This is a genomic window from Bradyrhizobium sp. LMG 9283 (assembly GCF_045571415.1).
Taxonomy (GTDB): Bacteria; Pseudomonadota; Alphaproteobacteria; order Rhizobiales; family Xanthobacteraceae; genus Bradyrhizobium.
The window spans coordinates 2,788,265-2,903,607 of the sequence record NZ_CP120691.1 but is presented as its reverse complement, the minus strand read 5'-3'; the positions used below and the strand labels follow the sequence as shown (position 1 = coordinate 2,903,607).

Below are 115,343 nucleotides of genomic sequence, written 5' to 3'. Positions count from 1 at the left end.
GACATCGAAGCGAGCGCGCCGTGTATGTCACCCGAATGATCGGGACCGTGCGAGCTGAAATCCCCTGCAAAATCACCATGGGAGAAGTCGAACTTGGCTAGCGCTTCACCCAGACTGCGATCGGTGTCGCCCCTGCTGCCATCGTCAGCCGACTTGAGGTCGCAATAGTCTTTGGATTGGTATTCGCCGTACTTGGCGTACTTCCAGCCACCATCGTGCTCTGGGTACTCGCCCTTGGCGTCTTTCGGGTAGGCGCCCATGCCGCTAAGCTTGGAATAATTGTCCTTGCCGTCGCCGTTCGAACACTCGTCGTTACCCGTGCGATCGTCATTCCACTTTGACTGCTTGCCCTCGACGCAGTCGTCGGGCTTGGTCGACGTGCATTCCTCGGGTGGGACGCCGGTTCCCGCAGGCTTTATCAGCCCGAGAATGCTCGTAACACCGCTCAGGATAGACATGGTTTCGCTCCTCGCTCCAGCTTTGCGACGGTCCCGGGCACGTGCGTCACGCGCGCGTGCCCTGCCCGATCACCACGCCGTCACCCCTACTGTCGCCGAAGCACGCCCATGGATGCAGCGGCGAAAAAAAATAAGTTCACGCCTCATTCGAGTTGCCGGCGCATGGCCACGAGCTCCCTCCGGATCCACGCCTTGACGGTTCCGACAGGAACCCGGAGGTATTCGGAAATCTCCTCGTGCGTGCGCCCGTCGACGATCGCCAGAAGCAGGGTCGCGCGGCGCCTTGGTTCGAGTTGATCGAGCATGGCCCTGAGCGTCATGCTGTCTGGGATACAGGAAGCGGGGTTCGCAACGGTCTGTTCCCGCGCGCAAATGGCGTTCAATGTCTCGTCTTCTAGGGCGAATTCGCGCCGCGCGTTCTCCTGCATCTTAAGCGCCGCGTTGCGTACGATTGTGTAGATCCAGCCTCGAGCGGATCCGCGAGCGGGATCGAAATCTTTGGCATATCGCAGAATTTGCGCGAATGCGTCGTGAATGACGTCTTCCGCACGCGACCTGTCGTGGACGATGCGTTGCGCCATCGCGCGCAGTTGCTCCTTCTCGCGGGTGTAGATCTTGCCGACGCCCGACTGAGATCCCGAGGCGCACTCCAGAAGCGCTGTTTCGTAATTAAGAGGGGTCTCGCAACGATAGGCATGCCGCTCTGCGCCGGGGCGAGTCTCTTCCTTCGTGAAACCGACGCATTGATGGGGCATGGTCGAACGTCACCCCTCAAAAGGCAGACAACCTGACTGCTTTCACCCGCAGGGCCACCGCTTCCTGCATTTAAATGCCCGCCTTTAAACGGCATTTAAATGACACGCTTTTAAAAAAATACGAAATCGGCTGTCGGCGAACTCAAGTCAGCAGCATCGACTTCGTTCCCGAAGTATTCAAACTTTTTTCCGGTGCAGGCGGACCATAACGAGTCGTGCTCGCAGGTGAGCCGTTGTGAGCAGCGATGAAACTCCTCGAGCCGACTTCGAAAAATGGGCAGCGTCAACATGGTCGCTAGGTCGCGTCTATAACTTCAGAGCACGCATCGGATCCGACTACCCTGTAACGCCATCGAGCATCATTCGATCGACTCTTAGGAAAACCATATCCAGATCCCTCACATTCCCGCCCCAACCCAACCTGCCTGCAACGCGATCAGCTGCGACGGCTCTGAGCCTTGTCGTGCCAACCGGCGCGGCGACTTGCGCAGCTATCGCGATGAGTGCAGCCGTCGAAACAAGCCAAGGCGCTTCTTGGACCGAGTTCGCGCCCATCGCGTCCCAATGCGCTTCCTTCGGAGGGCGCGATGTCGCATCCCAGCCGCGCCGAACATACCAGCAGATCAGAACGCCCAACTCAGTGTGACGAACCGCACTGAGACCCACTTTAAGGTGCTTTGCATACGACGTTGCAAAAATCAGGATGTAAAACGCGTCAAACACGCGCCGCTCACAAAATTTGCGCGGCCGTGCATCCAGATTGGCGTCTTGCACCTAGTGATGACGTGGCAACAGTTACATCAATGCTCCGCCACTTATATCGAAAGGAGACCAACATGCTAGAGATGACCACTCTTGCTCACCCGATCGAACTGTCTGATGAGGAGCTCGACCTCGTGGCCGCCGGCACCGGCGACTGTGGGTGCCATGATGGCGGGTCACTGATCCGAACTGGTGACATCAATGTTGTCAGTGGAAACCAAGTTCAGGTTGGGGTGCTATCCAAGCAATCCCAAATCTTCGTGGGGTAACGGCGGTGCGTCGGCGAACCGCTTCTCATAAGGGAAGCGGTTTCCGACGCATTATACGGCACCCGTCCGCCGTCTTGCCTTGGCCGAAAGATACTCCGCGCAGCACTTAATTGGCGAAGTTGAATTGACGAAAGAGCACAGCAAGGTGCGTCCATGTCGACACGGCCGGCTCTATTTCGCGAGGAAGCTGTCGACTTTGTGCGTCAGCGCCACAGCTGGGGTGAGGTCGTATTGCTGCAGCCGCTATCGAGCACGCTCCTTAGCTGGAGCCTTGCGGCGCTGGTTGTACTTATTTTGTGCTTTCTCTCCTTTGCGCAATACGCCCGCAAGGAAACAGTCTTTGGGTATCTCACCCCGACTTCCGGCACGGCTAAGATTTTCGTACCACAACAGGGTTTTCTCAAGGCGATACACGTGAAGGAAGGGCAGGAGGTTGCGGAGGGTGACCCGCTCCTGACCGTAGTCACTTCCCAGATCACCGCCAATGGCGATGACGTCAATGCGACCGTACTTGGAGTGCTGACGCAGCAACGCAGTGTGGTCGAGCGACAGATCGATGCGGAAGATCGACGAACCGCCTCGGAACAGGATCGCCTCGCTTCCACGATCAAGGGGATTGAAGGAGAGATTGCCCAACTCGAGGACCAGCGAAACATCCAAAACGAGCGGCTAAAGCTTTCTGAGAGCTTCGTATCAACGGGCGCTAAGCTAATCGCGAGCGGTGCATTGCCATCGATTGAGCTTAGGCGCCGCGAGCAGGCCGCACTTGAGCAAAAGCAGAGCGTGGTCTCGCTGGATCAGCAGATCACCGCGCGACGCACCCAATTGACAGACGCTCGCCATACACTCGAGCAACTCCCAACCGTCGCCGCAGAGAGGATCCGAGGACTGCGTAATGAACTCTCCTCGATCGAACAGCGCGTGGCGGAGGTGAACGGGCGGCAAGCGTACGTTATCAGGGCACCAACGAGTGGGCGCGTGTCCACGCTGCAGGCGACTGTTGGCCAGATCGCTGATCCAAGGCATATGCAGCTCGAAATCATTCCGCTTGATGCAAACTTGCAGGCGGAGCTGTTCTTTCCGACGCGCGCGTTTGGTTTTGTGCGCCCCGGCCAGCAGGTTAGGATACTTTATGATGCATTTCCTTATCAGGAATTCGGAACCTACCGCGGCAACGTGACAAAAGTCTCCCACACGATTCTGACCGGCAACGAAACGACCGGGCCGATCACCCTCAAGGAACCGGCCTACCGTGTGACTGCGGCTCTCGAGCGGCCCGACATCGACGCCTATGGCCGTAAGATGCCGCTTCAGCCGGATATGCTGCTTAGGGCCGACGTGATCCTTGAGCAGCGCTCCCTGATGAGGTGGCTGCTTGATCCGGTGTTAAGCGCAAGGATGTAGCGCATGCAGGGAGTTTTGAATTTCAGCGGACGCAGATCCCTCCCGGTCATCAGGCAGACGGAGGCAACGGAATGCGGGCTCGCATGCCTAGCTATGGTAGCGTCTTATCATGGTTATCGAACCGACTTGAATAGCCTGCGGCGCCGGCATCCAGTGTCCCTGAAGGGCGTCACTCTTCGCGACCTCATGCAGATAGCAGCTCACCTGGGGCTGGCATGTCGGCCGCTGCGAATTGAGATCGGCCATCTCAGCCAATTGCGTGTGCCGGCTATTCTGCACTGGGACATGGCTCATTTCGTTGTGCTGAAAGCGTGCAAGAAGAAAGGGATCGTGGTGCACGATCCGGCGGCCGGCGAGAAATGGTTTCCCTTCCCTGAAGCATCCAGACATCTCACTGGGATCGCGCTCGAACTCTCGCCCACTGAAGGGTTCCGTCGCACAGACGAGAGAGTGCGATTGCCGTTCTCGGTATTCTGGAGCGGAATGAACGGCAACACTTGTGCCCTCGCCCAAATATTAGTTCTGTCAGTGGTCATCGAAATACTTCTCCTCGCCGCCCCTTTCTATATGCAGCTCACTGTTGACGAGGTCATCGCCAGAGGGGATGTCGACCTCCTGGTCGTACTCGGGCTAGGATTCGTGCTCCTTCTCCTCATACGGGTCGCGTCGACCGCGACCCGCTCGTTTATTATTCTTGTTCTACAGAACACGTTGAGCTTTCAAATCGGCGCGCGGCTGCTTCATCATTTGGTGCGCCTGCCACTCTCATTCTTCGAAAAACGGCACATCGGCGACATCCTGTCGCGCTTCAATTCGATCGAGCCAATCCGCAACGTGCTCGCGGAGGGATTGCTCACGGGATTGATCGACGGTCTCATGTCGGTGTTGATGCTGGTGTTGATGTTCACCTACAGCGTCCCGCTCGGACTTGTGGTCCTGCTGGCGTTCGCATTGTATGCCGGGCTGCGTCTCGCTCTTTTCGGGATGTTCCGACAACGGAGCGAAGCGGCCATTCATAGTAAGGCAGACGAGAACTCCACCTTCATCGAAACCGTGCGAGCGGTGCAAAGTCTAAAGTTGCTCAACCGAGAGAACGAGCGGGAGAGCCAGTGGCTGAACCGCTATGCTGCGTTTATTAACGCCAACGTGCGGCTAGGTCGGGCGAGGATCAGCTTCAAAGCGATGAACGACACGATATTCGGCTTGGAGAACGTAATCACGATCTACCTCGCCGCTCGCCTCGCACTGGACAACCTCATCACGGTTGGCATGATATTCGCGTTCGTCAGCTACAAGCTGCAGTTCGCTGAACGGACAGCGCTGCTGATCGAGAAGCTGGTGGATGTCCGCATTCTCGGACTGCACCTGGAGCGCCTCGCCGACATTGCGCTCACCCCGCTCGAGCGGGGGCACGACCTCGACCTGTCGTATATCCGACAGATTCGCGGCGCGATCGAACTGCGCAACGTGTGCTTCCGGTATGCAGAGGGAGAGTCTCTGATTATTAACAACGTCAATCTGTGCGTTGCTCCGGGACAATTCGTGACGATCATGGGACCCTCGGGCTGCGGCAAGTCAACCCTTGTCAAGATCATGCTTGGGCTGCTCGAGCCGACGAGCGGAGAGGTTCTGATCGACGGCCTTCCACTGGGCCAGATCGGATCGCGTGCTTATCGCGAGCAGATTGGCGCGGTGATGCAGGAGGATCAACTGCTGTCGGGATCGATAGCCGACAATATCTGCTTTTTTGATACAACATTCGATCTGCAAGGAATGATCGATTGCGCGCGGATTGCCGGGATCCACGATGAGATCATGGCAATGCCGATGAGCTACAACAGCCTCATCGGCGACATGGGAAGCTCGTTATCCAGCGGACAGAAACAGCGAGTGCTGCTTGCGCGCGCGCTCTATCGTCGTCCAAAGATCCTGTTTCTGGACGAGGGCACGGCTCATCTCGACACCGAGAAGGAGAAAGAAATCAATGCGAATCTCCGGCATCTAAACATGACACGCGTGAGCGTCGCGCACCGACCCGAAATCACCCACGGAGCGCATATGATCATCCATCTCGCCTCGGCGAACGGGCCGTCCCAGGTCGGAATTCCAAGCCGCAGCCCAGCGCCGGCGCCTGCGGGCGATGCTGGCTCCGCCGGGGTTGCGGTAGAGGGGACAAGATCGGGCAATGCCGCATCGGTCGTGGACGGCCACGCTGACCGCTCGAATCGCGGCTGCACCAGCGATTACTCGGATCATGCCGGAAAGGACAACCACTCGAATGATGGCAAGGGCGACCAGTCCAAGCACGATGGCGACTTCAAGAGAGCCAAGAACGATCGCAGCCCGGGTGAAGCGCTAGCCAAGATCGACTTCTCGCGATGGTGATCTCGGCTCGCGTGACCCCGGAGGTCGAGGCGGCGGCCTCTATGCAGCCGACCGACGATGCCAATTTGCCTGAATTCCTCAGTGGCCCCGTTCTTGATTACCAAAGGCAGCAACTGCTCGGCCAAATTGTCCGAAACTCTTTGAATGATTGAGTTGCGGACTTTCTGACCAATGGTTCTCTGAGCGTACGCAGACACGTAGCTTCGTGCGAAATAATGGATGGACGCGACCGAGTTCGGATCGTTGATCTCAGGCGCATTTGTGTACCATGCAATTGGTGTCGCTATCGATCGGAGCAGGCCGCCCCGCTTCCATTGCCGCCTGGTTTTGCGCGTTCATATCTCTAAGAATGCCTCGATACGCTGCCGCATACTGCTTAGCCCCGAGATACGTGTTGACGAGATAAATCGTCGAGGACGCGAGTGGGTAGGACACTCCAGCCATTATCAATCCTTCCGCATGCTATTGAGAAAAGACAGAGGCTTCTGGTGTATTTCGCGCCAGCTGCTCAAAAACGGAGAACTGAAACGCACGTTGACCTTGAGATCGAAGTATTCGACGTAGTAATTACACGAGTAGTATAGTTACGGAGACTTCTCGATCTGTAGTTGCGTGCAGTGAGTCAAAATATTCGCGCTTGGCTATCAGGCGCTGACACAGGCGTCGGCGAGAGTCGGGAACGCCGGGATATGTCGCCATCGCCTGCACCAGTTGAGACCGCCAGCCGTGATCTCCTGCAACGCACCTGCGCTTCCCGAGAACCAGTTGCTGATCGTTGTGCTGGTTGTGGTTCCGACGAATCCGCGAAGTGGCTTCGCAAATAGTCCAGCCCCGCGCCACACTTTTGGATCACCAGCTCCGTCGTAAGCTGCGCTCCTTTCGTATTCGTCGTTATCGCCTTCATCCCGACGCGCATCTGCGAGACTCGACCAATTCGCGCGCGGCCGCAAGACCAAAGGCACTTAGTCTACGAGACTACTACTTGTGATTCCGTTAGATCCGGTCGCCCGATGCGAGACAAACTACAGTCTGGACTTGCGCCGCGCTTCGCACTGCGAGCGCACTCAGCTTGCGCCGATCACTCGTGCGTCATCACCTAAGCGAGCCAGCGTTTGCGCCGCTTGTAGTGCTTCACATCGCGGAATGATTTGCGTTTCTCCCCGGCGACGCCGAGATAGAATTCCTTGACGTCCTCATTTGCGGCGAGCGCCCTCGCCGCGCCATCCATCACCACGCGGCCATTTTCCAGGATGTACCCGTAGTTTGCGTATTTGAGTGCCATATTGGTGTTCTGCTCGGCGAGAAGAAACGAGACGCCTTCCTTGACGTTCAGATCCTTCACGATCTCGAAGATCTCTTCGACGATCTGCGGCGCGAGCCCCATCGAAGGCTCGTCGAGCAGGATCATCTTCGGACGCGACATCAGCGCACGGCCAATCACACACATTTGCTGTTCACCGCCGGACGTATAGCCGGCGATCGAACTACGCCGCTCCCCGAGACGGGGGAAATAGGCATAGACTCGCTCCAGATCCTGCGCGATCGCGGCCTTGCCATCCGTCCGCGTAAAGGCGCCGGTCAGGAGATTCTCTTCGACCGACAGGTGAGCGAAGCAACGCCGTCCCTCCATCACCTGAATGCAGCCGCGCCGCACCACTTCGTTTGGCGACAGGGACTGTACTTCGACGCCGTCGAACAGGATCGAGCCCTTGGTGACCTCGCCGCGCTCTGCATGCAGCAGGTTGGAGACAGCCTTCAGCGTCGTTGTCTTGCCCGCACCATTGGCACCGAGCAGCGCGACAATACCGCCCCGCGGCACATCGAGCGATACACCTTTCAATACGAGGATGACGTGATCGTAGACAACCTCGATATTGTTGACCGACAGAAACAGCGCTGCCGCTTCTGTCGCCGTGGGCGCGTTAAGGTTTGACACGCCGCTCCCTCCAGACGGTCCCGGCTCTCGCTAGATCCGGGAGGAGGCGAACGCTTCTCCCGGATCGCTGAGACGAGTTCAACTCTCTTTCGAGCAGTCGCGCGGTTGAATCTTCTTATCCGCGGCATACTTCGCCGAAACTTCATCGACAAGTGGCTCAGTGTCGGATTGGTTGGCCGTGTACCAGTCGGAGATGACCTTCCAGCCCTTGCCGTCCCACTGCTGGACGCGTCCGTCCCGGGCGCCCTCGTGGTCTGAGCAAGTAATCTTGATCGGCTTCAGCATGCCTCCAAAGCCGAGCTCCTTCAGACGTGCTTCAGAGAGGTTGAGGTTCTCAAGGCCCCAACGGACCTGCTCGCCCGTCAGCGGCTTCTTGCCGAACTTTTCCTGCGCCTTCCGGATCCCCTCTACGCCGAGCATGGCGTTCACCATGCCGCGGTTGTAGAGAACCTCACCGACCTTGTCGGGCTCCGACGCCCCCTTGCCCTTTGCATAGACGTGCTTCTCGATATCGACATGCACTGGGAATTTTCCCGCACCATGCTGAAGCATCAGCGCCTTGTAGCCGACCGCTTGATCGCCTGCCGGCTGTACATCCGGCTCTGCGCCCGACCACCAAACACCGATCATCTTGTCGCGCGGAAAGGCAACGGCCGCCGCCTCCTTGACTGCCGTGCCGTTCATGACGCCCCAGCCCCAGACCAAGACATAGTCCGGCCGGTTCTGGCGGATCCCCAGCCATTGCGACTTCTGTTCGACACCGGGATGCGTGACCGGGATCGGCGTGAACTCAAAACCGTGCTTCTTGGCCAGCACCTGCAGCATCGGGATCGGCTCCTTGCCGTATGGGCTGTCGTGATAGAGCAGTGAGATCTTCTTGCCCTTCAGCTTGTCGGCGCCGCCCACCTCCTTGGCGACGTGCTGGATCGCGATATCGGCCGCGGACCAATACGTGCCGAGCAGCGGGAAATTGTACGCGAATACGGCTCCGTTCTTCGAATCCGCGCGGCCATAGCCCATCGTGATGATCGGGATCTTGTCGGTTGCTGTCTTTTCGGTGAGGGCGAACGTAATACCGGTCGACAGCGGATTGATGAAGGCTGCGCCGGTCGGACCCTTGCCCTTGAGACGCTCGTAACACTCAACGCCCTTGTCGGTGGCGTATCCGGTTTCACATTCCTCGACCAAGATCCTGACGCCGTTGATGCCACCGTCGCGCTCGTTGATAAGGTTGTAATAGTCGGCCACGCCGTTTGCGTACGGTACGCCATTCACGGCGTAAGCGCCCGTCCGGTACGATAGTATCGGGATGAACTGCTCGTTCTGCGCTGCAGCAGGAGAGGCAAATGCCCCGCCCGAAAGGATGGCTGCGGCCAGCATCAGTTTGTTGCGTAGCATAATTGATGTCCTCCTCTTTGAGCCCCTCTTTTGCAGTGCCGGGGCTTTGCTTCCTCACTCCTTCTACCAGCGGCCGTCACCCGCGTTGCGATCTCGGCCCGATCGCTTCAGTAAGGAAACGGCCAAAGTCTGAGCTTCTCCTTGCCAATCGAAATAAGCCGGGCAAAGCCATGTGGCTCCTTGATGAGAAGATAGCAGATCAATGATCCAAAAATGATGAACTCCAGATGAGTAATCGTCTCCGTCGACAGCGGCACACCGAGTTGGGTTGGAATCAGGTTCAGCATGATCGGCAGAATGAGGATGAAGGCTGCGCCGACGAATGAACCCATGATCGATCCAAGGCCGCCGATAATCACCATGAACAGAAGCTGCAGCGAGCGGTCGATCGAGAAGGCGAGCGGCTCCCACGAGCCGAGATAGACGAACGCCCAGAGCGCGCCCGCCACGCCGATAATAAATGAAGAGACCGCAAACGCCGTGAGCTTTGCGTAGAGTGGCCGGATGCCGATCAGTTCGGCGGCGATATCCATGTCGCGGATTGCCATCCATTGCCTGCCGAGATTACCGCGAACGAGGTTCTTCGCCAGAACCGCGAACACCGTTACGAAGATCAGGCACAGCAGATAGCGCTCAATCGGCGTGCCTACGTGCAGACCGAAGAAGTTCAGTGCCGGTGCATTGACCGACCCTGAGGGCGCGTAATTGGTGAACCACGGCACGCGCAGGAATACCCAGTCGAAGAAGAACTGTGCCGCGAGCGTTGCGACCGCGAGATAAAGGCCCTTGATCCGCAGGCTGGGAATACCGAAGAGGATTCCGGCAATCGCTGCCATGAGCCCGCCGAGCAAAATGGATGTCAGCACGGGCAGCGGCGGGATCGAAATCGCAAAGCCAAGCCAAGCCAGCGGAATATGAACTCCGGTCCCAAACTTGTAAGCAGAGTAGGCACCGATGGCCATGAATGCGCCGCTGCCGAGCGTGATCTGGCCGCAATAACCGACGAGAATGTTTACGCCGATTGCGGCGAGCGCGAGGATCAGGAAGGGCAGCAGAATGGCGCGAAGCAGATAGTCGCTGCCGAACGGCCAAATGTCGAAGTCGGCCAGCAGCGGCACACCGATGAAGGCGATACCGAGCAAGGCGGCGAGCGCAATACGGTCCTGGCGGATCGGGAAGATCGCCATGTCCTCCGCGTAGGTCGTCTTGAATTGGCCTGCCTCGCGATAAAGCACAGCGAATTCCTCCTGGTCAGATTCGCTCGATGATCCGCTCGCCGAACAGCCCCTGCGGCCGTACGAGCAGCACCGCCAACGCCAGCACATAGGCGAACCAATATTCGATACCGCCACCAATATGAGACCCCAGGAACACCTCGGCGATCTTCTCGCCCGCACCCACAATAAGTCCGCCGACGATGGCTCCTGGCACCGAGGTAAGGCCCCCAATGATCAGGACAGGCAATGCCTTCAGCGCGAGAAAGGTGATGGAGAACTGTACGCCCAGCTTGGTACCCCACACGGTCGCCGCAACCAGCGCAACGAGACCGGCGGCAAGCCAGACCACGAACCAGATCCAGCTGATTGGAATCCCGACCGACTGCGCGGCCAAGTGGTCGTCGGCAACCGCCCTGAGGGCGCGGCCGGTCTTGGTTTGCTGGAAGAAGATTGCGAGACTCGCGACCAGAATGCCGGCGATAACGGCGCCCCAGACATCCAGCTTGTTGACCAGAACTCCACCCGGAAAATGACTTTCGAACAGGAACCAGACGTCTGTCGGGAACAGTCGCAACGGGTAAACATCGGAACCGAAGATCATCTGCGCTGCCCCCTCGAGGACGAATGTCACGCCGATGGTGGACATGAACAGCGTGAGGGCGCCCTGATTGACAAGCGGTCCGACCACGAACCGCTGTATCAGCCATGCTGTTATCGCCATGATCACGGCTGCGAAGCCAATGCCAAGAATGATCGCAGTCCATGGCGAAAAGCCCCTGGCTATCAGCAGGTCGAGCGAGCGAACCAGCGCAAGCCCGGCAAGCAACACCATTGCGCCCTGGGCAAAATTGAACACACCAGATGCTTTGAAGATCAACACGAAGCCGAGCGCGACCAGCGAATAGAGCACGCCGGACATCAATCCGCCGATCAGCACCTCGAGAACTTGACCCAATGCGATCACGCAACGCTCCCTAGAGATCATGATGCGATTACAAGCAATCGCATCATAATCTCATCTCTTTGTTTGAGCATGATCTTTTCGGCAAACCGGTTTCCACTTTTGTAGATCATGCTCTAGTGCGCGACGCCAAGGTAGGCGTCGATCACGCCCTGATCCTTTTTGACCTCATCCGGCGTGCCGTCGGCGATCTTCACGCCATGATCGAGCACCACCACGCGATGGGAGAGATCCATCACCACAGCCATGTCGTGCTCGACCAGCGCAATGGTCGTGCCATAGTGAAGGTTCACGTCGATGATGAAGCGCGACATGTCCTCCTTCTCCTCGAGATTCATGCCTGCCATCGGCTCGTCGAGGAGAAGAAGATCGGGCTCCATTGCAAGGGCGCGGCCAAGTTCGACGCGTTTCTGGAGGCCATACGGCAAACGCGCAACCGGTACCTTGCGGATCGCATCAATCTCCAGAAAATCAATAATCTCCTCGACCCGGTGCCGATGCTCGATCTCCTCCGCCAGCGCAGGACCGTAGCGCAGCATCTGCCACAGCAGGCCCCGGCGCATCTTCAATGTGCGGCCAGCCATAATATTGTCGAGCGCGCTCATTCCCTTGAACAGTGCAACGTTCTGAAAGGTTCGCGCGATACCGCCCCGGGCCGCCTCGAACCGCTGCATCTCGGCGCGGGTCCTTCCCTTGAAGGTGATGGCGCCGTGATTGGGATGATAAAAGCCGTTGATGACGTTGAGCATCGAAGTTTTCCCGGCGCCGTTCGGTCCGATGATGGCGCGAATTTCACCTTTGCTGATGTCAAACGAAACGTCCCTCAGCGCTTTTACGCCACCAAACGCCAGCGATACGCGCTCGACCTGAAGCAGGATTTCGCTCGTGTCAGGCATTCTCATGCGGCTCTCCCCAAAGATTCCGTCGCGCCAGTTGTTTGCAGGTCACGGATCCTGACCCGAGCCGCGATCACACCCTTGCGACCATCCTCAAACGTGACGTCGGTGGAAATGTCAGCCTCACTCGAACCGTCGTAGAGCGCGGTAATCAGCGGCGCATAGCGCTCGGCGATGAACCCGCGGCGAACTTTCTGCGTGCGGGTCAATTCGCCATCATCCGCGTCGAGTTCCTTGTGCAGAATGAGAAAGCGGCGAATCTGCGCGCCCGCCAGCACCCTTCCCTCCACGAGAGAGCGGTTCACCTCAGCAACATCCTTCGCCACCATGTCGTAGACCAGCGGATGCCCCGCGAGCTCCTGATAGGAACCGTATGCGATGTTGTTGCGTTCGGCCCAGTTCGCTACAGCGACCGGATCGATATTAAGAAGGGCGCAAACGAAATCCCTGCCATCGCCGTAGACGACCGCTTCCTTGATGTTGGGAAAAAACTTCAACTTGTTCTCAAGATACTTCGGCGCAAACATCGTGCCGTCAGCTAGCCGACCAACGTCCTTCGCGCGATCGATGATCTTCAGGTGTCCGGTCTTCTCGTCGAAGAAGCCGGCGTCGCCGGTCTTGACGTAGCCGTCGGATGTCATGGCTTCCGCAGACTTCGCCTTATCCTTGAAGTATCCCACGAACATGCCCGGTGAGCGGAACTGCACCTCGCCTGTTTCCGCGATGCGGATGTCGACGTTCGGTGCAGCCGGGCCGACCGTATCGGAGTAGATCTCGCCGTGAGGCTGGCAGGTAACGTAAAGGAACGCCTCGGTCTGACCGTACAGTTGCTTCAGGTTTAATCCGATCGAGCGATAGAACGCGAACAGATCGGGACCGATAGCCTCACCTGCAGTATAGGCGACTCGCACGCGAGACAGGCCAAGAACGTTCTTGAGCGGCTCGTAGACCATCAAACGTCCGACCGCATAGAGCAGCCGGCCAGACAGCGGCACCGGCTTTCCGGTCAAAATCTGTTCGCCATACCGCCGCGCAATGCCAAGGAAGTAGTTGAACATGTGCCGCTTGATGGCTGCGGCGTCCTCCATGCGGATCATCACCCGCGTCAGCATGGCCTCGAAGCCACGCGGCGGGGCGAAGTAGAAGGTTGGTCCGATCTCGCGCCGATCCTGTTCGATCGTCTCACTGCTCTCGGGACACGCCAGGCAGAATCCCGCGACAATGCCCTGCGCATAGTTGAGGTAATGGTCACCAACCCACGCGAGCGGCAGGTAGGCGAGCGCCACGTCCTTGTCGGTCAGCCTGTCAAACCTGACGGTATCAGTCGCAGCGTCGATGCAGCCTCGCGCCGACAGCATGACGCCTTTCGACGCGCCGGTTGTTCCCGACGTGTAGAGGATGATCGAGATGTCAGAACCTTCGCCCTGCCGGATGAACTCGTCGATCTGCCTGCCGAGCGCCGCGCTGGCTGTCAGCGCGGCGCAGCCGTCTTCAATGACATCGTGGATTGCGATTAATCGGTCGTGATCGTAGTCATCGAGGCCACGCGACTCGTCATAGACGATCTTGCGGAGATGCGGCACCCGGTCGGATACGGAAAAGACTTTGTCGACCTGCTCCTGATCTTGCGCCGCAACAAACTTCACGCCGGCGTGAGCGAGGACATGAGCAAGCTCGTTAGCCACTGCATCCGAATAGACCGGAACCGGAATCGCGCGCAGCAATTGCGCTGCCATCAACGTCCAATAGAGTTTCGGTCGGTTGGCACCAACGATGGCGATCGTGTCTCCTGGCTGTAATCCAAGTCGGTGCAAGCCCGCGGCGTACGCGCGCACGATTTCTGCAACCTGGGCCCAGGTCCATGTCTGCCAGATGCCGAGATCCTTGTGCCGAAACGCAGGGCGGCTGCTAAACTGCGCGGCATTTCGCGCCAGCAGCTTGGGGAACGTGTCGAACGATCCGCCAACGGCCATGTCGGTCTCTACCTAAAATCGGCACGTTGATTCGCGCCTGCTTATTGTGACGCTGCGCCCTTCGGGAAGCAGCCATACAGACTCCGCATGCGTCGATTACATTACAACAGATCGAAAGTCCTACAAGTCCCGGCTTGACCGCCCCAAACTCATCGATGGGTATCAATTGGTAGAAATGAGCAAGCGGCGACCGACGGCAGCGTAGCTTGGCGCTACTTGCAGTAGCAGGTCTTCAAGGATGCAGACCGCGATTCGGCTACAGGCCGATATGCCCGCGCGCCTTGACCGCAATCGAGGCCGCAACTTCGGGACCGTTCGAATCCAATTCAGCAGGTAACGTGAAAAAGGCCGATCTTCTTCGCGCGCGAGCTGTTGAACGTATGGATCGCCTCAGGGGTCGGCTGCAACACGACCGCGCAGCCCTTTTTCGCAAAATACGCCGCAGCTTCCGGCGATAGATGCACATTGCCCATCTGGCCCGAGCCAAGGATCAGCTGCTCGCATCCATCCTCGAAGACGAACCTCGCTTCGTCCTTCGAGAGGACGTGCGAGGTGCCGTAGTGCTTCTTCGACAACTTCTTCTTCCGCTTTGCCACTTCGCCGGACAGACGGACGATCACGTCGTGTTCATAAGTTTTTCCGTCAATCGTGATGGTGCCGAATGTGGTGCGTTCGATCTCCATGGTTGACCTCCTCATGATCCCCGCACAAGGCCCCAAATCCGCGTCGGCACGAGCCTGGCATCGATGTCAGGGCAGCCCGCATCGCTCGCCGGCTCGCGGGCCTCCTGTTGCGAACCCTGGACTCCGGCGGTGCCGTTAGCCGGCAAGTCGCTCCTGCCGTCTACCCGACGATCTGGAACGCGTCAGCCGCACGCAACACCGTGCCGTCCTCCCAGCGGCGTCCGATCAGCATCATGCCAACCGGGAGCCCTGCTGACATGCCTGCCGGAACCGTGGCGGCAGGATGGCCCGTGACGTCGAACGGGCAAGTGTTTGAAATCATCTCGAGTGCTCGCGCAACGTAGTCCTCGCGGCTCGCATCCGGGGCCGGGAGTAGCGTGGCCTTCAAAGGTAACGTAGGCATGAGCAGGAGATCGACTTGTTTAAGTTGCTCATCGTAGGCGGCGCGTAACACGCGCGCGAGGTTTTGGGCCTTGGCGTAATAGCGGCCCTGGTAATTGTCGTGCATGTACTGACCGAGCAGGACGACGAGCTTGACGGTGTCCGAAAGGTCGTTGGCGCGCGCCGACCGGCTCCGGCCGTAGAAGTCCAGAAGCGAAGTTGTGTAGTGCCCTTTCCAGTTGGTTCCCATGCTGTTGCCCGCGACCATCAACGCCGTGGCGCCCTCGACGGCAATCGCGTTCCAGATGTGGACGCCATCACGATGCAGGGGGATCGAGACCTCGCTCACGGTTCCCCCTGCTCGCGTCAAGCGCTGTGCCGCCTCGCGCACCATGGCGTCGACGTCGGGCTGGGAATTGGGCCAGCCGAATCCTTCCTTGACGATCCCGATCTTTAGGCCGCGGGCGTCGCCTGTGAGCTGCTTTGTATACGCCTCCGTGCGCAGGTCCGCTGGTTGGCGTGGGTCGAGGCCATCGGCCCCGGCGAGCACCTCGAGAAGCCGGGCGGCATCGCCGGCGGTACGGGCAATGGGTCCGGTATGATCGAGCGTCAATTCAATCGGAAAGACACCTGTGTATGGCACAAGTCCGTGCGTGGGCTTGTGGCCAACCGCTCCGCAGAAAGAACTGGGAATTCGGATCGACCCTCCCTGATCGCCGCCGATGGCCATATCGCACTCGCCGGCGGCGACAAGCGCCGCGCTGCCGCTGGAGGAGCCGCCGGCAGATCGCTTCGGATCGTGCGGATTGAGTACGGGCCCAGTGTCAGAGGTATGGCTGCCGCCCGAGAAGCAAAGATGTTCACACACGGCCTTGCCGACAATCTCCCCACCGGCATCGAGGATGCGGGTCACAATGGTCGCGTCCACGTCGGGCACATAGCCCTCCAACACGTTGGAACCGTTCATCATGGGAATCCCGGCGACGCACACATTGTCTTTGATCGCGACCCTCTTGCCCGCGAGAGGCCCCGACGTTGCGCCTTTAATCGAGCACCTCCAGTACCAGGCGTTGAGCCGATTATCTGAGCCGGGTGGACGGAATCCCGCATCCCGCGGGTATTTCACCGCCAATGTCGGCTCCGCGAACTGGTCCAGGCGACGGTATGACGCAAGCACACCGTCCATAAGGTTGCGGAACGACGTCAAATCGTCGCGGCTGAGATCCAGGTTGTAGGATTTGGCGATGCGCCCCAATTCAGGCAGCGGCGGCTTGCGCAGAATCCGCGGAGCCGTCACCGTCGGAGGCGGCGCTTGCATGCCTGACTCGGCGGCCGCACGAACGGGCGTTGTCGCGGCGGCGACAACGGTTGCTGCTGCGCCGGCCGCGCCGGCATGAAGGAAGCGACGACGCGAATAGTTTGGCGATGCTCTCATGGCATATCCTCCCTCGACCAATCGGTTGGCTTCTCAATCCACCGCTCGTCCTAAGGCGTCGGGTCACCAAGCGGTGGCGGCCAGCATGCGAAGATGCAACATCACTATGAATCCTAGCATCCGGACAGAGCTGAGGCGCAGCAGTTGCATGAGGTCGGAACGTGAGACGTGAGCAGATCGGCAGCGAAGGCCTCTACCGGATGCCTCCGGCATCCTCGCGCGGACTGCGGAGCAACGCGCCGTCCAGCAGGCAGATTATCGCGCAGCCACCAGCGATCTTCAAGAGCTTGTGCGCGTGTCCACGTCGCTCGAAATCGCTATACTGACCTATCGGGGCCGTGCGACGGACTGCGGTTACGGCGGCACGCCAACTCCGCTTGCTCTCGCTCAATCGGCTCGCCCACTGCGATCGCAGGCCCGGCGCAATGTCGATTTCGCTTCTCCTCATCATCTTCGGCTTGTCGCTCGTTGCGCTTGGACTGCTATGGCCGGTGATCAACAAGGTCGGCTTGGGCCGCTTGCCCGGCGACATTGTCATCGAGCGCGACAACTTCCGAGTTTATATCCCGCTCGCAACATCGTTGCTGGTCAGCGTGATCCTTTCCCTGATCCTTTGGCTCGCGAACCGTTAGCCGCCGGCGCCTTCTTGCTCGGAGTGGATGGCACCCGGCAGCGCTCGCGGCTGTCCTGCCGGCAGCATCATCGTCTGCGCCGTGAGGAGCCAGGGCATCCACATTAATCGTGTGGCCTGCACCCAAAACGTGAAAGGGTTAGCTGCCTCGAACGAGGAGCCGAGCGCTTCGAAGGACGGCGTTGCCGCAGGTTGATTGACATCTGTTCCCAATCACCATTCGGCGATTGCCGGCGAACGATGTCGATGTCGAGGCCGGGCAGACGAGCGCTCGCTCTTGTGGCATCGATATCGCCCTCAGAACCGTACATCCGCTCAGACATCGGCCTCTCCATCTCCGTGCACCGATTCCGTCCCGCAGGGCACTCGCCCTCGAACCGGCCTTAATTGATTATCGCTCATTCTACCCGGCAACGATCGTTAGCCGAGAGGTCGGGTTTGCCTGAAATGGAAGCCGTTCGGAGTGAACCTGCGGGCCACGGCGCGCGCCTTGTCCTCGCACGTCTCGAGCGCGATCTTCTGGGCCAGCATGACGTCTCCGATCGGCAGCGCGCCGATCGGCATGAAACACAGGCCCTCCTGCAGGCGACCTCTTTCGTCGATCTCGCAGACGTTCACCGACGCCCCGGCGTGGATCCTGTACCGCTTTCCGCTGTCGCTTCCGACGACTTCGAAGTAGCCGCTCCTGGCGAACTGCTCCCGCTGCGCAGGCGATAGCCATCTGCGCAGAAGTCGCAGCGACCGGCCTTCTGGCGTGCTCTCGACGCCGTGCGTGATGAAGAGGCTTCGCGCCGCCTTCACTCGGGAGCGGGCGCCCGGCGGCAACCGTCGAAAACCGAACATGGTGACTACCCGCCGACCAACCTGGGGAAAAAGAGGGTTTCTTCCGCAGTGGGGTCGAACGATCGGATCTGCGAGGTCTGATCAGGGCCCCTCCTGACCGCGGCGGTGAAGCCAGCCTTCGTCAACTCATAGAATCGCTGCTCCGCATTCGCCACTTCCCGTGCGTCGTCGGGGTTGAAAAGGTGACGGCTGTCGCCGGTGCGGTTCATCACGATCTGGATCGCCATGATTTTCCTCCTCGGATGGATGATAGAAGGACCGCACCAGTATCCGACCGACCTGACGGACTTTCAAGAGAAGAACATGATCGGAAGACGCCACTCTGCCCCCGGTAGGCGCCTCAGGCAGGTGTCGCCGATCGGGTCCGGCATGTCCCGAACCTCGGCAATTGCCTGCTCCGGAGAGACACCGCGCTCCGTCCAGGCTCATCCAAATCACTCGGCGCGACCAAGGTCGTGAATGACCGGCCGAAGGTCACCTGAGGTTAGCACCAAGGTAGCCAACGTGACAGGCAGCTTGAAACGCCGCGGCCCGGCGCTTCCAGGATTTAGAAAGAGCACACCGTTAATCGTTTCGATCCGCGGTCGATGCGAGTGGCCGGAAACAACGACATCAACTCTGCGAGTTGCTGGATCGATCTGCAGTTGCTGAAGATCGTGCAAGACATAGAAGGACCGATCGCCGAGCCTTACCATCAGAGTATCGGGATAGTGTTACGCCCAGCCGCCGGCATCGATGTTTCCTCTGATCGCAGTGACATGTGCAATCCGACGGAGTCTGACGAGAACGTCCGCCCGACCGATGTCACCAGCGTGGATAATGTGTGCCACCCCGGCAAGCTCCCGCTCCGCCTCGGGCCGCAGGAGCCCGTGAGTGTCCGAGATGATGCCAATCCTCAGCACTGCGCGGTAGTATCCTTCGATGCGCGGCGGGTCTGAGCACCTTGATACCGTAACATGGCAGCCGTCCAACAGTCGCCATCCGTCACGACACGCGAGATGGCCGTGCGACTCGCACCCTGCGTCAGGTCAACGGGCGTGGCCGACGACGATCGCAATACGAGAACGAGCAGCCAGGTTATTCGAAATGCGGCTCTGCGAAGAAGCCGTCCTTTTGTGGTGCCGCGATCATCGTTCCCGGCTGATGAGCCTCTCGAGATTTCCAGAACCACCCCGCGAGAAACGGCGTCCATTGCGCACATGCAGCGCTCCTGCTTGGTCGAACATGCGCACGATGGGGGCCGGTTGTCGCAGAACTTTGCCGACGGCTACGGGAGATTGTCGCGATCTGTCTCAGGGATGCTGCATTGCATAGTTCGCGACAGTTTGGGGCCATCTTCACCTGACGCCTGCCCGTTAGCTGCCCTTCCATCACCTTGCTTTCAGTGCGGGTTCCACTGCATCAAATCCTGGCGGCCATGCACGCGGCCGATACATTCTGTTACACTTTTCCGATGGGTTGGGTGGTGGACTTTCATCATGATGCGGAATGGAGCAATCGGATGGACTCAGCACCGCACATCGCCGTCGTGGACGATCATCGTGACATCCGCGACCTGGTCGGCAAATACTTGATGCAGCATGGCTACCGCATCAGCCTTGCTGAGAGCGCTGTCGCACTGCGCCGCTTGCTCGAACGAAGTGCGCCGGACCTGGTGGTTCTCGACATCATGATGCCAGGCGAGGACGGATTGTCTTTCTGCCGCCATCTGCGCAGCACCACGAACCTTCCTGTTATCTTGCTGACGGCCATGGCGGAGGAGACCGACCGCATCGTAGGCCTGGAAGTGGGCGCCGATGACTACGTGACCAAGCCATTCAATCCCCGCGAACTCCTCGCCCGTATCAAGGCGGTGCTTCGACGAGTGCAAAGCCTGCCGCCGCAAAAGGGCCGGCTCGCAAGCAAGATTGTACGTTTTGATCGATGGACCTTTGACGTAATCGGCGCGAGTTGCTGGGAGACGACGGCGTTGCTGTGCCGCTCAGCACGGCGGAATTCCGTCTCTTATGCGCATTTCTCGATCATCCCGGCCTGGTACTCAGCCGCAATCAGCTCCTTGACCTGACCGTCGGCCGAGATGCCGATCCGTTCGACCGGAGCATCGACAATCAGGTCAGCCGCTTGCGGAAGAAAATCGAGGCCGATCCGAAAGTACCCACCTTGATCAAGCCTCACTGGGGTGGTGGATACAGCCTCGTCGCAGAGGTTGGACAGCCATGATGAGCTTGTGGACGCGCAGTCTTGCAGCCCGCTTCATCTGCTTCACGCTGTTGTCCCTCGTGCTGTCGCAAGCAGTCGTGTTCCTCATTTCCTGGGACGAACACGGGCAAGCGATCCGGAAGGCCGCCAAGGGCGAGATGTTCAGCCGGTGTGGCTCGCTCGCCCGGGTCCTGGAAGCGACGCCTCAGTCGCTGCAGACCGACATCCTTAATGCCAGCAACACCAGTTCGGCGAGACATTGGATATCGACGAACGGCCTGAAGGATGCGTCGGCCTGGCGAGAGGAGGCATGGGAGCGCCTGTCGCAGCCATTGCCGCGCGTATCCTTTCCGGGTCACAGCGTGCCCACCGAGGTGAAACAGGATTTCGCTCGCAACGCCGCCAACAGCAGCAGCGCCCTCTCCTCACACTGGATCGACCTGAAGCCGGAATCCTGGCCGCTGTCCCGACCAGCGAAGTTTCTTTATCTTGATGACGCCACCGGCATGGGCCTGGCCGTTCAGTTGGCGAACGGTGCGTGGCTGAACACTGCATTTGCCAAACCCGCGCAAGACGGCTTCTGGACCTCCAAGTCCACCCTGGCGCTCGGCCTTTCGGCGTTATCATTGTCCATCATTGCCGTGTTTGCCGCGCGCGGCATCGCGCAACCCTTGCGCCGCCTCGCCGTAGCGGCCGAGGCCCTTGGCCGGGGCCAGGAAATCGTACCGCTGCCGGAAACCGGCCCCGACGATATCCGACGCACCGCCGAGGCATTCAATCGCATGCAAGCGCGCCTGCACCGTTTCGTCGACGACCGCACCAAGATGCTCGCCGCTATTGGTCATGATCTGCGCACTCCTCTGACTTCGCTCCGTTTGCGTGCCGAATTCGTGCGCGACGAGGACGTCCGCGAGAAAATGCTTTCCACCATTACCGAAATCCAGACAATGACAGAGGCTACCCTCGCATTCGCCCGCCAAGATTCAACCGTGGAGAATACGCGCGCCGTGGACCTCTCGGCTCTGGTGGAAAGTCTATGCGACGATCTCGCCGAACTCGGTCATGACGTCTCTTTCTCGAACGGACAGAAGATCGGCTACAGCTGCCGGCCCGACGCACTCCGCCGGGCGTGTCGTAACCTCGTCGAGAATGCCATCCGTTATGGCGAACGGGCGCGCGTCAGCGTGGAGAGGCGCGCAGATACTATCGAAATCATCGTCTCGGATGATGGACCCGGTATTCCCGACGGGGCCCGCGAGCAGGTTTTTACGCCATTTTTCCGGATAGAGAATTCGCGAAATCGCGAAACGGGAGGCGTAGGTCTCGGCCTTTCCTACGGGGCCGGCACCCAACGTCCGTAGACGGCGCAATCGTGGTGTCAGCTTGCCAAGTGCGGGTGTCCACTTCGCTCGAAATCGCTATACGACCGGAACCCGCACTTCCTTGAGCGCGTGGCGCTTCATCTGCGTCGGTTGAAGCCGTTTAGCTGTTCTGGTGTCCCGTGCCGCTCCCGCGATGCGGCCAAAAGCGCACGGCATCTGCGAGGGATAACCGCCGCGCGTTGACGTCACTATGGAGGAACGAAAATCGAGAGAGTGGTGTCGATTATTGGTGAACCGGATTTCGCTACCCTATCTCTTCAGCTTCTTCTCAACATGATTGCATCTGGTTGCATCTCGGTTGACGGAGCGACGACGGGCAGGCGGATCGCGCCGACGGCTGCTAGGATTTGCCTGAAGATCGCGCTGATCCAAAGGCCCATCTTCTCGGCATGCCTCCGCCGCCGGACGTGCCTTTCGTGTCTTCGTTGAAAGCAGCCGATGGCGTCGCACCGCTCAAGGCGGAGCGGCCGCCGCGCTTTTCGAACTAGTCTCCGAACGTGCCGTAGGGCGCGGTCAACGAGCTGTAGGTCCGACTCTTAATGATGTTATGCAGATTCCTGCGCCGGGCCCCCATGTTGCCGCCATCGTATAGTGGGAAGCACATGGCATCGTTCATCAATTCCGCGAGCGGATGCATGTCCAATTCGCTCCCAACATAGTCCGGATCGGCGGCGATCGCGGCGAGCGACGCTTTCGCAAGCGCTATATCGAACCTCCAAATGACATCGACCGCTCCACGTGACACGATCTCCGCTATCAGCTTCGCTTTTGCGTTCAGCGCCTCGCGCGCGGCCGCCGTCTCCTTCGCAGCGACAATGGCAACGGATGCAACGACCATCGCGACCAGCATGCCACCGATAGGCAAGAGAACGCGGAGCATCAAGCTTCGCCTGAGAGGCGTCAGCAAAGGCGGCAGACGGAGACGTGGATTCATGTGGAGGTGCATGCCCTTGCGTATCAAGCCGGGACTCGACCGAGCCAAAAGATCGCATCATCCAGCGCGAAGAACATGGGCACTTCGGCAGTCGACGTTCGATGCAATGCGCTCACTACGGCACACCCCGTCTTGTTGCGCAGATTGGGAAGGCGAATAGGAGATTCCACAATTCGACAAATGGTTCGCATATTTGCGCCCCGACATCACGTTCAAAATCTGCACGCAACGTACAGTGAGACGCTTCAACCCAATACGCCCGGGCCGCAGGCGCGCCTGACGAGGCTACGACCTCGCATCGTTGGCCGGCGGGACCGCACGCGTCCCACACAGGATGCGCGTGCCTGCCGGCGACGCAGACTGTGACCGGTCGACAAAGTCGCATCGTCCAACTTGCTGCAGCAGAAAAGGTCTCCGTCGGGCACGGCGGAGACCTTCCCTGGAAGTTCAACCCTGCTTAATGAGCTCCATACCTCCTGATCTCAAGTGCTGTGGTCACCAGTCGCGCTGAGCGCGGAGGAGCAGGACGACCGAGTTCTGGTCCTTCAGCTCGTAGGTCGCGGCAGGCTTGGCGGTCGTACCAGCACCGGCATAGGCCACGGTGCCCGCGTACTTCTGGTCCAGATGGCTCCAGTTCAGGTCACCCGAGAACGTCAGGTTCTTGACCGGGGTCCAGCGGGTGATGATACCGATCTGACCGATGGCGAAGTCGGGGTTGCAACTCGTCACACCAGCGAGACGGCCGAACACGCCGCCAGAGCCAGTCGCGCCGCAGAGCGTGGTCTTGGCAAGCGTGCCGAACTGGGCCTGAGCGTAAGCACCGTAGAGCGCGGTGTTCCAGTACGGATCCCAGTTATGGGTATACGCACCACGGAAGCCCCAGGTCTTGACCGTCTCCTGCTGCGAGCCGGTGATGTACACCGTGTCAGGAGCATTGGCGAAGCCGATGCTCTGGTAGGCAATGTTCGAACCGCCGAACATCGAGTAAGTACTGCCCGCCAGATTCTGGAAGTTGTAGCGGGTCGCGCCGTCGGTGTAGACGCCCTGCATGTTAATCGTGTCACCGGCGCCGGTCGGGATGTTCTTGATCGACAGCGCGAGCTGAACCGCCCAACCCCACTTGTCGTCCGGGTGACCGGTCGGCTCGGTGGCGCCGTAATAGGCGACGTGGTTGTCATGCGCGGCGACCGACGCCTGGAAAAGGCCCCAGGCCTGGTCGACACGCACCTGACCAACGAGGTTCGGCGAACGGGAGCCGCCGATGGCGTTGGAGCCGTACGAGCCGCCGATCATGCCACCCGCGGTGGCGCCGGTCATGTTGAGGTTGCCGGCCTGATAGTAAGCCGTCGCGTCTTCCGCCGAGAACGACGCCGTCACGCCCTGACCGAAGTCAGCGGTATAGGTGAATTGGTTGACACCGGTGACCGTGCCGCTACCGCCCACCAGACCATCGAAGTTGTTGCCCGGGAAGTTGGTCCAGGGCGCGTCGAATTGCGACACGGCCTTACCCATCGTGAAGCCGGCGAACTGGATGAAGGCGTAATACACGCCGAGCGCACCGCCCGAGGTACCGCCGTCGGTCGGGTTGATCGATGAACCAACCAGCGCCGGGTTCGCACCCGAGGTGTTGAGGGCCAGCGCGCTCGAGTAGGCGGTGGTGCCCGTCGCGGAGCCGGTGCCCGAATAGTTGCCGGTCGTCCAGGTGAAGACCCCGTTGAAGAACGTGCGGACCACGCCATACTCGGTCGCGGTGCGAGTGTCGATGTTGAGGTTCTCGCGAGCACGCGCCGTGTAGTAGTTCGTCAGACGGTTGCGCGCACCGTTGTTCGCACTGAACTGACCATTGAAGTCCGAGTTGGTGTTCAAGGCGACTTCAGCGCGCAGGTATCCACCCAGCTTGATGCAGGTGTCGGTGCCCGGGATGTAGTAGAATCCAGCACCATACAGGGAGCAGATCTTCACGTATTCGACCGCCTTGGCCTTCACTGGGAGATCGGCTGCCTGCACTCCGCTCATAACGAGAAGACTCGCGGCAGAGCCGAGAAGTAGACTGCTAATTTGCTTCATAAATAAACGCTCCTATTGTGCCATCGCAAGATTGGTCGCTGCGCGAGGACGGAAGCACCCTCGCAACGATCCTTCTCCTGCAAACTGTGATCGCCGACGGCAACCTCGACTGAGCTAGTCCCATCCTGAGCGAGCACGACTCGATCCGATCAGCGCAACGATGAACTTCCCCCGCCTTTCGTGAGACCACTATGTGCGAGGATCCATATGGCGCACGCGCACAGTCTGCACGAAACGAACACAGCGCAGACGTCGCAGCCCCGCTGTGACTTCGGCGCGCCACAAATGCACGCTCCGTGCATTTTGGTGGCGCGCGATAGACGCTTGGAACGGGATCACTGGATCATTGGCCGGCCTCGAATCGCGACAAGTGCAGGCGCAATCAGACGACGCTGGAGCATCTCAGATGAAACGAGTGACGCGCTGGAATGTTCGGAGCCTCTGGCCGGTTGGCGCGCTATTCGTCAGTAGCTCTCCGGAGGAGAGACGCTACATCATAACCGGACAGTCTGGAGTCAATCGCTGCGGCACAGCTGCGCCGCAGCTTGATATGCGTGTCGGATGATATGGTAGCAGTCGCAAGCTCTTTCGCCCAAGGAGCCGCGATCCTGCACTTCGATCACGCCACGCGTCCTGCGTATCAGGCCCTGGACTTCAAAGCGAACGAGCGCTTCGGCAATACTTGGTCGACGGAAGCCCAATATGGTTGACAGATCCACCTGGGTTAACGGCAGAACGCGCCGGTCCAATGTGTCGCATGCGAGACAGATCCAGCATGCGAGGCGAGGCTCAAGGCCATGCCGCATACCGCAGAGCGCCGTGTGTGCGGAGTGGATCATTTGCGCTTGCGCATGCCGCAACATGTGCTCCCTGATGAGGGGATGCACCAGCATCACGCGCCGCAAGTCGTCGACATCAGCTCTCAACACTGTGCCCGACACAAGGGCCATGGACTGGGAGGGGGATTTGTCCCATCCCAGCGCAATGGAAAGCCCGATCGCTCCCTGAACCCCAACCATCGCCGTCTCTAATATGCTGTCCGACACAAGAGTTCGTATCGAGACAATTCCGGCCTCTATGAAATCAACGTGCTCAATTCGCCGCTTCGCCTCTTGCAGCACAGAGCGAGCCTTCAAATTGACCGGACAAAGCAGCGGACGTATCGCGTCGAACTCCTCCGAGGGAAGTCCGGCCAGGATCTTGTTCTTCAAACCGGGTTGCGTCTTGAGGTGTGTAAGCATGCCGCCCCGCAGTCTAATGAGGGTCACATGCCGGAAATGCTGCTGGAAAATCGCCTCCAGTGCGCCGATCTCGCCTCGAACCATTGCAGCAAAGATGATGATCGTTCTGCACCCCCAAGATCATAGCTGTCGTCCCTGGTTGGAGCCCACTGGTCCTTTAAGGAAAGTTCGATAACAGGATCACCCTCATCCGCACCCGCACCCCTGCTCGGGTAGATGCGCGTTCGCGGCCCATCCTCGATCTAAATCCAGTCTTGCTCCTTCCGATGAGGCGAGATGATGAGCGTCAGCTCAACAGCGGCGAGGCTCGAGCCTCTCGCATTTCTCTCCGGTCGCTTAGTTCTCGTCCCCGCCCTGCAATGCCACTAGATGACACACATTTGACCGAGATTGGCGGAACTGTCAACTGAGGGAATAAGCTGGTTCGACAGACAAACCACCACGGCAGAGACGACTTGGCAACGTCATCGATCTCTCGGTTGCTACTTCGCTGAAACGAGATCTCGTTGGTCGCATCTACAAACGCATGTGTCGTTCTACGTCATCGAAAGCAGCAGCATTGGCGGTATCTTCCGCGACGATTTCGCCTCGCTCCAACACCGCGTAGCGATCGGCCAGACCGAGCGCGAAGGAGATGTGCTGCTCCACGACTAACAATGCCGTCCCCTGTGTCCGCCGCATCTCAGCAAGCGCATTGGCGAGCCGTTCAACAACCGACGGCTGCAGACCTTCGGTGACCTCGTCCAACAGAAACAGCTTTGGTCGGGCCATCAACCCTCGCGCGACGATCAGCATCTTTTGCTCGCCGCCCGACAGCGTTCCTGCGCGTTGACGCATTCGACTCTTCAGGAAGGGAAAGGCGGCCGCCGCGGTCTCCAGCGCGGCTTCGAATTCGCCGTCACTGCGCAGGCCGAGACGCAGATTGTCGAGCACCGTCAGGTCCTGGAACAGCGCTTGCTCCTGCGGTGCGTAGGCGATGTCGAGCCTGCGGCGATGATGCGGCGCCATCGCGCCGATGTCCTGGCCGGCCACGTGTATCTGCCCCGCGCGGGGCGACACAAACCCCATGATAGTCCGCAGCAGGGTGGTCTTGCCCATGCCGTTCTTGCCGAGCAGCGCGAGGATTCCGCCTGAGGGAATCCGCAGCGAGATGTCGCGCAGCACCATTGATCCGCCGAAGCCGCTGGACAGGTTGGCGACCGCAAGCGCGTCCGTCATGCCGGCTCCTTTTCGTTGCGTGCCGCTCCGCCGGTGTAGATCTCGCGCACCAGCGGCGCCTCGACGACCTCGGCCACCGATCCGTCCAGTGCGATCCGTCCCTGGTGCAGTACGATGATGCGTGAGGAGATCTCGCGCACGAAGTCGAGGTCGTGCTCGACGACCAGGACGCACAGCCGCATGTCCACGGCGAGCCGGATCAGTATCTCGCCGAAGCGCATCCGCTCGCTGCGGGTCAGCCCAGCGGTCGGCTCATCCAGCAGGATGATCTGCGGTTCGAGCGCCAGCACCATAGCGAGCTCGAGCGCCTGCTTCAGCCCGTGGCTGAGCAGGCGCGCTTCCTCGCTGAGCCGGTCGGCGAGCCCTGAGCTTTCGACCACGTCGCGCGCGGCGGGCGGCAGCGCCAGCCGGTCCTGCGAAACGAAGAGCGACAGGCGCTCGCATCTGGCGCGCGCAACCTTGAGGCAGTCAGCCACCGTCATGGTCTCGAACACCGAGGCGGTCTGGAATTTCCGCCCCAGCCCCAGCGCTACGACACGATGTGGCGGCAAGCGTCCGATCGAAGCGCCGGCGATGTGGACTTCGCCGCCGGATCGTTCGCGTCCGTCGGCGAGGCAGCGCATCAGCGTGGTCTTCCCCGCGCCGTTCGGCCCGACCAGGCTGACCAACTCGCCGCGCCGCGCCGTAAACGTGACGCCCGACAGCACTGACAAGCTGCCGAAATGGCGCGATACGTTGCGCGCCTCGACCATGATCTCGTCATCGGCGCGGACCGGCTGGACGGAAGCGGTCCCTAGTCTCGTAGTGGACGGCACCGCGGTCTCAGTGCCTCGGCGGCTAAGCACACGCATCGCGACGCCGGCAAGTCCACCCGGCAGCGCCACGATGACGGCAACGAACGCAATGCCGACAATCAGCTCCCAGACAAAGGGCAGCGAGCTCGAGAGATAGGCGCTCGCCATCTCGATCGTCAGCGCGCCGAGGATGGCGCCAAATACGGTGCCGCGGCCACCGAGCGCCACCATGATGACGAGCTGTGTTCCGAACACGAAGCTGGCAAGCTCGGGGGCCGCGACGCCGCCGAAGGCTCCGTAGCCGGCGCCCGCGAGGCCAGCGACGGCGCCGCAGATCACCAGCAACAGGATGCGGAGACGGGCGGCGTCAAGGCCGAGATAATAGCACCGCATCTCATTGTCACGAAGCGCCGTCAGAATGCGACCCGCGTCGCTGGCGACCGCGATCCGCGCGAGGAACGCGACGACGACGGCAGCAAGACCCGCGCCACGGAACCAGTTCTCCACCGAGAGATCGAAGCTCTCGAAGCCGACCAGGCCACTCGACGATCCTGTGAAAGTGCCGCCGGAATAAAGCAGCTGGACCACCACGATCGGCAGCACCAGCGATACGACAGACGCATAGAGCGGCGTCGATCCCGGATAGAACGAGAGCCAGCTGACGAGGCCTGCGATCAGCATGGAGCCAATGATGGTGATGACGATTGCGAGCACGATCGTTGCCGGTGTGAAGCCGAGCTGCGTGAAGGTGATCGCGACGGCATAAGCACCGAGCCCGAAGAACGCCGACTGTCCGAAGGTGAGCGTGCCGGAGTAGCCCCAGAGCACGTCGACGGTGACGGCGACGATCGCCACGAAGAAGGCGCGGATCAGGATGTTGAGAGTGTACGTGTCGAGCGCGGTGGGCGCCGCCAGCACGATTAGGGCCGCAATCGCCACGCTCGCGGCGATGCGCGAAGAGATGATGCTAGGCACGGGCAAACCCCTCCGGGCGCAGGCGCAGCGCGATTGCTGCGACCACGGCAATAGTCAATCCGCCGATGACCGGGCTGACGAAGGTGCTGGCGAGCACCTGCAGCCCGCCCAGGATCAGGCAGGACGAGGCCAGCACGACCAGCGAGCCACCGGACACCATCACCAGCATGAAGGCGTTGATCAGCCAGGGAATGCCCATGTTCGGATCGACCGAGGAGATCGGGGTGATAAGCGCGCCGGCGATGCCGGCAAGGCCCGAGCCGATACCGAAGGTGAGCAGGCGCACCTTGGTGGAGTCGATACCGAGGCCCTGGGACAGCTCCTCGTTCATGATCACTGCGCGGGTCGCGAGGCCGAGCCGCGTGCCGCCCAACAGCCCTGCGAACACAACGCCGAGCATGATGGCGGCCCCGACCAGCAACAGCCGATAGATCGAATATTCGGCGCCGAACAGCGAAGCCGTGCCGGTCACAGGCGTTTCGACGAACTGCACGCCGCGTCCGAACGCAAGTGTGATCAGTTGGCCGAGCACGATGCCCAATCCCCAGGTCGCGAGGATCGCGTCCAGCTTGCGGTCGTAAAGTCGGCGCACGATGGCCGTCTCGATCACGGCGCCGGCGGCTAGCGCGGTCAGAAAGGCAACGAGGGGCGCAAGCAGCCAGAGCAGACCGAGTTGCGATGCGACCAAAGCGGCATAGGCACCGAGGGTGATGAAGGCGCCGTGCGCAAAGTTCACGATCTTCATGACACCGAACACGATCAGCAACCCAGCCGAGACGATGAACAAGACCGCAGCCGTGCTGATGACATCCAAAGCCAGCATGATCATATTCGGGCTCCGTGGCCGGGCGGCAACGAGGCCGCCCGGGCGTCGTCTTGATTTAGCATCACGACTTCAAGTTCGGGCACTGAGAACCGGGACTGACGTCGGGGAACGTCTGGATCACCTTGACGCTTCCGTCGGGCTGTACCTGACCCAGATACATGGTCAGCGGCGCATGATGCTCGTTCGACATTTTGATAGTGCCACGCGGGCCGTCCACCGAGACTTCGCCGAGCGCCGGGAGCAGCGCCTTTTCGGCAGTGCCACCGGATTTCTCCACCGCAGCCTTGTAGGCATAGACCGCTTCGTATTGCGGCACCGAAAGATCGTTCGGCGTCTTCAGATTGCTGCCGAACTTCGCTTGCATTGCTGCCAGGAACTTCTTGTTGGCCGCATTGTCGATGCCGGTCAGGTAGGACGCCGAGATGAAGATGCCGGCCGCATCCGCGCCCATGCTCTTGGCGGTGCCTTCATCGACGGCGAGATTGCCGTAGGGCAGCGTCACGCCGGCCGCACGCAGCTGCTTGGTCAGCGTCACGTTCGGCGCGCCGCCCGCGGTGGAGGTGATCACCGCGTCGGGCGCGGCGCCCTTGAGCTTCGAGATGATCGGCGTCCAGTCGGAGCCGTCCATCGGCAGGTACTCTTCGCCGACGACCTTGCCGCCGGTCTTCTCGATATAGCTCTTGGTGAAGCTCAGCATGCCGCGGCCGAATGCGTAGTCGGAGCCGATCAGGAAGTAGGTCTTGGCATTTTTCTCCTTGCTGAAGTGATCGACGATCGGCGGCACCTGCTGCTCCGGCACCCAGGCGTTGACGTACATGTAGGGACTGCAGCTGCGGCCTTCGTAGAACGACGTGTAGATGTACGGCGTCTTGCCGCGCGCCACGATCGGCAGGCCCGCGTTGCGCGCCGCGCTGGTTTCCATCGAGATCAGCACGTCGACCTTCTTCTGGAACACCAGCGAGTCGAAGGCTTTCTGCGCACCAGCGGCACCCGAGGCGTCATCGGCGATTTCGAGCTGCAGCTTGCGCCCGAGCACGCCGCCGGCGGCGTTGATCTCCTCGACCGCAAGCTCCGCCGACTGAACGACCGAGGGCGCGACAACGCTGTTGGCGCCGGATAGGCCGACGGGCACGCCGATCTTGATGGGATCGGCCGCGAGCGCTGGAGCGGCGAGGAGCAGCGCCGATGCGCTGGCCGCCAGCAGGGATGAGCGGAAGGTCAATATCGCAGTCACGTTCGCTGTTCCTTTCATGGGTTCGTTCTCGCAATCTCGATGCCGTTGGGTCGGATGATCAGTACCACCGGGGTTTAATGCTTGAGCCGAGCATTTCCCCGTAGACGTCGCTGCGGCGATCGCGCAGGACCTGATTGAAGGCGTTCCAGTTGCGCTGCCGCCGGGCTTCGCCGAGATTGACGCGGGCGACCAGGATTTCCTCCTCGTCGCGGCTCGCCGGACCTGCGACCGGCCAGCCGGTGTGGCCGACGATCAGGCTCTGCCCCTCGAATGGCTGCCCGCGCTCGGTGCCGACGCGGTCGGCGCAGGCGATGAAGATGGAATTGGAATGCGCGGCCGCCATCACCAGGATGTTGGCCATCGCCTCGCGTCCCTCCGCCTGGCCCGGGATCGGCACCCAGTTGGTCGGCACGCAAACGATGTCGGCGCCTTGCAATGCAGCCAGGCGAAACGTCTCGGGAAACCAGCAGTCGTAGCAGATGCCGACGCCGATGCGTCCGAGCGTTGTGTCGAACACCGGAAAGCCGAGGTCGCCGCGCTCGAAATGCAGCAATTCCTCGTTCCACAGATGAACCTTGCGGAACGTACCGATGTAGCCGTCTGGCCCGACGATGACGGCGCTGTTGTAGAGCCGCGTGCCCGCACGCTCGCAGATGCCGGCCACGATGTGCAGGTGATGCCGTGCGGCCGCGTCGATCCAGGCGCGCGTGCTGGGGCTATCAGGAATGGATTCGGACAGCGCGAAGGCCTCGCTGCGCGAGGCGAACATGTAGCCGGAATTGGCCAGCTCCGGCAGCACCACGAGGTCGGCGCCACGTGAAGCGGCCGTCTCGATCAAAGCGATGCTGTGCGCGACGTTATCGGCGACGTCGCCGATCACCGGACGCATTTGGATACAGCTCACGCCGATCGTGCCATCCGGCGTTCTCTCTTCTTGGCGCGAAGGCATTGCCTGTTGTTCTCCCCACTTACAAACGTCCAAGCTTCAGCTGCCGCGTGCGAACCATCGTGCGCACAACGAAAAAACCCCCGCCCGCGCCATCAAGCGCAGAATCGGGGGCTACCTAGCCATATGTGAAAACGGCCGACCGGCCGCCGCATCCATACTCGGATGCTGCAATCAACAAATCACGAAGCCCAAGCAGGAGTCAATCGTGCCGTACGCCGAAAGTTTCGGCGGCATGCACCCGCCTTTGCACCGGAAACGGGCGATCATGTCGCATCGGGCGGCGGTGCGCCGAACACGCCAAGACCACCCAGCAACTCCTGAGCGCCGATGATCGTGGTGGCGATCTGCCCCATCGAAAGGCGTTTCTGTGTCGCCTGCATGCGGATCATCTCATAGGCGTCGGTCTCGGATATCTTCTTCAGCGCGACCAGGATCTTGACGGCCTTGTCGACGTCGCGGCGCGCCTTGAGCGTATCTTCGAGCTTGCGCACCTTGACGTTCAGGCGCTGCGCATAGCCGCGCAGCGAGCGCGCAAGCACCATCGTCGAGAGGATGCCGAACGAGCGAATCGGCTTCTGCACGACGCCATGGGCATTGCTATCGAGCAGCCGCTTCAGCACCGTTGGATTCTCATACTCGACGATGGCGATCAATGTCGGGCCGTCTTCCGGCATCGTCGCGAAGCCGGGCGTGTCGCTGGCCTCGACCAGATGGAAGATGGTATCGACGTCGCCGGGCAGCGTGTCCGGCGGAGGCCAGGCATGGCGGACGGCGCAGCCGATCCGTTGCAGCTGGTGGATCAGCGCGTCGCATTCGGAGTCGCGCGGATGCACCACCAGCATCTGCGCGCCGCGCAATTCCTCAATGACGCGGCGGATCGCGGGCTTCATTTGGCAGGCTCCGTGGCGAGCCAGCGTCCGCCCAGCGGCGTCACGGCGAGATAGGGATCGGGCCGCACCGGACCCGGCGATTGCCACACAAGTTCGAAGCTGCCGTCGGCTCGCAGCCGTCCGATCCGCGCCGTCAACCAGGCGTGGTTGTTCTCGGCGTCGATCTGAACGACTCCTTCCGGCGCCTCCACCGGCAGACCATGGGTCGCCTCCAGCAGGCGTTGTGTATCGAGGCTTGCAGCGCGCTCGAGCGCGCGCGCGAAGATCAAAACCTGCGCGTAGGATCCCGCGCTCCACATGCTCGCCGGATAGTCCTCACCGTATGCGGCGCGGAAATCGTTGACGAAAGCCCGGCTAGCGGGGGTATCGAGTGAGCCGAAGTAGCTCGCCGCCGTGATGTGGCCGGCGCAGTATTCCGCACCGATCGCACGCACTTCGCTCTCTGCCATGGTGAGGCTTGCGATCGGCGTGCGTGCCGGATCCATGCCGAGATCACGGTATAGCCGGTAGAAGTGCTGCGCGGTCTTGCCGACCACGGTAGAGAAGAGCACTTCCGGCGCCGCCTCGCGCACGCGCGTCAGGACATCGCGCAGTTGCAGCTCGGAAGCGCCCATGGGAACGTAGATCTCGCCCGCGACCGTTCCGCCATAGGCTTCGATCAGGTCGCGCATGATCCGGTTGGTCTCGCGCGGATAGACATAGTCGGACCCGACCAGGAAGATGCGCCGTCCGACCCGACGGATCAAATATTCGGCGAGAGGGAAACTGTTCTGATTGGGCGCCGCGCCCGTATAAATAACGTTCGGCGAATATTCGAAGCCTTCATACAAGGACGGATACCACAGTAAGCCGTTGCGCCTTTCGACCGTCGGCAACACAGCTTTACGTTCTGCGGAGGTGCTGCAACCGAAGATCACGGAAATACCGTCTTCCGTTAAGAGCCGGTCGGCCAGCCGCCGATAGGAGGCAGGATCGGAGCCAGGGTCGTAGGCCACGACATCGATCTCGCGACCCAGCACGCCGCCCTGACGATTGATGCGCTGGATTGCAAGCGCCGTCCCCAGAAAGTGCTCGGTCTGCGTCACCGCCATGAGACCAGTACGCGAGAACAGCACGCCAACGCGCCACGGCTCTCCCGACGATTTGGACGGATTGCTCATGCAATCACGATCTCCTGCTCGATGCTATTCGGCCGAAACTCTCTCCGGCATGCAAAAGTCTTGCGGCACCCGAAGTCCACGGTCAACAAGGGCATCCTCGCGGTCGCGGGGCTTTCACAACCGCGGCTCACCATCGCGAGCTGGAACTCGAGCCGGGGATCGACCCGCCGATTGCGGCGGTGAAGTTCTCGGAGGCTGATTTGACCAGGCGGATTGCCAGCTCCAGCTGCTGGCCCTTCATCCTGGCCGCAGGGGCGGCGATATTGATCGCGCCAGCAATGACCCCACCAAGCTTGAAGATCGGGGCCGTGACGGAGACCAGGTCCGAATTGATCTCGCCCCGGCTGACACCAAATCCTTGCTGCACGATGCGATCAAGCGCGGCTTTGAGCTGCTCAACATCGACAAGGGTGTTGTCGGTAAAGCGCTGCTTCTTTCCCGCGAGAATTCGGTTTCGCTCCGCCTCCGGCATATATGCCAGGATGACTTTGCTTGATCCTGCGTAGAGCGGCCTCCTCCGGCCGATGAATGCCTGCACTCGCAGGTCACGGGCCGGCTCCCAGCTTTCGACGCAGACGGTTTCGTCGCCGTCAAGCACGCGCAACTGTGTCGTCTCCTGGACCTCCTCTCCCAAACGGGACAGAAAGGGTCTTGCGATCGCGACAAGATCGATCTGACGGGATGCTTTTGCGCCGAGCATCAAGGCCGACAAGCCGAGGCGATAGGTCCGGTTCGGTTCGGCGCAAACGACCAAGCCGCGCTCCTCCAAGGTCTTGAGCTGGCGATAAACACGCGCTTTCCCAGCCTTCAGACGGCGAGACAGATCCGACAGGCCGAGGTCCGGCTGATCGGCGATCAGCATGAGAAGAGAGATCGCCGTGTCGAGAGCCTGGATCGTGTAGCCGCCCCCTGTGCTGTCGGCCTTTTCACCCTCGTTAAGCCCGGCGGCACTCTCTTGCCCGTCAATCATCGTGCACTTCCTTCTTGGTTCGACTGTCGAACCGATGTATTCCCACAGTTGACATCTTCTTCGACCTGCGTCAATGAGCATACGCCGGGAGGACGGGAACGGAGAAAAGCCATGTCGGAATTGGATCTAGGCCGCCGCAGGCTTTTGAGATCGGCCCTCGGTGCCGTGCTTCTGGCACCGAATCTTGAAATTTCGAGTTTGGCGCGAGCCCAGACTGGCGCGCGCCTGCGCATTGGACTGGCCGCACCAAATACGACGCTCGATCCGCATCTCCAGAGCAGTGCTCCCAACAACGCGGTGGCGACGCACATCTTCGATTCCGTCACAGTGAACGATGAAGCCTCGCGTTCGAAGCCTGGCCTGGCCGCCTCCTGGCGCGTGCTGGACGACACACATTGGGAGTTCACGCTGCAACCCAATGTCCGTTTCTCCGACGGGTCGGCACTGACCGTAGAAGACATTGCGGCATCGATCGATCGGGCAACGACGATTCCCAGTACCGCCTCGTTCCGCACCTATACGCGCTCGATCAAGTCGATCGCAGCCGGGAGCCCCAATACGCTGATCGTCGAGACCAAGGCCCCTGATCCGCTTCTGCTCAATTCGCTGAGCCGCATCCGCATCATCAGCGCAAAGTACAAGGATGCGCCCAGCGCGGACTTCAACTCCGGCAAGGCTGCGATCGGAACGGGCCCATATCTTCTCAGGGAATACGTTCCCGGAAGCCACGTGCTGCTCGCCAGAAACGACGCGCATTGGGGGCCGAAGCCGCCCTGGAGCGAGGTGATCCTGCGTATCGTGGCCGATAACGGCGCGCGTATCGCCGGCCTTTTGTCCGGCGATCTCGATCTGATCGAGGACGTGCCTCACGAAGGCCTCGAGCGCGTCAAGTCGAACGACCACCTGCATACGATCAGCGGCATATCGAGCCGCATCGTCTACTTCGCCATGGATCAACGGCGCGATGCCACGCCCTTCGTCTCGGATGCGACGGGCAAGCCGCTCGATCGCAACCCCTTCAAGGATCGCAAGGTCCGGGAGGCGATCGATCTTGCGATCAACCGGCAGGCCATTGTGGAGCGGGTGATGGACGGCACTGCGATGGTCGCAACGCAATACCTGCCGCCCGGCGGCTTCGGCACCTCACCCAATATCAAGACCCCCGTCTACGACCCGATCAAGGCGAAGGCCCTGCTCGCCGAAGCAGGCTATCCGAGCGGATTCAGGTTGACGATCCACGGCCCCAACGACCGCTATATCAACGATGCCAGAATCGTGCAGGCCGTCGCCCAGATGCTGATGCGCATCGGCATCACTGCCAAGGTCGAAGTCATGCCGTGGGCGGTCTATACGGGCAGGAACAGCAATGCCGAGTTCAGCTTCAGCCTCGGATCCTGGGGCGTGAACACCGGCGAGACCTCGAATCCCATCATCGCGCTGAATGCCACCTACGACAAGGACGCCGGCACAGGATCCAGCAATTTCGGCCGCTACTCCAATCCCAAGGTCGACGAACTCGTGAAGCAGGCCGCGCATACGATGGACGACGACACGCGCGCCAGGCTCCTGGCCGAAGTGAGCGAAATCGTCTTCACCGATCGCGCCATCCTGCCGCTGCACTATGAAGGCCTGACCTGGGCAGCGAAGAAAGGCATCCAGTACACGCCGAGGGCCGACCAGTACACGCTCGCCATGGGCGTCACCATGAGTGGCTGAAGCTGTTTCCGAAGTCTTGCGGGCGTCCTGCGCTCGATGCCGATCCTGTTCCGAAGGCCATGCCATGAACCTCTCCATTCCCGACCCGGCTGCTCGCGCGAGCGCCATCTACGATCTCGGCCACACAGCGATTTTCGCCGCAAAGGCCGATCCGCGCTTTCACTATTGTCTTTACGTTCCGCCGAAGGTTGGCGACGGAGCGAAGGTCGATCTGCTCGTCGCAGTGCACGGCACCGGCCGAACCTCCTTTCTTGATTTCCGCGACGGCTTTGCCGAATTCGGACGCTGGAATGATTGTGCGGTCCTCTGCCCGGTCTTCCCGGTCGGCGTCCTCGGGAACGGCAATCGCAGCGGCTACAAATACATGGCAGAGGGCGACATCCGCTACGACGAGATCGTCCTGAAGATAGTGGACGAAATCGCCGCCAAATATCACCAGGACTGGTCACGCTTCGCCATGTTCGGCTTCTCCGGCGGCGGGCATTTTACCCACCGCTTCGCGATCCTGCATCCCGGCAAGCTGTGGGCGGCCTCAATCGGCGCGCCGGGCTCGGTGACCGTGCTCGACTCGACCAAGGATTGGTGGGTAGGCATCCGCGACATCAAGCGCCGCTTCGGCATCGATTTCGATGCCGCCGCTCTGGCTCGCGTACCCGTGCAGATGATCGTCGGCGAGGCGGATCTCGAAACATGGGAAATCACCCATAAGCCTGGCGGCACCTATTGGATGGAAGGCGCGAACGATGCCGGACGGACACGCCCCGAGCGCCTCCAAGCTTTGAAGGCATCCTTCGAAAGCGCAGGAGTCAACGTCCGCCTCGATCTCGTGCCGGGCGTATCACACGATCGGCTGAAGGTGCTCGACCGCGTCAAGACTTTCCTCTCGGACGCCCTGCGCGCCAAAAGGTCGGCGCAATGAAAAACGGCATGATCGTCGCTCCGCAGCCCGAAGCCGCGGAGGCCAGCGCTGTCGTGCTGGAGCGCGGCGGCAACGCAGTCGATGCGGCAATCGCCGCGGCGTTCGTCCAGGGCGTCGTCGATCCGCAGATGTGCGGCATCGGCGGCTTCGGCTCGATGCAAGTCTACATGCCCGCACGCGGCATTCATCAGATCATCGAGTTCTACGCCAAGGCCCCCTTCTCCGCGACGCCAGAGATGTGGCTCGACAGATTGGTCGGGCAGTCGCGCGACGGCTTCGCTTTCCTGCTCGACGGCAACATCAACGAAATCGGCTATCAGGCCGTGTGCACGCCCGGCAGCGTCAAGGGCTACGAGTATGCGCTGAAGACCTTCGGCAGCATGGAATGGCGCGACGTGATGGCGCCGGCGATCGCGCAGGCACGACGCGGCTTCATGGTGCGCCCGCATGTCGCCTGGTATTGGGGCCTCGACCAGAAGAGCAGCGGGCAGGTCAACACGATCGACAAGCTGCGCTCCTCGAAGATAGGGCGCGAGATCTATTTCCGGCCGGACGGGTCGCTGAAGCAGCCGGGCGACCACGTCCAAAATCCCGATCTCGCCACCACGCTCGAACGCCTGTCCCGCGAAGGGCCCGACCTGTTCTACCACGGCGAACTCGCGGAAGAGATCGCCGACGACATGGCCCGCAACGGTGGCCTGATCTCGCGCGAGGATCTCGCCCGTTATGAGCTCTCGGTGATCGAGCCGCTCTGGGGCACCTATCGCGGCCACCGCATAGCAACCAGCCCGCCGCCCGGCAGCGGCATGTCGATGCTGCAACTCCTGAACATTCTGGAATCCTTCGATATCGGCGGGCTGACGCACAGCTCGACCGAGCACGTCCGTCTCCTGGTCGAAGCCATGAAGCGCATGACCAACGACAAGGACAAATTCATGGGCGATCCGGCCTATGTCGACGTTCCGGTCGAACGGCTGGTTTCAAAAGCCTATGCCGCCGAGCTCGCCGCGGACATTGCTCGCGGCGAGCGCGCCAAAGTCATCAGGCTGGATCGATCTTCGCGCGACACCACGCACGTCTCGGTCGTCGATCGACAAGGCAATGCCGTGGCGCTAACCCATTCGCTCGGCAGCCCTTCGGGCGCCATCGGCGACGGGCTCGGCTTCATGTACAACGGCTTGATGAGCCGGTTTGATCCGCGCCCAGGCCGCGCTGGGTCGATCGGCCCGGGCAAGCGCAGGCCGAGTTCGGCGGCGCCAACCATCGTGTTCAAGGACGACAAGCCCTTCATCGTCATCGGCGCGCCCGGCGGCAGCTATATCGCGCCCGCGGTCGCACAGGGCATCATGAACGTCATCGATTTCGACATGTCGATGTTAGAGGCAGTCAGCGCTCCCCGCGTCGTCGCAGTCTCGGATGCCATCGACGTATCAAACCGTATCGCGCATCGCGTCACCGACGAGCTGGAAAGCCTGGGTTACGAGGTTAAACGGTCCTGGCAGAGCTATGCCTTCGCGGCGCTGCACGGGATCAGGATCGACGACGGCCTCTGCCGCGGCGGCGCCGATCCGCAACGAGACGGCATGGCCATTTCGGTCGCCGTCAACATCTCGGGAGGACGGCCGTGATCGCTTGGTTGTGCCGCCGTATCCTCCAAGCGCTCTTCGTCGTTCTGGCGATGACCGTCATCGTCTTCATCGGCGTCAACGTCATCGGAAATCCGGTCGAGATTCTCGTTCCGCCGGACGCCGACCAGGCCGAACGACTGCGCGTGATCGCACAGCTCGGCTTGGACAAGCCGCTTTGGGTGCAATACCTCTCGTTCCTCTCGGGCGCGCTGCACGGCGATTTCGGCAAGAGCTTTGTGTTCAGTGAGCCCGCGCTCCAGGTCATCCTTCAGCGCATGCCGGCGACGCTGGAACTCGCGGTCTGTGCGCTGCTTCTGGCAATCGTCATCGGCATCCCACTTGGCCTCTATGCCGGCCTGAAGCCGGACTCGATTTTCGCGAAGGCCGCCATGGCGGGCTCGATCCTCGGCTTCTCGTTGCCGAGCTTCTGGGTCGGGCTGCTGTTCATCATGGTGTTTGCCGTGCAGCTCGGCTGGCTTCCGTCGAGCGGGCGCGGAGAGACGCGCGCGCTGCTCGGCATACAGTGGTCTTTCCTGACGATGGATGGGCTCGCACACCTCGTCCTGCCGGCGTTCAATCTGGCGCTGTTCAAGGTGTCGTTGGTGATGCGGCTGGTGCGTGCCGGCGTGCGTGAAGTGCTGCCGCAGGAATATATCAAATTCGCCCGCGCCAAGGGCCTCACCGAGCGGCGGGTCGTCTTCGTCCATGTGCTGAAGAACATCATGATCCCGATCGTCACGGTGATCGGGCTCGAGTTCGGCTCGACGATCGCATTCTCGGTGGTCACCGAGTCGATCTTCGCCTGGCCCGGCATGGGCAAGCTGATCATCGACAGCATCAACATGCTCGATCGCCCGATGATCGTCGCCTACCTGATCCTCATCGTCTTCCTGTTCGTCACGATCAACCTGGTCGTCGACCTGCTCTACACGGTGCTCGACCCGCGGGTCCGGCTCGAGAGCGAGGGCTGAGCCATGACCTTGCAAGCTCCCGTCGAGATCGCTTCCGTACCTCTGTCGCCGCGCTCACGCCCGATAGAGACGCCGCTGCGCCGCGTGGTGCGCGAGTTCGCCTCGTCTCATCTCGCATTGCTTGGGCTCATTGTGCTGGTGCTGATCGTGCTGCTGGCGGTATCCGCACCGCTGATCGCTCCTCAGAATCCATACGACCTGATGCAACTCGACATTATCGATGGGCGCCTGCCGCCGGGTTCGCAATCGATGAGCGGAATGACATTCTGGCTCGGCACCGACGACCAGGGCCGCGACATGCTCTCGGGCATTCTCTACGGACTGCGTATCTCTCTCGGCGTCGGCGTCTCCTCGGCGCTGGTCGCGGCCCTCTTTGGGGCGTCGCTCGGCCTGATCGCAGCCTATACCGGCGGCCGCACGGAGAGCATGATCATGCGCATCGTCGATCTGCAGCTTTCGTTCCCCTCGATCCTCGTTGCCCTGATGATCCTCGCCTTTCTCGGCAAGGGCGTGATGAACGTGGTGCTGGCGCTGATCATCGTGGAATGGGCGACCTATGCCCGTACTGCACGCGGCACCGCGCTGGTCGAGCGGCGCAAGGAATATGTCGAGGCGGCCGAATGCCTGGTCATTCCGCGCTGGCGCATCCTGTTCAAGCATCTTCTGCCCAACTGCCTGCCACCGCTGATCGTCATCGCCACGGTGCAGGTGGCGCGCGCCATCGCTCTGGAGGCGACCTTGTCCTTCCTCGGCCTCGGCGTGCCGGTGACCGAGCCATCGCTCGGGCTGCTGATCTCAAATGGCTACCAGTACATGCTCTCCGGCAAGTTCTGGATCAGCTTCTATCCGGGCGTTGCGCTGCTCACCACCATCGTCGCCATCAACCTCGTCGGCGATCAGCTCCGCGACGTGTTGAATCCCAGGAGGGTCTCATGAGCTCCCATCTGCTCGAGCTGCGGGGACTCAGGACCGCCTTCCCGACACGCGCCGGCGAGATCACTGCCGTCGATAACGTTTCCTTCACGCTCGATCGCGGCAAGGTGCTCGGCCTCGTCGGCGAGTCCGGCTCGGGCAAATCGGTGACTGGTTTCTCGATCATGGGTCTGATCGAGCCGCCGGGACGGATCACCGGCGGCCAGATCCTGTTCGACGGCATCGATCTAGCGAACTTGTCGCGAGAAGGGATGCGCAGTCTGCGCGGGCGGCGCATCGCCATGATCTTCCAAGATCCGATGATGACCCTGAACCCGGTCCTGCGCATCGACACGCAAATGATCGAGGCCATCGCGGCGCACGAGAAAGTCTCCCGCACGGAGGCCCGTGGGCGTGCACGTGATGCGCTCGCCCAGGTCGGTATCCCTTCGCCCGAGGAGCGTCTCGACGCCTACCCTCACCAGTTCTCAGGGGGCATGCGCCAGCGCGTTGCGATCGCCATCGCGCTGCTCAACAAGCCCGACCTGATCGTGGCGGACGAACCGACCACGGCGCTTGACGTCACCATCCAGGCGCAAATCCTTGCCGAGATTCAGAAGCTGACTTCCGAACGCGGCACGGCGCTGATCTGGATCACCCACGATCTTTCTGTGGTCTCTCGCCTCGCCGACGAGATCGCGGTGATGTATGCCGGCCGCGTCGTCGAATACGGCAAGGTCGATGCCGTCATCAACCGGCCCATGCATCACTACACCGCGGGCCTGATCCACTCGGTTCCGAGCCGCAACAAGCGTGGCAGTCGGCTGGCCCAGATCCCCGGCATGACACCTTCGCTGCTGGACCTGCCGGCAGGTTGCGCTTTTCGCACGCGCTGCGCCCGTGCGGACACCGCTTGCGAGGTCCCCCCCGCGCTGATCTCTCAGGCCGGCCATCTCCATCGCTGCGTCCATCCCACGAACGAGGTGGCCGCATGACCCTGACGAGCATGTCCCCGGCGCGTCCGAACGCGTCGACCGCAATACCTGGTGTGGGAGCTCCCATCGTCGAACTGCGCGGCGTCTCGCGTCGGTTCGGCAAGACGCCTGACCTGATCGACCGCGCCGCCGTTTCGCTCGGCTTGACCAAGCCCCCGCCGGTGGTCCGCGCGGTGGACGATGTCGACCTCATGATCGTAAAAGGCGAAGTCGTCGGGCTCGTCGGCGAGTCCGGTTGCGGCAAATCGACCCTGGGCCGCATCGTTGCCGGAATCCTGCCGCCCTCCTCCGGACAGGTATTCTGGAATGGCCGGGCGCTCGACACTCTGTCTGCAGCCGAGCGACGCACTGGTGCGTTGCGCACCCAGATGGTGTTCCAGAATCCTTTCGCCTCGATCAACCCGCGACTCCCGGTCGCCGAAGTCGTGGGCGAAGCACCGCGCATCCACGGCCTCATCAAGGGCGGTCGCGCAGCGCAAGCGGCCTATGTCGACGAGCAGCTGCGGCGCGCCGGCCTCGATCCTTCACTCAAGCAACGCTACGCCCATCAGTTCTCAGGCGGCCAGCGCCAGCGCATCGGCATCGCACGCGCTCTTGCGGTGCAACCCGACATGTTGGTCTGCGACGAGGCCGTGGCGGCGCTCGACGTCTCGATCCAGGCGCAGATCCTCAACCTGTTCATGGATCTTCGCAAAACACTCGATCTCACTTACCTCTTCATCAGCCATGATCTCGGCGTGGTCGAGCACCTCTCTGACCGCGTTGCCATCATGTATCTCGGCCGCATCATCGAGGAAGCGCCGACCGAGGAGGTGTTCGGGCGGCCCAACCACCCCTACACCCAGGCACTGCTGGAGGAGGTGCCGCGCATCGAGACCCGCAAGCGGGCCTTCTCCTCACTCAAGGGCGAGCTGCCGAGCCCGCTGCATCCGCCCTCCGGATGCCATTTCCATCCACGCTGCCCGCACGCATTCGATCGCTGCAAGGTCGAGCGCCCCAAGCTCAGGAACATCGGACCGCTGCACAAATCTGCGTGCCACCTGAACGAGCAGCCGTAGGGACGGATCGAACCGAACATGCGTGCCAACACGAGAGCAGGATCTGACATCATGTCCGCACCAGCCCGCCCGCAGCAGGCCTTCTCGACCGTCAAAGCTCCCGTCGATGGCGTCTCGGGCGCACGCATGATGGAGCAACTGCGCCAGTTCGCGGTCTGGACCAAGCTCGCCGGCACCGCAGGCGAGGCGGAGAGCTTCGCCTGGCTGAAGGCACAGCTCGAGTCGCTCGGCCTGCCGGCCACGCTGCTATCTCACGATGCCTATATCAGCCTGCCCGGTTCCGCCCATCTGACCTGCGATGGGTCTCGCATCGGCGCCATCACCCAATCGATGTCGCAACCTTCCCAGCCGGAAGGTTGCAGCGGCAAGCTCGTCGATCTCGGCGATGGTTCGGCCGATGCCTTTCGCGGCCGGGATGTGAACGGCCGGATCGTGCTTGTCGATGGTATCGCCAATCCCGTGATCGCCATGCGTGCCAGCCGCGCCGGCGCGAGCGGCATCGTTCATGTCAGCCCGCACGCACTGCTGCACGAGATGTGCATCTCGCCGGTCTGGGGCAGTCCGTCCCTGGCCACACGCGAGGATCTCCCCAACGTCGTCGTCCTGACTGTCACGGCCGAGGACGCTGCAGCCTTACGCCGCCGCCTGGCCGAAGGACAGACTGAGGTGACCCTGCACGCGATGGTCGACACCGGCTGGCGCAAGACTCCACTGCTGGTCGCCGACATGCCGTGTGCGGCCGGCGCGGATGCACCATTCGTGCTGCTGTCCTGCCACGTCGATACCTGGTTCCATGGCGTGATGGACAACGGCTCGGCGAATATCGCTATGCTGGAGGTGGTGCGGCTCTGCGCGGAGTTGCGCGACCGATGGCGACGCGGTCTGCGCCTGTGCTTCTGGTCCGGACATTCGCAAGGTCGGTATTCCGGCTCGAGCTGGTATGCCGACAATCATTGGCTCGAACTCGACGAGCGCTGCGTCGCCCACGTCAACCTGGACAGCCCCGGCGCGGTCGGAGCGACCAATCTGACACAGACCGGTTCGGCCGGCGCGCTGTTCGGCATCGCCGCGGCGGCGATCGCCGCCGAAACCGGGCAGGTGCTCGCGGGCAAGCGCAAGGCGCGTTCGGCCGACGATTCCTTTCCCGGGATTGGCATCCCATCGGTGTTCGGCAGTTTAAGCACGCAGGAACCCGGCGCGTTGAAGCTGCGCAACGAGCTGGGCTGGTGGTGGCACACCGAGCACGACCTGATCGACAAGATCGAGCCCGCCCATCTCGAGCGCGATGCACGTATCGTGCTTCGCGTGGTCTGGGATCTTCTCGAGAACGAGCGCCTGCCACTCGACTTCTCGCCACAAATCGCAGGCCTCCTCGCAGAGCTGACCGGAGCTTCGGAACGGCTGAAGCCCCGCTTCGATCTTGATGCCGCATGCGAGGCCGCGCACCAGCTCGACCAGCGCCTGAAACGGCTCGTGCAAGACCCGCCGGCCGGCAGCGCGGAGGCCTTCAACCGGGCGATCCTGGAGTTGAGCCGCCTCCTTGTCCCGCTCGACTACACGACAGGAAACCGCTTCGCTCATGATCCAGCAACGCCGCTGGCGGCCTGGCCCGTGCTCGAACCGATCCGCCGGCTCGTCAGGACAAAAACGGGCGACGCGGACGAACCATTCGCCAAGGTCGATGCCGTGCGCGCCCGCAACCGCCTACTTCACGGTCTTCGCAAAGCCATCGCATTGGTCGACGGACTTTACGGCGGAGCACTGCAGTGACCCTGAAACGCCGGCTCTTCTCGCACCTCAAGGCCGTCGCCCTCGTCGCAGCCATCGTGCTGCCTGTCACGACAGCCTGGACGCAGGAGCTGCGGATCGCAATGAAAGGCACCGTCGACAGCGCGGATCCGCATCTGTTGTTCACTGCCAACCGCAATGTCCAGATCCACGTCTACGAGCCGCTTGTGTTTCAGGACCGATTCCTGAAGCCAATCCCCGGATTGGCCGACAGCTGGAAGCGTCTCGACGATACGAATTGGGAATTCACCCTTCGCGCTGGCGTGAAGTTCCATGACGGCTCGGATTTCACGGCCCGCGACGTCGCGTTTTCGATCAAGCGCGCCCAGGAGATCATGGGGCCGCGGACTTATCGCCATTACCTGAAGGATATTTTGAGGGTCGAACCGATCGACGATCTCCATGTGCGAATCATCACTTCGGTCCCCTCTCCTCTGCTGCCGATCAATCTGACCACGCTGGGCATGGTCTCGGCGCAAGCCGCCGCGGATGCCGGCCCCGAGGATTTCAAGTCCGGCAAGGCGGCGATCGGCACCGGCCCCTATCGCTGGACGAGCTGGACTCCGGGCCAGCGCGTCGTGCTGGACCGCAACGACGCCTATTGGGGTGCCAAGGAGCCGTGGGCGAAAGTGACTTTCCGCACGGTGTCCAATGACGGCGCGCGCGTCGCCGGCCTTCTCTCGGGAGATGACGATGTGATCGACGCGGTGTCCGGCAGCCTTGCGGCGCGACTGCAGAACCAGAACAAGGTCAAGCTCGTCTCGGACACGTCGATTTTCTTCCTCTATCTGACGCTCGACCAGTTTCGCGACAATTCGCCGTTCGTGACGGATAGCGAGGGCCACGCGATGACGCGCAATCCGTTGAAGGACGTTCGCGTTCGCGAAGCGATCAGCCTCGCGCTCAATCGCACCGGGCTTGCCGAGCGAGTGATGGACGGTGCGGCGACGCCAGCCGGGCAAATCGCGCCGGAGGGGTTTGCAGGCTATGATCCCGCGCTGAAACAGACAGCCTACGACCCGCAACGGGCGCGGCAATTGCTGCATGAGGCCGGCTGGCCGAACGGCTTTCAACTGACGCTGCATTGCCTGAACGACCGCTACGCCGGTGACAGCCAGACCTGTCAGGCTATTGCCTCCATGCTGACGGTCATCGGCATCAAATCGAAAGTCGAAGCCTTGCCGGCAAGCATCTTCTTTCGCCGCGCGGCCGGGAAAGGCGAACCGGAATTCTCTGCCGCAATGTCGATCTTTGGCAGCTCCAGCGGAGACCCGATCCAGTCCCTGATCGCCATCGTGGAGAGCTTCGACATGGAGAGGAATCACGGCGTCAACAACCGCGGACGCTATTCCAATCCGAAAGTCGACCGATTGATCGAGCGGGCGCAGGAGACCTTCGACGATGAAGAGCGCGATAAGCTCGTTCGTCAGGCGACGGCGCTCGCCGTGTCCGACGGAGGCCTGATCCCGATCTATTTTCTGAAATCCAACTGGGGCGTCAGCTCGAAGCTGCAGCTTTCACCGCGGGGCGACGGCTACACGATGGCAACGCTGATCCGCCCCGCGCCCTGAGCCAGATCGCCTTTGTGAGCAACCTGCCTCAACCTCCGGAGACGTCGTGTCGATCATCGCATCCAACAGGTCCGCCGCGGACGTGGCCGCCCTCCCCGAGCCGGAGCGCATCTCCGACACCCTGATACGCTATCGCGACGTCATGATCGCGATGCGCGACGGTGTTTGCCTGGCAACCGACGTCTACATGCCGGCAAACAGCAAAGGACCCTATCACGTGGTGCTGGAGCGCACGCCCTATGGCAAGCACTTGCCTTCGCGCGCGGAACTGGCCCCCGGCGTCGACACGCCGATGACGCGCGAGGAAACGGCCGCAGCGTTCTGCGCGGCCGGCTACGCCCTCATCTTCCAGGATTGCCGCGGGCGGCATCGCTCACAAGGGGTGTTCACGAAATATGTCGCGGAGGGCCCGGACGGCTACGATACCATCGCCTGGATCGCCGACCAGCCATGGTGCTCCGGCAAGATCGGCACGATGGGCCTGTCCTACGCGGCGCATACCCAGATGGCCGCCGCCTGCCTCGCTCCGCCAGCGCTGTCAGGAATGATCCTGGATTCCGGCGGGTTCTCGAACGCCTATCGCTGCGGAATCCGGCAAGGCGGAGCATTCGAGCTCAAGCAGGCGACCTGGGCGTGGAACCATGCGCAGGACAGCCGTGCCTGCGAAGCCGATCCAAAACTGCGCAGCGCTCTGGCGGCGGAAGACATCATCGCATGGTTCAAGCGAATGCCTTGGTCGAAGGGCAATTCGCCGGTGCGATGGGAGCCGGAATACGAGGCCTATCTGCTCGACCAGTGGCATCACGGAAATTTTGACGAATACTGGAAGGCGATCGGTCTTTACGCCGCCGGCCATTACGACAAGATTCCCGACATTCCGGTGCTGCTGATGTCGAGTTGGTACGACGTCTATGTTCCGACAACGTTCGAGAATCTGGCCGGATTGAGCCATGGCCATCATCGGCCGCAGCTCATCATGGGACCGTGGACCCATGGCAACCGCACCAAGCGCGTCTTTGGCGATGTCGACTTCGGGGCGAATGCGATCTTCGACGGCAATGTCGGCGAAAGCTGGAGCGCCTTCCGTATCGCCTGCTTCAATCGATGGCTGAAGGGCGAAGACGCGCCGGCGAACGATCCAGCCATCCGTCTCTTTCTGATGGGCGGCGGCTCGGGTCGGCGTACTCCTGACGGACATCTCGATCATGGTGGGTGCTGGATCAGGGCGACGGAATGGCCGCTGCCGGAAGCGCGCCCAACCACTTTTTATCTGCATGATCACGGCGGCCTGTCGACGGACCGTCCCGTTTCGCCCGACGCTCATCTCACCTATGATTTCGACCCGCGAAATCCGGTGCCCACGATCGGCGGCGCACTCACCAGCGGTCGCCCGGTGTTCGAGGGCGGGGCCTATGATCAACGTGAGGACGAGCGCTTCTTCGGTTGTGACACGCCCGGCCTGCCGTTGTCGGCTCGCCCTGACGTTCTCGCCTTCGAAACCGAGCCGCTCGCCGAAGACGTGGCTTTGGTCGGACCGATCGAGGTCGAGCTCTGGGTTTCGTCGAACGCGCCGGATACGGATTTCACCGCCAAGCTGCTCGATGTGCATCCGCCCTCGGCCGATTATCCGACCGGCTTCGCGATGAACCTGACCGACGGCATTTTTCGCTGCCGGTATCGCGGATCCTGGGAGCAACCGAAGCCGATCAATCCAGGTGAAGTCTTCCGCATCGTCATCGAGCCTTTCGCCACAGCCAATCTTTTCAAGGCGGGACATCGCATCAGGCTTGACATCTCCTCGTCCAATTTCCCGAAGTTCGACGTCAACCCCAACACGGGCGAGGCGGAGGGAGCCGGCCGCACCTTCAATATCGCCCGGAATACCGTTCATCTCTCGGCCGGGCGGCCCTCGCGAATTGTCCTTCCGCTCGTCGCACCGTCGTTGCTGCGCCGCATATGAGGAACGAGATAATGACTGTCATTGAGACCATCGCCGACTGGTGCGCGAACGCAACCTCGTTCAGTCCAATCGCCATCGAACGTGCCGAGCACGGCTTCTGCGACACCATCGGCTGCATCATCGCCGGCAGAAAAGACCCTGCGACCCTTGCCGCCGCCCGAGCCTTCGAGACGCGCGCGGGCGGCGGGAGCAGCACCGTCGTCAGCGGCGGCCGCGCCGACCCCGCGATTGCCGCCCTGATCAATGGCGTCGCGGCCCACGCGCTCGATTTCGACGACAATTTCCACGGCGCCACGACGCACGCATCGGCGGTCCTCGTCCCGGCGCTGCTCGCGATGGCCCAAGCGCTCGGTCGCGACGGCCGGCAGATGATCGAGGCCTATATCGTCGGGCTCGAAGCACAGGCCAGGATCAGCAGCGGCGTGAATCCATCCCACTATACCGCCGGATGGCACGCGACCTCGACCATCGGCTGCATCGGAACCGTCGCGGCGGTAGCACGCCTGATGGGATTGAACCGCGATGGCATCGCGCAGGCCATGAGCATCGCCGTCAGCATGGCTGCCGGTGTCAAAGGACAATTCGGAACGCCCGTCAAACCGCTGCACTCCGGTCTCGCAGCCCGGAACGCGATCGAGGCCGCCCAACTGAGTGCCGCCGGAATGGTCGGACGACTGGACGTACTTGAATCGCGCCAGGGCTTTCTGGCTCTTTACGGCGGCGACTATCCCAAGGGTTGGCCACAGGACCGGAGCGAGTCGCGCTCGAATGAACTTGCGATCGAGCGTTTCGGATTGACCGCGAAGCGGCATCCGTGCTGCGGCGCCACTCATCGCGCGATTGACGCCATTCTCGATCTCAAGCGCGATCATGACTTTCGTGCCGAGGATGTCGTATCCGTCAATGCCACGGTGACGGAGGCGCACGCCCGCAATCTCGCCTATTCCCGCCCGGATGACGAAATGCAGGCGCGCTTCTCGATGCAGTATACGCTTGCACTGGCCTTGTCCCAGGATTCGCTTCGGCTGTCGGACTTCACCAACGCAGCGGTACGACGCGCCGATGTCAGGGCCCTGCTTCCGTTGACAGAACTCTCGGTTTACGATCAAGCAACCGAGAGGGCGGCCGCCGGCCGGCTGCCTCATCGCGTCATCGTGACGTTAAAAGATGGACGCCGTCTCGACGAGGTGCGTCAGGCGGCTAAGGGTGATGTCAGCCTTCCCTTCAGCCCTGACGAGAGGAAGGTTAAATTTTTGGACTGCGCGCGATTTTCGGGCCTGCCGCCTGCAGAGGCGCAGGAGCTGTTCGTGCGCTCGAGCCACCCCGCAGCGCTCGACGCGCTCGATCTCAGGAATTTTTTACTATGAAGTCGTGGTTCGCCGGAGCGGCGAACCATTCAGCATGGCCAGCCCCGAGGACAGCACGTTGGGCCGCTATGCGCCCCTGGGGTGAGCGTCGGAGGTTTGAGTCATAGGAGCAATTGAATCCCCGACCCAGCAATCCGGTTCTCCTTCTGCAGCACCCCTGCGGCGGGCTGAACGGATTATCCGTTTTGCTCGCCCTAATATCCTATTCTACGACGAGCACGTAATCGACCTGTCCCATCGGATCTGCGCGCGGTATCGAATGGGGTGAAGATACGGAAATAAAGGAAAAGTCGCACAGCAAACTGGCCGCGCAACATCAACCACAGAAAACGTCGCACGAGACCCGCTTTGTTCCCAACCGACATCCGGCGAAGTTATTGGAAACCAAGAATTTTCTCTTGGTGGGCGCACCAGGGCTCGAACCTGGGACCCGCTGATTAAGAGTCAGCTGCTCTACCAACTGAGCTATGCGCCCGAAAGGCGGTCAATGCCTTGCGAGGCCGGTCGTTTAGCAAAGCGATCCGGGGATGGCAAGCGATCGGACGCAAGTTTTCCAAGGGGTTCAGCAAGGCTTCGTCCGGAGGTTCAGAAATGCGAAAAGCCGCTGGATTCCAGCGGCTTCGCCAAGGTTAACTGCCGCAGAAGCCGGCCCGCTCAGAGCCGGCCCTCGCGGTCCCGGTCCTCGCCGCCGTCACGGTCGAACCGGTCGTGATGGAAGTGGTCCATGCCGCGTTCCATCATGCGGTCCATGCGCTCCATGAAGTGGCGGTGCCGCGGAGCGTCCTCGCCATCGCCGAATGGGCCGCGGTGGCGGGTCAGCACGGCGAGGCGCCGTTTCTGGCCCTCGTCCAGGGTCTTGTAGAGCGGATCGGCGGCATCGGCGATCTTCTTCAGGGCGGCGGAACTGGCGCCCATGTCCTCGGCGCGCTGGCGCAGACGGGCAATCGGATCGTCCGGCCTGTCGGCCCCCCTCGACGTGTCACCTGGGCCGGCATTCATCCGCGCATTGGCGCGGTCGATGCGCAGCTTGGCGAACTCCCGCACGGCAGCCTCGACCGGCGGCCATAGCTTCTCCTGGTCGGCGTTGAGCCTCAAGCCGGCATGGACAGCGGCGATCCGCGCGTCGACGAAGGCGGCGCGGTCTTCGGGGTTCATGCGCATGTGGCGGACGTGCTCCATCCACGGGCGGTGATACTGAGCATAGACCGCGCCCGAGCCGGCAATGCTGAGCACGGCGATGGCGGCGATGGTGAACTTCTTCATCCGGACCTCCTCTGGAAGGATGCCCGTGAGGATGAGCGCGAGGAGCCTGACGCGCAACTTACAACTTGGACAGGGAGCGCGTTCCTAGGCAGATGTAACTGCCGTGAATATCCGTTCAGATGCAAACTGAAATGATTTGCAACACAAAGGGCTTCCGTGCGGTGCGCGGAAGCCCTTCGTTGATCGTCTGTTCAGGTCAGTTCGTCGTGCTCTTGGCTTCCTTCAGGAACTCGTCGATCAGCGGCTGGCCGACGCGGCTCGCGGCATCCTTGTAGACCGGCTCCATCGCCTTGCGCATCGCCTCGTCCTGCTCGCCCGTGAGCTTGATGATCTCGCTCTTGCCACTCTTCTTGATTTCAGCCAACGCGCCGTCGTTCTCCTTCTGCGACTGCGCGTTGTTGAAGTCGGTGGCCTCCTTCATCGCCTTCGACAGCTGATCGCGGATGTCGGCCGGCAGGTCGTCCCAGAACTTCTTGTTCACGATCACGACGTAGCCGATGTAACCGTGATTGGTCTCGGTGATGTACTTCTGCACTTCGTGCATCTTCTGGGTATAGATGTTCGACCAGGTGTTCTCCTGACCGTCGACCACGCCGGTCTGCAGCGCCTGGTAGACTTCCGAGAAGGCCATCACCTGCGGCAGCGAGCCGAGCGGGCCTTCCGTCACCTTCCGCAGCGTCTTCAGGTCGGGCAGGATGTAGGGCAGATCGAACACCTCGAACTCGCGAATGCCGAGCGGCCCGAACTTGGAATTGGACGGTGCCAGCATCTGCACGCTGCCGAGCTGCAGCGCCTCGAGCTCTTCCTTGTCCTTGTACAGCGTCGAGTTCGGATAGACTTCGACCTTGACCTTGCCGCCGGTGTACTTCTCGGCAAGCTCCTTGAATTTCTCCGCGCCCTTGCCCTTCGGCGTGTCGGTGGCGACGACATGACTGAATTTGATGATGATCGGGTCGGCGCTGGCGGGACCGACAAGGCTCAAGGCCAATGCCGCGACGGATGCCGCGATCGCGAAGGTACGCATAATCTCTCCCTGGTATTATTTGGGCCGCCCGGCAGGCCGAGCGGCCAATCCTCATGCCAGCAGCATCAATACAGGGCGTCGGCCTGCGCTGCTATTGGCCGTTAGCAGGGCTGGTATTCATGGTGAATGGCGCACGCCCAGACAATATCCGCGAGCACCATTGTGCACCCTCTCCCGCTTGCGGGAGAGGGTGTCTCCGCAACGGGACAATCCACCAGAGGAGAAAACCCTGACCCGGCGCGCGGGACGATGCTTCGCATCGCCCGGAACGCGCCGACCTCTCCCGCAAGCGGGAGAGGTGCAACAACTTGCAGTCTTGCTCTGTCAGCTCGCCGCGGCCGTCGTCACCGTGTCGCGCTGGCGCTTCATGACGATCTTGTTGAGCGCGCCGAGATAGGCCTTCGCTGAGGCCACCAGCGTATCCGGATCCGCCGCGCGCGCCGTCATCGAGCGGCCATCCTGCGACAGCCGCACCGAGACTTCCGCCTGGGCGTCTGTGCCTTCGGTGACGGCGTGGACCTGGTACAGCTCGAGCTTGGCCTCGTGCGGCACCAGGCGCTTGATGCAGTTGAACACCGCGTCCACCGGACCGTTGCCCTCGGCTTCCTCGATCCTGGTCTGGCCATCGACATCGAGCTTCATGGTGGCGCGCTGCGGGCCATGGGTGCCCGCGATCACCGTCAGCGAGGTCAGCTTGATGCGGTCGTGCGACGCTGCCATCTCCTCGTCCACCAGCGCCTCGATGTCCTCGTCGTAAATGTCCTTCTTGCGGTCGGCGAGCGCCTTCATCCTGTTGAACGCGTCTTCCAGCTGGTTCGGGCCGAGCTTGTAGCCCATCTCTTCCAGCTTGTGCACGAAGGCATGGCGGCCGGAATGCTTGCCGAGCACCAGCGAGGACTGCTTCAGGCCGACCATCTCCGGCCGCATGATCTCGTAAGTGGAAGCGTCCTTCAACACGCCGTCCTGATGGATGCCGCTCTCATGCGCGAAGGCGTTCCGGCCGACGATGGCCTTGTTGTACTGGACGGGAAACGAGGTCGCCGCCGACACCAGCTTCGAGGCGCGGGTGAGCTGGGTGGTGTCGATCTTGTTCCAGTAAGGGAATTTGTCGTTACGGACGTTGATCGCCATCACGATCTCTTCGAGCGCGGCGTTGCCGGCGCGCTCGCCGATGCCGTTGATGGTGCACTCGACCTGGCGCGCGCCGCCGACGATGCCGGCCAGCGAGTTCGCCACCGCCATGCCGAGGTCGTTATGGCAGTGCACGGAGAACACCGCCTTGTCCGAGTTCGGCACGCGCTCGATCAGCGTCTTCATGAAGTGGGTGTATTCCTCCGGCACCGTGTAACCGACGGTGTCGGGGATGTTCACCGTGGTGGCGCCGGCCTTGATCACGGCCTCGACGATGCGGCACAAAAAGTCCATCTCGCTGCGGGTGCCGTCCTCGGCCGACCATTCGACGTCATCGATCTGGTTGCGGGCGCGCGCGACCATGGCGACCGAGGTCTCGATCACCTGCTCCGGCGTCTTGTTCAGCTTCACTCGCATATGCAGCGGCGAAGTCGCGATCACGGTGTGGACGCGGCCGCGCTTTGCGAACTTCACGGCCTCGGCGCAGCGGTCGATGTCGGCCGGATGGGCGCGGGACAGGCCGGCGATGACGGAATTCTTGGAGCGGCGGGCGATCTCGCTGACCGCCTGGAAGTCGCCTTCGGAGGTGATCGGGAAGCCGGCCTCGATGACGTCGACGCCCATATCATCCAGCAGCTCGGCGACCTCGAGCTTTTCCTCGAAGGTCATTGTGGCGCCGGGGCACTGCTCGCCGTCGCGCAGCGTGGTGTCGAAAATGATGACGCGGTCCTTGTCGGACTTGTTCTGGGTGGCCATTCCTAAATTTCCCTTTGAGCGTTTGCGCCGTTCAGACCGTTTAGTCGCTTGGCGCTTGAGGTGTCCGGTGATCTCGACCAACCCCTGAGCGCCCAGGCGCGTGGCGCCCAGCCGGCCCTCAGGGGCAAGTAAGAAGCAGGCCGCCAATAAGGAGGGTGGGCAGCGACGCGGCCGGGATCGTGGCGGCGGCCAGAGCCACCTCCCCCGAAATCCCGTCGATTTGGCCGCGAATCAGCATTGCCGGACCCTTTTGAGCCACAAATCCTCGGCCAAAACCGTTGACGGTTAGTTGCCAGGGGGCTCAGTGCGTTCCGTTTCTAAACGAGAAACGGCTGCAACTGCAACGCCAAAAGATGGTCAGCATACGTGACCTAATAGGTCGATGGTCGGCGCACCAAGGGCGTAGCCCGCATGGAGCGAAGCGCAATGCGGGAAACCCGTCCCGGATTCCCGATCCATCCAGACGGTTGGGTGCGTGCGCGCCGCGGGCTATCCCGTGCCGGTACGGCGGGCGCGAGCCCTGCTCTTGTGTCTGCAAATTGTGCCAAAAAACGCCAACGGGCGGTTCTGACCAACCGCCCGTCGCTGGATCTGAGCCCGACCGTGCTCAAAGGCCTTGAGAGCCTGTCCGGGAGCGTGGGACAGATCCGGTGTCTTCCTCAACCCGAACAGTTGCATGGGCTTCGAGCCCGAACCGAGCAAGGAAGGGAGTGGATGATGGCACAAAACGGTGGCGTTGTCGTCGGGATCGATGTGGCCAAGGACAAGGAGGATGCATGCATCCGCGCGGTGTCGCAACGGCAGACGTTTCCTAGCACTGCAGAAGGACGGCGCGGTCTGATCCGCTGGCTGCGCAAATACAAGGTTGCCAAGGCGGTCATGGAGGCATCTGGCGGTTACGAGCGAGAGTGGGCTAAGGCGCTGCGTCAGGCCGACATCGAAGCCCGGATCGTCGACCCCAAGCGCGTGCGTGATTTCGCTCGATCAGCCGGACAACTCGCCAAGAACGATGCAATCGATGCGGAGATGATCGCCTGGTTTGCCGAGACCTTCACCGATGCTCCAGATCAGGCCCATGACACGGCCCGCGAGAATCTGGTGCAGGTCGTAAAAGCGCGCCAGAGCCTGCTCGATCTGCAGACGAGCCTGAAAAATAGGGGCGAGCATGCCGCCCCAAAATCGTCCAGCAGATGCAGGCTCGGTTGTTAAAGCAGATCGCAGACGAAGTTGCCAAGCTCGAGGTTGCGATCGCCGCAATGATCAAGGCCGCGCCACATTTGGCCGAACTTGCCGAGATCATCGAGAGCGTGCCAGGGCTCGGCAAGATCACATCCGCCGGTCTGGTCGCCGCGATGCCGGAACTTGGCCAGGTGAGCAACAGGATCGCCGCTGCGCTGTTGGGAGCAGCTCCTTACGATGACGACAGCGGGAAGCGACGCGGTGATCGCCATGTAAAAGGTGGACGCCGAAAGGTTCGCAATCTCTTCTACATGGCTTGCCTCGGCGCTGCGACGCGGCACAACCCTGTGATCATGGCCTTCTATGATCGTCTGATCGCTAAAGGGAAGGAGCCGAAGGTTGCGCTGATCGCCTGCATGCGCAAGCTCATCGGCATTCTCAACACCATGATCGCCCGGCGCCAGAAATGGGATGCTCGCCGCTACGAACTGAGCGAACCCGCTCGGCCTCAGCCGAGCGCATGCACCGCCTGAAGACCAGTGAGCGGGCGGGGTCAAGGCCGTCAGCCGCCGAAGGCGGGGGCGCACAGCGCCAGCCTTGAGCCCGCTCGATCACCGGTCTACTTCAACACAGTTGCTCCCAGCGATTCAGCATCTGGCCGAGTTCGCCATTGACCACCGGGACCAGGATGCTGGGGGGCGTGATCTCGTTGGTGTTAGCTGGCGCGTTGGCAGAGAGCCAATCCGGCTGGGTATATTCGCGCCAGCGGCGTGCCTCCGCCCGCCTTTTTCCGGGAGACGTGGTCCCGCGTGAGATAGCCCGCCGCAAATGCGATCGCGAGAAGGATGACCAGGACGACAACCTGCACAATGAGCTCCGGCTTTATCCCCGTTAGCGCCCTCCAATCCAAACGCATTCGAAGGTGACGAAATTGCGATCCCGCGATCGCGCAACGGTTTTGATCCCTCCCCTCGCAACCGACAGCTGATCGGACTAACCTTCCGCTGCGGCGCAGGGTATGCGCGGGTGACCTGGAAAAGTCCTCTGCTCGGAACGAGTACCGTAAGGCTGGGGTGAATGGGCAATATCTTCATTAGTCACTCGAGCAGCGATGTTGACCGAGCCAGGGAGGTCTTGGACTGGCTGACAGCGAATGGCTGGGACGATGTCTTTCTCGATCTCGACGCAGAGCGTGGCATCGGGGCTGGCCAGCGTTGGAAAGATGCACTTCAGAAGACTGCACAGAGGTGCGAGGTGGTGCTTCCGCTCATCTCCAACGAATGGCTTGCCTCACGTTGGTGCGGGGCGGAGATCGACACCGCCCGTCTGATGGGTAAGAAGATCATCATCGCTCTGATCGGTGCAAACAAGTCCGACGTGCCGCTCGACCTGACCGACGAGCAATGGGTCGATCTCAATGCTGGTGCTCATGAATATAAGCGCCTGGCGCTAGGGCTAAAGCTTGCTGGGCTCGATCCATCGACTTTCGAGCTTCAGCCCGGACGCCGCCCTTATCCCGGGTTTGCGTATTTTGATGAGCAGGATGCGGCCATCTTCTTCGGGCGGGATGGGCAGATCGTGCGCGCGCTCGACAGAATCCGTGTCATCGCGCGGGTCGGCGTCGATCGCATGCTCGTGATTCTCGGGGCATCGGGATCGGGAAAGTCGTCGTTTCTGCGTGCTGGACTTCTGCCGCGCCTCAATCGAGACGACCGCACCTGGTTGCCGCTTCCTACGATCCGACCGGAGCGCGCCGCTATCTCGGGCGATTTTGGACTTGCACAGGCCCTCCTGAGCAAGATCAGCGAGGAACGATTTGCCGGAGAATTCCGCAAGCGCGGCCTGCCGCGCAGCCGCGCGGCTATTCAGGAATTCATCGAGTCGGACGAAGCCGGTCTTCTCAAGCTTTTTGACGCATTGCGGGACATCGCGCATCAAACCGATTTGTATGGCACGAGCTCGTTGCCACCGACCATCATTCTCGCCATTGATCAAGGTGAGGAGCTGTTTGGAGAGGATGGCCGCGCGGAGGCCAAGCGCTTCATCGATATCCTGACCCGGACGCTGACGTCTGATTCCGCTCATGCCTTAGCGCTGGTCGCCATGCGCTCTGACGCACTTCCACGCCTGCAGGCGGAGGCGAAGTTCGCCGAGTTTCCGAAGGACACTTTTCCTCTGGAAGCCATGTTGGAGAGCTCATACCGCGCGGTGATTGAAGGACCGGCAAGGCTGCTCAAGCCAAAGCCCCTCAAGCTTGATCCGAGGTTGGCCGATGAATTGCTGAGAGACGTCTCCGACCAGGATGCGCTGCCGCTTCTCGCTTTCACGCTTGCGCATCTTCACGAGAATTACAGCGCCGACAACGAACTCAATCTGGTTGATTACGAAAGGCTCGGCCACCTCAGGGGCGTCATAGAAACAGTTGTGAAGGGAGCCTTTGCCGACGGTGTCGCAAGGGGTGAACTACCGAAGGACGAGAACGACCAATTGATGCTGTGGCGGGAGGCCTTCATACCTCATCTGGTGCAGGTCAACGACGCGGGGCAGTTCATCCGCCGCGTCGCCAAACGTAGCGATCTTCCGCCCAGGACGTTGCCGCTGATCGATCGGTTTGCAGAACGCCGCTTGTTGATCAGGGATCGACGGACTGATGCGGGAGCCGAGGTCGAAGTGATCGAGGTCGCACATGAAGCGCTCCTGCGACAACCGCCGCTTAGTAGACTGCTGGCAGAAGACCGAGAGTTCATGGTCTGGCGGCAGCGGCTAGGTCGCATGTTCGAACTATTCACAGCCAATGAGAGGGGCCTACTGGTCGGCCGTGCACTTCAGCGGGCCCGGGAATGGCTGCAAGCGCGTCCAGATGCAAATTTGCCGGCACCAGAGCGGGCATTCATTGCCGACAGTATCGCCGCGTCCGAAAAACAATTGGCTGCGCAGGCTGAGCGAGAACGTAAAGATCAGGAAGACCAGCTCGAGAAGGCGCAGGCGCGAACGCGACTGCGCCGCCAAGGCATCGCCTTGGCGGTGGCAGCGCTTCTTGTGCTAGTCGTCGGCGGCGGTTGGATGTATGCCTATATCCAACAACACGAAGCCAATACTCAGCGAACGCTCGCGGAAAATGCCAGGGCAGACGCGGAGAAGCAAAAAGCTCTTGCAGACCAACAAAGAATCATCGCGGAGCGCCTCGCGGCACAAAATGCCGTACTGCTCGACATGCTTCAGCTCTTCGTGACCAGCTCAATTCCGCCGAATATGGAGGCGCAAGTTGAAAGCGCAACTGAAAGGCTATTGGCTGGACGCAAGCGATATGAAGATGTCGGCAACGAGCTGAACATACCCTGGTATTTCATAGGTATTTTGCATGGCGCCGAGGCCAATTTCGATTTCACAAAACATCTGCACAACGGCGATCCGTTGACTGCGAGAACCGTCAATGTTCCGAGAGGCCGCCCGCACAACGGCAATCCGCCTTTTTCCTGGGAGGAAAGTGCGGCTGATGCTCTCGAGCTCTACGGAGTCACAAAATCGACAAGCTGGGGTTTGGGCGACGTGCTGTACCAGCTGGAAAAAAGCAACGGGCTCGGTTATCGCAAACGTAAAATCAATTCACCATACCTCTGGGCGTGCACGAACCACTACACCAAAGGAAAGTTCGTGGGCGGCGTTTTCGATCCTGAAGCAACTGTCAAGTACTGCGGCGCCGCCGCTATCCTGAAGAAACTGGTTGAACAGGGGCTGGTGACATTCAACTGATCTGTCCTTCGCGATCGAGGCACAAAGGCATCATAGGTCTGCGCCACGGCTCCCGGATGGTGGATTATGCGTCCGTCGGCGATTGTATCAAAAGTATGGCGCCGCGACAGGCACGGCGCAGCGTGAAGAATTGGCTCGCCGCTCTCGCAACTGGCCGCGGACCGGAATAACCTTAAGGTTGCCGAGCCGAGATCAACCGGCTGGCAATACATTGGGAGGCTACGACAATGAGCGAGGAACATCGCGACTCTGACGCGACACTGTCACGACGAACACTGGTCCAGGGCCTGGCCGCAGCCGCCGGCGCCACGATTGCCGGGACCGGCGCCGCACTGGCGCAGAATGCACCGGCAGCACCGCCGACCACGATCACGACCCCGCCGCGCGATTTCAGCCCGCGTGGTGCGCCGACCACCTACTTCTGGGACCCTGACATCATCGCGGTCGATCCGTCTTTCAACGATCTCGCGCAGCCCAACACTGCGATCAAGCGGCTGTACACCGGACTGCTATGGGCCGAAGGCCCGGCATGGAGTGCGCAGGGCCGCTATCTGCTTTGGAGCGACATTCCCAACAACCGGCAGATGCGCTGGACCGAAGACGACGGCCGCGTCAGCATATTCCGCTCGCCGTCCAACAACTCCAACGGCAACTCCTTCGACTTCCAGGGCCGCCAACTCTCCTGCGAGCATTTGACGCGGCGTGTGACGCGCTACGAGCATGATGGCACCGCCACCGTGCTGGCCGACTCCTATCAGGGCAAGCGGCTGAACTCGCCGAACGACATCGCCGCGCATCCCGACGGCAGCTACTGGTTCACCGACCCGCCCTATGGCGGCCAACTCTACGAAGGCGAGCCCGACGTCGCGGGCGGTCCGAGCAATGCGGCCGGCAAGCTCAATCCGCGGATCGGCCAGCCGGCCGGCTTCGTGCCAGGTAAGCGCGAGCTGCCGACCAACTGCTATCGCATCGATCCGTCGGGCCGCATCGACCTCGTCGTCACCGAGGACCAGGTGCCCGATCCGAACGGGCTGTGCTTCTCGCCCGACTACAAGAAACTCTACATTGCCTCCACCGGCAAAGGGCCTGGCGACACCGGTCCAGGCGGCAAGGGTGAGATCTTCGTGTTCGACGTCGGCAGCGACAACAAGCTCTCGAACCCCAAGAAGTTCAGCGATTGCGTGATCGACGGCGTGAAGTGCGGACCGGATGGCCTGCGCTGCGACGTCAACGGCAATCTCTGGGCCTCCAGCAATGCCGGTCGCTCGGTCGGCTACAATGGCGTGACGGTGTGGTCGCCGGAGGGCAAGCTGCTCGGCCGCATCCGCCTGCCCGAAGTGTGCGGCAATATCACCTTCGGCGGACCCAAGCGCAACCGCCTGTTCATGGCCGCGAGCCAGTCGCTCTACGCAGTGTACACGGCGACACAGGGCGCCGGGCCGGGCTGAAGCGCAGCGAGTCTTGTCACGAGACGGCGCCGGCGGGCCTCGCCGGCGCCGAACTGTTTCAACCGGGGGCAACAGAGATGACTTCCAGGCCGGGCGCGTGATAATTGGACCATGGCAGACAAAATTCGCGTCGTTGTTCTCTATGGCGGCAGGTCCGGTGAGCACGAGGTCTCGCTGAAGTCCGCAGCCTCCGTATTCAGACATCTCGACCGTACTCGTTTCGAGGTGATCCCGGTCTCCATCGACAAGGAAGGTCGATGGCAGTGGAATGACCTTCTAGCTCTCGACCAGGCGCAGGCGGTATCTTTGCCGATCCTGGAAGAGGCGCCGGAGATACGGCTCGCCAGAGAACCTGATGGAAGCGTCGCTCTCATGCCGATTTCTGCAGGAACGATGGCCCCGCTCGAGATCGATGTCGTCTTTCCGGTCATCCACGGGCCGCTTTGCGAGGACGGCACCGTGCAAGGCCTGCTGGAATTGGCCGACATCGCCTATGTCGGATCCGGCGTTCTCGCCTCCGCCGTCAGCATGGACAAGGATGTCGCCAAGCGGCTCGCCGAGTTCGCGGGCATTCCGGTCGCGCCCTACCACGTGCTCACCCGCAAGGCTTTCGTGCAGGATCGATCCTCGTCTCTTGCGAAGGCGATCGAGGGACTGAGCCTCCCGGTGTTCGTCAAGCCGTGCAATATGGGCTCCAGTGTCGGCATTCACAAGGTGAAGACTTGGGATGCGCTCGGAGCGGCGCTCGACGATGCGTTTCGCTATGACGTCAAGGTGCTGATCGAGCAGGGCATCGACGCGCGCGAGATCGAGGTCGCGGTCATCGAAGGCGAGACGCTGTTCGCGAGTCTTGCCAGCGAACTGAACCCCAATGCCCATCACGAGTTCTATTCGTACGAGGCAAAGTATCTCGACCCCGACGGCGCCCGCGTCGACCTTCCGGCCAGGCTCGACCCGTCACAGATGGAGCGTGTGCGGTCGCTCGCCACAGAGGTGTTCGCAGCGCTCGAATGCAGCGGCTTCGCACGCGTCGACTTCTTCCTCGACCGGCAAAGCGGTGAGTTCTGCTTCAACGAGATCAACACCCTGCCCGGCTTCACCTCGATCAGCATGTATCCGAAGATGATGGAAGCCTCGGGCGTGCCGTATGGCGAGCTGCTGACGCGCCTCGTCGAGCTCGCGCTGGAGCGGCACCGACAGCGTCAAGCGCTGGAACGGGGGTACGCAAGCTAGGTTGTTTCCGGTCGGGAGCAAAGCGCCCCCAGGAAATTGACGCGAGCCGGGGAAGATACATGCGCGTTGTGATCTGCGGCGGCGGCGTCGTCGGAGCCTGCACCGCTTATTTCCTGCGCCGCCGCGGCATCGACGTGATCGTCGTGGAGCGAACCGAGGTCGCCGCGGCTGCCTCCGGCAAGGCCAGCGGCTTCCTCGCCCAGGATTGGTGCGCCGGCACGCCGCTCGATGCGCTGGCGCGGCGCAGCTTTGCGCTTCACGCACAATTGCCCGGCGAGATCGCCGGCGACTGGGGCTATCGTCCGATGACCGCCTATAGCGGTTTCGTTGCTTCCGACGGCGCTGCGCGCAGGGATGTACCATCCGCACTCGGTTGGCTCAACGACGGCGTCGTCATCACACGACGCATCGGCACGGCGAAGACGACGGCGATCGTCCATCCCCGCAAGTTCACGTCGGCCATGATGGACGCCGCGCTCGCGCAAGGCGCGGGGCTTCGTCCCGGTCGCGTCACGGGCATCGTGCGCGATGGCGATCGTGCAGCGGGTGTCGAGGTCGAGGGTCGCGTCGTCGCTGCTGATGCCGTCGTGATCGCGATGGGGCCGTGGTCGCTGCTCGCGGCGCAATGGATGAGCCTGCCCGCCGTCTACGGCCAACGCAGCCCGAGCATCGTGTACGACACGACCAACGACGTGCCGGCCGATGCGCTGTTCCTGGAGTATGAGGAAGACGGCGGCGCGGTCTCGATCGAGGTCTTCCCGCGCGCCGATGGCAGCACGCACATCACGGCCCTTTCCGACATCGCGCCGCTGCCGCTCGATCCTGCCGCCGTGACGCCGGACGTTGATGCGATCGCGCGGCTGCAAAGCCTGTCCGAGCGGCTGTCACCGCTGTTTCGTCCCGAGAAGATCATCGCGCAGCAGGCCTGTTTCCGTCCGGTGACGGAGGACGGTTTGCCCTTGATCGGCAAGGTGCCCCAGAGCGAAGGCCTCTATGTTGCGACCGGACACAATGTCTGGGGCATCCTCAATGCGCCCGCCACCGGAGAAGCGCTCGCCGAGCTGATCGCTGGAGGCGCAACGCGCGAGATTGACCTGTCGCCATTCGATCCCGCCCGGCTGACTGCGCTCGATCCATCGCTGCTACAAGCACGCTGAAGCGCGCGACGACATCGCGGCTCGTCAATCGCCGATTGCTCTCAGCCTTTGATACTCACGCATGCCCGCCGACGGAATCTGCATGCCTGCGCCCGATCAACGTCTCGCATCTCTTTTGCCTGCAATTTACGCAGCGCTAGACTTTAGTCCGCTCTCACAATCCTGAATGCAGTTTCACTTGCCGAGACAGTCTCTGCCGGTATAGTCGCGACACAATGGCTCACAAGAGGCCTGTTCAAAGGGAGAAGAACAACATGAAGAAACGACTCTCTGTTGCGTTGCGTATCGCGTGCAACATGACCGCGACCGGCGTGCCGAAGCACGTCGCAAAGGCCGCCGTCTGGCTTCCGAGCCTCATCAAACCCATCACAGGCTGATCGGGCCCGCTCTCCGGGCGGGAGCCTGGAAGCGTTCAGATGCGCTCCATACAGCACCTTCCCTCAAGGAGGCAGCTCGTCTGCCTGGCCAATCATCTATGCGAGCTTTCCAGATCCTGATCGATGGCTTTGCCATCAGCGCTCTCTACGCCCTCGGTGCCACCGGCTTCACGCTGATCTTCGGCGTCTCCGGCGTGCTCAACCTCTCCCACGGCGCCATCATGGTCGCGGCGGCGGTCGCCGCCTGGGCCGCCGCCAGCATCCTCGGCGTCGGCACCTATGCCGGTGCGCTGATCGGGGTCGGCGTTGCGCTCCTCACCGCCTTTGCCACCTACTTTGCGGTGGTGAAGCCGATCCAGGATTCGCGGCGCATCCCGAACGAAGAGAAGGAGATCTTCGTGCTCACGGGCACACTGCTCTGGGGCATCATGATCCAGGAGCTGATCGCCTATTTCTTCACCAACAACGCCAAGACGGTGCTGCCGATCGTCGAGGGCGTGGTCGATATCCTCGGCGTGCGCACGCCGACGAACGAGATCTTCACCGCGATCGTGTGCTGCCTCGTCATCGCGCTATTGTGGCTGCTGGTGAACCGCACCCGCACCGGCAAGGCGGTGCTGGCGGCGTCGATGAACCCGCGCGGCGTGACGCTGCTCGGGCTCGAGCTGACCAACATCTATATCGTGGTGTGGGCGATCTACGGCATCCTCGCCGGCATTGCCGGCGTGCTGCTCGGGATGTTCTTAGGGGTCAGCTCCTACAGCGTCGGGCCGCTGACGGCGAGCGCGTTCTCGATCGTCGTGCTCGGCGGTCTCGGCAGCGTCTCCGGCTCGCTGATCGCCGCCTTCGTGGTCGGCTACCTCGAAACGCTGACCGCCTATCTGATCTCGCCGGCCTACCGCACCATTCCCGCGCTGCTGCTGCTCGTATTCGTGATGTACATCCGGCCCCAGGGCCTGCTGGGGAGGCGCTGAGATGTCCACCTTCTTCACCTCACGCCTGTTCTTCGTCTCGCTCGCGCTCGTCGTCGTCGCGGCGACGCTGCCGCTCTACGTCTCCGGCTACGTGCTCGGGCTGCTCACCGTCGCGTTCTATTTCGGCGTGTTCGCGATGGCCTGGGACCTCTTGTTCGGCTTCGCCGGCGAGGTCAATTTCGGCCCGACCTTCCTGATCGGCGTCGGCGCCTACACCGCCGGCATCCTCAACAACCAGTTCGGCTGGTCGGTCTATCTCTGCATCTTGCTCGGGGCGCTCGCTTCCGTCATTGCCGGGCTCGTGCTGGCGCTGCCCGCCTTGCGCGTGCGCGGGCCCTATTTCGGCCTGACCACGCTGGTCGCGGTCTTGATGCTGCAAAACTTCATCGTCGTGTTCGCCGATCTCACCGGCGGCGAGATCGGCCTCACCATCCCTGATGTCATCAGCATCAATGCCGGCACCAATTACTGGATCGCGCTCGGCTTCATGACGATCTCCGCGGCGATCCTCTACGGCCTGTCGCAATCGCCTGTCGGCCTCGTGCTCCAGGCGAGCGGCCAGGACCCGGTGCAAGCCGGCGCGCTCGGCTTCAACATCGTCAAGCACAAGCTCGCCGCCTTCGTCGTCAGCGCGTTCTTCTCGGGGCTGTCAGGCGCGCTCCTGGTGTTCTACTTCGGTACCGCCTCGGTCGGCACCGTGGTCGATGTTGCCGTCGGCGTGAACGTCATCGTCTCGGCGGTGCTCGGCGGCCGCCGCACCGTGCTCGGCGCGGCGCTGGGCGCGATCTTCCTGATCGTCGCCGGCGAATTCCTGAGGCCCACCGGCGAGCTCGCGACCTTCATCGTTTCGGCCGTGGCGCTGCTCGTCGTGCTGTTCTTCCCCGGCGGCTTCCTCGGGGCGGCCCTCTCGCGGGAGGCGCGCTCGTGATGGATATGCGGCTTTCAAACCGGCCCGTGCTCGACGTCCGCGGCCTGACCAAACGCTTCGACGGATTGACGGCGGTGAAGAACCTCGGCTTCGAGGTCAATGCCGGCGAGATTTTCGGCCTGATCGGGCCGAACGGCTCGGGCAAGTCCACCGCGATGAAGAGCGTGATGGGCATCGAGCGCCCGACCGCGGGTGAAGTGATCTTCGAGGGCGAGAACGTCGCGGGCCTGCCCGCGCACAAGATCGCGCGAAAAGGTTTTGGCATGGTGTTCCAGCACTCGCGGCCGCTGAACCGGCAGACGGTGCTGGAGAACATCATGGTCGCGCTCTTGCCCGACAGCCTGTTCATGCTGATTCCGGACAAGGCACTGGTCGAGCGCGCCAAATGGATCGCCGAGCGCGTCGGGCTCGGCAACGTGATGAACCGCCGCCCGCCGACGCTGCCCTTCGCCGATCTGCGCCGGCTGGAGCTCGCGAAAGCTATCGCGCGGGACCCGAAGGTCGTGCTGGTGGACGAACCCTTCGCCGGGCTGACCCGGGCCGAGGTCGACGTTTTCTCCGACCTGATCCGCAGCTTTCGCGACGAAGGCCGCGCCGTGATGCTGGTCGATCACAACGTCAAGAGCGTCGCCGCTCTCGTCGACCGCGTGCTCGCGATGTATCTCGGCGAGGAGATCGTCACCGGCAAGGCCGAGGACGTCATGCGAAACGAGACCGTGCGCCGGGTGTATCTCGGCGGCGCGATCGAGACCCATGCGCGACCCGAGACCAGCTTCAAGGACAAGGTGCCGCTGCTCCAGGTCGAGAATGTCAGCGTGTTCTACGGCAAGGCTCAGGCGCTGGAGAACGTCTCGATCCACGTCCACGAGGGCGAATTCGTCTCCGTCGTCGGCCTCAATGGAGCCGGCAAAACCACGCTGTTCAACACCATCTCAGGCTTCCTGCCCTATAGTGGCGAGATCGTTCGCGGCGGCGAAAAGCTGCGCGGCACCAGTCCTGCGAAGATCGCGCGCAGCGGCCTCGTGCAATGCCCGGAATCGCGCGAGCTGTTCGGCGAGATGAGCGTGCGGGAGAATCTCGATCTCGGCAGCCAGCATCTTTCCGACGACAAGCGCGCCGCGCAGCTGGCCTGGCTGTTCGAGCTGTTCCCGATCCTGAAAGAGCGCCAGGGCCAGATGGCGCAGACGCTCTCCGGCGGCGAGCAGCAGATGCTCGCGATCGGCCGCGCGCTGATGATGCAGCCGCAGATCCTGGTCCTGGACGAGCCGACGCTGGGCCTTGCCCCCGTGATCCTCGAGCAATTGTCCAAGGCGCTCACGAAGCTGCGGCAGACCACGTCAATCACGGTACTGCTTGGCGAGCAGAACGTGACCTTCGCCCTGCCGCATGCTGACCGCGTCTACGTGCTCGAACACGCAAGGATCGTCTGGGAGGGCGATCCCGGCCGCTTCGCCACCGAGGCCGGCGCCGATTTTCTGTAAGTCCTCTGCATCAACGAAAAACATAGAAAGGGAAACGACCATGCGATCTTCAGTTCTCAGCGGCAGCTTCATCGCCTCGGCGCTGGCGTTGTGCCTTGCCGCCCCCGCCTACGCGCAATCGAACGATCCGATCAAAATCGGCGTCATCGCCGAGGTGCAGTCAATCGCGGGTGCTGCAACCCCGGGCGGCGCGCAGATCGCCGCGGACGAGATTAATGCCAAGGGCGGCATTCTCGGCCGCAAGGTCGAGATCGTCACCTATGACAACAAGAGCTCCTCGGCCGATTCCGTGCGCGCCTTCCAGCGCGCGGTGAGCGAGGACAAGGTGTCGGCCGTGATCGCGAGCTACATCTCCGAGGTCGTGCTGGCGCTCGAGCCCTGGGCCGCGCGGCTGAAGATGCCGCTGATCACCCCCGGCGCCGCCTCGAACGAGATCACCAAGGCGATCCACAACGACTACGAGAAGAACAAGTACACCTTCCACGGCTACCTGACCTCGGCGGCACAAGCCCAGCTCGTCTGCGACGCCGCCAAGGATCTCCTCGTCGACAAGCTCAAGTTCAAGACCGTCGCGATCATGAGCGAGGACGCCGCCTGGACCAAGCCGCTCGACGTCGGGTACGAGGCCTGCCTGCCGAAGGCCGGACTCAAGGTGGTCGAGCATGTTCGCTTCTCGCCTGATACCACCGATTTCACGCCGATCTTCAACAACATCGAGGGCAAGAAGCCCGACGTGATCGTGACCGGCATCTCGCACGTCGGCGTGCAGCCGACGGTGCAGTGGAAGAACCAGCAGGTGCCGATCCCGATGTTCGGCATCAGCGCGCAGGCGCTGAGCCCGACTTTCTGGAAGGACACCAATGGCGCCGCCGACGGCGTGCCGTCGCTCGCAGTCGCAACGCCGGACGTTGCCGTGACCTCCAAGACGAAGCCGTTCGCGGCCGCCTTCAAGGCCAAGTTCGGCACGCCGCCGGCCTATACCGGCTACACCGCCTATGACGAGGTCTACATCATCACCGACGCGATCAAGCGGGCCGGGTCGACCGACCCCGACAAGATGGTCGCCGAGCTCGAGAAAACCGATTACGAAGGCACGATCGGCAAGATCCAGTTCTACGGCAAGGCCGACGAGTTCACCCACGGCATCAAGTCCGGCCCGGGCTTCGTGACGGGCCTAGTCTTCCAGTGGCAGGACAGCAAGCAGGTCGTGGTCTGGCCCGAGAAGATCGCGGAAGGCAAGATGAAGTTTCCGAATTTCGTGAAGCTGTCGCAGTAGGTGGCTCGCGCCCGCATCAGGCCCATCGCTCCCGCGCGGAGCGGTGGGCCTTTCTTTGTCTTTCGCAGATGCGTTGTGCCAGACCGGCGCGTATCGACCTTGGGCGATGTTGACTTTCGGCCGTTCCGCTCCTCATACTTCGCAAGAAAATAACGACCAATCATAAGACGGTTTTGAGGGAGGATAGGATGCCGACTTCACGCAGGCAGCTGCTGAAGACATCGGCGGCTGCCGCCGCCGCACTCAGCCTCGATTGGACACGGGCCCAGGCGCAAGCCGAGACCTTGCGCATCGGCCTGATCTACGACCTCACTGGCCCGTTCGCCGCCGGCGGCTCAGTCGCCTCGTCAATCGGCGCGCAGATCGCGATCGATCTCGTCAACGAGAAGGGCGGTATCGGCGGCAAGACCAAGGTTGTTCCGGTCGCCGCGGATTCCCAGAGCAAGCCCGACGTTGCGATCAACGAGGCCGAACGCCTGATTAACCAGGAGAAGATCGACATCCTCAACGGCGTCTATGCGAGCTCGCATGCGGTGCCGCTCGCGGCCAAAGTCGAGCAGCAGAAGAAGATCCTCTGGATAACGACCGCGGTCTCGACCGCCGTGTTCAAGGACAAGAACCTGCAATACGTATTTCGCGCGCAGATCCATTCGGATCAATACGGGCAGGCGTTTGCAAGCTTCATCACCGAGCATGCGAAAGCCAAGCTCGGCATGGACCCGAAGGAGGTCAAGGTCGCGCTGATCCACGAGGACGGTCCCTATGGCGTCGGCGTCGCCTCTGCCGATGAGGCCTATGCCAAGCAGGCCGGCATCCAGGTGGTGCTGCGTGAAGGCTATTCGGCCTCGGCGCCCGACCTGTCGGTGCTCGTCACGAAGATCAAGCGTGCCAAGGCCGACGTGATCTCGCATGCCGGCTACAACCCTGACATCACCCTATTCCTGCGTCAGGCGCGCGAGAGCGGATTGCGCTTCAAGATGCTGTTTGGGGCCGGCGCCGGCTACAGCCAGCTCGACAAGCTGCGCGCCACCTTCGGCGCCGACATCGACAATTTCTGCAACATCGATCCGGTGCCGGCGCAGTTGCTCGATCCCGCCAAGCTCGCGCCCGGCATGGGCGATCTGATCAACGCGATGGTGACGCGCTACAAGGCCAAGACCGGCGCCACCGACGTGCCGCCGCATTGCTCGATGGGCTTCAACCAGACCTGGGTGCTGCTCAACAACGTGCTGCCGGCCGCCAAGGAGAAGTACGGCAGCTTCGAGCCGGAGGCGATCCGCAAGGCCGCGCTCGACGTCGACATTCCCGCCGGCGGCACCATCCAGGGCTATGGCGTGAAATTCTTCCCGCCGGGCACCCCGCTCTCCGGCCAGAACGAACGCTCGACACCGGTGGTGATGCAAAACGCCGGCGAGCACATCTCGGTGGTGTGGCCGACCAACATCCGCACGCAGGACCCGGTGTTTCCGCTGCCGAAAGGCTCGACCTACGGGGCTTAGTGAAGCTCTTCGCCTCTCCCCGCTTGGGGGAGAGGCCGGAATTTGCGAAAGCAAATTCCGGATGAGGGGGCTCTCCGCGAATTCCTCTTTCAACGTGCGCGCGGAGACTCCCCCTCACCCCAACCCTCTCAGCGCGAGCGTAGCTCGTCGCTCCCCGCAAGCCGGGCGAGGGAGCACATTCCCGTCGCGGTGACCATTCCCCTACAACACCACTCGCCGCCCCTCTTCCGCCGCCCAGTACCCGGCGTAGTTCACCTTGATCGTCTCGTACGCGAGCGCCAGGTCCGACAGCGGCTGCCGTCCGGTCGCGACGCATTCCATGAAATCCTGGATCTCCTGCAAGTACCCGCGCGTCCATTCCTCCTCGAGGCAGACATATTGCCAGCCGGTCTTGCGGTCGACTTTCTCGGTGATGTAGACGCTCGCGAGCTTTTCCTCGGAGGTCTGGTAGCTCATCAGATGCGTGTTCGGGGTGATGTTGGCGAACAGCGAACCGCCGCTCGTGTAGGTCTCGATCAGATTGCGCACGCCGCCCATGATCATGTCGCCTGAGAAGACGGTGGCCTTGGTGCCGTCGGAGAAGGTGGCGGTGAGCGTGCCCCAGTCCTCGACATCGACGGGATTGGCCTTGATGTAGGCGCGCTCCTCCGGCTTCAGCCCAGCGGTGACGTTGCCGACGTCGCACGTGACGCTGGCGACGCGGATGGTCTCGCCGCGCGCCTTGGCTTCCACCTGCTTCAGATACAGCACGACCGAGAGCGGATGGCAGCCCATGCGGATCAGCGCGCCGCCGCCGGTCATCGCCCATTGCGCGGCGTGGGCCGCGTGCGAGCCGGAATGGCTCTCCTCGCCTTTCATGAACAGGATCTTGTCCTTGGTCGCCTTGATGATCTCGGCAGTCTTGGTCACCGCAGGCGCGTAGATCCAGTCCTCGGCGTACATGAAGAGTTTTCCGGTCCGCTCGATCGCGGCCCGCGTCCGGTCCATCTCTTCGATCACGCGCTCATACATCAGCGCCTTCGGCACGTGCTTGCCGATCGGCTGCGTGTCGCCCTCGCGGCCGAAATAGCCGGCGAAGGGCTTTTCGCAAATGACGTGCTTGCCGGCCTGCATGCTGGCGACGATCATCTCGGCATGGAGGTTGGGCGGCGTGCAGATGTCGATGACCTCGAGCTCGCGGTCCGCGATCAGGTCGCCGAAGCTCCGGTAAACGCGCGGAATATTGTAATGCTGGGCGAACGCGACAACCTTGTCGCCGCGCGCAGCCACGGCCGCGACCTCGACGTCCACACCATAGACGCGCCGGAATGCATACATGTGCAGCTCCGACACGAAGCCGCAGCCGACGAGTCCCACCCTGATTTTGGTCATAGCGCCCCCTTGCTTTGGACGGCACTATAGCGCGCTCGGAGGCCTAATCCACCGACACGCGCACCACGCCCGCGCTCATCATGCCGAGCGCGCGGGCGGCGGGCACCGAGAGATCGACGATGCGGCCGCGGATGAAGGGGCCGCGATCATTGACACGGCACTGGATCGTGCGCCTGAGCACGCTGCCGAACGGACGCGTGCGATGGGCGCAGGTCATCTCGCCGCCTCGGCCGGCCCTGCCATATCCGTAATAGGAGGCCAGCCCGCTTTCGGCTTTCGCAACTGACATGAAGGCAAGGGATGAAAAGGCAAGTGATGAAGTCACGAGACCAAGCAATAGTGTTGGCTGCGCTCGCACGGCACCGCTCCCGGTTGGCCCTTGCCCGGCGCTGCAAACGTTGCTTTGTTCCTTCGGGTTCCCGGAACCCTGCCGGGAAATGCCCGGCACGATCATCACAGTTTGTTACGGCCTGTGAAACACCAGCGTGCGGACCTCGATGCTTTCGCGCGGCGCCGCGTCGGCCGGCGTGGTCGGATCGACGAATGCGGTATGCGGCCCAAAGCGGGTGCGGCCATCCGTTGCGGAATCGTAGCACTTCAGCAGCAGCGCCTCGTCCGGCGTCATCTCGGGGAAATAGAACCAGCGGTGGTTCGGATTGTATTTCACCGAATAGGTTTCGCCGCGGCGGTTGGGATAGATCAGGTCGGAGGCGACGAGATCGTCGGGCGCCACCGTGGTGCCGTCGGCCATGGCGCGCGGTGAATCCCGCAAGGGCCCGCGGATCGGCCGCCAGAGATTGATCACCTGCACACGTCCCTTCAGCAGCTCCTCGGCCTCGTCAGGCAGATGCTCGCGCACGCGATTGGCGCCGGAGACCGCGGTCTGATCGACATGAACGCGCGTCGCCGGCTGACGCGGGCCGCCGCCGCGAATATCGGGGGCGCCCTCGACACGCTTGCGTACGGTGTGGTCGAAGATGACGACGCGATCGGCCTTCAAGGTCGCGCGCAGGAAGGCTTCGACAGCGGGATAATAGACCGCGCGGATTTCCTCGTCGTTGTAAAAATCCTTCACCTGCGTCGGGTGACGCACCAGCGCAAAGCCCTCGCGATCGAGCGAGAAGTTCTGCGCGATCAGCCGCGCATCGAAAATCGGGACCTGATGCGGCTCCGGCAGCGACGTGCTCTTCGGTTCGCCCGGCGGCGGATCGAAGGCATAGGTGCGCGGCTTGCCCGATACCGGCGCAAGATAGTTGAGTTCGGCAGTGACGAAGGGAAGCGATTCGATTTTTGTTTCTTGCAGGCCCATGGCCGGTCTCCCGATGTGGTCGTCGGATTGATTTTTGACCGGGCGCGCCGCGGTGCAAGGGAGGGGATGCAAATAGCAATGGGGCTATTGTCGGCGGTGAAGAACGCAGAAGGAAAGCAGCGAAGAATGCGAGCGTTCTGGAATCATTGTTCTCGTGTCACGGACGCTTGAGAAAGTCGTGAGATCTCGTGCCCCGGACGCGGCGCAGCGCTTCTTCAGCGGTGCGCCGCTGAGCCGGGACCCATATCGCCGTGAGCAGTTCAGGCGCCCTGGGTCCCGGCTCGGCGCAGCAGCGCTTCACGCTGCAGCGCGTCCGTGACACGAGAGCGTGCGTTCGGAATTGAACCGAACAGCAGCGCGCCGGCTAGCATCAGGCGGATCATTCCGCCGCCTCGCCGCGAACGGCCTGGCGCTTGGCGATCAGCTCGCGCGTCAGCGGGATCAGCTCGCGGCCGTATTCGAGCGCATCGATCAGCGGATCGAAGCCACGGATCAGGAAATGGCTGATGCCGAGGTCGTAGTAATCGCCGAAGACCTCCGCCACCTGCTCGGGCATTCCGACCAGCGCGGTCGTGTTGCTGTTGGCGCCGGTGAGCTTTGCGATCTCGGTCCAGAGCCGCTTGTCGATCCGGCTGCCCTGGTCGGCGAGCGCGAGCAGACGCCGCGCGCCAGCGGTGCCATGGCCGTCGGCCGGCTTGCGATAGCCGGTCTTGTCCTGAAGCGCGGTGGCGCGCGCCAGAATTTCCTCCGCCTTTTCCCAGGCCTGCTTTTCGGTCGGGGCAATGATCGGCCGCACCGACAGGCTGAAGCGCGGCGTCGGCCGCTCCTGCCTCACCGCTGCATTGTGGACGCGCGAAGTGACATCGAGCACCTGCGCATAGGATTCGCCCCACAGTGCAAAGGTGTCGGCGTGCTTGCCGGCGACGTCGATCGCCGCGTCGGAGGCGCCGCCGAAATAGACGCGAATGCCTTCGGGACGATACGGCTTCACCTGCGAGAAGGCGTTCTCGACCTGGTAGTATTTGCCCTTGTAGGAGAACGGCTTGTCGCTGGTTCATTCCAGCTTGAGCACATCGAGAAACTCGGAGGTGCGGGCATAGCGCTCGTCCTTGTCATCGAGCGTGTTGCCGTCCTGCCGGAGCTCGGTGGCATTGCCGCCGGTGATGACATGAAGCGCGACGCGGCCGCGGGACAACTGGTCGAGCACTGCGAACTGCCGCGCCAGCAATGTCGGCGCGGTGAAGCCGGGCCGCTGCGCGATCAGCACGTTTAGCCTCTCAGTGTGGTTGAGCACGTGCTGCGCGACCTGGAGCGCATCAGGCGACGTCGAATGGAACGCCAGAAGCGCACGATCGAAGCCGGCATTCTCATGCGCTTTCGCCACCGTCTCGATGTGGGTGGGATTGAGCACCGGCCCCTCGCGGACGATGCTCTCGGACGAATTGTTGTTGCTGATGAAGCCGATGAACTCGATCGACATGATCGTCTCCCTGTTGATCTCTAGAGGCCGAGTGCGGCGCGGCCAAGCGCGAGGCGCGTAGAATCGTCCTGCGGCGTGTGCACGCGCCCGCACAGGACGTCGCGATAGTGCCGCTCCAGCGGATTGTTACGGGACAGGCCGTGATTGCCGGTCAGTGACAGCGCGTCCTCGACCACGGCGGCGGCATTGTTGGTCACGGTCAGTTTGATCACGTTGGATTCGCCGGCCGACAGCTGGACCCCATCATCGAAGTCGCGGGCGAACGTCTCAATCAACCGCGCATTGACCGCGAGCCGCGCCTCGATGGCGCCGAGGATCTCCTGCGCGCGAGCCAAAGTCGCGAGCGGCGCACCGAGGCTTGCGGGCACGCGCTGCTTCAGGAACGTGACCAGCCAGTCGCGCGCCGCGCGGGCAACGCCGTCATAGATCGCGGCGACGAACACCGTGTGGATGGTCGCCTGCGTGACCTCGGGCGCATGCCAGTCCGCCGGCTTGCGCAGGTCGACTTCGGCATCGAGTGGGATCACGACGTCGTCGAAGATGACGTCGTGGCTGCCGCTGGCGCGCAGGCCGTGATGGTCCCAGGTCTCGACGATGCGGGTGCCCGGCAGGCCTGCCGGCACCAGGAACTGACCGACACGCGGCTCGGCCTCGTCGGTTCGCGCCCAGACCAGGTACCATTTCAGGATCGGCGAGCCCGTCGAATAGATCTTGTGGCCGGAGAGCCGCCAGCCGGTTTCGGTGCGCCGCGCGATCGTCGCCGGCAGGCCGCCGCGCGCGGGTGAGCCGAGCTCGGACTCGACGCGCAGCGCGTTGACGAGCGCAAGGCCTTCGACGCTTTCGCGCGCGAGCTTGCGCGACAGCCGCGCCGGCCAGGTCTGGCTGCGCGCCATGACGAGATGATTGATGTAGTGCATCGATAGCACCAGCGCGGTCGACGGATCGGCCTTGATGATGCCGAGGACGCGCGCGGCGTATCGCGCGCCCGCTCCGCCGCCGCCGTGGGCCGCCGGCACCGTCAGCGACAGCAGGCCCGCCTCGAACAGCTCGCGGAAATTCTCGAACGGAAAGCTGCCGGTGCGGTCGTGCTCGGCCGCGCGCGCAGCAAAGCCTGCCGCAAGCGTCTCGGCAAGGGCGATGTAGCCGGGTTCGCTATGGGTCGTACGGCTCTTGGCCACAGACGTTACCATGTGGCGTCCAGCCCCAACAGGCCGAGGATCTGACGACGCACGTCAGCCAGATACGGATCGCCGCGATGGCGCGGATACGGACGATCGACACGAATGTCGGCCTTCACCCGCGCGGGACGCTCGCTGAACACGATGACGCGGTTGGCGAGCACCAGGGCTTCCTCCGCATCATGTGTCACCAGCAGCGTGGTAAACCCCTTGCGTTGCCACAACGAGACGAGCTCGGCCTGCATGGTGATGCGAGTCAGCGAGTCCAGTTTTCCCAGCGGCTCGTCCAGGATCAGGATCTTGGGATCGTTGACCAGCGCCCGCGCCAGCGCGACGCGCTGCGCCATGCCGCCGGAGAGCTGATGCGGATAGACATTGCGGAAGGAAGCAAGGCCAACGAGATCGAGCGCGTCATCGACACGCTGCCGCTGGCTCCTAAGAATGCCCTGGGCCTCCAGGCCCAGGGCGACGTTGTCCCAGACCGACCGCCAGGGAAACAGGGTCGGATCCTGGAACACGACCACGCGCGAAGGATGCGGCCTTCGGATGCGCTCCTCGTCCTCCCGCAGCGTTCCTGCCTTGGGCTTGTCGAGGCCGGCAACGAGCCGCAGCAAGGTCGACTTGCCGCAGCCGGACGGACCGAGCAGCGCGACGAATTCGCCGGGCTCGACAGAGATGCTGACGTCGCTGAGAACAGGCAGTTCGGCGCCGTCGATGTCGAAGGCGTGGCTGACTTGCTCGATGTCAAGCGCGGCACCGGCGGCCGGATGCGTGATCGCTTCGGCGAGAGCTGCGGCTACCATTTGACGGTCCCCTTCTGCCAGACCAAGAGGCGATCGCGGATCGAAAACAGGAGCGTGATCGCGCCGGAGCAGAGCAGCGACATCACGATCAGAGCCGCATACATATTGGCGTAGGCCGCCCAGCCCTGCGCCCACTGCAGGTACCAGCCGAGCCCGGCCTTGACGCCGATCATCTCGGCGACGACGAGCACGGCGAAGGACGAGCCGAGCCCCATGAACAGGCCGACGAAGACGTGCGGCAATGCCGCGGGGATTGCGACCTTCAACACCAGGAAAGAAGGCTTGGCACCGAGCGTGCGCGCGACGTCGTAATAGGCGTTGCTGACGCTCGCAACGCCCGACCAGGTCAGCACGGTGACGGGAAAGCCCGTCGCGAGCGCGATCAGGAAGGTCGAGGCGCTCCAGCTCGACGGGAAGGTGAAGAAGGCGATCGGCAGCCAGGCGGCCGCCGGCAGCGGGCCGATGAAGCGCAGCACCGGATGCACCCAATAGCCGACCGCGCGCGACCAGCCGATCGAGACGCCGGTCAAAAAGCCGACCGTGGCGCCGATCAGATAACCGCCAAGCTGCAGCTTGATCGATGCAAAGACGCTGTCGAGAAGCTTTGGCAGATCGTCCGTGTAGACCTCGATGATCGCCTGCGGCGGGGGAAAGAACGGCAGCGGCAGCCAAGCGAACTTTGCGGTCGCGACTTCCCACAGCGTCAGGAAAGCACCGAGCGCGACGAGCCATGGCGCCCGCTTGTGCAACGCCTTTCCGGCCGAGCCGAGATAATCAGCGCCGACGGTTCCGAACAGCGCCACGGCCGCGATGACGAGGGCGGCTATGCCGAGCGAGTGCGTGCGCGACCAGTCGCCGACATCGTCCCACCACAGGCAGGACAGGCCGAATGCGATCCAGGCGATGCTGGCGAGAACGCCGACGCCGGATTCCCGGATCCAGGTCGCGAGCAGCGGCGCGCGGGAGAGACGCGGCGCGCCGGAGGCGAGGCCGTCAGACAGCGAATACGTCGACATAGATGCGCTCCGCAAATCTTGCCGTGTCGGTGCTCTGCTTGAACACCTGCACGCTCTTGAGATCGTCAGCATAGGCCTTGAGCTCGCGCTTCAAGATCTCGCCGACGGGATGATGATGGTGGGTGTGGTAGCGCACCATGCCCTCGATGTCGGCGAGCGTCGCCGCCTTCGGCGCGTAAGGCTGGAACGATCTTGCGGCGAGTGCCGCATTCTGCGAGCTGAACATCGCGGCATCGAGCAACGCCTGCGTGATCGCACGCGCGACCTGCGGCTCCTCGCGCACCAGGCTGCCGCGGAGGCCTAGAATGCAGCAGCTCTTCTCGCGGTATTCGCCATCGAGATTGGACGCGACTTCCTTGTACTGGGTGTCCTTGAGCCAGAGATAGGCGAGCGGATCGGAGGACAGGAACGCCTGCACCTCACCTTTCTCCACGGCAACGTTGAGCAGATTGCCGGGATAGGCGCGCCAGTCGACGTCCTTGACCGGATCGATGCCGAGCTTGGCGAGCTGGATCGAGAAGAAGTTCTTGTCGGGACCGGCGAGATCGCCGACTGCGACGATCTTGCCCTTGAGATCGGCAAGCTTGCTGACGCCGGAGTCGGTGCGCGACAGCACGCGCATGCAGCCGCCATGGGTCCCGGCGGCGATCTTGACGTCAAAGCCCTGCTCCAGTGGCTTCAGCCAGCGCAGCGCCATGCCGAGGCCCGCGTCGCTCTTGCCCGTCGCGATCGCCTCGAGCAACTGGTCGGTCGAACCGGAATAGTTGACGAGCTCGACGTCGAGATTGTGCTTCCGGAAGAAGCCGTGCTCGATCGCGACCGGCACCGGCGCGAGGCAGACCGCGCCGGCATTCCACGACAGTTTCAGCTTGCGCGGCGCGCCGGTGAGCGCAGGCGCATCGGAGGCCGTGCGGCATAGCGGAAACTCCGAGAAATCGACACCGGGCGCGATCGCCTGCGGTGCAAAGGCCTGTGCTGCACCAAAGGCGCCGAGCGGCGCGGCGAAGGCGGCGGCAAGCCCCGCCTGAAGCAGACGGCGCCGGTCGATTTTCGATCCGCTGCGCTTGTTGTCGTTGTTCATCGGCCCCTGGCTCCTGCGCTGGCATGGCTCCGCCATTTGCGCAACGGCTCACGTTGCGCATGTTCCGTGCGGAGCTGCGTTGAGAGAAGGTTTTCCCGTCGGCGCTTCTCGCGCCGCGTTGATGCGATGGGCAAATCATGCGGCGCGTCCGCCACATCGTCAATGAAATGGAATTTCGAATGTGACACGAGGCGAAGTCATTCTCTCCATCGGCGAGTGCGGGAACGAAGAAAGGATTTTCGCTGCTGCGTCGTCATGCAGAGCGCGCCGCGACTCCGTCGTTTGCTCCATCCGTGTGCATCTTCTGCTGCGCAAGCCGTGCATTCTCGAAAGCCTCGTTTCATTGAAACGTCCTTGCCGGTCGCGCACGCAATACGGTTGGCCATTTCATTGACTGCGTATCGCGCGCTCATAGACTTCATTGTCCCGCTGCATCATTCGCTCGCGCATCGTGAGCCAAGCAACAAGACGGATCCAATGAGCATCAACTCCCACGACCATTCCATCACTCGCAGGCTCGCGGCATCGCTTCTCGTCGTCGCCATCACGTTGTCGACGGCCGCCGCATCCCTCGCAGCCGATCCCGTCGTGCTGCGCGTCGGGGACCAGAAGGGCGGCAACCGCTCGCTACTGGAAATCTCGGGCTATGCGAAGGACCTGCCCTACAAGATCGAATGGTCGGAATTTCCTGCGGCCGCGCCAATCCTGGAAGCGCTCAACGCCGGCGCGCTCGATGTCGGCTACACCGGCGATCTCTCGTTTCTGTCGGTCTATGCAGCGGGCGCACCGATCAAGGCGATCGGCGGCACGAGGTCGGACGCGAGGACGCAGGCCATCCTGGTGCGTCAGGATTCGCCGATCAAATCGGCTGCAGACCTCAGGGGTAAACGGCTCGCCGGCACGCGCGGCGGCTGGGGCCAATTCCTGATCGACGCCACGCTGGAGAAGGCAAGGATCAAGCTGGAGGACGCGACTTTCGCGCCGCTTGGCCCGGTCGATGCCAAGATCGCGCTCCTCGCCGGCTCGATCGATGCATGGGCCGTGTGGGAGCCTTACGTCTCGTTCGCCACACTGAAGGACCAGGCCCGTGTGATCGCCGACGGCGAAGGGCTGACGCCGACTATCACCTTCATCGTCGGCTCCGACAACGCCATCGCGACCAAGCGTGCGGCGGTGCAGGACCTGGTGCAGCGCTTAAACAAGGCGCGACTGTGGTCGCTGGGTCATCTCGGTGAATACGCGAAGAACACGGCCGAGCTGACCAAGCTGCCGGAAGACGTGTTGCTGTCGGCCTACACGGCACAGCGCACCAGCCCGATCGTGATCGACGAAACCGTGGTCAAGGAGGTGCAGGAAGCCTCCGACCGTTCGACGCGCTACGGCATCCTGCCGAAGAAGCTCGACGTCAGCCAAGCCGTCGACCGCAGCTTCACGGCTGCAGCCGCGGGATCGAACTAACGAAGGCAGCGGGATGCGCGCACCTCGCCTCAAGGCCGGCCCACTGCACCTCACCGCGATCGTGCTCATGCATTTAGCGTGCATGAGCTTGATCGTGTGGCTCTAGCCGCGCGGTGCTCACCAATATCTGTAATAGCGACGGTGATAGACGCGGTACGGCCGGTAATAGCCATAGCTGTAATACGGACGATAGGGCCGATAGTATCGCGGATAATAGGCCGGCCCGTAGCCATAACCGTAGTAGGCCGGCGCATAACCATAACCGTAGCCCGGATATCCATAGCCGTAATATGGACCGCCATAGTAGCCGTAAGGGCCGCCGGCCGCGATGGCGCTGCCAATGATCGCGCCGGCCGCGAGACCACCAAGACCCCAGCCCCATCCGCCGCCACGCCAATGCACCTGCGCGACGTTGTCGCCGGCTGCAGCCTTCATCGTCGCGACGTTGGTCGGCATCGGTCCCGCCGTGGCCTGAGCGATTTGGCCCGCCATGACCACGCCGGCCAGCGAACAGGCAATTGCCGTCTTCCAGATCCTCATCGTCTTACTCCCTGTCTGACCTTTCGCTTGGAAAAGGATCGCAGCGCCATGATCGGGCATCCTTGCGCCAAGTCAAAGCCTGGAGTTTGCGTGCACCGCACAAGATGCATGCCTCCGTTTGATCAACCGGTGCCCGGCGACGGCTGACGACTTCGCCGCCTGTGACACGCCTACGACGGCGCCTGAGGCCCGATCACCCGGCAAAGCATTAAGCTTCCCGTGCATTCGCAACCAACAACCACCTTCACGATTTACTATTCGTGCCATTAGTATCGGTTCCAATGTGCGCGGCCGGGAGGCTTCTCGCGAGCGCCAGAGTTGTGGGAGGATGACATGAGTGCCGCGAGACCCGAGCCGCTTGCCCGCCAAGCTCTGGCATTCGTCCTGGCCGGAGGACGCGGCAGCCGGCTGCTGGAGCTAACCGACCGGCGTGCCAAGCCGGCAGTCTATTTCGGCGGCAAATCCCGCATCATCGATTTCGCGCTGTCGAATGCGGTGAACTCGGGCATCCGCCGTATCGCGGTCGCAACCCAATACAAGGCACACAGCCTGATCCGGCACCTTCAGATGGGCTGGAACTTCTTCCGTCCCGAACGCAACGAGAGTTTTGACATCCTCCCCGCCAGCCAGCGCGTCTCCGAGACCATGTGGTATGTCGGCACGGCGGACGCGGTGTACCAGAACATCGACATCATCGAATCCCATTCCTGCCGCTTCATCGTGGTGCTGGCCGGCGACCACATCTATAAAATGGACTATGAGGTGATGTTGCGCCAGCACGTCGAGAGCGGTGCCGACGTCACCGTCGGCTGCCTCGAGATGCCGCGGACGGAATCCTCGGGCTTCGGCATCATGCATATCGACGAGAACGGCTGGATCCAGTCGTTCCTGGAGAAGCCGAAAGATCCGCCGCCGATGCCAGGCAAGCCGGACGTCTCGCTCGCCAGCATGGGCATCTATGTGTTCGACGCGAAATTCCTGTTCGACCAGCTCAAGCGCGACGCCGAGGACCCGAACTCCAATCACGATTTCGGCAGGGACATCATCCCCTACATCGTCAAGAACGGCCGCGCGATGGCGCACCAGTACTCGACCTCCTGCGTCCGCTCCGGCAGCGATCCCCGCGCCTATTGGCGCGACGTCGGCACGGTCGACGCCTATTGGGCCGCCAACATCGACCTCACCGACGTGGTGCCGGAGCTCGACCTGTTCGACCGCGCCTGGCCGATCTGGTCCTATGCCGAGATCACGCCGCCGGCGAAATTCGTTCATGACGAGGAGAGCCGGCGCGGTCAGGCGGTGAGCTCGCTGGTCTCCGGCGGCTGCATCATCTCCGGCGCCTCGCTACGCCGCTCGTTGCTGTTCACCGGCGTGCGCGTCAACTCCTACGCCAATGTCGAGAACGCCGTGATCATGCCTTACGTGAATGTCGGTCGCGGTGCTCGCTTGAGGAACGTCGTGATCGACCGTGGCGTCGAGATCCCGGAGGGACTCGTCGTCGGCGAGGATCCCGAACTCGACGGAAAGCGCTTCCGCACCACCGAACAGGGCATCTCGCTGATCACCCAGCCGATGATCGACAGGCTCAATACATGACGCCTGTTCGCGTCCTCGCGGTCGCCTCTGAAGTCTATCCCCTCGTCAAGACCGGCGGCCTTGCGGATGTCGCCGGTGCGCTGCCGGCTGCGCTGAAGGCGCATGGCGTCGAGATGCGCACCCTGATGCCCGGTTATCCCGACGTGATGCGCCTGGTGTCAGGCGCAGAGGAGCTCCGGCGCTGGCCGAATTATTTCGGCGGCCCCGGGCGGCTGCTGGCGGGCTCCCATGACGGGCTCGATCTGTTCGTGCTCGACGTGCCGCATCTCTACGCGCGGCCGGGCAACCCCTATGTCACCGCCGAGGGCATCGACTGGCCGGACAACGGCGTGCGCTTCGCGGCTCTGTCGCGCGTGGCCGCGGATATCGGCCACGGCCTCGTGCCGGCCTTCGTGCCCGACATCGTGCACGCCCATGACTGGCAGGCAGGGCTCGCGCCGGCTTATCTGCACTACGACAATCGTCCGCGGCCCGGCACCGTGATGACCATTCACAACATGGCCTATCAGGGCAAGTTCGCTCCCGAGTTGATCGGATCAATCGGCCTGCCCTGGGACTCATTCAACGTTCAGGCGCTGGAATATTTCGGCGGTATCAGCTTTTTGAAGGCCGGCCTGCGATTCGCCGATCGCATCACCACGGTGTCGCCGACCTACGCGAAGGAAATCCAGAGCGACGAAGGCGGCATGGGGCTCGGCGGTGTGCTTCGCGAACGTTCGGGCGTGCTGAGCGGCATTCTCAATGGCATCGACATATCGGTATGGAATCCGCAGGAGGATCCGCACATCGCCTACCGCTTCGGCGCCGAGGACCTGACGTTCCGGGGCGCGAACAAGGCGGTGCTGCAGCAGCAGTTCAACCTCGATTCCTCGGACGAGACGCCGCTGCTCGGCGTCATCAGCCGTCTGTCCTGGCAGAAGGGACTCGATCTCCTGCTCGAGGCCATTCCGACCATTCTGCGCGAAGGCATGCAGCTCGCACTGCTCGGCAGCGGTGACCGCGATCTGCAGGACGGCTACCTGGCTGCGGCCCGCGGCAATCCCGGCCGGATCGGCGTCGTGATCGGCTATGACGAGATTCTGGCGCATCTGATCCAGGCGGGCTCGGACGCGCTGATCGTGCCTTCGCGCTTCGAGCCGTGCGGCCTGACCCAGCTCTGCGCGCTGCGCTATGGCGCCGTGCCGATCGTCTCCCGCGTCGGCGGCCTCGAAGACACCATCGTCGACATCGGCGAGCCCGACACATCCGGCCACGATGCCACGGGATTCAAGTTCGGCCCCGTGACGGCGGATGCCCTCGCCGGGACGCTGCGCAAGGCCAACACCGTTTTCCACGACAAGCTGACTTGGCGCCGGCTGCAACGCAGCGGCCTTGCGACCGACGTCTCCTGGCGTAACCGCGCCGGCGATTATGCCGCGCTCTATCGCGGGCTGATGGCGGCCCGCGCGGCGTAGCGTTTTCAAGCGAAGTGGGTACCGGTTCGCGTCAAGAAAACGCGTCAAAACTAGAATATCTGGAGCTTCGTTCCGATCTCATTGGAACGAAGCTCTAGGGCATGACCATCATCGAATCCATGCTATAGAACCGGCATGGAACCTCTCGTGATCAAGCTCATCGGCTTTGCCGCCGCCACCTGCACCACCGTGGCCTACGCGCCGCAGGCCTTCAAAGTATGGAAGACTCGCTCGACCGGCGACATCTCGCTCGGCATGTTCCTGGTCATGGTGCTGGGCCTGGCGCTCTGGCTCCTCTACGGCCTGCTCTCCGGCGACGCGCCGCTCGTCGCCGCCAACGCCATCACCATGGTGCTCGCCGGTGGCATCCTGGTGATGAAGCTACGATATGGGTGAGCTTTCCTTTCACATCTCCCCGCAAGCGGGGAGATCACCCGCCGAACACATACGACGCCATCGCCACATTCGCGACCTCGTCGACGAATACGCGGCGTCCGATATCGCTGCCCGCAGCACCAGCCGCCACCATCAGCGGCAGCAGATGGTCCTCACGCGGATGCGCCAGGCGCGCGCTGGGAGCGTTCTCCCAGTCGACCAGCATCGCGTTGCGGCGCGCCACATCCGGGCTGCTGATCGCCTCGTTCAGATAGGCCTCGAAATCATATGAGACCGGTTTCGACTCCGGCCGGTTGAAGCCGCGCATGTTGTGATAGGTCAGCCCGCTGCCGATGATCAGAATGCCTTCGTCGCGCAACGGTGCGATCGCCTCCCCCACCTTGACGTGCTCGGCCGCATCATAGCTCGACTTCAATGACAGCAGCACGATCGGCATGTCGGCATTCGGATACATCAGGCCGAGCGGCACGAACGTGCCGTGATCGAACCCCTGGTTGGGATCTTCGCGGCAATCAAAGCCCGCATGCTTGAGCAGCGCCTTCACGTCCCCGGCAAGCTCGGGCTTGCCCGGCGCCGGATATTTGAGGTGGTAGGTATGCTCGGGGAAACCGTAATAGTCGTAGACCATCGGCGGATGCGGCGAGGTGGACACGGTGAAGGCATCGGCCTCCCAATGTCCGGTGATGACGAGCACGGCCTTCGGCTTCTCCGGGAGAAGCTGCGGCAGACGGCCGAACGCCTCGGCGGTCTTGGCATATTGCACCCGCCTGTCCTCCATGAAGGGCCAGGGGCCACCGCCATGTGACAGGAACAGGGTCGGAAATCGCGTCATGGGGCTCGTCTCGTTGACAACAGGCGCGTGCGAGCTGTCCGCACGGATCGGCGGTGAGCATAGGCAAAGCAGCATGGTTAGCAAGTCGTTAACGATTTGCCGCCCAGAATCCCCGATGTGGCCGAAGCAGTCGGCCTGAAGACAAGTGAGACGTGAGATGAGGAAGTTTGCGCTGGGGGACGTCGTCAACAGTGACAAGGGCCGCCGCGGTGTTGTCCGCGCTGCCTACAAGTCCAGGGAAGGCCAGCAGTTCTATGCCGTCGAGAAGGATGGCGCGATCGACTATCTGGAGGAAGACCGGCTGAGCCCGGCACCGCGCGTCGAGCTGGCGGCTTAGATCCAGCTCATTTCCTGCCATCACCTGCGAGCCGATCGAGACGCTCCGCGAGGGGATCGTCTCCGCTTGCGATGCGATCGTTCGTGATCAGCAGCAGGCGATCGCCGCCCGCGGCGTCCCAGCGTGGCAGGTCGGGACCATTGGGATCGCCGCTTCTGGCGAAATTGATCCAGTAGGCGCGCATGCGGCTTGCGACCGCGCGATCGCGTCGCGACAAGATGCCTGCACCGGGCACGCCTTCGGCACCGAAGATGAACTGCAGCTCCCGTCCGTGGCCGACTTCCGGATTCGCGCGCCGCGCCTCCGGCACATAGGCGAAGCGGTAGCGAAAGGTCGGCGCGCCGCTTGCCGCGTGCAGGCGGGCCAGCAGTCGCACCGGCTCCGAGAAGACCTTGTCGGTGTAGAACCTTGCCGCGAGATCCGAGGCCCTCGCGAGATCGGGATAGAGCTCGCGCAGTTCGTCGCTTGCAATGCCGGACGGCGCAAGCTCCTCCTTGATATCGGACTCATTGTCAAAACCGGTCTCGTCGTCGTTCGAACCGATGATCAGAGCAATGCGGCTTTGATGTCCGGCCGCAAAGCCTGTGGCAAGGTCCTCGGTCACCAGGCGTCCATCCATCATCGGCGCGAAACTGCGCGGCGATTTCTCGAACAGATGCTTTTCGGCGGCAAGCAGGCGCCGCGGCTCGGTTGCTCGCAAATCTGTCGTCGGCCCGAGCGCGGCCACGAACTGCCGGCCCATCGCCTCCGCCTCTTGCACCGAGCGCAGGCGCGCGCGGCCGGGTACCGATTGCAGAATGGCCTTCTGGAAGAGATCGCGCGCTTGCGCAGACAGCATCAGCAGCGCGATCGATGTCGCGCCTGCATCGCTGCCAAACAAGGTGACGTTGTCAGGATCGCCGCCGAAGGCCGCGATGTTGTCGTGCACCCAATGCAGCGCGGCGATCTGGTCCATCAGGCCGTAATTTCCGGAGCCGTTGTCCGACAGCGCGGGGTGCGTGAGCCAGCCGAGCGCGCCGAGGCGATAATTCACGGTGACCACGATGAGGCCCGCCTGCGCCAGCTTGGCGCCATCGAACAGCGGATCGTTCGCGGTGCCCGTGACGAAGCCGCCGCCATGGATGAACACCATCACCGGCAATGGACCGTCGACCCCGAAAGGACGGAACACATTCAGCGTCAGGCAATCCTCGCTCGCCTCAGGCAGCGACGGTTGAAGGCACGGCGCGCCGTAGTCGTAGGCGGTGCGCATCTCCGAACTTTCGGTCGTCGACTGCGGCGCTTGCCAGCGCAGCGCGCCGACCGGCGGCGCCGCGTAAGCCAGTCCCTTGAAGGACGCCACCTCGCCTTCCACGGCGCCGAGCATCTGCCCCTCACGCGTCAAGGCGAATGGAAATTGTCCGACCGGCTGAGCCACGGCCAATCGTGCGCAACACAGGACTGCGGAAGCCGCAACAAGTGCAAGCAAGGACCGCATCTTCGAAAGATCTCGATGAGGGGCCCGGCAGGTTATGTCCAGAGCCGTCGACGAGGCAAGCCTCGCCCGCGCCTATCCGCCCTTGCCCAGCAGCTCCGCCAGCGCGCGGCGCGCGATGATGCCGAGCTCGCCGAGCGTGGAATGGCCGGATTGCGCGGCCTCGATCAGGCGCTCGGCGATGAACCTGCGGCTGTCGTGATCGCCGCCATGCGGCAGTTGCCGGCACGTCTCCTCGAGGACGACGTCCATATTTGCTTTGGTGCGCTCGCTCAACTCTGTCATGACGCCCAGCCGGTACGCGTGGCTTGTAGGCGCAAGCATACACAGAAGGATGCGGTCTGATTAACCCCGGGCTATCACGGCCATTGTGCATCGCGGTGCGTGTGATGCCGCAACATTCGCGCGGTCACGATGCCGCCGCAAACGACAACCCTAGGATTGCACTTGCTGTAATGACAAGCTGAGCCTGCGGCGATAGCCTGCCGGCAAAACAAAACACACGGGAGGAATGCCATGTCTGACGCGATGGTTGCCACACGGGCCTCCGACGAGCGCGGAACCGCTCAGCAGGTCGATGTCGCCGTGGTCGGCGCCGGATTTGCCGGCCTCTATCTTCTCCATCGCCTGCGCAAGGCAGGATTCTCGGCGGTCGGCCTCGAAGAGGCCGGTGATGTCGGCGGCACCTGGTACTGGAACCGCTATCCGGGCGCGCGCTGCGATATCCAGACGATCGACTACAGCTACACCTTCGATCCGGAGCTCGAGACGGCCTGGACCTGGTCGGAGAAATACGCGACCCAACCCGAGATCCTGCGCTACCTCGGCTTCGTTGCCGACCGCTATGACCTCAGGCGCGACATCCGCTTCAAGACCAAGGTCACCGAAGCCAGATGGGACGAAGCCGCCGAGCGCTGGCTCATCACGACCGACAACGGCGCGCCGGTCTCCTGCCGGCATTACATCATGGCCACTGGCTGCCTTTCGGCGCCAAAGCCGCCGGAGATCGACGGCGTCAAGGACTTCAAAGGCGAGGTCTATTTCACCGGCCGCTGGCCGCATGACGGTGTCGACCTCGCAGGCAAACGCGTCGCCGTGATCGGAACGGGCTCGTCAGCGATCCAGTCGATCCCGCTGATCGCCGAGCAGGCGGCACATTTGACCGTGTTCCAGCGCACGCCGAATTTCGCATTGCCCGCGCACAACGGCCCCGCCCCCTCCGACCGCATGAGCCTGCTGCAGGGCGATCGCGCGGCCTATCGCCAGCAGGCGCGCCAGTCGATGGCCGGCGTGCCCTATCCGCAGCAGACGGTCGTGAGCTGGCAATTGAGCGATGCCGAGCGTCGCGAGCGGTTTGAACGTGCCTGGGCAGCCGGCGACCTCGTCCACATCCTGACGCAGCTCTGGGCCGATCAGGCCGTCGACGTCGACGGCAACAAGATCGTCCAGGACCTGATCCGCGAGAAGATCCGCGCCGCCGTCAGGGATCCCGAGACCGCCGCGGCACTCACACCGCACGATCATCCCTTCGGCGCCAAGCGTCCCTGCCTCGACACCAACTATTACGCCACCTACAACCGGCCGAACGTCACCCTGGTCAATCTGCGCCAGGAGCCGATCAAGGCGATCACCGCGAGCGGCATCTCCACGAACGGCCGCAGCTTCGACCTCGATGTCATCGTGTTCGCGACCGGCTTCGATGCGATGACCGGCGCGATCCGCGCCGTGCATCCGATCACCGGGCGCGGCGGCAAGTCGCTCTCCGACATCTGGGCGCAGGGGCCGCAGACCTATCTCGGGCTCACGGTCGCCGGCTTCCCGAACTTCTTCATGATCACCGGCCCCGGCAGCCCGTCGGTGCTGTCGAACATGGCGGTGTCGATCGAGCAGCATGTCGACTGGGTGGTCGATCGGCTTGCCGCGCTACGCGACGCCGGCTTCACCACAATCGAGCCGACCGAGACCGCACAGGCTGGCTGGGGCCGCCACATGGCCGACTGTTCGATGCTGACGCTGCACCGGCTCGCCAACACCTGGTACACGGGTGCCAACGTGCCCGGCAAGGTGCAGGGCCTGATGCCCTACACCGGCGGCGTCGGCCCTTATCGCAGCATCTGCGACGAGGTGGTCAGCCGCGGCATGCTCGGCTTCAGGCTCACCGGCCCCAACGGCGCCGCGCAATGCAATGACGGCGAAGTGGTGCGCCTGCAGCCCGATGTGCGGCTGGTGCTCAACCTGCTCGCAACCCTCAACCTGCCGCCGATCGAGTCGATGGGCGCGGAAGGCGCACGCGCCTTCGTGAACGAGTTCAACAAGGGCCGTCCCGCCGGACGACCCATCGGCGAGATCGTCGACGGCACCCTGCCCGTCACAGGCGGCGTGCTGCCCTATCGTGTCTACAAGCCCGCAACGGCAGGACCGCATCCGGTCGTGGTCTATTTCCACGGTGGCGGCTGGGTGCTCGGCGACGAGCAGTCGGACGAGCCGTTTTGCCGCGACATGGTGCGGCGGACCGGCATGATGTTCGTCAGTGTCGGCTATCGCCACGCGCCGGAGCATCGCTTCCCGACGGCTGCCGAAGACGGGTATGCGGCAACGCGCTGGATCGCCGAACACGCCGCCGAGCTCGGCGGCAGGCCGGGCCCGGTGCTGGTGGCTGGCTGGAGCGCCGGAGGCAACATCGCTGCCGTCACCTGCCAGCTCGCGCGCGACCGCGGCGGCCCCGACATCGCCGGCCAGCTTCTGGTCTGCCCGGTCACCGACTGCAGCTTCGATCGCCCGTCCTACAACGACAATGCGATCGGCTACTTCCTGACGCGCTCGCTGATGTACTGGTTCTGGGACCTCTACTGCTCGCCGGCGGACCGCACCGATCCGCGCGTCTCGCCATTGCGCGGCAAGCTCGATAGGCTGCCGCCGGCCTTCGTCGTCACCTGCGAGTTCGATCCGTTGCGCGACGAGGGTGTCGCCTATGCCGAGGCGATGGCCGCAGCGGGCGTCCCGGTCGAGCAGCTTAGGGCGCGCGGCCATTTCCACTCCTCCTTCGCCATGGTCGACGTGGTGATCACCGGCGTGTCGGGCCGGATGCAGATGGCGGAAGCCTTGCGACGCTTCGCCGGACTTCCGCAGGAGCTCAGCCACCACGAGAGCAGCCAGGGGCATGACAGCCTGGGGCACAGGATCGCGGCCGCCGCGAGCTGAAGAGCGTCGTGACGGCCGGGAACCTTTTCCCGGCTGCCGCGTTGCGTGATCGTGGCATTGAGATGCAGCGATAGATGTGTAGGCCCTGGCACGCGGATTTGTGTGCTGGGGCCGTCTTTTGCGTGAGGCAGTCGATGGGGGACGCGGTTGGAGATTCAAAAGTCGATTTCGGCGCGCTTGCGGTGCTGCAGAAATGGCCGTCACTTGCAAACCAGCGAAGGCCGGACCGGGAGCCTTATCGGGTCATTGAGGGCACGCTCGACGATTGCATCTCGGCGTTCATGCAGAAGCCGCCGACGACCAGGCATCTCTATGAGATACGTACGGCGGCGCAGCCGCCGCTGGTCACGGAAATACTCTCACCCGAACACGTCATCGAGCTATCGCGCTTGAGAGAATTTCTCTGACGGCCTTCACAAGCGCGCGAGCAGGAACCTTCTTGCAGTTTTTCCCGTTGTTAGAGATCGGAAGCAAAGACGTGAGCACCTCACATGCTTGAAGCTGGCGTATCTTCCGTCGTGCCCTACGGCGCAGACCAGACTCTCTTCGTGGTGATCGATCGCCGCGACGAGGCGACCGAAATCCCCATCGAGCGTAGCGATCTCGAAGCCACCATCGGCGAGCTTGTCGCCGGCTGCTTCAACGATCCGATCAAGGTGATCTCCTTCAACACGCTCGAGCACTGGATGAAGGACATCTCGACCGATGTCGTCGGGGAGATAAAGGCGCGCTGCGACATCTACGGCATAGAGCTACCCGATTATCTCAGCGACTTCGTCGAGAGCCACAGCTGAGCGGGCGTCGTTTCAATTGCGCAGACAAGCAAGCTCGGATGCGCTTGCCGCATGGTTCGCCAGAGCTAAGCGCGGCGGTGCTTGCCGGCGATAACCTCGATCTCGCGGCGGCGTTCGCCGGCAAAGGTCAGGAGCTTCTCGATCGTCAGCGTATCCGTGATCCGTTTGGCGAGCCGCTCGGCGCGCGCGGCCTGATCTTCGAGATACTGGATCGTGTTCAAGCGCCGCCTCCCCCCAAAGCCCGGAATTGTGTGGGCAGCCATGATGCTTGAAAAGCCGCTAACAGCCGGTTAAGCGCCCCCATTCGTCTCGACGGGTCGCGCTTTATTGCACGACCTCGAGCCTGACATTGGTGATGCCTTTGTCGACCATGCCGAGCGCCTCCGCCGCGGAAGGGGAGATGTCGACCACGCGCCCGCGAACAAAGGGCCCGCGATCGTTGACCCTGACGGTGACGAAACGGCCGGAGGAGGTATCGGTGACGCGCAGCTTGGTGCCGAACGGCAGCGTGGGATGGGCCGCGGTCAACTCGTTCTTGTCGAACTTCTCGCCGCTCGCGGTTTCCGTATCCGAATAGAAACTGGCGACGCCGTGCGAAGCCGTTTGCTTTGCGTCACCGTCGACAGCGCGCGCCCGGCTGATTGGACGCGGATGCAGCGCCGCCACCCTATGCGGGCGCTCCACCACGGCCTGCCGGCCGGTCGCAGCGAGATCGGCCTTCTGGCGGCCGACCGGCGACTGCGCGCAAGCGGCGAGCGAGGCGGCGCCGGCGATGGCGAGCAGCAGCCGGCACGGGGTTGCGAGGGAAATCCGGGCAGCTTCGGCATGTGCAATGCGAGACATGGTACGCCCCTCCGAACGGGGCGGATTTTCGGTGGGCAATGAGGGCAGAACCTTGTCGGAACAAAAGCGGCCCTAGGGCCGCGGCCGTTTCGCGCCAGCTGTGACGATTCCACCACACTGGCCTGTTCCGAATCGGGACAGACGGCCCCAGATGAGCGTGGCGGGTTTTGCTTGAATCGTTACCCGGCCGGCCTTGGTTCACCTCTCCCGGAGGGAGAGGTCGGAGCGCATCGAAGATAGGATCCGGGTGAGGGGTCCAGGTCTCCGTGAGTGCCGCAGCCCCTCACCCGGATCGCTCCGGCGTGCAATTGCGCGCCAAGCAATCCGACCTATGAGCCACGGACCGTCCCGCCGAGCCAAATTAGTCAAGCTTCTGGCCAGCGCGGGGCGACGAAAATCAGGCGCTCCACCAAATGCCGGGCGAGCACCTGACCTGATTTTCGTTCTGGCGCCGCTCAGCCATCGGCCTGCTAAAGCGCGATGAAATGAGGCTTGATCGCTGCGCCGTCGGAGGTGCGCTCCCTCTCCCGCTTGCGGAAGAGGGTTGGGGAGAGGGTGCTTCCGCAATGGGACAATCCCCTAGCGGAGAAAGCCCTCACCCGGCGCTTCACCATAGCCGAGGCTTTGCCTCGGCGTCTCTTGAGATGACGGCCGCCGGAGGCGGCCTACGCCCCTCCCGCAAGCGGGAGAGGTGAACGAGCCGCGGCAATCGATTCAACCTAAAGCCATTCCGCCCTAGCTCAGTATTGCGGCTCGTACATCTGGGATTGAACCAGGGCCTTCACGTCGTTGGGTGCAGGTCCGTCCGCGAGCCCGCGTTGGTAGGCCACTTCCGCAACCGCCGCCGCGATGCGGACGGAGACCTCGCGGATGCGCGGCAGTGCCGGATAGAGGCTGCCCTGTGCAAGATCCTCCTTGCCAACGCAGTCGGCGAGCGTGTGGGCCGCCGCCATGAACATCTCGTCGGTCACCAGCTTGGAGCCGCTGGCGATGACGCCGAGGCCGACGCCGGGGAAGATGTAGGAGTTGTTGCCCTGGCGCGGCACGAAGCTGCGGCCGTTGAGCTTGACCGGATCGTACGGACTGCCGCAGGCGAACAGCGCGCGGCCCTCGGTGTAGCGATAGGCGTCCTCCGCCGAGCATTCCGCCTTCGAGGTCGGGTTGGAGAGCGCGAACACGATCGGCTTCTCGTTGAGCTCGGCCATCGCCTTGAGCACCTCGGGCGTGAAGGCGCCGCCGACCGCGGCGACGCCGATGATCGCCGTGGGCTTCAGCGTCTTGATCGCGGTGAGGAAGTCGGCGATCGGCGCCTGGCCGGTGTGGGCATAGCGGAGCTTGTGGCCAGAGAGGCCTTCGCGGCCGCTGACGACGAGACCGCGGGAATCCACCAGCCAGTTGCGCCGGAGCGCATCCGCCTCGGAAGCGCCCTCCGCCATCATGGCGGAGACCACGAGATCGGCGATGCCGGTCGCCGCCTCGCCCGCGCCGAGGAACAGGATGCGCTGATCCCTGAGCTTGCCGCCGGAGACGCGCAAGGCCGAGAACAGGCCGGCGAGCGCCACGGCCGCCGTGCCCTGGATGTCGTCGTTGAAGACGCAGGCTTCATCCCGGTACTTGTGCAGCAGCTTGAAAGCCGAATGGTTGGCGAAATCCTCGAACTGGATCAGCACGCCCGGGAACGTTTTTCGCGCGGCTTGCATGAATTCGTCGACGAAGCTGTCATAGGCCTCCCCGGTCAGCCGCCGCTCGCGCAGACCGAGATAATAGGGATCGTTCAACAGCTCTTCGTTATTGGTGCCGACATCGAGCACAACAGGCAGGCACGCCTCCGGATGCACGCCGGCGCAGGCCGAATAGAGAGAGAGCTTGCCGACCGGAATGCCCATGCCGTTTGCACCGAGATCGCCGAGACCAAGAATGCGCTCGCCGTCGGTGACGACGATCAGCTTGGCCGGGTAAGGCCAGTTCTTCAGAATCTCCGCGATCTGGCCGCGATCGCGCGAGGAGATGAACATGCCGCGCGGCCGCTGGAAGATCAGGCCGTATTTCTGGCAGGCAAGCCCGACCGTCGGCGTGTAGATGATCGGCTGGATCTCGTCGATATGGTCGACGACGACGCGGAAGAACAATGCCTCGTTGCGGTCATGCAGCGCGTTCAACGCGACATATTTTTCGAGGTCCGTCGGCAGCGCGCGCAGATTGGTGAGAACTCGCTCGACCTGGGTCTGCATCGTCAACACGCAAGGCGGCAAGAGGCCGCGCAGACCGAGCGTCTCGCGCTCCGCTTCCGTGAAGGCAGTCCCCTTGTTGAGCAAGGGATCGCGCAGCAGCGTCATGCCTTGCTGCGAATTGGACGACGACGTCGATTGGGCAACGACCCGGGCAGGTCTATTCACGAATTCCCCCAAGAGCTTCGCATTGAACCGCGGACATTGTCGGCCAGCGCTTCATCCAGATCAAGGACGGAGAGACTCAGGCACCGATTGTGATCTCGCACCGCAGCGAGATTTTCGCGGTAGATCGCGAGGCTCGCGACAAAAGTTAACGCGACAAAGCTCTCGCCCCTGATGGTGAGGAGCGCCGAATGCGCGTCTCGAACCATGAAGGCCCCTATTTCGCTTGCAGCGTAGTCCTACATCCCAGGCCCGGACCTGATTCCTTCGAGACGCCCGCTCTCGCGGGCTCCTCAAGGAGGCAGCGCCGTCTCGAAGGACGAGGCGCGCGCCCAGGCCGAAGAATTCATATGCGATCGCCTGCTATCCCGTCACCCGCCGCGGCGTCAGATTGGCGGCGCTATCCGCCGGCGGCGCGATGTGCATCAAGATGGTCTGGGTGGCGGATGCGACCTCGATGCCGTTCTGCTGGAAGCGCAGCTTCATGCGCCGGTTGAATTCGCGCTGGACCGGCCAGCGCCCGGCCTCGGTGCAACGGATCTGGCCGACGATCGACACCATTGCGCCGTCGACCTTGTCGACGCCCCACAGCTCGAGGTCGCCGCGGATCAGTGCGCGGAATTCCGGTTCGCGTCGCATCTCGTCGACGATGTCCTTGAGGATCTGGCCGGCGCGGTCGGTGTCTTCCTTGTAGGCGACGTTGACGCTGACCGAGGCGTTGCCGGCGCCGCGGCTGGCATTGGTGATGGTCGTGACCGCGCTGAACGGTACGATGTGCACGGCGCCGTCACCGGCGCGCAGGCGAATGGTACGGATCGAGACGTTCTCGACCACGCCCGAGAGCCCTGACAAGCTGACATTGTCGCCGACCTGGACCGTGTTCTCCAGCAGCAGGAACAGGCCGGTGATGAGGTCCTGCACCAGCTTCTGCGAGCCGAAGCCGATCGCGATGCCGACAATGCCGGCGCCCGCGAGCAGCGGCGCGACATTGACGCCGATCTCGCTCAGCGCCGTGAGGCCGACCACGGTGGCGATCAGGCAGAGCAGCGCCGTGCGCAGCATCGGCTGGAAAGTGCGCAGGCGCGCCGCGCGGGCATAGTGCCCATCGCGTGACAGTGCATTGATCTGGCGGTCCAGCAACGCATTGCTGATTTCCCAGATGGCCGCAGCGATAAACACGGCAATGCCGATCGTCACCACGGCGGAGATCAGCCGGCCGCCGATCTGGCCGCCATAGAACCAGACGATGGCGTCCACACCCCAGACTTCGAGCACGGCCACGAAACCGATGAAGGCGATCACGCCGGATACGATCCGGCGCAACAGCGGTAGATAGCGGTTGGCGCGGATCTCGAGGCCCGGAAAGCGCTGGAGAATTTCCGGTCTGATGCGGAAGCCACGGTCGATCAGGCTCAATGTCACCATGATGGCGACACGCGTGACCACCGCCACCGCGATGGTGCCGACGAAATATTGCAGCAGCAGCGAATAACCGTTGCGGATGTTCAGCGCCCACACGGCCCACAGCGCCAGATCAAGTGCGATGGCAAGATAATGCCAGCCGCCGGCGATGCGGTTACGCAAACGGGCTGCAATCCCCTGCCGCTCGGCCGGCGCGCGGATGGCGTCGGCGACCTGGCGGCGGCATTGCAGGATGATGACGACGATGAAGAGGTGCACGACCAGCATCACCATGCGCAGCAGTGCCGCGTAGCCGGCGCGGTGCAGGCCGAGCAGCAGCGCCACATTGGCAAAGGCGATGCCGGTGACGCCGACACCGACGATGCGGCGCGCCCAGATCTCGACATAGGCCGCAGTCTCGGCCCGCACCGGAAACAGGCCGAACGGCCCGGCCAGCGCCCGGACCACGCAGATGAGCCCGCGCGAGAACGCATAGGCGTTGACGACTGCGAGGATCACGAGGCGGACGGTCGTGGGCTCGCCGATCACCGTCCCAAGCAGCGCCGTGGCGATGCCGACGAAGACGACCACCGGCAGCAGTTCGAGCATCAGGCGCGCCAGCACGAAGGGCAGCCGCGACAGGACCTGCCAGACCCGCGCAAGGCTGTGACGGCGCTTGTTCAACTCGGGTGCGGGAGTGACGTCGGTCACCGATGACGGCGGGTCGGCTACGGACAGCACCTGCGCCGGCAGGTGCGCGGTTTGCGGCACGCGTCCTTCCAGGAACGCGACCGGACGGCGGATCAGGCGAAAAATCACCCACTCGGCTGTAAGGGCGCACCCGAGCACCAGCGCCAGCTTCCAGGCGATCTCGATCAGGAGGTGATAGGCTGCGGGATCGTTCGCGGTCCGCATGATCCAGTAATAGAACGCCGGAAAGTGCGTGAGCGTCCGCGCCATGCCGGCGATCTCGCTCGAGATCTCGCCGATCTCCTCCGACACGGTGAGCAAGAGCTGCGCACCGAGGCCATCGGCCGAGAGCGGGATCGGCGATTTCGGCTCCGGCGCTGGTTGCTGCGGACCGGACGCGTTGGCGATCACGCGCAGCGTATCGATCATCTGCGCGCGCTTCTTGTCGTCCTGAAGGGTTTCCAGCGCGCGCTTCGCCTCGTCAGGCGACAGTGTCGCGGCGCTGTTTACCGCGGGCGGAGGCGGCTCGGCGCGGGCACCGGAGAGAGATGGAAGCGTGAGGAAGAGAGCGGCGAGAAGCGCCGCGGCCAGCTTATGCGACACGAGGATTCCCTGGAAAAAATGAATGCGCCGGCGGCGTCGGGGACCGTCACCGCCGAAGCACATGCGTCATGTCGGATTGCCGTTATTCGCCCCGGCCCTGTGTCGGAAGTTGGCCTTTCAGGCGACATTCTCTTGGCATTTGCCGCAATGCAGGATCGAGAGTCGCGCCATCACCGAAGTGCCGTGATGCGCCAAGACCTCGCGCCAAAACCTCTCGCGCCAAGTCCTCTCGCGCCAATGCGGAACGACGGCGAGGAGAATGGGAACAGCAGGATGTCAAGGAGACCCGTTGCGGCAGCCTCGTCACGGCCATCCGACACGATCGATGTGGTGCAAATTACAGCGCCGGGAAGGTAGGGGCCTTGCCTCACTGATGCGGCCCGCTAAACCTTAACCCGGCGTGCCGTTCGCGGTTTTCGCCGCTATGCGATAGTCCGAACGAGCTCCATCGCACTTAGCGGCTGGATTTGCGGAGGTGGCGTCATAGACCTCCCCTTGCTCATGAGGTGGACGTTGCGCGTCGCTTGTTTGCGACCGTCGCGATGCTCGTCCCAGGACACAAGACTGTCAAGCAAGATCAACGATCTAAAGATCACATTTGAAGGCGCGAGTTCCCTGGAAGCAATCCGCCGATGGAAAGCGCTTCCGCGCGGGTCGCAGCTGTTGAGGGGTTTGGGGCATGTTGACATCATGCCCCTGTTTTGCCCGACGAGTCAAATCAGCTTCGTAAAATCCGCAGCAACGATGACGGACCTGCAAGCCATTGATTCCGTTATGCGCGGCTACTGTGCATGGGGTTGTTTTCGCGTTTTTTGTGCATGGCCGGCTCAGCGGCCTAGAGAAACATGTCTGCCAGGTCGACCGTCGAGGACTTTCCGATCTGGTCGAAGTTTCGCGCCAGCCAGCTTCGCGCCGCCTCGCGGCCCTCATCGCGCAGGCGACACAACAGGCTCCATTCGGGGTGAAACTGCGTGGCCGTGCCGAGCTGCGACATCAACTGGTCGTTGCCGATCCAATGCATGTACATGCGGCTATGCCTCTCGCTGTCGAGCTCGCCGTCGTCGATCAGCCGGGTGGCGAAGGCGATCGCGCGCATCTCGCGCATCAAGGACGAATTGAAGCTGATCTCATTGATGCGGTGGAGCACATCGGCCGCACTGGTCGGCAGCTCGTTGCGCCTGATCGCCGTGACCTGCACGATGATGACGTCGTGACTGCCCTTGCGGTAAATCAACGGATAGATCGCGGGATTGCCGAGATAGCCGCCATCCCAATAGTGCTCGCCGTCGATCTCGACGGCCTGGAAATAGGGCGGCAGGCAGGCCGAGGCGAGCACGGTTTCCGCCGTGAGAAGCGGGCTCTGGAACACCTTGATCTTGCCGGTGCGGACGTTGGTGGCGTTGAGAAACAGCTGCGGCGCCTCGGGCGAGGAATTGAGCCGGTCGAAATCGATCACGCGCTCCAGCAGCGCGCGGAGCGGATTGAAATGAAAGGGATTGAGCAGGTTCGGCGGCAGCGTGTGCGTCAGCGTATGGATGACGGCGTGGACCGGATGATATTCCGGCGGCAGCTTCAGGGCCTGGATCCACTGGTTCAGCGGCGACATCAAATCGTACGCCATGTCCATGCGCGACACTTCGTACCAGAATGCGTGCAGGCTTTCCCGCGCGGCCTCCGCGCCTCCGTTCGCCATGCCGGAGGCCATCGCCACCGCATTCATGGCACCGGCACTGGTGGCGCTGATCGCCTCGATCGCAAGCCTGCCGTCTTCGAGCACCTGGTCGAGCACGCCCCAGACGAAGGCGCCGTGCGCGCCGCCGCCCTGGAGCGCGAAGTTGACGTTCTTGCGGTTCGCTGTCCCGTCGGCTGTCACTTTGCTTGCTTCTTGCCTCCCGTCCCCTCTTTCACCAGTGCCTTGCGCACTTGCTCGAACTCCTCCAGCGACGCCTTGTCGGCGCGGGGGAAGCGCAGGTCGAGCTTTTCGAGCGCTGCATTGATCACCGAGCCGATCACGACGCGGGCGAACCATTTGTGATCGGCGGGCACGACGTACCACGGCGCATGCGGCGTTGCCGTGTGGCGGACGATGTCCTGGTAGACCGCCTGGTAGCGCGGCCACAGCGCGCGCTCCTTGATGTCGTCCATCGAGAACTTCCACTGCTTGGCCGGCTCCTCCAGCCGGTCGAGGAAGCGCTGGCGCTGCTCCTCCTTGGAGACGTTGAGGAAGAACTTCAGCACCACGGTGCCGTTGCGGCAGAGATAGCGCTCGAAGGCGGAGATGTCCTCGAACCGCTCCTTCCAGATGTTCTTGGTGACGAGCTTTGGCGGCAGCTTCTGCTTGGCGAGGATTTCGGGATGCACCCGCGTCACCAGGCATTCCTCGTAGTGCGAGCGGTTGAAGATGCCGATATGGCCGCGCTCCGGCAGCGCGACCACGTGGCGCCAGAGGAAGTCGTGGTCGAGTTCCTTGCTGCTTGGCGCCTTAAAGGCCGTGACTTCGCAGCCCTGCGGATTGATGCCCTCGAAGATCGCCTTGATCGCACTGTCCTTGCCGCCGGCGTCCATCGCCTGGAACACAATCAGGAGCGACCAACGGTCCTGGGCGTAGAGCTTCTCCTGAAACTCGACGAGGCGCTTCTTGTTGGCGTCGAGAAGCGCCTGAGCCTTCTCCTTGTCGAGGTCGCCCTTCTCGTTGGTGTTGTGGTCCTTGAGATGAAACTTGCCCGAGCCATCGTAACGGAATGGCGTGATGTAGCGGTCAAGCTCCTGGGCGAGCGATCTGGACGGCTTCTTGCTCATGAGCGCGGGGCACCTTGCGTTGCGGCTTCAGTCGGTCGAGGACGCTACCAAGGATGCCCTTGGGAAGGAATATGATGAAAACCACGAGCAGCACGCCGTAGACGAGGTTGTCCCAGCCGACCGCCTTGGTGCCGAAGCCGATGCGCAAGGTCTCGGCCAGCAGAATGGTGATGATGGCGCCAAAGGTCGGGCCGAGCGAGACGAACAGGCCGCCCACGATGGCCGCGAACACCATCTGCAGCGACACCGCAATGCCGCTGACGGTGTCGGGCGTGATGAACATCTGATACTGGCAATAGATCGCGCCGGCCAGCGCCGTCATCAGCGCGCTGAGCAGCGTGATCTTCAGCTTCTCGGCGGTGACGTTGACGCCGGCCGCTGCCGCGGCGTCCTCGTCCTCCGAGATCGCCTCCAGCGCATAGCGCGCCATGCTGCGGTCGACCCAGTGCCAGACCACGATACCGAACAGCCAGACCGCAAGCGCGATCAGATACCAGGTGGTCTTCTCGTCGAACTGCAGCGCGAAGAGCTTGTTGCCGGACGCGCGGTTCGGGGTGTAGCCGAGCGAGCCGCCGGTGTAGTCGCGCGTCGCGGTGATGACCTGGAGCACGATGCCCGACAGCGCCAGCGTCACCAACACGAAATAATGCCCGGTGATGCGGAAGCGGAAGCAGGGATAGCCGACGATCAGCGCCAACGCGCCGGCCGCCACCATGCTGATGGGAATGCCGATCCAGGGCGACAGTTCCAGGTGATTCCACAGGAGCGCGGTGACATAGGCGCCGATCCCCATGAAGCCGCCATGCCCGAGCGAGACCAGGCCGAACCGCCCCATCATCGACCAGGAGGTGTAGGCGAACGACCAGATCAGGATCAGCACCAGGATATGCAGATGATAGGGATCGCGATAGACGAAGGGCAGCGCGACCAGCGCCGCCAACCCCAGCCCCCATCCCGCAAGCCGCCCCTGCCCTTTCATCGCCGCCTCGCAAGCAGGCCCGCAGGCCGGATGAACATCATGACGATGAAGAAGGCGAAGGCGAGCACATAGCCCCATTCGAGGTCGGAGAACAGGCCGCCGAGCGAGATGATCTCCGCGAACAGGAAGGAGGCGATGAAGCCGCCGATGAAATTGCCGAGGCCCCCGAGCACGCAGATCAGGAAGGTGATCGGCCCGAAGGAGAGGCCGACGAAAGGATGCACGTCATATTGCAGCACCAGCAGGCAGGCCGCGAGCCCGGCCAGCGCACCGCCAAGCGCGGAGGTGATGAGATAGATCCGTTTGGTATCGACGCCCATCAGCGCCATGATCTGACGGTCCTGCGCGATGGCGCGGATCGCGGTGCCGGTGAAGGTTCGCGTCATGAACAGATAGACCGCGACCATGCCGACCAGTGCCGCCAGGAAGGACAAAAGCCGCGCGTAGCTGAAATTCATGTCGCCGAAGGCAAGCACCGGCAGGCGGATGCCGAGGTTGCGGAAGTCGATGCCGAAGGCGACGGTGGCAAAGCTCTGCAGCACGAACAGCACGCCGCCGGTCGCGAGCAGCTGGTTGATCGGCGGCGCGGTCAGCAGCGGCGCGATCACGAGGTAATGCAAGAGGGCGCCGAGCGCCGCGACCAGCAGGATGGTGAATGGCGCGGCGATGAGATAGCTGACGCCGTAATACTGCACCATGAAATACATGGCGTACATGCCGATCATCACGAGCTCGGCATAACAGATCCAGGTCACGTCGATGACGCCGAAGATCAGGTTGAGGCCGAGCGCGAGCAGCGCCAGCACGCCACCGAGCAGGATGCCGTTGATCACGGCCTCCAGCAGATAGATGTCGAAAATGTCCAGGAACGCCTGCATGCCCATCACACCCCGAGATAAGCTTCCTTGACGGTGTCGCTCGCCAGCATCTCGGCCGAGGTGCCGGACGCGCGGATCGTGCCCGCCTCGATCAGATAAGCGCGATCGACCACTTTCAGGACCTGCTGCACGTTCTGCTCGACGATCAGCACGGTCAGGCCGCTGGCGCGGATCCGCTTCACCAGCTCGAACACCTGCTGCACCACGACCGGCGCGAGGCCCGCTGAGGGTTCGTCGAGCAGCAGCAGCTTCGGATTGGACATCAGCGCGCGGCCGATCGCGCACATCTGCTGCTCGCCGCCCGACATGGTGCCGGCCATCTGATGCCGCCGCTCCTTCAGGCGCGGGAACAGGTCGAACACGACATCCAGCCGTTCGGCATAATGGCCGCGCGCGTCCTTCATGAACGCGCCCATCTTGAGATTGTCGTCGACCGTGAGCCGCGGAAACAGCCGCCGGTTCTCCGGCACATGCGCAATGCCGAGGCTGACGATCTTGTGCGCCGGGGTCGCGACGACATCGACGCGTTCCATCTTGATCGCGCCGCGCGAGGGACGGATCAGGCCGGAGATGACGCGCATCAAGGTCGTCTTGCCGGCGCCATTGGGACCGATGACGCCGACGGCCTCGCCGGCCTTGACGTCGAGGTTGACGTCGAACAGCGCCTGGAACGTGCCGTAGCCGGCATTGACGCCGCGGAGCTCCAGCATGGGCTAACCTCCCGCGCGGCGGCGCGCCTCGGCGGCCGCGGCCTGCGTGGTCTCTGCATCGGTGCCGAGATAGACTTCGATCACGCGCGGATCGCCGGCGACCGCGCTCGGCAGCCCTTCCGAGATCTTCTCGCCATGATCGAGCACCATGACGCGATCGACGACGCGCATCAGCACACCCATGATGTGCTCGACCCAGATGATGGTGATGCCGAGCTCGTCGCGGATGTTGCGCAGCATGTCGGCCGCCTGGTCCATCTCGGCCTCGTCGAGACCGCCAAGGCTCTCGTCGGCGAGCAGCAGCTTCGGCGAAGTGGCAAGGGCCTTCGCCAGCTCGAGCTTCTTCAGGCCGGCCGCCCCCAGGCCGTCGACGCTGGCATGGCGATCGGTCGGCAGGCCAACCATCGCCAGCGACCGCTCGGCCGCCTCCTCGGCCTTGATGCGACTGTGGCGGCCCTGGCCGTAGAATCCGGCGAGCGCGACGTTCTCGAAGATGGTCAGGCGGCGGAAGGGACGCGGAATCTGGAAGGTGCGTCCGATGCCGCGGTTGATGATCCGGTGCGGCGCAAGGCCTGCGATCTCATGCCCGGCAAACAGGATCGATCCGGCGGTCGGCGCCAGCGTGCCGGAGAGCATGTTGAAGATCGTGCTCTTGCCCGAGCCGTTGGGCCCGATCAGGCCGAGGATCTCACCCTGGTCGACCCTGAACGAGACGTTGTTCACGGCGGTGAAGCCGCCGAACCGCTTCACCAGCCCGCTGACTTCCAACACCAAAGCTCTCCGCCGCTACTGGTTGCTGTAGGTAGTGCCCTTGGGCAGCGGCAGCACCGCCTCGCGCTGCGCCTGACTTTTGGGCCATACCACATAGGACTTGTCGTCGACGTACTGGATCACGACCGGGAACGAGCGCTGATTCTGGCCGGCCATTGGCGAGCCCTCGCCGTGGAATTTGACGCCGAAGCCGAGCATGGTGCCGCCTTCGGGTATGTCGGTGTCGAGTGCGGCCTTGCGTAAGGAGTCGGGATCTATGCCGCCATATTTCTTGATCGCTCGCGGCAGCACGTCGGTCAGGAACAAGTAGGTGTTGGACGCAGCCATGCCGACATGGGCCGAACGGATGGCGACGCCCGGCTTGCGCTTGTCGAACTCCTCGCCAATCGCCTTGATGATCGGCGGCAGCTTCGGATCCATGCTCTTCTGGTTGGCGAGCCAGATCGAGATCGGATCGGTGTTGAAGACGTAGTTTACGTCGGCGCCCAGGCCTTCCTTTAGCTTCTCATAGACCCCGTAGCCGGCGCCATGTCCCACCAGTGCGCCGAACTTCAGCCCCTGTTCGCGGGCTTGCCGGAGCAACAGGGTGATGTCGGGGTTGTAGCCGGTGTGGAAGATCACATCCGGCTTGGCCCGCTTCAGCTTGGTGACCAGCGCAGACAAATCCGGGGCCGTCGCCGAATAGCCCTCCCTGAGCACGATGTTGAAACCGGCCTTCTTGGCGCCCGCCTCATTGCCTTTGGCAACGTCGACGCCGTAGGCGCCGTCCTCATGAATGATAGCGACCCGCAGGTCCTTCGGATCTTTGCCAAATTTTTCCTTAGTGTTCTGCGCGATGAATTCCATCGTCATCATACCGAACTGATCGCCGGAGGCCTGCGGGCGAAACACGTATTTGTAGTTCTTGTTCTCCAGCACTGCGGAAGAAATGCAGGTCGTGATCCACATGAACTTCTTCAGCTGCTCGACGCGCGCTGCCACCGGCACGCACTGCGCCGAGGAAAAGAAGCCGAGCAGCATGTCGACCTTTTCCTGCTCGATCAAACGGACCGCTTCATTGATGGCGACATCCGGCTTGCTCTGAGCATCGGCATAGATTGCCTCGATCTTGTAGCCCTCGACGTTCTTCGCGCTGTACTGATCCAACATGATCCTTGCGCCGGTATATTGCAGCTCCGAACCGCCGCCGGCCAGCGGGCCGGTCAGATCATAGATGACGCCGATCTTGAGCTTCTTCTCCTGGGCCTCGGCGGACACCGCCAAGCCCGTCGCTGATATCGCGACCAACAACCCACGTACCAAGCGGGTAGCCATGCGCAGGCGCATCTAAACCTCCCTGGACGATTGTGCATTGCATTCTTGTTGCAATTTCTTTTCGCCCATCACATGGGCTGCGCGAAGCGATGTCAAGCCTCGCGCGTCAGCGAGAGGCGAACTGCTGCTCGACAAAGGCCGTGACAAATCGCGGCATGGTCGGCGTAAGATCGCTCAGCCCGCGCACGAGACGAATGGCCGACAATTCGGGTTCGGCCTCGCGCGCGAGATGAGCTTCGATCCGGGCGCGGGCTTCATCGCCCGGCATGTCCAGGTTGAGGACCTGAATCATCGCAATCACACGGCCGGAGACGACGCAATGCCAGTCCGCCTCCGCCGCGTAATCGTCGGCGGTTAGCCCGGTCTCCTCCGCGATCTCGCGAACGACACTGCCGCGAATGTCGAGGGCGCCGTCCCTAATGTCGTCAAGGTCGGGCGTGCCCGAAGGGAAATAGATGCGGCCCGCATTGGCGGTATGCTGCGACATCTCGCCCATCAGGAAAGCGCCGTCGGAGGCGCGCAGCGCGCCCATGCCGAAACCGTTGAACACGGCCGGGTCAGGAAAGCCCCAGTCGCGCCAGGCGAGGAAGCTGGCGAAATCGGTCTCGAAATAGGTCGCGGCGAGATGGCCGTCCATGAACGCGGCGCCGCGCCCGAGCAGGACGCGACCGTTCCAGATCTTCGGCCGCTCGCGCTGCTTCTCGGCGAAATGCGCCGTGATCTCAGCACGGCGCTCCTCGGCGAACGGCCAAACGATCGGCCGCACGGCAAGATCAAGCGTCGTGACGCGATGAATGACCAATGACGACATGACGCCTGGTTACTTCGCCTTCGCGATCAGCTATTTGGCATTCCCCGAGGTCTTCTTGGCCTGATCGACGAATTTGTTGGTGAAGGTCTTGCTGACGTCGATCTTGGCGTTCGCGACCTCGGGCGAACCGACGCTGAACACGGCGAGCACGGCGTCGGCGCCCTTCGGGTCCATCTTGCCGGTCTCGGAGTACATCGGGATCGTGTTCTTCAGCGCAGCAAGATAGAGATCCTTGTTCTTGCCCACCGTCTCCTCCGGCATCTTCGCCATGATCTCCTCGGGCGAATGCGAATGGATCCAGGCGAGCGTGGCGAGGATCGCATTGGTGAGCCCTTGCGCCTCCTTCTGGTGGCCGTTGACCCAGGCTGCCGTCGAGTAAAGCGCGCCGCCCGGATATTCGCCGCCGAACGTCTCGAGCGTATCCTTCTGGGTGCGGGTGTCCGAGAGGATGCGGAGATCCTTGTGGCTGCCCTGAAGCACGGTCACCGAAGGATCGAGCATCACGGCAGCATCGATCTGCCCCTGCTCCATGGCGGCGACCGCGGTAGCGCCGAGGCCGACGCCGATCACGGCGGCGCTGGTGGGGTCGAGCCCGTTCTTCTTCAGCATATATTTGAGGAAGAAGTCGGTGGAGGAGCCGGGCGCACTCACGCCGACCTTCTTGCCGGCAAGGTCCTTGACCGATTTGATGTCATTGGTGCGCGAGGGCGCGACCACCAGGACGAGGCCGGGATAGCGGTCATAGACCACGAAGGACTGCAGCTCCTGCTTCTTGGCCGCGAGATTGACGCAATGGTCGAAATAGCCAGAGACGACATCGGCACTGCCGCCGAGCACGGCTTTCAGCGCATCCGAGCCGCCCTTGAGGTCGACCAGTTCGACATTGAGGCCGGCCTTCTCATATTCGCCAAGCTGCTTGGCCAGCACCGTCGGCAGATAGCACAGGCAGGAGCCGCCGCCGACCGCGATGGTGACCTTGCTTTGCGCCGCGGCAAATCCGGTGGTGAGCGTCAGCGCGAGCAGCGCGCCGGCGAGCCTGGCAATCGTGTTCTTCATTGGTTTCCTCCGTTCGGCCGGCGGCACCATAGAGCAGCGGGGCGGGCTTGAGAAGCACTGCCGAAGTGGGCTGGCCATCGGTCTTGCGGCGCAATAGCATGCGCGGACAAGAACAATTCCTGATGGGGAGGATCATCCATGAATCGCCTTGCCGCCGGGCTGTCGATCGCCGCCGCCTTTGCCGCGGGATGCGGCGCAACTTACCTGCTCGGGCCGGCACTCGCCGCCGAGAGCATCACCGCGCAGATCATCCATACCGGCGAGATGGAAGGCGACGCGCTGGGCCCCGCCAACAAGGTTGGCTACCGCTCGAAGACGTTCATGACCGCCGACGGCGCCACCGTGTCGATCCAGATCGGCAACGTGCCCAAGCACCTGCATCCCAACACCAACGAGATCCAGTACATCCTGGACGGGACCGGCACGATCTGGCTCGGCGACAAGGAGGTCACGGTGAAGCCAGGCGACCTCGTCATCATTCCAAAGGGCACGCCGCATGGCGGCACCAAGCCGATCAGCGGCCAGGTCAAGGCCATCGCGATCAAGACCCCGCCGCAGGCGCCCGACGACGTCAAGCTGCTGGATTGAGCTCTTGCTTTCACCCTTTCCGCTTGCGGGAGAGGTCGCGCCGAAGGCGCGGGTGAGGGTTCTCTCCTCTTCGGGGCTCCCCCAAGTGGAGACACTCTCTCCCCGTCCCCTCCCCGCGGGCGGGAGAGGGAGCGCACCTTGGGTGTGGCTCGCAATCAGAAACTAATTTTCTTACTGCTATCCCCGCCCATCCGAAGCGGTTGGCCGCCACACCAGCAGCCTCCGCTCGACCAACGTCACGCCATAGTCGATCAGGATGACGAAGGCCGACAGCACGAACATGCCGGCGAACACGCCGGCAACGTCGAACACGCCCTCGGCCTGCTGGATCAGATAACCGAGACCCGCCGCCGATCCCAGATATTCGCCGACGACCGCGCCGACGACGGCGAAGCCGACCGAGGTGTGCAGCGAGGAGAACATCCACGACAGCGCCGAAGGCCAATAGACATGCTGCATCAATTGCCGCTCGCTCATGCCGAGCATGCGGCCGTTGTCGAGCACGGTCCGGCTGACCTCCTTGACGCCCTGATAGACGTTGAAGAACACGATGAAGAACACCAGCGTGACGCCGAGCGCAACCTTGGACCAGATGCCAAGCCCGAGCCACAGCGCGAAGATCGGCGCCAGCACGACGCGCGGCAATGCGTTGACCATCTTCACGTAAGGATCGAATACGGCGGCGACCAGCGGCTGGCGCGCGAACCAGAAGCCGACCAGCACGCCGCCGAGCGATCCGATCACGAAGGCCAGGATCGATTCCGCAAGCGTGATGCCGAGATGTTTCCAGATCACGCCGGAGGCGAACCATTTCACGATCTGGCTGAACACGTCGAACGGATTGGAGAAGAAGAACGGCGGCAGCAGGATCTTGCCGAATACGGGAACGGTCGACAGCACTTGCCACAGCACGATGCAGACGACAGCGACCAGGACCTGCAGCGCAAACAGCGTCGGGCGCGACATCAGACCGCCTCCACTGCGTGAGTGGATTGCACGTAACCCTTCATCACCTCGTCCTTCAGCACGCTCCAGATCTCGCGATGCAGCGCATGGAACTCCTTATCCAGCCGCACCTCGAAGATGTCGCGCGGGCGCGGCAAGCTGACGCGCCAGTCGCCGATGATGCGCGAGGACGGCCCGGCCGACATGATCACCACGCGGTCGGCGAGCGCGATCGCTTCTTCCAGATCATGAGTCACGAACAGCACGGCCTTGCGATCGGCGTTCCACAAGTCGAGCAGCAGGTTGCCCATGACTTGGCGCGTCTGTGCATCGAGCGGCCCGAACGGCTCGTCCATCAAGAGAATCTTAGGATCGCGGATCAGCACCTGCGCCAGCGCCACGCGCTTGCGCTGGCCGCCTGAGAGCATGTGCGGGTAGCGGCCCGCAAAGGCGCCGAGGCCGACGGAGGTCAGCCATTTTTGCGCCCGCGACACCGCCTCTGCGCGCGGCGTGCCCTTGATCTCGAGCCCGATCGCGACATTGTCGAGCGCGGTCTTCCAGGGGAACAGCGCGTCGGCCTGGAACAGGTAGCCGGCATCCTGGTTCAGCCCCGTCAGCGGCCCGTCGAATATCCTGACGCTGCCCGCCGCCGGCTTGAGCAGGCCGGCTGCGATATTGAGCAGCGTCGATTTCCCACAGCCGGTCGGGCCGACGATGGCGACGAACTCGCCCGGCGCGACCGCAAGATGCGCCTTCTCCACCGCCGTATAGACCCGGCCGTCCCCCAGCCGGAACGCGACCTTGGCATCCTCCAGCGTCACTGCCGTGGGCGTCGTCATGTGCTTCCTCCGAACTCAGGCCGATGCCTTAGCCGCTCGCGCGGCCAAGTTCAATCAAGGCGCCAAGCGTGCTACGCATGGGGACTTGCCGTTCCCTTCACCTCTCTTGAGCCCACCCGCGATGCCTTCCAAGCTGGCGATCAGCTACCAAGAGGTCACCAAGAGCTTCGGCTCCCTTAGGGCTGTGGACGATGTGTCGCTCGACATTGCCGAGGGCGAATTTCTGGCCATCGTGGGCGGGTCCGGCTCGGGCAAGACCACGCTGCTGCGGCTCGCCAACCGGCTGATCGAGGCCGACGTCGGCACGATCACCGTCGAGGGCGAGGATGTGCGGAATGTCGATCCGGTCGCGCTGCGGCGGCGGATCGGCTACGTGTTCCAGAGCGGCGGGCTGTTTCCGCATTTGAGCGTCGCCGACAATATCGGAATCACGCCAAAGCTGCTGGGTGAGCCGGCAGCGGCGATCGCAGGGCGCATCGACGAGCTGCTGGAGCTCGTGCAGCTCGACCGCGCATCGCATCGCGACCGTCTGCCCGAGGCACTCTCCGGGGGCCAGCGCCAGCGTGTCGGCGTGGCGCGGGCGCTCGCCGCAAAGCCCCGCATCGTGCTGATGGACGAGCCGTTCGGCGCACTCGATCCCCTCACCCGCGATGCGCTCGGCGAGGACTATCGCGCGCTACACCGCAGCCTCGGCCTGACCACCGTCATGATCACACACGACATGACCGAGGCGATCCTGCTCGCCGACCGCATCGCAGTGATGCGCGGCGGGCGGCTGCTCGCGCAGGGGACGCCTGCGGAGCTCTCGAACAGCAGCGACGCCTACGTGCTGGAGCTGCTGCGCACGCCGCGCCGCCAGGTCGAGCGGTTGAACACGCTGCTGCCGCAGAGCGGTGCGGCATGAGCCTCTTCACCGATCCGCGTTGGGGCGAGGCGCTGGCGCATCTGCCCGACTATCTCGGCAACCATGTGCGGGTGAGCCTCGCCGCGCTCGCGCTTGGCCTCGCCGTCAGCCTGCCGCTGGCGATCTTGACACGCAACCGTCCGACGCCGCGCGGCCTCCTGCTCGCGTTCGCCAGCATCGTGCAGACCGTACCTGGGCTGGCACTGCTTGCGTTGTTCTATCCGCTGCTGCTGCTAGCTGCTTCCGTCACGCTGGCCTGGTTCGGCCTTTCCTTCTCCGCGTTCGGCTTCCTGCCGGCGATGCTGGCGCTGGCGCTCTATTCGATGCTGCCGGTGCTGCGCAACGGCATCACCGGCCTCAACGGCATCGATCCCGCGCTGATCGAAGCCGCCAAGGGTGTCGGCATGACCGCACGGCAATCGCTGCTCATGGTCGAACTGCCGCTGGCGCTGCCGGTGATGATGGCGGGGATCCGCACCGCCGCAGTGTGGGTGATCGGCACCGCGACGCTCTCAACCCCGATCGGGCAGACCAGCCTCGGCAATTACATCTTCGCCGGGCTCCAAACCCAGAACTGGGTGTTCGTGCTGTTCGGCTGCCTGGCCTCGGCCCTGCTCGCGCTCGCGGTCGATCAGTTGCTTGGCCTGATCGAGAACGGCCTGCGCCACCGCAGCCGCTTGCGCAGCGTCCTCGGCGTGGTCGGAATCGCGGCGCTGGTCGCCGCGACGCTGGTGCCGACCGTGGGACGCTCGTCAGGCTACGTGGTCGGCGCAAAAACCTTCGCCGAGCAATACGTGCTGTCGGCGTTGATGAGGGACCGCCTCCAGGCGGCCGGCCTCGCGGCCACGGCGCGCTCCGGCCTCGGCTCTAGCGTGATCTTCGAGGCGCTGAAGGCCGGGGACATCGATCTCTATGTCGACTATTCCGGCACGCTCTGGGCCAACCAGCTCCATCGCACCGACATCAAGCCGCGCACCGAGCTGGTCGCCGAGCTGAAGACGGCGCTCGCGAAGGACAACATCACGCTGCTCGGCGAGCTCGGCTTCGAGAACGCCTATGCGCTGGTGATGCCGAGACAGCGCGCCGAGGCGCTCGGCATCCGCACCATCGCCGACCTCAGCGCACATGCCTCGAAACTGTCGATTGCCGGCGACTACGAATTCTTCTCGCGCCCCGAATGGGCGGCCCTGCAAAAAGCCTACGGGCTCCAGTTCCGCGCCCAGCGCCAGATGCAGCCGGATTTCATGTATGCGGCCGTCGCCAGCGGCGAGGTCGACGTCATCGCCGGCTACACCAGCGACGGCTTGATCGCGAAATACGACCTTGTCACGCTCGACGATCCCCGCCACGCGATCCCGCCCTATGACGCGATCCTGCTGCTGGCGCCAAAACGCGCCGGCGACGAACGGCTCAAGACGGCGCTGCAGCCGCTGCTCGGCAAGATCGACATCGCCACCATGCGCGAGGCGAATTTGCGCGCCAGCGGCAATGATGCGAACTCCTCGCCAGACGCGGTCGCGCGATGGCTGTGGGAGCAGATCGGGCGACGCTAGGGCAGAATTGCCTAGCTCACCGCGACCGGTTCACGCCCTCACCTCCTGGCGCTGGAACAGCACATAGCCGAAGGCGAACAGCACGATGGTGCCCGCGATCAGGCCCACCGTTTGCGGCCAGGCGATCATGACGCTCTCGCCGAATGGGAGCGGTGATCCCATGACGGCGCCACGGAGCTGGTCAAGGAACACCGGGCCGAGCGCGCGCGTGGTCGGCGAGAGCACGGCGAGCATCGCCTCTCCGAACAGGTCGTTGGGCGAGAGCCGCAGCAGCTCCTGCGTCCAGATCGCGGTGGCCGGATCGTTGAGGCCGAGCAGCGCGTAGCGCGGATCGGCCGGAGCGATTGCCTGCGCGATCGCCGGGGCCAGCATCGGCCAGAGCACGGTCAGGAACAGCCAGATGCCAAGCGAAACCAGCGCCGCGGTCGCCGGCGAGCGGAACACGATCGACAGCAGCATGGCCAGCGAGAGCCAGACACCGGCATAGAAGATCGCCACGATCAGGAACACCAGCGAGCGCGCGATCTCCTCGCCGCCGGGCGGCACCCCGAGGAAGATCAGGCCGAGACCGATCACCAGCAACCACAAGGCAGCGAGGCTGATGCCGATGGTGGCGAGGGCTGCGAGGAATTTTCCCATCAGCAGCGCATCGCGATAGATCGGCTGCGCCAGGATGCGCGATAACGTCCGCCGGTTGTGCTCGCTGTTGATGGCGTCGAAGCCGAGCCCGATCGCCATCAGCGGAATGAGGAATCCGAGAATCGCGACGAAGGACGGCAGCGGCGCCTTGTCGATGGTGAAGAGGCGGAGCAGCAGGAACGGATCTTCGGCCGTGTTCTGCCTGAGGTTGCTGATCGCCCCGTAGAGCGCGGCGAGCGCCGTGAAGACGATCAGGAGCTCCAGCATCAGCATGCGGATGCTGGAGAGATGATCGGCGAGCTCCTTGACGAAGACGGTCGACAGTCCGCGGAACGGTGAACCCTCACGCCGCATGGCGAACATCTCCCGTGGGCCTGATCTGGAAATAGCGCGCGTAGATCGCCTCGAGGCTTGGTTCGTCGATCGACAATCTGCGCAAGTCACCACCGACCGTGACCACGGCGCGTGCCGCGTCCGGCCGCACGTCGCGCTCGGCAGTCATGCGGAAGCGATCGACGCCCAGGGTGTCGACCTGGGTCACACCGGGGATCATCGCAAGCCGCCGGGCTATACCGAGTCCGTCGGCCTCGACTTCCACGACGAAGCCGGCACCGAGCACCTTGACTGCGAGCTCCGGCACCGCACCCATCAACACGATACGTCCGCCCTGGAACAGCGCGACCCGGTCGCAGATGCGTTGCACCTGGTCGAGCATGTGGGACGACAGCAGCACCGTGATGCCCTCGGCCTTCAATTCTCCGATCAATCCCAGGAACTCCTGCGTCGCCTGCGGGTCGAGGCCCGACGTCGGCTCGTCCAGGATGGCGATCTCGGCCCGCTTCACGATGATCTCGGCGAGACCCAGCCGTTGCCGCATGCCACGCGAGAACGTCGCGACCCGCTTTGAGGCGACCTGCGCGAGGCCGACCCGCATCAGTGCCGCCTCGATCCGCCGCCTGCGCTCAGCGCGCGCCAGTCCCATCAGCTTCGCCGTATAGGCAAGGTTTTCGGCGGCGGTGAGATGATCATAGAAGCCGACCGCATCGGGCAGATAGCCGACGCGCTGCTTGACCTTCAGCGGTTCTCGGGCCGGATTGAAGCCGAGCACGCTGACCTCGCCAGACGATATCTCGGTTAATCCCAGCATCATCAGGATGGTCGTGGTCTTGCCCGCGCCGTTCGGGCCGAGCAGGCCGAACACCTCACCGCGCGCAATGTCGAAGTCGATGCCATCGACGACGGCCGCAGCGCCGTAGCGCCGCGTCAGCCCGCGCGCGGCGATGACGGGATCCGGTGCCGTCCCTCGGCTGTCCTTTGATTGATTCCTCATCGCCGTCCGAACCTCGCGACTGCACCCAGCATCAGCAGGAGCGCGACGCCGATGACGCCTGCACCTGCCATGCCCCATACGGTCGAAGTGCCGACGGTGATGCGGAACTGGCCGGAAGCGTTCTCTCCGCGCGATGTGGCGCGGATCGTCGCTTGGTAGTCACCGGCCAACGACTTGTCGCTGGGCGTGATCAACGCCTGCACCTCGCTGTCCTTGCCCGGCACGAGCCGCTCGATGGTCGCCGGCTCGAATGTCACCTTCCATCCACTCGGCGCCGTTCCGGCCAGCGTGATATTCTCCGCCGGAGCGGTGCCGGAATTCGTCACGACGATCGGGATCGAGCTCTGCTTGCCGGCGACCGCACGCGCACTCAACAGACCATCGCGGCCCGAGATCTGGAGCTGCGGCTGGCCGACGATGTCGAGCGCAAGCTCGGTGGAAGCAGAGGCATCCTCGGCCTTCACGATCACCTTGACCGGGAAGTGACCGGCGTCGACCGTCGTGGGCGGGCGCACCTTCAGCTTGATATCTTTGGACTGGCCCGCATCGATCGGAATCGACGAGAGCTCCTGCGTGCCGTAGGCCTCGGTGAACGATGTCTCGAAATTGGCGGGAGCCTCTGCTGCAAAACTGGCAACGAGATTGCGGCCGGAATCGTTCTTGATCGAGAGCGTATAATCGAAATTGGATTTCGGGCTGCCGCGCAGCGACGGCAGGCTGGATTTCACGCTGAGCTTGGCGGGCAGCTCCTTGGCGAGCGAGACCGCAACCGGGAGTTCGGCCGTGGTGCCCTGCCCTTCGGCCTTGACCGTGAGCGTATGCGGGGCGAGATCGTTACCCGCAGGCACGTCGAGCCTGAGCTGCAGCGCGACACTGCCGTCGGGGGCCGGCATCGCGGCGCCGACCGGCTGACCGCCACCGAGTAGCGTCGCGGTCCAGCCGCTCGGCACGCCTGCCACCGAAAGCTGGTAGCGCTGCGGCGCGAGACCGTAGTTCTGCAGACGCAGTGAGATGTTGGTCGTGGTCCCCGGCCGCACCGTGACCGCCGGATAGTCGGTCATGAGATAAAGCCCCTTGATGTCGTGCGCAGGTTCGGCCGCGTGGGCAGCCGGACTCAGCAGCACGAGGGCAAATGCAAGACGCGCAGCATCAAGCGCTCGCATGGACGATACTCCTGCAAGGAAGGATGGATCAGGGATGGGCTTCGCACCGCCGGAAAGACCATTTGGCGGCGTGTCGGATGATGGAAGCAATCGTGACGAAGTTTTGGAAGCGAAGCGGCCTGCCAGTTACAAGTCGGTGATTGCAGGCGATTTTGTCTCAGACTTTAGTTCGAAGTCGGCGTGCACGCGTGAAAGGTTACGAGGCCGTAATGCGATGCTTCTCCGGCCCGCGCATCAGCGGCGCCGATGCTCCGCCTGAATGGCATCGCGCCGCTAAAGCCCGTGGATGATCCCAGCGTCGATCAGCAGCCGATTGAGCCGCCGCGCTTCGGCGCCGTCCTTGCAGCCGTAGAAGATGCCTTTGCAGCGGAGCATGATCGCCTTCTGCTCGGCGAAGGACGGATCGAGCGGGATGCCGGCGGCTTCCTGGATCACCAGCGGCAGATAGGGACCGTCGATCGTGTCCATCACGGTGTCGGTTCTGACCGGCTCGAAGTTGACGGCGTCGATGGCGTAATAGGTCGCGTAGAGGCGCGGATCGTAGGCATCGAGCTTCTTGCCGATCGCACTCTCATCGAGCCCGGGCTCAAGCAGGCTCGGCGCAAATTCGGGCTGGTGATCGCCATAGCGCACGATCAGGAAGGGTTCGCCCGGAAAGGTCTTCTTCAGGCCCGCGACGAATGCCTTGTATTGCTCGGCGCTCATGGCCTGACGGCGCAGATATTCGTCGAAGGACGGCCCATTGCCCGGCGCACGCCAGCTCGGCAGCAGGTCGGGACGGAAGCGGGTCTCCCAGGGGAAATGATTGGCACCGAGATAGATGAAGGTGAACAGCGGCTTGTTCGGCGGCTGCTGCCCCATGAGCTGAAGCGCCTTGTCGTAGAAGAAGCTGTCGGGCTCCACATCCTTGGCGCCGAGATCCTTGGAGTCGAGGAAGCGCTCGATGCCGGTCGTCATCTGGAAGCTGCGCGCGCCCATGAAGCCGCCATGGGCGGGATAGAGCGACAGCGTATCGTAGCCGCAACGGCGTAGCGCGAGCGGCAGGCCGCGCTCGACCCGGTTCGAGGCGATGCGCGTCACGAAATAGGCGAAACGGCCGAACGAGCGCGAGGAGAGCCCCGCGAGCACATTGTATTCGGTGAACCAGCTCGGCCCGCCATTGCTCTCGGCGAGGAACGTGCGCTGCTTGCCATCCCATGACTTGAAATGATCGCCATAGCGCGGCGGCACCTTGATCCCTTGTGCGGCGCGGATGTCGAAGCTCGACTCATCATGGATCATGATGATGTTCGGCCGCCGGCCGGCGGGATGGCAGGAATCGACCAGCGGCATGTTGAGCCGCTCGTTGGTCGAAGCGGCCGACTCCATGACTCCGTACTGCACGAGATCGGAGACCGCGGTGACGCCGGAGCGGAAGAACTTCGAGAGATAGCCGTCGTCGTAATAGCCGCGCCAGGCTTCGTCCGGATGAGAGAGCGAATAGCCGACGAGGGCAGCGAGACAAGCGAGCTTGCAGGCGAGTGCGGGCAGGCGGCGGATGCGGAACGGGTCGAGCCACCACAGCGCATACATCAGCGGCAGCGTGACGAGGCCGGCTGATATCACCGACCAGCGCAAATTCGGGAAGATCGTGAACAGGAATGCGACCGTGTCCCGGTCGATCATCATCAGGTCGATGAAGTTGACCGTCATCTGCACGACGTCGTGCTTGAGCCGCGACAGCAGCACCAGGACGACGACCATGGTCAGCGACAGCGCACCCGACAGCGCCGGCCGGCGCAGCAGCGTGATCCAGGAGAAGTTGAGAATGCCCCAGGCCAGCGCGAAGGACAGGCGCGAGCCGAAATCCGTCTCGGTCTCGTACATCAGCGCGAGCGCGGCCAGATGCGGCGCGGCAACCGCGAGCAGCCGCCAGATGCCGAGCGCGGCGACGCTCGCCAGCACGGCGGTGGTGGCAGAAGGACCTGGATTGGGCGCGGACGCCATCGACGACACGCAACTCTGGTCCGGCGCGGTGATGCCAAGCCCGTCTGGCCGGCCGAACGGCCACGGCGTCCGGCGCAGCCGGCTGCACCGTTTCATAAAACTGTAATGGAACTGTCACGGACAGGCAACGTGCGGCGCGATCCGACCTTCGCTTAATGTTAGCAGCGGGCGAACGAAAGCCGTGGACCAGGGCCCGGCCAAGGCGCCCCTGCGCATGATCGCGATGGGCCGCCGCCCG

Annotated in this window: 97 protein-coding genes, 1 tRNA gene and 4 pseudogenes (1 of these 102 cut by a window edge); 40 read left to right on the top strand and 62 right to left on the bottom strand. The window is 62.8% G+C overall.

What is annotated here, in order from left to right:
* The 3 genes from P6U29_RS13485 to P6U29_RS13475 form a co-directional block, all read right to left on the bottom strand.
* On the bottom strand, positions 1-458 hold the 5' portion of the coding sequence (locus tag P6U29_RS13485) for a hypothetical protein (protein ID WP_407118038.1). The gene continues 109 nt to the left of window position 1, outside the view; only the first 458 of its 567 coding nucleotides appear in the window; it begins with the start codon at positions 456-458; its stop codon lies off the left edge, out of view.
* Between the two features lie 143 nt (positions 459-601).
* A complete protein-coding gene (locus tag P6U29_RS13480) occupies positions 602-1,213 on the bottom strand; it encodes a sigma-70 family RNA polymerase sigma factor (protein WP_407118037.1) in 612 nt (203 codons plus the stop codon).
* A 336-nt stretch (positions 1,214-1,549) separates the two neighbouring features.
* Positions 1,550-1,936 (bottom strand): hypothetical protein, encoded by a 387-nt coding sequence (locus P6U29_RS13475; RefSeq protein WP_407118036.1) that lies wholly within the window; start codon positions 1,934-1,936, stop codon positions 1,550-1,552.
* 113 nt (positions 1,937-2,049) lie between these two features.
* Between P6U29_RS13475 and P6U29_RS13470 the strand changes: the two genes are divergently transcribed.
* The 3 genes from P6U29_RS13470 (at position 2,050) to P6U29_RS13460 (ending at position 6,033) form a co-directional block, all read left to right on the top strand.
* Complete coding sequence (locus P6U29_RS13470; RefSeq protein WP_407118035.1) at positions 2,050-2,244, top strand: hypothetical protein; 195 nt, start codon at positions 2,050-2,052, stop codon at positions 2,242-2,244.
* 153 nt (positions 2,245-2,397) lie between these two features.
* Positions 2,398-3,648 (top strand): HlyD family efflux transporter periplasmic adaptor subunit, encoded by a 1,251-nt coding sequence (locus P6U29_RS13465; protein WP_407118034.1) that lies wholly within the window; start codon positions 2,398-2,400, stop codon positions 3,646-3,648.
* A 3-nt stretch (positions 3,649-3,651) separates the two neighbouring features.
* Complete coding sequence (locus tag P6U29_RS13460; protein ID WP_407118033.1) at positions 3,652-6,033, top strand: peptidase domain-containing ABC transporter; 2,382 nt, start codon at positions 3,652-3,654, stop codon at positions 6,031-6,033.
* A gap of 1,096 nt (positions 6,034-7,129) precedes the next feature.
* Here P6U29_RS13460 and P6U29_RS13455 read toward each other — a convergent pair.
* The 8 genes from P6U29_RS13455 to P6U29_RS13420 all read right to left on the bottom strand — a co-directional run bounded on the left by P6U29_RS13455 (position 7,130) and on the right by P6U29_RS13420 (position 16,796).
* Positions 7,130-7,969 (bottom strand): ABC transporter ATP-binding protein, encoded by an 840-nt coding sequence (locus P6U29_RS13455; protein ID WP_407118032.1) that lies wholly within the window; start codon positions 7,967-7,969, stop codon positions 7,130-7,132.
* 78 nt (positions 7,970-8,047) lie between these two features.
* Positions 8,048-9,367: an ABC transporter substrate-binding protein gene (locus P6U29_RS13450; protein ID WP_407118031.1), complete on the bottom strand. Its 1,320-nt coding sequence runs from the start codon at positions 9,365-9,367 to the stop codon at positions 8,048-8,050.
* Positions 9,368-9,474: 107 nt separating this feature from the next.
* Complete coding sequence (locus P6U29_RS13445; protein WP_407119316.1) at positions 9,475-10,602, bottom strand: branched-chain amino acid ABC transporter permease; 1,128 nt, start codon at positions 10,600-10,602, stop codon at positions 9,475-9,477.
* 16 nt (positions 10,603-10,618) lie between these two features.
* On the bottom strand, positions 10,619-11,569 hold the full coding sequence (locus P6U29_RS13440; RefSeq protein WP_407118030.1) for a branched-chain amino acid ABC transporter permease: 951 nt from the start codon (positions 11,567-11,569) through the stop codon (positions 10,619-10,621).
* 92 nt (positions 11,570-11,661) lie between these two features.
* Positions 11,662-12,447, bottom strand: a complete 786-nt coding sequence (locus P6U29_RS13435; RefSeq protein WP_407118029.1) for an ABC transporter ATP-binding protein — start codon at positions 12,445-12,447, stop codon at positions 11,662-11,664.
* A complete protein-coding gene (locus tag P6U29_RS13430) occupies positions 12,444-14,414 on the bottom strand; it encodes an AMP-binding protein (RefSeq protein WP_407118028.1) in 1,971 nt (656 codons plus the stop codon). The genes P6U29_RS13435 and P6U29_RS13430 overlap by 4 nt, the downstream gene beginning before the upstream one ends.
* A 326-nt stretch (positions 14,415-14,740) precedes the next feature.
* Entirely contained in the window at positions 14,741-15,097 is a 357-nt protein-coding gene (locus P6U29_RS13425) for an Mth938-like domain-containing protein (protein ID WP_407118027.1), read from the bottom strand.
* Positions 15,098-15,257: 160 nt separating this feature from the next.
* Positions 15,258-16,796: an amidase gene (locus tag P6U29_RS13420; protein WP_407119315.1), complete on the bottom strand. Its 1,539-nt coding sequence runs from the start codon at positions 16,794-16,796 to the stop codon at positions 15,258-15,260.
* A 542-nt stretch (positions 16,797-17,338) separates the two neighbouring features.
* Here P6U29_RS13420 and P6U29_RS13415 point away from each other — a divergent pair.
* The gene (locus P6U29_RS13415; protein ID WP_407118026.1) at positions 17,339-17,545 is read left to right on the top strand and encodes a DUF2905 domain-containing protein; all 207 of its coding nucleotides are present in this window, start codon (positions 17,339-17,341) and stop codon (positions 17,543-17,545) included.
* 419 nt (positions 17,546-17,964) lie between these two features.
* On the opposite strand, the gene P6U29_RS13410 is transcribed toward P6U29_RS13415, so the two are convergent.
* The 3 genes and pseudogenes from P6U29_RS13410 to P6U29_RS13400 all read right to left on the bottom strand — a co-directional run bounded on the left by P6U29_RS13410 (position 17,965) and on the right by P6U29_RS13400 (position 19,289).
* Complete coding sequence (locus P6U29_RS13410) at positions 17,965-18,387, bottom strand: hypothetical protein (RefSeq protein ID WP_407118025.1); 423 nt, start codon at positions 18,385-18,387, stop codon at positions 17,965-17,967.
* A 5-nt stretch (positions 18,388-18,392) separates the two neighbouring features.
* The gene (locus tag P6U29_RS13405) at positions 18,393-18,614 is read right to left on the bottom strand and encodes a hypothetical protein (protein WP_407118024.1); all 222 of its coding nucleotides are present in this window, start codon (positions 18,612-18,614) and stop codon (positions 18,393-18,395) included.
* 207 nt (positions 18,615-18,821) lie between these two features.
* Positions 18,822-19,289, bottom strand: a pseudogene (locus tag P6U29_RS13400) (metallophosphoesterase family protein).
* A gap of 599 nt (positions 19,290-19,888) precedes the next feature.
* Here P6U29_RS13400 and P6U29_RS13395 point away from each other — a divergent pair.
* Together P6U29_RS13395 and P6U29_RS13390 are read left to right on the top strand one after the other, a co-directional pair.
* Positions 19,889-20,607: pseudogene (locus P6U29_RS13395) on the top strand (response regulator).
* Positions 20,604-21,947 carry a sensor histidine kinase gene (locus P6U29_RS13390; protein ID WP_407118023.1) on the top strand — a complete coding sequence of 448 codons (1,344 nt, stop codon included), beginning with the start codon at positions 20,604-20,606 and terminating at the stop codon, positions 21,945-21,947. Before P6U29_RS13395 ends, P6U29_RS13390 begins: the two are co-directional and overlap by 4 nt.
* A gap of 505 nt (positions 21,948-22,452) precedes the next feature.
* On the opposite strand, the gene P6U29_RS13385 is transcribed toward P6U29_RS13390, so the two are convergent.
* The 11 genes from P6U29_RS13385 to P6U29_RS13335 form a co-directional block, all read right to left on the bottom strand.
* The gene (locus P6U29_RS13385; RefSeq protein ID WP_407118022.1) at positions 22,453-22,818 is read right to left on the bottom strand and encodes a hypothetical protein; all 366 of its coding nucleotides are present in this window, start codon (positions 22,816-22,818) and stop codon (positions 22,453-22,455) included.
* A 579-nt stretch (positions 22,819-23,397) separates the two neighbouring features.
* Complete coding sequence (locus tag P6U29_RS13380) at positions 23,398-24,969, bottom strand: porin (RefSeq protein WP_407118021.1); 1,572 nt, start codon at positions 24,967-24,969, stop codon at positions 23,398-23,400.
* A gap of 515 nt (positions 24,970-25,484) precedes the next feature.
* Positions 25,485-26,294 (bottom strand): Crp/Fnr family transcriptional regulator, encoded by an 810-nt coding sequence (locus tag P6U29_RS13375; RefSeq protein ID WP_407118020.1) that lies wholly within the window; start codon positions 26,292-26,294, stop codon positions 25,485-25,487.
* 432 nt (positions 26,295-26,726) lie between these two features.
* Positions 26,727-27,428 (bottom strand): ABC transporter ATP-binding protein, encoded by a 702-nt coding sequence (locus tag P6U29_RS13370; protein ID WP_407118019.1) that lies wholly within the window; start codon positions 27,426-27,428, stop codon positions 26,727-26,729.
* The gene (locus tag P6U29_RS13365; RefSeq protein ID WP_407118018.1) at positions 27,425-29,197 is read right to left on the bottom strand and encodes an ABC transporter permease subunit; all 1,773 of its coding nucleotides are present in this window, start codon (positions 29,195-29,197) and stop codon (positions 27,425-27,427) included. The genes P6U29_RS13370 and P6U29_RS13365 overlap by 4 nt, the downstream gene beginning before the upstream one ends.
* Positions 29,190-30,026: a branched-chain amino acid ABC transporter permease gene (locus tag P6U29_RS13360; protein WP_407118017.1), complete on the bottom strand. Its 837-nt coding sequence runs from the start codon at positions 30,024-30,026 to the stop codon at positions 29,190-29,192. Before P6U29_RS13360 ends, P6U29_RS13365 begins: the two co-directional genes overlap by 8 nt.
* 58 nt (positions 30,027-30,084) lie before the next feature.
* Positions 30,085-31,248 (bottom strand): substrate-binding protein, encoded by a 1,164-nt coding sequence (locus tag P6U29_RS13355; protein ID WP_407119314.1) that lies wholly within the window; start codon positions 31,246-31,248, stop codon positions 30,085-30,087.
* A gap of 67 nt (positions 31,249-31,315) precedes the next feature.
* On the bottom strand, positions 31,316-32,146 hold the full coding sequence (locus tag P6U29_RS13350; RefSeq protein WP_407119313.1) for a nitrilase family protein: 831 nt from the start codon (positions 32,144-32,146) through the stop codon (positions 31,316-31,318).
* A gap of 323 nt (positions 32,147-32,469) precedes the next feature.
* Positions 32,470-33,096, bottom strand: a complete 627-nt coding sequence (locus P6U29_RS13345) for an ANTAR domain-containing response regulator (protein ID WP_407118016.1) — start codon at positions 33,094-33,096, stop codon at positions 32,470-32,472.
* Positions 33,093-34,256 (bottom strand): transporter substrate-binding domain-containing protein, encoded by a 1,164-nt coding sequence (locus P6U29_RS13340; protein ID WP_407118015.1) that lies wholly within the window; start codon positions 34,254-34,256, stop codon positions 33,093-33,095. The genes P6U29_RS13345 and P6U29_RS13340 overlap by 4 nt, the downstream gene beginning before the upstream one ends.
* A gap of 127 nt (positions 34,257-34,383) precedes the next feature.
* Positions 34,384-35,226 (bottom strand): IclR family transcriptional regulator, encoded by an 843-nt coding sequence (locus tag P6U29_RS13335; RefSeq protein WP_407118014.1) that lies wholly within the window; start codon positions 35,224-35,226, stop codon positions 34,384-34,386.
* Positions 35,227-35,424: 198 nt separating this feature from the next.
* Here P6U29_RS13335 and P6U29_RS13330 point away from each other — a divergent pair, with 198 nt between their 5' ends.
* From P6U29_RS13330 to P6U29_RS13280, 11 genes are all read left to right on the top strand, one after another.
* Entirely contained in the window at positions 35,425-36,942 is a 1,518-nt protein-coding gene (locus tag P6U29_RS13330) for an ABC transporter substrate-binding protein (RefSeq protein WP_407118013.1), read from the top strand.
* A 64-nt stretch (positions 36,943-37,006) separates the two neighbouring features.
* Entirely contained in the window at positions 37,007-37,861 is an 855-nt protein-coding gene (locus tag P6U29_RS13325; RefSeq protein WP_407118012.1) for an alpha/beta hydrolase, read from the top strand.
* A complete protein-coding gene (gene ggt, locus P6U29_RS13320) occupies positions 37,858-39,489 on the top strand; it encodes a gamma-glutamyltransferase (protein WP_407118011.1) in 1,632 nt (543 codons plus the stop codon). Before P6U29_RS13325 ends, ggt begins: the two co-directional genes overlap by 4 nt.
* Before the next feature lie 50 nt (positions 39,490-39,539).
* Entirely contained in the window at positions 39,540-40,460 is a 921-nt protein-coding gene (locus P6U29_RS13315; RefSeq protein WP_407119312.1) for an ABC transporter permease, read from the top strand.
* Between the two features lie 3 nt (positions 40,461-40,463).
* Positions 40,464-41,396 carry an ABC transporter permease gene (locus P6U29_RS13310; RefSeq protein ID WP_407118010.1) on the top strand — a complete coding sequence of 311 codons (933 nt, stop codon included), beginning with the start codon at positions 40,464-40,466 and terminating at the stop codon, positions 41,394-41,396.
* Positions 41,393-42,367 (top strand): ABC transporter ATP-binding protein, encoded by a 975-nt coding sequence (locus P6U29_RS13305; RefSeq protein ID WP_407118009.1) that lies wholly within the window; start codon positions 41,393-41,395, stop codon positions 42,365-42,367. The genes P6U29_RS13310 and P6U29_RS13305 overlap by 4 nt, the downstream gene beginning before the upstream one ends.
* Before the next feature lie 11 nt (positions 42,368-42,378).
* Positions 42,379-43,425: an ABC transporter ATP-binding protein gene (locus tag P6U29_RS13300; RefSeq protein WP_407119311.1), complete on the top strand. Its 1,047-nt coding sequence runs from the start codon at positions 42,379-42,381 to the stop codon at positions 43,423-43,425.
* A 51-nt stretch (positions 43,426-43,476) separates the two neighbouring features.
* Positions 43,477-45,195, top strand: a complete 1,719-nt coding sequence (locus P6U29_RS13295) for a M28 family peptidase (RefSeq protein ID WP_407118008.1) — start codon at positions 43,477-43,479, stop codon at positions 45,193-45,195.
* Positions 45,192-46,784, top strand: coding sequence for an ABC transporter substrate-binding protein (locus P6U29_RS13290; RefSeq protein ID WP_407118007.1), 1,593 nt, complete (start codon positions 45,192-45,194; stop codon positions 46,782-46,784). Before P6U29_RS13295 ends, P6U29_RS13290 begins: the two co-directional genes overlap by 4 nt.
* Before the next feature lie 46 nt (positions 46,785-46,830).
* On the top strand, positions 46,831-48,744 hold the full coding sequence (locus tag P6U29_RS13285; protein ID WP_407118006.1) for a CocE/NonD family hydrolase: 1,914 nt from the start codon (positions 46,831-46,833) through the stop codon (positions 48,742-48,744).
* The gene (locus P6U29_RS13280) at positions 48,741-50,111 is read left to right on the top strand and encodes an MmgE/PrpD family protein (protein ID WP_407118005.1); all 1,371 of its coding nucleotides are present in this window, start codon (positions 48,741-48,743) and stop codon (positions 50,109-50,111) included. The genes P6U29_RS13285 and P6U29_RS13280 overlap by 4 nt, the downstream gene beginning before the upstream one ends.
* Positions 50,112-50,510: 399 nt before the next feature.
* Here the strand turns inward: P6U29_RS13280 and P6U29_RS13275 are convergent.
* The 4 genes from P6U29_RS13275 to P6U29_RS13260 form a co-directional block, all read right to left on the bottom strand.
* Positions 50,511-50,586, bottom strand: a tRNA-Lys gene (locus P6U29_RS13275).
* 179 nt (positions 50,587-50,765) lie between these two features.
* Positions 50,766-51,374: a Spy/CpxP family protein refolding chaperone gene (locus tag P6U29_RS13270; protein WP_407118004.1), complete on the bottom strand. Its 609-nt coding sequence runs from the start codon at positions 51,372-51,374 to the stop codon at positions 50,766-50,768.
* Positions 51,375-51,570: 196 nt separating this feature from the next.
* A complete protein-coding gene (dctP, locus tag P6U29_RS13265; protein ID WP_407118003.1) occupies positions 51,571-52,398 on the bottom strand; it encodes a TRAP transporter substrate-binding protein DctP in 828 nt (275 codons plus the stop codon).
* A gap of 324 nt (positions 52,399-52,722) precedes the next feature.
* Complete coding sequence (locus P6U29_RS13260; RefSeq protein WP_407118002.1) at positions 52,723-54,285, bottom strand: 2-isopropylmalate synthase; 1,563 nt, start codon at positions 54,283-54,285, stop codon at positions 52,723-52,725.
* A 426-nt stretch (positions 54,286-54,711) separates the two neighbouring features.
* Here P6U29_RS13260 and P6U29_RS13255 point away from each other — a divergent pair, with 426 nt between their 5' ends.
* The gene (locus P6U29_RS13255; RefSeq protein WP_407118001.1) at positions 54,712-55,494 is read left to right on the top strand and encodes a transposase; all 783 of its coding nucleotides are present in this window, start codon (positions 54,712-54,714) and stop codon (positions 55,492-55,494) included.
* Positions 55,488-55,997, top strand: a complete 510-nt coding sequence (locus P6U29_RS13250) for a transposase (RefSeq protein WP_407118000.1) — start codon at positions 55,488-55,490, stop codon at positions 55,995-55,997. The genes P6U29_RS13255 and P6U29_RS13250 overlap by 7 nt, the downstream gene beginning before the upstream one ends.
* Positions 55,998-56,088: 91 nt before the next feature.
* Here P6U29_RS13250 and P6U29_RS13245 read toward each other — a convergent pair.
* Positions 56,089-56,335 (bottom strand): annotated as a pseudogene (locus P6U29_RS13245) (hypothetical protein).
* A gap of 206 nt (positions 56,336-56,541) precedes the next feature.
* On the opposite strand from P6U29_RS13245, the gene P6U29_RS13240 reads away from it, so the two are divergent.
* The 10 genes from P6U29_RS13240 to P6U29_RS13195 all read left to right on the top strand — a co-directional run bounded on the left by P6U29_RS13240 (position 56,542) and on the right by P6U29_RS13195 (position 69,590).
* On the top strand, positions 56,542-59,217 hold the full coding sequence (locus P6U29_RS13240; RefSeq protein WP_407117999.1) for a TIR domain-containing protein: 2,676 nt from the start codon (positions 56,542-56,544) through the stop codon (positions 59,215-59,217).
* A gap of 227 nt (positions 59,218-59,444) precedes the next feature.
* Complete coding sequence (locus P6U29_RS13235; RefSeq protein WP_407117998.1) at positions 59,445-60,665, top strand: SMP-30/gluconolactonase/LRE family protein; 1,221 nt, start codon at positions 59,445-59,447, stop codon at positions 60,663-60,665.
* 111 nt (positions 60,666-60,776) lie between these two features.
* On the top strand, positions 60,777-61,898 hold the full coding sequence (locus P6U29_RS13230; protein WP_407117997.1) for a D-alanine--D-alanine ligase family protein: 1,122 nt from the start codon (positions 60,777-60,779) through the stop codon (positions 61,896-61,898).
* A 59-nt stretch (positions 61,899-61,957) separates the two neighbouring features.
* A complete protein-coding gene (locus tag P6U29_RS13225) occupies positions 61,958-63,055 on the top strand; it encodes an NAD(P)/FAD-dependent oxidoreductase (RefSeq protein WP_407117996.1) in 1,098 nt (365 codons plus the stop codon).
* Between the two features lie 254 nt (positions 63,056-63,309).
* On the top strand, positions 63,310-63,432 hold the full coding sequence (locus tag P6U29_RS13220; protein WP_407117995.1) for a hypothetical protein: 123 nt from the start codon (positions 63,310-63,312) through the stop codon (positions 63,430-63,432).
* Positions 63,433-63,530: 98 nt separating this feature from the next.
* Positions 63,531-64,406, top strand: coding sequence for a branched-chain amino acid ABC transporter permease (locus tag P6U29_RS13215; protein WP_407117994.1), 876 nt, complete (start codon positions 63,531-63,533; stop codon positions 64,404-64,406).
* Position 64,407: 1 nt separating this feature from the next.
* On the top strand, positions 64,408-65,334 hold the full coding sequence (locus P6U29_RS13210) for a branched-chain amino acid ABC transporter permease (protein WP_407117993.1): 927 nt from the start codon (positions 64,408-64,410) through the stop codon (positions 65,332-65,334).
* Positions 65,334-66,815 (top strand): ATP-binding cassette domain-containing protein, encoded by a 1,482-nt coding sequence (locus P6U29_RS13205; RefSeq protein ID WP_407117992.1) that lies wholly within the window; start codon positions 65,334-65,336, stop codon positions 66,813-66,815. The genes P6U29_RS13210 and P6U29_RS13205 overlap by 1 nt, the downstream gene beginning before the upstream one ends.
* Before the next feature lie 40 nt (positions 66,816-66,855).
* The gene (locus P6U29_RS13200; RefSeq protein ID WP_407117991.1) at positions 66,856-68,091 is read left to right on the top strand and encodes an ABC transporter substrate-binding protein; all 1,236 of its coding nucleotides are present in this window, start codon (positions 66,856-66,858) and stop codon (positions 68,089-68,091) included.
* A 188-nt stretch (positions 68,092-68,279) separates the two neighbouring features.
* Complete coding sequence (locus P6U29_RS13195) at positions 68,280-69,590, top strand: ABC transporter substrate-binding protein (RefSeq protein WP_407117990.1); 1,311 nt, start codon at positions 68,280-68,282, stop codon at positions 69,588-69,590.
* Positions 69,591-69,791: 201 nt separating this feature from the next.
* On the opposite strand, the gene P6U29_RS13190 is transcribed toward P6U29_RS13195, so the two are convergent.
* The 9 genes and pseudogenes from P6U29_RS13190 to P6U29_RS13150 form a co-directional block, all read right to left on the bottom strand.
* Positions 69,792-70,961: a Gfo/Idh/MocA family protein gene (locus P6U29_RS13190; protein WP_407117989.1), complete on the bottom strand. Its 1,170-nt coding sequence runs from the start codon at positions 70,959-70,961 to the stop codon at positions 69,792-69,794.
* A gap of 43 nt (positions 70,962-71,004) precedes the next feature.
* A complete protein-coding gene (locus P6U29_RS13185) occupies positions 71,005-71,319 on the bottom strand; it encodes a septal ring lytic transglycosylase RlpA family protein (protein WP_407117988.1) in 315 nt (104 codons plus the stop codon).
* A gap of 105 nt (positions 71,320-71,424) precedes the next feature.
* Complete coding sequence (locus P6U29_RS13180) at positions 71,425-72,270, bottom strand: CmcJ/NvfI family oxidoreductase (protein WP_407117987.1); 846 nt, start codon at positions 72,268-72,270, stop codon at positions 71,425-71,427.
* A gap of 260 nt (positions 72,271-72,530) precedes the next feature.
* A complete protein-coding gene (locus tag P6U29_RS13175) occupies positions 72,531-72,653 on the bottom strand; it encodes a hypothetical protein (protein WP_407117986.1) in 123 nt (40 codons plus the stop codon).
* Positions 72,650-73,750: pseudogene (locus P6U29_RS13170) on the bottom strand (LLM class flavin-dependent oxidoreductase). Before P6U29_RS13170 ends, P6U29_RS13175 begins: the two are co-directional and overlap by 4 nt.
* Positions 73,751-73,770: 20 nt before the next feature.
* Entirely contained in the window at positions 73,771-74,940 is a 1,170-nt protein-coding gene (locus P6U29_RS13165; RefSeq protein ID WP_407117985.1) for an acyl-CoA dehydrogenase family protein, read from the bottom strand.
* Entirely contained in the window at positions 74,934-75,731 is a 798-nt protein-coding gene (locus P6U29_RS13160; RefSeq protein ID WP_407117984.1) for an ABC transporter ATP-binding protein, read from the bottom strand. Before P6U29_RS13160 ends, P6U29_RS13165 begins: the two co-directional genes overlap by 7 nt.
* A complete protein-coding gene (locus P6U29_RS13155; RefSeq protein WP_407117983.1) occupies positions 75,725-76,747 on the bottom strand; it encodes an ABC transporter permease in 1,023 nt (340 codons plus the stop codon). The genes P6U29_RS13160 and P6U29_RS13155 overlap by 7 nt, the downstream gene beginning before the upstream one ends.
* Complete coding sequence (locus P6U29_RS13150; RefSeq protein WP_407117982.1) at positions 76,725-77,828, bottom strand: ABC transporter substrate-binding protein; 1,104 nt, start codon at positions 77,826-77,828, stop codon at positions 76,725-76,727. The genes P6U29_RS13155 and P6U29_RS13150 overlap by 23 nt, the downstream gene beginning before the upstream one ends.
* A 477-nt stretch (positions 77,829-78,305) precedes the next feature.
* Here P6U29_RS13150 and P6U29_RS13145 point away from each other — a divergent pair, with 477 nt between their 5' ends.
* Entirely contained in the window at positions 78,306-79,286 is a 981-nt protein-coding gene (locus P6U29_RS13145) for an ABC transporter substrate-binding protein (RefSeq protein WP_407117981.1), read from the top strand.
* A 117-nt stretch (positions 79,287-79,403) separates the two neighbouring features.
* Here the strand turns inward: P6U29_RS13145 and P6U29_RS13140 are convergent, their stop codons facing one another.
* Positions 79,404-79,826 (bottom strand): hypothetical protein, encoded by a 423-nt coding sequence (locus P6U29_RS13140; protein WP_407117980.1) that lies wholly within the window; start codon positions 79,824-79,826, stop codon positions 79,404-79,406.
* A 333-nt stretch (positions 79,827-80,159) separates the two neighbouring features.
* Between P6U29_RS13140 and glgC the strand changes: the two genes are divergently transcribed.
* From glgC to P6U29_RS13125, 3 genes are all read left to right on the top strand, one after another.
* Positions 80,160-81,422: a glucose-1-phosphate adenylyltransferase gene (gene glgC / locus P6U29_RS13135; protein ID WP_407117979.1), complete on the top strand. Its 1,263-nt coding sequence runs from the start codon at positions 80,160-80,162 to the stop codon at positions 81,420-81,422.
* Positions 81,419-82,876 (top strand): glycogen synthase GlgA, encoded by a 1,458-nt coding sequence (glgA, locus tag P6U29_RS13130; RefSeq protein ID WP_407117978.1) that lies wholly within the window; start codon positions 81,419-81,421, stop codon positions 82,874-82,876. The genes glgC and glgA overlap by 4 nt, the downstream gene beginning before the upstream one ends.
* A gap of 135 nt (positions 82,877-83,011) precedes the next feature.
* Positions 83,012-83,272 carry a SemiSWEET transporter gene (locus P6U29_RS13125; protein ID WP_407117977.1) on the top strand — a complete coding sequence of 87 codons (261 nt, stop codon included), beginning with the start codon at positions 83,012-83,014 and terminating at the stop codon, positions 83,270-83,272.
* Positions 83,273-83,306: 34 nt separating this feature from the next.
* Here P6U29_RS13125 and P6U29_RS13120 read toward each other — a convergent pair whose 3' ends face one another.
* A complete protein-coding gene (locus P6U29_RS13120) occupies positions 83,307-84,104 on the bottom strand; it encodes a DODA-type extradiol aromatic ring-opening family dioxygenase (protein ID WP_407117976.1) in 798 nt (265 codons plus the stop codon).
* A 157-nt stretch (positions 84,105-84,261) separates the two neighbouring features.
* Between P6U29_RS13120 and P6U29_RS13115 the strand changes: the two genes are divergently transcribed.
* Positions 84,262-84,441 carry a hypothetical protein gene (locus P6U29_RS13115; RefSeq protein WP_407117975.1) on the top strand — a complete coding sequence of 60 codons (180 nt, stop codon included), beginning with the start codon at positions 84,262-84,264 and terminating at the stop codon, positions 84,439-84,441.
* 7 nt (positions 84,442-84,448) lie between these two features.
* On the opposite strand, the gene P6U29_RS13110 is transcribed toward P6U29_RS13115, so the two are convergent.
* Positions 84,449-85,918 carry a carboxylesterase/lipase family protein gene (locus P6U29_RS13110; protein WP_407117974.1) on the bottom strand — a complete coding sequence of 490 codons (1,470 nt, stop codon included), beginning with the start codon at positions 85,916-85,918 and terminating at the stop codon, positions 84,449-84,451.
* 72 nt (positions 85,919-85,990) lie between these two features.
* Positions 85,991-86,239: a hypothetical protein gene (locus P6U29_RS13105; protein ID WP_407117973.1), complete on the bottom strand. Its 249-nt coding sequence runs from the start codon at positions 86,237-86,239 to the stop codon at positions 85,991-85,993.
* A 192-nt stretch (positions 86,240-86,431) separates the two neighbouring features.
* On the opposite strand from P6U29_RS13105, the gene P6U29_RS13100 reads away from it, so the two are divergent.
* The 3 genes from P6U29_RS13100 to P6U29_RS13090 all read left to right on the top strand — a co-directional run bounded on the left by P6U29_RS13100 (position 86,432) and on the right by P6U29_RS13090 (position 89,910).
* A complete protein-coding gene (locus P6U29_RS13100; RefSeq protein ID WP_407117972.1) occupies positions 86,432-89,116 on the top strand; it encodes a flavin-containing monooxygenase in 2,685 nt (894 codons plus the stop codon).
* Positions 89,117-89,250: 134 nt separating this feature from the next.
* Positions 89,251-89,523: a hypothetical protein gene (locus P6U29_RS13095; protein ID WP_407117971.1), complete on the top strand. Its 273-nt coding sequence runs from the start codon at positions 89,251-89,253 to the stop codon at positions 89,521-89,523.
* 84 nt (positions 89,524-89,607) lie between these two features.
* Complete coding sequence (locus P6U29_RS13090; RefSeq protein ID WP_407117970.1) at positions 89,608-89,910, top strand: hypothetical protein; 303 nt, start codon at positions 89,608-89,610, stop codon at positions 89,908-89,910.
* 65 nt (positions 89,911-89,975) lie between these two features.
* Here the strand turns inward: P6U29_RS13090 and P6U29_RS13085 are convergent, their stop codons facing one another.
* The 13 genes from P6U29_RS13085 to P6U29_RS13025 all read right to left on the bottom strand — a co-directional run bounded on the left by P6U29_RS13085 (position 89,976) and on the right by P6U29_RS13025 (position 105,158).
* On the bottom strand, positions 89,976-90,131 hold the full coding sequence (locus P6U29_RS13085) for a hypothetical protein (RefSeq protein ID WP_164934324.1): 156 nt from the start codon (positions 90,129-90,131) through the stop codon (positions 89,976-89,978).
* 103 nt (positions 90,132-90,234) lie between these two features.
* Positions 90,235-90,753, bottom strand: coding sequence for a septal ring lytic transglycosylase RlpA family protein (locus P6U29_RS13080; protein WP_407117969.1), 519 nt, complete (start codon positions 90,751-90,753; stop codon positions 90,235-90,237).
* A gap of 740 nt (positions 90,754-91,493) precedes the next feature.
* Positions 91,494-93,089: an NAD-dependent malic enzyme gene (locus P6U29_RS13075; protein WP_407119310.1), complete on the bottom strand. Its 1,596-nt coding sequence runs from the start codon at positions 93,087-93,089 to the stop codon at positions 91,494-91,496.
* 420 nt (positions 93,090-93,509) lie between these two features.
* Positions 93,510-95,840: a mechanosensitive ion channel domain-containing protein gene (locus tag P6U29_RS13070; protein WP_407117968.1), complete on the bottom strand. Its 2,331-nt coding sequence runs from the start codon at positions 95,838-95,840 to the stop codon at positions 93,510-93,512.
* Between the two features lie 835 nt (positions 95,841-96,675).
* The gene (locus P6U29_RS13065) at positions 96,676-97,713 is read right to left on the bottom strand and encodes a patatin-like phospholipase family protein (RefSeq protein WP_407117967.1); all 1,038 of its coding nucleotides are present in this window, start codon (positions 97,711-97,713) and stop codon (positions 96,676-96,678) included.
* Positions 97,710-98,639, bottom strand: a complete 930-nt coding sequence (locus tag P6U29_RS13060; protein WP_407117966.1) for a polyphosphate kinase 2 family protein — start codon at positions 98,637-98,639, stop codon at positions 97,710-97,712. Before P6U29_RS13060 ends, P6U29_RS13065 begins: the two co-directional genes overlap by 4 nt.
* Positions 98,599-99,618 (bottom strand): branched-chain amino acid ABC transporter permease, encoded by a 1,020-nt coding sequence (locus P6U29_RS13055; RefSeq protein WP_407117965.1) that lies wholly within the window; start codon positions 99,616-99,618, stop codon positions 98,599-98,601. The genes P6U29_RS13060 and P6U29_RS13055 overlap by 41 nt, the downstream gene beginning before the upstream one ends.
* Complete coding sequence (locus P6U29_RS13050; protein ID WP_407117964.1) at positions 99,615-100,496, bottom strand: branched-chain amino acid ABC transporter permease; 882 nt, start codon at positions 100,494-100,496, stop codon at positions 99,615-99,617. The genes P6U29_RS13055 and P6U29_RS13050 overlap by 4 nt, the downstream gene beginning before the upstream one ends.
* 5 nt (positions 100,497-100,501) lie before the next feature.
* On the bottom strand, positions 100,502-101,206 hold the full coding sequence (locus P6U29_RS13045) for an ABC transporter ATP-binding protein (protein ID WP_407117963.1): 705 nt from the start codon (positions 101,204-101,206) through the stop codon (positions 100,502-100,504).
* 3 nt (positions 101,207-101,209) lie between these two features.
* Positions 101,210-101,977 (bottom strand): ABC transporter ATP-binding protein, encoded by a 768-nt coding sequence (locus P6U29_RS13040; protein ID WP_407117962.1) that lies wholly within the window; start codon positions 101,975-101,977, stop codon positions 101,210-101,212.
* Positions 101,978-101,992: 15 nt separating this feature from the next.
* The gene (locus P6U29_RS13035) at positions 101,993-103,303 is read right to left on the bottom strand and encodes an ABC transporter substrate-binding protein (protein WP_407117961.1); all 1,311 of its coding nucleotides are present in this window, start codon (positions 103,301-103,303) and stop codon (positions 101,993-101,995) included.
* A gap of 94 nt (positions 103,304-103,397) precedes the next feature.
* Positions 103,398-104,102, bottom strand: a complete 705-nt coding sequence (locus P6U29_RS13030; protein WP_407117960.1) for an NUDIX hydrolase — start codon at positions 104,100-104,102, stop codon at positions 103,398-103,400.
* A gap of 30 nt (positions 104,103-104,132) precedes the next feature.
* On the bottom strand, positions 104,133-105,158 hold the full coding sequence (locus tag P6U29_RS13025; protein WP_407117959.1) for an ABC transporter substrate-binding protein: 1,026 nt from the start codon (positions 105,156-105,158) through the stop codon (positions 104,133-104,135).
* A 138-nt stretch (positions 105,159-105,296) separates the two neighbouring features.
* On the opposite strand from P6U29_RS13025, the gene P6U29_RS13020 reads away from it, so the two are divergent.
* The gene (locus P6U29_RS13020) at positions 105,297-105,746 is read left to right on the top strand and encodes a cupin domain-containing protein (RefSeq protein ID WP_407117958.1); all 450 of its coding nucleotides are present in this window, start codon (positions 105,297-105,299) and stop codon (positions 105,744-105,746) included.
* Between the two features lie 177 nt (positions 105,747-105,923).
* Here the strand turns inward: P6U29_RS13020 and P6U29_RS13015 are convergent, their stop codons facing one another.
* Together P6U29_RS13015 and P6U29_RS13010 are read right to left on the bottom strand one after the other, a co-directional pair.
* Positions 105,924-106,712: an ABC transporter permease gene (locus P6U29_RS13015; protein ID WP_212376374.1), complete on the bottom strand. Its 789-nt coding sequence runs from the start codon at positions 106,710-106,712 to the stop codon at positions 105,924-105,926.
* On the bottom strand, positions 106,712-107,530 hold the full coding sequence (locus P6U29_RS13010; protein WP_407117957.1) for an ABC transporter ATP-binding protein: 819 nt from the start codon (positions 107,528-107,530) through the stop codon (positions 106,712-106,714). The genes P6U29_RS13015 and P6U29_RS13010 overlap by 1 nt, the downstream gene beginning before the upstream one ends.
* A 121-nt stretch (positions 107,531-107,651) precedes the next feature.
* Here P6U29_RS13010 and P6U29_RS13005 point away from each other — a divergent pair, with 121 nt between their 5' ends.
* Both P6U29_RS13005 and P6U29_RS13000 read left to right on the top strand, forming a co-directional pair.
* Positions 107,652-108,434, top strand: coding sequence for an ATP-binding cassette domain-containing protein (locus P6U29_RS13005; RefSeq protein ID WP_407117956.1), 783 nt, complete (start codon positions 107,652-107,654; stop codon positions 108,432-108,434).
* Complete coding sequence (locus tag P6U29_RS13000) at positions 108,431-109,987, top strand: glycine betaine ABC transporter substrate-binding protein (protein ID WP_407117955.1); 1,557 nt, start codon at positions 108,431-108,433, stop codon at positions 109,985-109,987. Before P6U29_RS13005 ends, P6U29_RS13000 begins: the two co-directional genes overlap by 4 nt.
* A gap of 30 nt (positions 109,988-110,017) precedes the next feature.
* On the opposite strand, the gene P6U29_RS12995 is transcribed toward P6U29_RS13000, so the two are convergent.
* The 4 genes from P6U29_RS12995 to P6U29_RS12980 all read right to left on the bottom strand — a co-directional run bounded on the left by P6U29_RS12995 (position 110,018) and on the right by P6U29_RS12980 (position 115,105).
* Complete coding sequence (locus P6U29_RS12995; protein ID WP_407117954.1) at positions 110,018-110,980, bottom strand: ABC transporter permease; 963 nt, start codon at positions 110,978-110,980, stop codon at positions 110,018-110,020.
* Positions 110,970-111,956, bottom strand: coding sequence for an ABC transporter ATP-binding protein (locus P6U29_RS12990; protein ID WP_407117953.1), 987 nt, complete (start codon positions 111,954-111,956; stop codon positions 110,970-110,972). The genes P6U29_RS12995 and P6U29_RS12990 overlap by 11 nt, the downstream gene beginning before the upstream one ends.
* The gene (locus P6U29_RS12985; RefSeq protein WP_407117952.1) at positions 111,953-113,119 is read right to left on the bottom strand and encodes an NEW3 domain-containing protein; all 1,167 of its coding nucleotides are present in this window, start codon (positions 113,117-113,119) and stop codon (positions 111,953-111,955) included. Before P6U29_RS12985 ends, P6U29_RS12990 begins: the two co-directional genes overlap by 4 nt.
* Before the next feature lie 273 nt (positions 113,120-113,392).
* Complete coding sequence (locus tag P6U29_RS12980) at positions 113,393-115,105, bottom strand: sulfatase-like hydrolase/transferase (protein WP_407117951.1); 1,713 nt, start codon at positions 115,103-115,105, stop codon at positions 113,393-113,395.
* Positions 115,106-115,343: the final 238 nt, after the last annotated feature.

Coding starts and splice junctions, on each gene's coding strand:
- P6U29_RS13055 (WP_407117965.1), bottom strand. CDS start 99,618: ATGAAAGGGCAGGGGCGGCTTGCGGGATGGGGGCTGGGGTTGGCGGCG.
- P6U29_RS13150 (WP_407117982.1), bottom strand. CDS start 77,828: ATGAACAACGACAACAAGCGCAGCGGATCGAAAATCGACCGGCGCCGT.
- P6U29_RS13025 (WP_407117959.1), bottom strand. CDS start 105,158: ATGAAGAACACGATTGCCAGGCTCGCCGGCGCGCTGCTCGCGCTGACG.
- P6U29_RS13240 (WP_407117999.1), top strand. CDS start 56,542: ATGGGCAATATCTTCATTAGTCACTCGAGCAGCGATGTTGACCGAGCC.
- P6U29_RS13140 (WP_407117980.1), bottom strand. CDS start 79,826: ATGAGGATCTGGAAGACGGCAATTGCCTGTTCGCTGGCCGGCGTGGTC.
- P6U29_RS13480 (WP_407118037.1), bottom strand. CDS start 1,213: ATGCCCCATCAATGCGTCGGTTTCACGAAGGAAGAGACTCGCCCCGGC.
- P6U29_RS13225 (WP_407117996.1), top strand. CDS start 61,958: ATGCGCGTTGTGATCTGCGGCGGCGGCGTCGTCGGAGCCTGCACCGCT.
- glgA (WP_407117978.1), top strand. CDS start 81,419: ATGACGCCTGTTCGCGTCCTCGCGGTCGCCTCTGAAGTCTATCCCCTC.
- P6U29_RS13315 (WP_407119312.1), top strand. CDS start 39,540: ATGACCGTCATCGTCTTCATCGGCGTCAACGTCATCGGAAATCCGGTC.
- P6U29_RS13115 (WP_407117975.1), top strand. CDS start 84,262: ATGAGGAAGTTTGCGCTGGGGGACGTCGTCAACAGTGACAAGGGCCGC.
- P6U29_RS13405 (WP_407118024.1), bottom strand. CDS start 18,614: ATGGCGATCCAGATCGTGATGAACCGCACCGGCGACAGCCGTCACCTT.
- P6U29_RS13120 (WP_407117976.1), bottom strand. CDS start 84,104: ATGACGCGATTTCCGACCCTGTTCCTGTCACATGGCGGTGGCCCCTGG.
- P6U29_RS13450 (WP_407118031.1), bottom strand. CDS start 9,367: ATGCTACGCAACAAACTGATGCTGGCCGCAGCCATCCTTTCGGGCGGG.
- P6U29_RS13435 (WP_407118029.1), bottom strand. CDS start 12,447: ATGAGAATGCCTGACACGAGCGAAATCCTGCTTCAGGTCGAGCGCGTA.
- P6U29_RS13350 (WP_407119313.1), bottom strand. CDS start 32,146: ATGCGTCCGGTGATCGGCGACGTCGCCGATAACGTCGCGCACAGCATC.
- P6U29_RS13005 (WP_407117956.1), top strand. CDS start 107,652: ATGCCTTCCAAGCTGGCGATCAGCTACCAAGAGGTCACCAAGAGCTTC.
- P6U29_RS13305 (WP_407118009.1), top strand. CDS start 41,393: ATGAGCTCCCATCTGCTCGAGCTGCGGGGACTCAGGACCGCCTTCCCG.
- P6U29_RS13020 (WP_407117958.1), top strand. CDS start 105,297: ATGAATCGCCTTGCCGCCGGGCTGTCGATCGCCGCCGCCTTTGCCGCG.
- P6U29_RS13210 (WP_407117993.1), top strand. CDS start 64,408: ATGTCCACCTTCTTCACCTCACGCCTGTTCTTCGTCTCGCTCGCGCTC.
- P6U29_RS13000 (WP_407117955.1), top strand. CDS start 108,431: ATGAGCCTCTTCACCGATCCGCGTTGGGGCGAGGCGCTGGCGCATCTG.
- P6U29_RS13215 (WP_407117994.1), top strand. CDS start 63,531: ATGCGAGCTTTCCAGATCCTGATCGATGGCTTTGCCATCAGCGCTCTC.
- P6U29_RS13100 (WP_407117972.1), top strand. CDS start 86,432: ATGTCTGACGCGATGGTTGCCACACGGGCCTCCGACGAGCGCGGAACC.
- dctP (WP_407118003.1), bottom strand. CDS start 52,398: ATGCGTACCTTCGCGATCGCGGCATCCGTCGCGGCATTGGCCTTGAGC.
- P6U29_RS13335 (WP_407118014.1), bottom strand. CDS start 35,226: ATGATTGACGGGCAAGAGAGTGCCGCCGGGCTTAACGAGGGTGAAAAG.
- P6U29_RS13380 (WP_407118021.1), bottom strand. CDS start 24,969: ATGAAGCAAATTAGCAGTCTACTTCTCGGCTCTGCCGCGAGTCTTCTC.
- P6U29_RS13030 (WP_407117960.1), bottom strand. CDS start 104,102: ATGTCGTCATTGGTCATTCATCGCGTCACGACGCTTGATCTTGCCGTG.
- P6U29_RS13270 (WP_407118004.1), bottom strand. CDS start 51,374: ATGAAGAAGTTCACCATCGCCGCCATCGCCGTGCTCAGCATTGCCGGC.
- P6U29_RS12990 (WP_407117953.1), bottom strand. CDS start 111,956: ATGAGGAATCAATCAAAGGACAGCCGAGGGACGGCACCGGATCCCGTC.
- P6U29_RS13200 (WP_407117991.1), top strand. CDS start 66,856: ATGCGATCTTCAGTTCTCAGCGGCAGCTTCATCGCCTCGGCGCTGGCG.
- ggt (WP_407118011.1), top strand. CDS start 37,858: ATGAAAAACGGCATGATCGTCGCTCCGCAGCCCGAAGCCGCGGAGGCC.
- P6U29_RS13390 (WP_407118023.1), top strand. CDS start 20,604: ATGATGAGCTTGTGGACGCGCAGTCTTGCAGCCCGCTTCATCTGCTTC.
- P6U29_RS13175 (WP_407117986.1), bottom strand. CDS start 72,653: ATGATCCGCCTGATGCTAGCCGGCGCGCTGCTGTTCGGTTCAATTCCG.
- P6U29_RS13165 (WP_407117985.1), bottom strand. CDS start 74,940: ATGGTAACGTCTGTGGCCAAGAGCCGTACGACCCATAGCGAACCCGGC.
- P6U29_RS13410 (WP_407118025.1), bottom strand. CDS start 18,387: ATGTTCGGTTTTCGACGGTTGCCGCCGGGCGCCCGCTCCCGAGTGAAG.
- P6U29_RS13190 (WP_407117989.1), bottom strand. CDS start 70,961: ATGACCAAAATCAGGGTGGGACTCGTCGGCTGCGGCTTCGTGTCGGAG.
- P6U29_RS13255 (WP_407118001.1), top strand. CDS start 54,712: ATGCGGGAAACCCGTCCCGGATTCCCGATCCATCCAGACGGTTGGGTG.
- P6U29_RS13385 (WP_407118022.1), bottom strand. CDS start 22,818: ATGCTGGTCGCGATGGTCGTTGCATCCGTTGCCATTGTCGCTGCGAAG.
- P6U29_RS13220 (WP_407117995.1), top strand. CDS start 63,310: ATGAAGAAACGACTCTCTGTTGCGTTGCGTATCGCGTGCAACATGACC.
- P6U29_RS13075 (WP_407119310.1), bottom strand. CDS start 93,089: ATGACGCTGCTGCGCGATCCCTTGCTCAACAAGGGGACTGCCTTCACG.
- P6U29_RS13205 (WP_407117992.1), top strand. CDS start 65,334: ATGGATATGCGGCTTTCAAACCGGCCCGTGCTCGACGTCCGCGGCCTG.
- P6U29_RS13415 (WP_407118026.1), top strand. CDS start 17,339: ATGTCGATTTCGCTTCTCCTCATCATCTTCGGCTTGTCGCTCGTTGCG.
- P6U29_RS13090 (WP_407117970.1), top strand. CDS start 89,608: ATGCTTGAAGCTGGCGTATCTTCCGTCGTGCCCTACGGCGCAGACCAG.
- P6U29_RS13360 (WP_407118017.1), bottom strand. CDS start 30,026: ATGATCATGCTGGCTTTGGATGTCATCAGCACGGCTGCGGTCTTGTTC.
- P6U29_RS13260 (WP_407118002.1), bottom strand. CDS start 54,285: ATGGCCACCCAGAACAAGTCCGACAAGGACCGCGTCATCATTTTCGAC.
- P6U29_RS13465 (WP_407118034.1), top strand. CDS start 2,398: ATGTCGACACGGCCGGCTCTATTTCGCGAGGAAGCTGTCGACTTTGTG.
- P6U29_RS13440 (WP_407118030.1), bottom strand. CDS start 11,569: ATGATCTCTAGGGAGCGTTGCGTGATCGCATTGGGTCAAGTTCTCGAG.
- P6U29_RS13370 (WP_407118019.1), bottom strand. CDS start 27,428: ATGACGGACGCGCTTGCGGTCGCCAACCTGTCCAGCGGCTTCGGCGGA.
- P6U29_RS13345 (WP_407118016.1), bottom strand. CDS start 33,096: ATGAAGCCCGCGATCCGCCGCGTCATTGAGGAATTGCGCGGCGCGCAG.
- glgC (WP_407117979.1), top strand. CDS start 80,160: ATGAGTGCCGCGAGACCCGAGCCGCTTGCCCGCCAAGCTCTGGCATTC.
- P6U29_RS13340 (WP_407118015.1), bottom strand. CDS start 34,256: ATGAGCAATCCGTCCAAATCGTCGGGAGAGCCGTGGCGCGTTGGCGTG.
- P6U29_RS12980 (WP_407117951.1), bottom strand. CDS start 115,105: ATGGCGTCCGCGCCCAATCCAGGTCCTTCTGCCACCACCGCCGTGCTG.
- P6U29_RS13155 (WP_407117983.1), bottom strand. CDS start 76,747: ATGTCGACGTATTCGCTGTCTGACGGCCTCGCCTCCGGCGCGCCGCGT.
- P6U29_RS13295 (WP_407118008.1), top strand. CDS start 43,477: ATGTCCGCACCAGCCCGCCCGCAGCAGGCCTTCTCGACCGTCAAAGCT.
- P6U29_RS13010 (WP_407117957.1), bottom strand. CDS start 107,530: ATGACGACGCCCACGGCAGTGACGCTGGAGGATGCCAAGGTCGCGTTC.
- P6U29_RS13035 (WP_407117961.1), bottom strand. CDS start 103,303: ATGCGCCTGCGCATGGCTACCCGCTTGGTACGTGGGTTGTTGGTCGCG.
- P6U29_RS13420 (WP_407119315.1), bottom strand. CDS start 16,796: ATGCAAGCGCCGCCTCCGACGGTGACGGCTCCGCGGATTCTGCGCAAG.
- P6U29_RS13195 (WP_407117990.1), top strand. CDS start 68,280: ATGCCGACTTCACGCAGGCAGCTGCTGAAGACATCGGCGGCTGCCGCC.
- P6U29_RS13310 (WP_407118010.1), top strand. CDS start 40,464: ATGACCTTGCAAGCTCCCGTCGAGATCGCTTCCGTACCTCTGTCGCCG.
- P6U29_RS13095 (WP_407117971.1), top strand. CDS start 89,251: ATGGGGGACGCGGTTGGAGATTCAAAAGTCGATTTCGGCGCGCTTGCG.
- P6U29_RS13050 (WP_407117964.1), bottom strand. CDS start 100,496: ATGCAGGCGTTCCTGGACATTTTCGACATCTATCTGCTGGAGGCCGTG.
- P6U29_RS13280 (WP_407118005.1), top strand. CDS start 48,741: ATGAGGAACGAGATAATGACTGTCATTGAGACCATCGCCGACTGGTGC.
- P6U29_RS13235 (WP_407117998.1), top strand. CDS start 59,445: ATGAGCGAGGAACATCGCGACTCTGACGCGACACTGTCACGACGAACA.
- P6U29_RS13080 (WP_407117969.1), bottom strand. CDS start 90,753: ATGTCTCGCATTGCACATGCCGAAGCTGCCCGGATTTCCCTCGCAACC.
- P6U29_RS13325 (WP_407118012.1), top strand. CDS start 37,007: ATGAACCTCTCCATTCCCGACCCGGCTGCTCGCGCGAGCGCCATCTAC.
- P6U29_RS13110 (WP_407117974.1), bottom strand. CDS start 85,918: ATGCGGTCCTTGCTTGCACTTGTTGCGGCTTCCGCAGTCCTGTGTTGC.
- P6U29_RS13430 (WP_407118028.1), bottom strand. CDS start 14,414: ATGGCCGTTGGCGGATCGTTCGACACGTTCCCCAAGCTGCTGGCGCGA.
- P6U29_RS12985 (WP_407117952.1), bottom strand. CDS start 113,119: ATGCGAGCGCTTGATGCTGCGCGTCTTGCATTTGCCCTCGTGCTGCTG.
- P6U29_RS12995 (WP_407117954.1), bottom strand. CDS start 110,980: ATGCGGCGTGAGGGTTCACCGTTCCGCGGACTGTCGACCGTCTTCGTC.
- P6U29_RS13160 (WP_407117984.1), bottom strand. CDS start 75,731: ATGGTAGCCGCAGCTCTCGCCGAAGCGATCACGCATCCGGCCGCCGGT.
- P6U29_RS13015 (WP_212376374.1), bottom strand. CDS start 106,712: ATGTCGCGCCCGACGCTGTTTGCGCTGCAGGTCCTGGTCGCTGTCGTC.
- P6U29_RS13125 (WP_407117977.1), top strand. CDS start 83,012: ATGGAACCTCTCGTGATCAAGCTCATCGGCTTTGCCGCCGCCACCTGC.
- P6U29_RS13460 (WP_407118033.1), top strand. CDS start 3,652: ATGCAGGGAGTTTTGAATTTCAGCGGACGCAGATCCCTCCCGGTCATC.
- P6U29_RS13375 (WP_407118020.1), bottom strand. CDS start 26,294: ATGGTTCGAGGCGAGATCGGCGCACTGGAGGCGATTTTCCAGCAGCAT.
- P6U29_RS13180 (WP_407117987.1), bottom strand. CDS start 72,270: ATGGGCCTGCAAGAAACAAAAATCGAATCGCTTCCCTTCGTCACTGCC.
- P6U29_RS13060 (WP_407117966.1), bottom strand. CDS start 98,639: ATGAGCAAGAAGCCGTCCAGATCGCTCGCCCAGGAGCTTGACCGCTAC.
- P6U29_RS13425 (WP_407118027.1), bottom strand. CDS start 15,097: ATGGAGATCGAACGCACCACATTCGGCACCATCACGATTGACGGAAAA.
- P6U29_RS13105 (WP_407117973.1), bottom strand. CDS start 86,239: ATGCTTGCGCCTACAAGCCACGCGTACCGGCTGGGCGTCATGACAGAG.
- P6U29_RS13300 (WP_407119311.1), top strand. CDS start 42,379: ATGTCCCCGGCGCGTCCGAACGCGTCGACCGCAATACCTGGTGTGGGA.
- P6U29_RS13470 (WP_407118035.1), top strand. CDS start 2,050: ATGCTAGAGATGACCACTCTTGCTCACCCGATCGAACTGTCTGATGAG.
- P6U29_RS13230 (WP_407117997.1), top strand. CDS start 60,777: ATGGCAGACAAAATTCGCGTCGTTGTTCTCTATGGCGGCAGGTCCGGT.
- P6U29_RS13145 (WP_407117981.1), top strand. CDS start 78,306: ATGAGCATCAACTCCCACGACCATTCCATCACTCGCAGGCTCGCGGCA.
- P6U29_RS13045 (WP_407117963.1), bottom strand. CDS start 101,206: ATGCTGGAGCTCCGCGGCGTCAATGCCGGCTACGGCACGTTCCAGGCG.